Source organism: Streptomyces sp. NPDC026515 (assembly GCF_055567595.1).
Window position 1 is genome coordinate 222,843 of record NZ_JBVHQD010000007.1, and the last position, 113,467, is coordinate 336,309.

Below are 113,467 nucleotides of genomic sequence, written 5' to 3' on the forward strand. Positions count from 1 at the left end.
CGCGTCCTTCCTTTGGACCACCACGCATCGAGCTGCGCGGGCAGGACTTGAACCTGCATTTCGACGTGCTGGGGCCCGGGCCCGGTCGATCCGGCGATCGGCGGCGAATGCTGAGTCTGGAGCGAGAGTCTGAGATTCAACGCGGTCCGCCCCGTGTTCTGTGGGGTACGACCGCCCGTCACGACAAGGCTCAGCTTCAGCTTTGCGCTCCTCGCGCACCCCGGCCGCGAAGGTCCGGGGAGTCTGGAACGGCTATCCGAAGAGATAGCCGAACACGGCGTCACCGACCCGCTGGTCGACGACGTCGGCGCCGTTCGCCTCCTCGCGGGCGAATTTGACGGCCTGCTGCAACTTCTCGACCCGGTCGAGGAGTTCGTTGATCCGCCGGGCGGGCAGGGCACCCGAGAACTTCACGGTGGTCCAGTACCCCACCGGAATGTCCTCGTAGTACACCTCGACCTGCGCCGGGTGTTTCTCGGTCGCCTCGGCCTTCACGTGGTTGCGGGGCACCTTCTTGGTCCGCAGGGTCCGCACCGGCTCGGTCTTCCAGGCGTCGGTGGAGGGATCCTGCACCCACGACTCGGAGGCGTCGAGCACGGGCAGCTTCCGCACGAAGGTGTTGAGATCGACGAGCTGCTTCTCCAGGAACAGCAGGTAGGCCACGGGTACGGCGGCGACGAGCACCCGCCCGTCCACCTTCACGTCGGCCCTGGCCGCGCAGTTGGCCCAGTCCTTGGTGGCGGTCACGTCGAAGAGCCGCGTCAGCGTGGCCGAGGTCTCCCGCAGCACGTCCTCGGCCTTGACCTGAACCCGCGTGGACTCGGGCGGCAGCTGCTCACCCTCCTCGTCCTTCGGCTGATACGTCCGCGAGATTCCGGCCAGCAAAGCGGGCTTCTGCAGCCCGTGATGAGCTGCCGTCAGGTCCTGCTGAGCCTTGGACTTGATGCCCTTCTCGACCGCGATGATCTGATTGAGTTTCGCCACGTGAGGGACGGTAGCAACGTCAACTCGGCCGTCTCCAACGAATTTTCGAGCGGCGAATGGATTCCGTCCGCGATCCCGCAGGAATGCCGTCGACAGGACATGGGAGGTGCGGGAATCCGGCGGACCCCGCGGCCGGTGGTCTCCCTGCCGAACGGAAATCCGGGTGCGATCACGGCCCCGTGTCCGGATGATCGGTACACCGCCGGTCGTCTGCCCGAGGAGCTGCCGTGATCCGTCGTGTCACCACCCCTGTCCTCCTTCCGCCGCCCCGCTGTTCGCACGTCTCCGTCGTCGAGGGGGCGGGTGCGTGAGCGCGGCTGACGAGGCCGTGGTCCGGCGGGCGCTGGGAGGGGATGCCGTCGGCGTCGCCGATGTCTGGCTGCGCTCGTTCTCCGCCGCCCTGCCCACCGTCGTCCGGCCGCGCTCCGACGACGAGGTGCGGGCGTACTTCCGGGATGTGGTGGTGCCGGAGCGGGAGACCTGGCTCGCGGAGGCGGACGGCCGCGTGGTGGGCGTGATGGTGCTCGACGAGGGTGTGCTGTCCCAGTTGTACCTCGACCCCCGGTGGCGGGGGCGCGGCCTCGGCGACCGGTTCGTCGCGCTGGCCAAGGAGCGCTCCCCGCGGGGGCTCACGCTCTGGACGTTCGAGGTCAACAAACCGGCGCATCGGTTCTACGAGCGGCACGGCTTCGTCGCCGTCGAGCACACGGACGGCAGCGGGAACGAGGAAGGGGAGCCGGACGTGCGCTATGTCTGGCTCCCCTGAGGGCCGCCCCACGCCCGCCTCTTCGGCAACGGCTTCGCGTAGCTGCCCGCCCGGCTGGTCGTGAGCCCGAGCGTCACCAGTGACTCCGCCAGTTTCACCGCCGCGCCGACGCCGTCGACCACCGGGAGCCCGAGCTTCTCCCCCACCGCGCGCTGCAGTCCCGTCATCCCGGCGCAGCCGAGGACCAGGACCTCGGCGCCGGCGTCCCGGGCGCGTTCGGCCGCCGCGAGGAACGCGGTCTCGGTGCGCCCGGGGTCACCGGCGAGGTCGAGGACGCCGAGTCCGGTGCCGGTGACGGCGACGCAGTTGCGGGCCACCCCGGCGTTCTCCAGGCTGTCCTCGATCTGCCCGCGCGACCGGTCCAGGGTGGTGACGACGCCGTAGCGGCGGCCCAGCAGGCAGGCCAGGTGGGCCGCCGCCTCGGTGATGTCGACGACGGGGACGTCCAGCAACTCACGGGCGCCTTCCCGCCCGTGCTCTCCGAAACCGGCCATGACCACCGCGTCGTACGGCGGACCGGCGTAGGTCCGCAGTGCGTCGAGGACCGCCGCCGCCGACAGGTAGCTGTCCAGCCAGCCCTCCGCCGACTCGGGTCCCCAGTCGGGGGTCAGGCCGGTCACGGTGGTGCCCGGGCCTGCGGCGGCCCGGGCACCTCGTACGATCTCCCCGGTCATCTCCTGCGTGGTGTTGCAGTTGGTGACGACGATCCGCACGGCCGTCATACCTCCCGCGTGGCGACGGCCCGCTCGGTGCGGCAGAGCGCCGCGTACAGCCCGGCGGCCAGCGCCGTGCCGATGAACCAGGAGTACGGCGCCACCTCGCTGAACGTCTTCACCAGCGCGAGCACCGCCGCGACCGCCGCCGACGGCAGGAACGCCCACAGGGCCTTGGGGTTGACGCCCTTGCGGTAGTGGTACGGCGCTCCCGGCGCCGCGTCGAAGAGCTTCTCGACGTCCACTGCGCCGCGCTTGACCCAGTAGTAGTCGACCATGATCACGCCGAACAGCGGGCCCAGGAAGGCACCGAGGCCGCCCAGGAAGTAGTTGACGACGGTGGGGTTGGAGAAGAGGTTCCAGGGGGTGACGACCAGCGCGGCGACCGTGCTGATCATGCCGCCGGCCCTGAAGCTGATCTTCTGCGGCCAGACGTTGGCCAGGTCGTACGCTGGTGAGACGAAGTTGGCGACGATGTTGACGCCCATGGTGGCGACCGCGAAGGTCAGCGCGGCCACCACCAGGACCCAGGTGTTGCCGACCTTGGCGACCAGTTCGGCGGGGTCGGTGATGGCCTCGCCGAAGACCTCCAGCGAGCCCGCCGTGACGATCACGGAGACGACCACGAACGCCGTGGAGTTGATGGGCAGGCCCCAGAAGTTGCCGCGGCGGACGGTGCGGTAGTCGGGTGCGAAGCGCGAGAAGTCGCAGAAGTTGAGCATCAGCGTGCCGTAGGTGGCCAGGATCAGCCCGATCGCACCGAACCACTGCCGCCACTGCTCGCCGGCCGAGACCGGGTGCGGGGTGGAGGTGAGCGAGATGCTCCAGTGGGCCCGGGCCAGGATCCAGAGGGCGAGCGCGATCATCACCAGCCAGATCGCGGGGCCGCAGAAGTCCTGGAACCTGCGGATCGTCTCCATGCCCCGGCTGATGATCGCCGCCTGGATCAGCCAGAGGGAGACGAAGGAGGTCCAGCCGAGCGCGTCCAGGCCCAGGAAGGAGTGGTGGGTCCAGGACTCCAGGCCGGGCCAGGCCGCCAGCAGCATCACGTTGACGGCGACGGACGCCAGATAGGTCTGGATGCCGTACCACATGATGGCGATCACGGCCCGGATGAGTGCCGGGACGTTGGCGCCCCAGACGCCGAAGCTGATCCGGCTGACCACCGGGAACGGCACGCCGTGGCGCTGTCCGATCCTGCCCATCCGGTTCATGCCGACGTAGATGAGCACGAAGCCGGCGAGGAGGGAGGTGAAGACCTGCCAGACGTTCATGCCGAGGACCAGGAGGCCGGCGGCGAAGGTGTAGTTGCCGAGGTTGTGGACGTCGGACATCCACATGGCGAAGAGGTCGAAGACCTTCCAGTTCCGCTTCTCGGCGGGGGCGAGGTCTTCGTTGGTGAGCCGGGGGTCGGGGACGAACGCGGGTGCGCCGGTGGCTTCGGCGCGGTCGGCCAGGGACACGGGGCCTCCAGGAACTACGGGGCTGCGGGGACAGGGAGGGGCGGAGGGTGACTGCCGGATGGTCGCATTTGGTATACCAAACTGCGGTCATGGTCCTCCCGTCAAGCGTTCCGACCGATGTCCGTCCCGTTACGGCTCCGTAAAAGCCCCCCAGGTCGGCGAGGATGGCCTCATGGGATCCCCCACGACGAAGATCGAACCCCTGGGCGCGGTGCGCGAGCGCGTCCTCGCGACGCTGCGGCAGGACATCATCGCGGGGCGCCTGGGTCCGGGCGACCGGCTGGTCGAGCGCGAGCTGGCCGAGCGGTTCGGGGTGTCCCGGGTGCCGGTGAGGGAGGCGATCCGGGCCCTGGTCGCCGAGGGATTCGTCCTCTTCGAGTCGGCTCGCCGCACCGTCGTGCGCCGGCTGACCCCGACCGACGTCAAGGAGCTCTTCGAGCTGCGCGAGGCGCTGGAGGTGTACGCGGCCGGGCTGGCGGCGGCACGGGCGACCCCGCAGGCACTGGCCGAGCTGCGGGACCTGCTCGACCGGGCCGCCACCGCGACGCGGGCCGGGGACGCCGAGACGATCACCGACATCAACACCCTTTTCCACGACCGGATCCTGGCCCTGGCCGGCAACAGCCTGCTCATCTCGGTGATGGAACCGGTCGACGGCCGGCTGCGCTGGCTCACCCGGCGGAACGAGGAGTGGCCGCAACTGCTCACCGAACACCGCGAGCTGTACGACGCGATCGCCTCCGGCGACCCGGACCGCGCCCGCGCCCACGCCCTGCGCCACGTCCGGGCCAACCACCGGTCGACAGTACGGCACCTCTTCGGCGAGGAGCCTGGGCAACAGCCCTGACCTCACATCAAGCCATCCACAGGAACACCCGTTCGAACAGCAATCTCCTAGAGTTCACCTCATCGGCGAAGACCGGAGCGGATCCGGCCGGACCACACGGGGAGGACATCACCATGGTGAGCAGGCGGGGGCTGTTGAGCGGAGCCGCGCTGATGGGAATGGGCGCGGTGGGCGGCCTGGCGGCGAGCGCGGGGACCGCCGCGGCCGACACTCCACTGGACACACCGTTCACCCCGGTCGCCGCACCGCATCTGGCCGAGGCCGAGCAACTGGTGCAGTACCAGCGCATGCTGGCGGCCGGCTACCTGCCGACGGGACTGGCCGGGCACTGGCCGCTGGACGGCTCCGGCACCGACCGCTCCGGCCTGGAGCATCCCGTCACCCTGGGCTCCGGAGCGAGCTGGACCGGCCTGCGGGCGGGCGGTGAGCTGAGCCTCGACGGCACCTCCGGCGCCTACGCGGCCACCGGCCCCGTGCTGGACACCACGACCCCGTTCACGGTGACGGCCTGGGTCCGGCTCGCTGACGACGCCGTACTGACGAACATGTACACGGCCGTCAGCCAGGACGGCGCCGGCGTCAGCCGCTTCCTGCTCCAGTACGACGACGCGGCCGGGACCTGGGCCTTCAAGGTGCGCAGCGAGGACCAGAGCACCAAGGTCTCCGCACTGGGCGCCACACCCGTCACCAGGACCGGCGTCTGGACCCATCTCGCGGGTGTCTGGGACGGCACCCGCGTCCAGCTCTACGTGAACGGTGTACTGGAAGGCAGCGCCGACACGACCCTGTCCTGGGCCGCGCCGCAGGGCTTCAGCATCGGCCGGGCCCGCTGGGACGGCGGCTACGTCAACCGCTTCAAGGGCGCGATCGACGACGTCCGCGCCTACGGCCGCGCCCTGAGCGCCGCCGAGATCGCCCTGGTCAGCGGTGCCACGGCACGTGCCAACAACGTCTACCTGATGAACGCGACGGCGACCGTCAGCTGGGGCCGCCCGGACGACCTGGCGAGCTGGGTGGCCCGGGCCCGCTGCTCGTCCTTCGTCACGGCGCTGCTCAGACACACCTACGGCTGGGCGACCGACGCCTACTTCCTCCAGTACTTCCAGGACAAGGGACCCGAAGCCGCCGACTACTGCACGGCCTTCCTGAAGAACACCGGCGGCCCCCGCTTCCGTCCCGTCCGCGAGGTCGCCGACCTACGGCCGGGCGACCTGATCGCGGTCGACTACAGCGGGCAGGACACCGAGAACACCGGGCACATCGTGATGGTCCGTGCGGTCAAGGGCGTCTTCAGCGGCGTCGCCGACTTCCCGAACGAGACCCAGTACGCCGTCGAGATCATCGACTGCACCTCCGACCCGCACGGGGTCTACGGCCTGAACAACTACCCGCAGTACCCCGACACCCGCATGGTCAGCAACGTGGACGGCGAGAGCCTCCAGGGCGTCGGCATCGGACACATGATGTTCTACGCCGCCGACGCCACCGGCGCGTTCTCCCGCTACCGCTGGAGCGTCAACTCCTCCGCGTCCACCGGCACCCATCCGGTCACCGACCGCCCGGTGGCGGCCGCCCGCGTGGTCTGAGCGCTCTGCCGTCCTCACAGCCCGGCCGCCTCGGCCGCCGTGCGCAGCACCTCGCGGAGCATCTCGGGGGTGAGGCGACCGGTGAAGGTGTTGCGCTGGCTGACGTGGAAGCAGCCGAAGAGGTCCAGGCCGCCAAGGCCGACCCGGGTGCCGTGACCGAAGGCCGGCCGGGGCCGGGGCACGCTCCAGCCGGCCGCGGCCAGCGCGGGCAGCGCGGCCTGCCAGCCGAAGGCACCGAGCACGACGGCGGCGCGCGCCGTCGGACGCAGCACCGTCAGCTCCTCGACCAGCCAGGAGCGGCAGGTGTCGCGCTCCTCGGGGGTGGGTTTGTTGTCGGGCGGGGCGCAGTGCACAGGCGCGGTGATGCGCACGCCGTGCAGTTCCAGACCGTCGTCGATGCGCTCCGACGTCGGCTGCGAGGCGAGCCCGACGTCGTACAGCGCCTGGTACAGCACGTCACCGGAACGGTCGCCGGTGAACATCCGGCCGGTGCGGTTGGCGCCGTGCGCGGCCGGCGCGAGGCCGATGATCAGCAGCGGGGCGTCGGCCGGCCCGAAGCCCGGGACGGGCCGGCCCCAGTACGTCCACTCGGAGAACGCGGCGCGCTTGGTACGCGCCACCTCCTCCCGCCAGGCGACCAGGCGGGGGCAGGCCCGGCATTCGCTGACCCGCTGGTCTAGCCGGGCGAGGGGGGTGAGCGGGGAGGGGAGGGGGTGGGCGGAGGGAGGGGGGAGGGGCACAACCCCAACGGTAGAGCCGAGGGCACCTGGCCGTACGGCGTGGGGGCTCGTTCCCGTCGCCCCGAGTGGTCTGCGTACGCTGCACGGGCTGCGTGGGCGTCCGGGAAATCGGCTCCGTTTCTCTCCGCTCGTGGGGCTAAGGTCGGGGCATGGCTTCTGAGGACGCGGGTGAGAGCAGGGAGCGCGGGAGCGGCGGGACGGGAATCCCCGCCGCCGCACAGCCTGCCGAAGGCGCCGGAGCGCCTGCCGCCCAGACCCCCGACTCGTCCCCTGACTCGTCCTCCGGCTCCGCTTCCGCCGCCGACCCCGCCGCAGTGGCGGCGGCCGTCGCCGCCGCCGAGGCCGCGGGGCCCGCTCCCGGTGAGAACGTGCGGATCGACAGCTGGATCTGGGCCGTACGCCTGATCAAGACACGCTCGATGGGAGCCACGGCCTGCCGGGGCGGGCACGTCCAGGTGAACGGCGAGCGGGTCAAGCCCGCCTACTCCGTGCGCGTCGGGGACGAGGTGCGGCTGCGTCAGGAGGGGCGTGAGCGGGTCGTCGTCGTGAAGCGTCTGATCCGCAAGCGGGTCGGGGCCCCGGTGGCCGCCCAGTGCTACGTCGACAACTCGCCGCCGCCCCCGCCCCGGGAGGCCTTCGTCCCGATCGGCCTGCGTGACCGCGGTGCCGGACGCCCCACCAAGCGCGACCGCCGCGACCTGGAACGGCTGCGCGGGCTCGGCGGGACGGGCGGTCCGGGTGGGGCGGGCGGCCCGGGCGGAACGGGCCGGCCACCGGGTGGCGGACGTCCCGGCGGACGGTGATCCACCGGGGTCGGTCCGCCCTGCGCGCGGCGGTCGCGGGGGTCATGTGCGTGACCGCAGCAGTCCCCACAGCCGGGTGTTCTGTTCACGCCGGGCCCAGGCGATCAGGGCCAGCGGCATGATCAGGATCAGCGGGGTCGCCGCGTTGTGGCCGTCGAAGACGGTGAGCTGGACGCTGAACGCGCCCACCATGAGCGCGCTCAGCGCCGTCGCCGCCACCGACTGCAGCACCGGTATCAACAGGGCGACCGCACCGGCCAGTTCGAGTGCGCCGATGGTGTACATGCCGACGCCGCCCCAGCCGATCCTGTCGAAGGAGTCGACGGCGGACGGGTGCGCGATCAGCTTGGGCAGGGCGCTCGCGACGGCGTAGAAGAGGGCGAGCAGCACCTGCACCGTGCGCAGGGCCAGGCGGGCCCTGCGGCCACGGGCCGCCGCCGGCTCGGCGATGCCGGGGGCCGGGGCGGTGGCGGCGAGGGAGGCGGAGGCGGCGGACTCGGTCATGGGGTTCTCCTGCGGGAAGCGGTCCCTGTTGCTGTCACAGGGGCAGACCCGCCGCCGGCCCGGAACTCATCGAGTGCCGGCAGGATTTCCCGGCCGCCGCCGTTTCTCGCTATGCCGCCGGTACCGCCCGCACCCACACTCCGTCCTCGGTCAGGTACTCGGTGGCCGTCAGTCCCGCTTCCGCGAGTGCTTCCTCGAACTGCTCCCGGGTGAGTGGCCGGGCCAGGAACGTCTGTGTCCAGGCGGCGTCCGGGAACTCGTATTCCACGTGTACGGAGTTCACGCCGTCCCCGACCGGTCGCGCGGACACGATCCGTACCGTGTAGCCGCTGGGGTCGACGCGTTCCCTCGGCACGTTCGAGTGGTAGTCGGCGCCCTCCCGCTGGATGAGCACGCAGCCGCTGTCCGCGACGTGTGCCGCGCAGGTGCGCAGCATGCCCCGGCGTACTTCCGGGTCCCCGGTGTGCACCAGGAACGACGCGAGCATCACGACGTCGAATTTCTCGCCGAGGTCGAGCTCTTCGATGGTGCTGTGGATCGTGCGTGCGCCGTGGACGCGTTCCAGCATCTGGGCTGACTCGTCCACCGCCGTGACGGTGAACCCGCGTGCCAGGAGTGGGTGTGTCATCCGTCCCACGCCACTGCCCAGTTCCAGGATGTGGGCGCCGGCCGGGACCGCCGCCTCGATGATGTCCGGCTCGCCGCCGACGGACAGCCGCGAGTAGAGCTCCACCGCGCAGCCGTCCGGGGTGATCGCACCGGGCCCCGTCCCTTCGTACCCGTCACGCATCTCAACCGTCATGCCCGTCCAACGACCCGTCCGGGTGGGGACGTTCCCGTGACGGGGTCATCCTTTCCAGGGGAGCCAGCCGTGTCCGAGGTACCAGTGGGCGCCCGTCCGCAGGTGGTCGCCGACCGCCCGCTCCACCGAGGTGCGGCGGGGCAGGTCCTGGACAGGCAGGTCCGGGGCGCCGAACACGAACTGGACGGCCGCGGTGTCGACCGGTTCGGTGTCCTCGTATCCGGGGCGGAACCGTTCCTGGAAGCGGACGATGTTCGAGTCCGCCCGCAGGTAGCGCTTCAGCTGCGGGTCGAGCAGCCAGGAGTGGCAGATGGCGACCGCGTACTCCGTGTCGGGGAAGTGCCGGGGGAAGAAGTCCCGTGCCAGGGCCAGCGAGCGGTCGCAGGCGGTGGGGGTCAGGGGCCCGCGGTAGTCGGGTATGTGCAGGTCCAGACTGGGCGTCCCCGGAGCCACGGCCGCGGACGGGTCCGTTCCGGTCGCGGTGATCGCCTGGGCCGTGCGTTCGCCGAGCCGGGTCCGTTCGTACTGCAGCCGGCCCAACTGGTACAGCTCGCCGCGGAAGTGGCGGACGAGCCAGGACGCCTGGAAGGCCGACAGTCCTCCCCTGCCGTAGCGCCTGCGGTGCAGCGTCATGCCGCGTCCCAGGTCGGCGAGCGTGTGCCGGGACACGTCGGAGGGGATGTTCCGTGCCTGGTGGTAGGCGCGGGCGTGAGGCAGTGCGGCGAGGAGGACGTAGACCAGGAAGTATCCGTCGAGTGCGGCCGGGGCGGCGGCGGCGAGCTCGTCGAGCCCGGACGGGCCGCCGGACCCCGCCGGAGCGGCCGAAACGACCGGAGCGGCCGGAGCGGAAGTGGTGCCGGTGACCTCGTCGGCGCCTGCGGCGAGCAGCCGCAGTACTCCGGGGTCGGCGGTCACCGTCCGCCGCAGGGCCACCACCTCGTTGATGTCCTCGTGCGGCACGGCGAGGTCGAGGAGCAGGTCGGGCAGGTCGTCGGCGTCCGGCAGCACGGTGGGATCCCCCCTTGGTGAACGTCCTGGTCGAAGAGTACGTTGCAGAGAGGAGTGGTGATCCGTGATGCGTACCGGCAGTGAACCGGCGACCGCGCGCAGTGCGCTGAGGGCGCGGTTGTGGCTGAGTGTGTGGGGCGTGGCCTGGGCGATCTTCGGGACGGCGGCGTTCGCGCTGGTCGGCCGTCCGGGCTGGGCGGCGGCCTGTGGGGTGCTGTGGCTGGTGGCCACGGCCGACATGGTGATGATCCTGCGGCACATCCGGCAGGGTCCGCATTACCAGCCGGGTCGGGACGTGCCGCCGTACCGGCCGGCGGACGGTGGTCCGCGGCGGCTGCGGCGTCCGCCGCGGCACCGTCACCCGTGAGTGGCCGTCCGCTCACCCGGCGTCGTCGAAGCGGGCCGCTTTCAGGTACTCGGGGTTCGGGTCCAGGGCGGCCGCGAGCCGGAAGTGGCGTATCGCGAGGTCGGCGCGGGCCTGGCGTTGGTAGGTGCGGGCGAGCGCGAAGTGGGCGAACGCGTTGTCCGGCTCGCGTTCGAGGACGATGGTGAACTCCATCTCGGCGGGGCGTAGTTGCGCGGCGGCGAAGAAGGCACGCGCGCGCAGCAGCCGGGCGGCGGTGTTCTCGGGGTGGGCGGCGATCACTCCGTCGAGCAGTTTCACCGCACCCCGTGGGTCCCGTGCGTTGAGCAGTTGCTCGGCGGCACGGAAGTCGATGACATGCGTCTCCGGAGTACGTCCTGTCGAACCGCTGGTCTCGGGCACGGCACAGTCCTTCCCTCACTGAAGCGGTTCAACGCACGGACGGGTGCCCGCTATTTCGAAGAGGTGTGGCGGCTAGTCCGGGCGGCCTTCGCGGGCCCGGCGCACGAGGTCGGTCCAGACCGTGGCGACCTGCTGTTCGAGCTGGTCCAGGGGGACGTCGTTGTCGATCACGATGTCGGCGGTCTCCAGGCGCTTCTCGCGTGTCGCCTGGGCGGCCATGCGCGCGCGTGCGTCGTCCTCGGTCATCCCGCGCAGGCGGGTGAGCCGGTCGAGCTGGGTGCCGGGGGCGACGTCCACGACGATGACGAGGTCGTAGAAGGGGGCGAGGCCGTTCTCCGCGAGGAGCGGAACGTCGTTGATCACCACTGCGTCGTCGGCGGCGGAGTTCTCCAGTTCGCGGGAGCGGGCTCCGACCAGGGGGTGGACGATCGAGTTCAGTACGGCGAGCCTGTCGGGGTCGGCGAAGACGATGGAGCCGAGCTTCGGCCGGTCAAGGGTGCCGTCGGCGGCGAGTACGCCGGGTCCGAAGGCCTCGACGACGGCGGTGAGGCCGGGGGTTCCGGGCTCGACGACCTCGCGGGCGATGCGGTCGGCGTCGATCAGTACCGCTCCGTGTCCGACGAGCAGTCGTGACACTTCGCTCTTGCCGGCGCCGATCCCGCCGGTGAGACCAACTTTCAGCATGCTCCGAAGCTTAGGCCCTGCCACCGACACGGCTCCGGACCGGTCCGGGGTCTCCCCGCGGCCAGGGGGGAGACCCCGGTCGCGGGAGGCTCAGGTCGCGGGCGCGCCCTGGTCCGGGACGGGCCCGATGGAGGCTGGGCGGGGTTCAGCCGTCGCCTTCCCGCTCCGCGAGGAAGCGCTCGAACTCCAGGCCGATCTCGTCCGCCGAGGGGATCTCCACCGGCTCGGCGAGCATGTTGCCCCGGGTCTCGGCGCCCGCGGCGGCGTCGTACTGGTGTTCAAGGCCCTGGACCAGGGCGGTGAGTTCCTCGTCGCCCTCCTGGACCTGGCGGTCGATCTCCGTCTGCGTGCGGTACGCGTCCGTGCGCAGGGCGTGCGCGATGCTGGGGAGTACCAGGCCGGTCGCGCCCGTGATGGCCTCCAGGACGGTCAGGGCGGCGTCGGGGTAGGCGGAGCGGGCGATGTAGTGCGGTACGTGTGCGGCGACGCCCAGGACGTCGTGGCCGGCCTCCATGAGGCGGTATTCGACGAGTGCCTCGGCGCTGCCGGGTACCTGGGCCTCGTCGAAGGGGCTGCTGTGGCCCGGGACGAGGTCGGTGCGGTTGCCGTGCGGTGTGAGGCCGACGGGCCGGGTGTGGGGGACGCCCATGGGGATGCCGTGGAAGTTCACGGCCAGCCGGACGCCGAGCCGTTCCACGATCTGCCGTACGGCGGCGGCGAAGCGTTCCCATTCGACGTCCGGTTCGGGGCCGGACAGCAGCAGGAAGGGTGCGCCCGTGGCGTCCTGGACCAGCCGGACCTCGATGCCGGGCTCCTCGTACTCGGTCCAGCGGTCCCGCTTGAAGGTCAGCAGCGGGCGGCGGGCCCGGTAGTCCACGAGCCGGTCGTGGTCGAAGCGGGCGACGACCTGGTGGGGCAGCGAGTCGAGGATCCGGTCGACGATCTGGTCGCCGGTCTCGCCCGCGTCGATGTATCCGTCGAAGTGGTAGAGCATGACAAGACCGGCCGACTCCTGGGCCAGCGCCATGTCCACCACGGCGAGGCCCTTCGGCTCCCATGCGTACAAACCCTGCGGATCAAGCACTGTGACCGCTCCTCCTCGTGTTCGTACGGGACAACGTGGCGGGGGCGGCGGGCATTCCCGCCCCCGCTGCGATCAACTGACCGTTCGGCGTCTTCTCCTGCCGGAGGGTTCCCGGCGCACGCCCGTTGACGTTCTTTCCGTGCCGGCGGGACGCGGCTGCGTGGACGTGTCCACGTCTTGGCGGACCCTATGCGGACAGCACGCGCGCGTGCAGTGCGGTGACCGCTTTGCGCGCGGAGCTGAACGCGCCGTGCTGCCAGGCGTCCGTGTGGCTGAGCCAGTCGCCGGCGAAGTAGACGCGGCCGGTGGGTTCGTTGAGCGGCTTGTAGCGCACGTCGTCGGGGCCGCCGGGGGTGTCGTGCCAGGCGGCTTCCAGGTGGGGGGTCTGGCGCCAGTGGTGGGAGAAGGAGGAGACCAGCTCGGTGCGGTACTTGTCGCCGTAGATCTTCACGCCGGCGGCCACGGCGCGTCGTTCGCGCCGGGCCGGGGTGAGTTCGGCGTAGGAGTCGGCGTCGGAGCCGTAGTTGTAGTAGCCGATGAGGACGCCTCGTTCGCCGTGGAAGCCGTGGGAGGGGTGCCAGATGTGGGTGACGTCCTGGTCGGTCTCGGTGATGCCGCCGTAGATGCGGTGGTCCAGTTCCCACCAGCGGGAGCGGTATTCGAGGCCGATCTTGGCCGCGGACGACGGGGTGACGGCCGCCAGGGCGTTCTGTACGCCGGAGCCCAGGTTGTGCGGCACTTCGGCGAGGATGTTGGGGGGCATGGCGGCGACGCAGTAGTCGGCGTCGACGGTCCTGGTGCGGCCGCCCTGGGTGTAGGTGACCGTGACGCCGTGGCCCTTGTCGGTGATTGCGGAGACGACGGCTCCGGTGCGGATGCGGTGGGTGCCGATCGCCCGGGTGAGCGCTCTCGGTATCCGGTCCATGCCGCCGACCGGCTGGAACATGAGCATCGCCTGGTCGAAGCCGAACTCGAAGGAGAAGTAGCGTCCGACTCCGCTGGCGAACACCTCGGAGGCGGCCGGGACGTCGCCGAGGAGGACGCCGGGGGTGCCGGCGGCGGCGGGGACGGTCGTGTATCCGCGGCGCTCACCGCCTTCGTAGGTCAGGTTGTCGCCGAGTGCGCCCCAGTCCTTGAGGAATTCGACGAGCCGCTCCTGGTCGGCGGCGGTCAGTTCCTTGTCCAGGGCGCCTTTGTCGGTGGCCTTGGCGAGCAGTTCCGAGACGTAGCCGTACACGTCGGCCTTGGCGGTGCGGTAGCGCTCGGGTCCGGTCATGCCGGCGGACTCGTTGTAGAGGTAGGCGTCGGCGTTGGTGTTGGTGAACACCTCGATGGGGACGCCGAGTTCACGGCAGTAGTCGAGGGTGATCATCCATTGGGGTATGCGGGCCGGTCCGGCGTTCATGTAGTGGCCGGTGGCGAATCGTGCGGTCTGTGTGTGGCCGTGGAGGTCGGTGGTGGAGTCGCCGCCGCGGACGGTGAAGTTGCGTCCGCCGGTGCGGTCCCTGGCTTCCAGGACCGTGCAGTGGTAGCCGGCCTTGCCCAGTTCGTAGGCGGTGGCGAGGCCGGCGATGCCTCCGCCGAGGACGACGACGGTGGCGGCGGCGCGCCCGGTGAGGGTGAAGTCGCTGGTGCCGGGCGCCCGGAAGGGCTGTTCGCGCTGGGCGGCCTGGGCGGTGGGGGCGAGGCCGAGGGCGCCCATGGTGGCGAGCATGGTGCCGGCGCCGCCGGTGAGACCGACGTTGCGCAGGAACGTCCGCCGGCTCGTCCCTGACCCGTGCTGAGGCTGTGCCATGTCTGGACTCCTCTCCCGATCTTGAACGAAGACCGGGGAAGCGTCCCAGCGCCGCGTTACGGCCCTGCGGTTACTCGTGTATCCCGCACGTTTCTGTGTACGGGACGTCCGGCGCCACGAGGGGGCGCCGGGGAGCCCGCGTTGCCACGGGGTGCGGGGAGCCGCGCGCTCAGCCGCGAACGAGGCCGTGCGGGCGGACGATCGCGTGCCCGTGGACGAACGCCGAAAACACCGGGAACACCGAGGGGCCGTACCTCGGAAGGTACGGCCCCTCGGTCACCGGTTAAACCCAGTGGCGAGCGTCAGCTCTGGCCACCCGCGAGCTTCTCGCGGAGCGCGGCCAGCGCCTCGTCGGAGGCGAGTGCACCGGAGGTGTCCGCACCCTCGGAGGAGTACGAACCGCCACCCGAGGCGGCCGGAGCGGCGGCCTCGCCACCCTCGGCGGCAGCGGCAGCGTCGGCCTCGCGGCTCTTGATGACCTGCTGCTGGTGCTGCTCGAAGCGCTGCTGCGCCTCGGCGTACTGGTGCTCCCACGCCTCGCGCTGGGTCTCGTAGCCCTCGAGCCAGTCGTTGGTCTCGGGGTCGAAGCCCTCGGGGTAGATGTAGTTGCCCTGGTCGTCGTACGAGGCAGCCATGCCGTACAGGGTCGGGTCGAACTCGACCGAGGCCGGGTCGGCACCGAAGGACTCGTTGGCCTGCTTGAGGGACAGCGAGATCCGGCGACGCTCCAGGTCGATGTCGATGACCTTGACGAAGATCTCGTCGTTGACCTGGACGACCTGCTCCGGGATCTCCACGTGGCGCTCGGCCAGCTCGGAGATGTGGACCAGACCCTCGATGCCCTCGTCCACGCGGACGAACGCACCGAACGGAACCAGCTTGGTGACCTTGCCCGGGACGACCTGGCCGATCTGGTGGGTCCGGGCGAACTGCTGCCACGGGTCTTCCTGGGTCGCCTTCAGCGACAGGGAGACACGCTCGCGGTCCATGTCGACGTCGAGGACCTCGACGGTGACTTCCTGGCCGACCTCGACAACCTCGGACGGGTGGTCGATGTGCTTCCAGGAGAGCTCGGAGACGTGGACCAGACCGTCGACGCCACCCAGGTCCACGAAGGCACCGAAGTTGACGATCGAGGAGACCACGCCGGAGCGGACCTGACCCTTCTGCAGGGTCGTGAGGAACGTCTGGCGGACCTCGGACTGGGTCTGCTCCAGCCAGGCACGGCGGGACAGGACCACGTTGTTGCGGTTCTTGTCCAGCTCGATGATCTTGGCCTCGAGCTCCTTGCCCACGTAGGGCTGGAGGTCGCGGACGCGGCGCATCTCGACCAGGGAGGCCGGGAGGAAGCCACGGAGGCCGATGTCGAGGATGAGACCACCCTTGACGACCTCGATGACGGTACCGGTGACGATCCCGTCCTCTTCCTTGATCTTCTCGATGGTGCCCCAGGCACGCTCGTACTGGGCGCGCTTCTTCGAGAGGATCAGGCGGCCTTCCTTGTCCTCCTTCTGGAGAACAAGGGCCTCGATCTCGTCACCGACGGCGACGACCTCGTTGGGGTCGACGTCGTGCTTGATGGAGAGCTCGCGGCTCGGGATAACGCCTTCGGTCTTGTAACCGATGTCGAGCAGGACCTCGTCCCGGTCGACCTTCACGATGACGCCGTCGACGATGTCGCCGTCGTTGAAGTACTTGATCGTCTCGTCGATCGCGGCGAGGAAGGCTTCCTCGTTACCGATGTCGTTGACCGCTACCTGCGGGGTGGTGGCGGTGGTCTCGGTGCTGCTCGTCATGTGGGAAAGGGCTCCGGTACGGACATTGAAGTCGTAGGTACTGCTTACGCCGGGAGCCCGTTTCGCTCTGATGAAGACCGGACAGCCAAGGAAGCGCCACACAAAACCGCTGGTGGCGCCTCGAAAACCGAGGGGGCAAACAACAGATGCGAGCGCAGCCTGCTACGTCTGAGGTGCGCAGGCCCGCAGCGCAACTTGTAGCATACGGGGGCAGCCGGACAGGGTCAATGCGCGAAGGCGCACACCCGGGGCGGATCGCCGCATACCCGGCACAAAAGCCGTCCCACGAGGCCGCGCAGGCCTGCCAGACCTCCTCCGTGACACCCCCCTGAACGGGTTGCACGGAAGAGTACGACGAGGGAGCCGATCATCCAAGAGCCCGATTCGTTCGACCTCGAAGAGGCCGGGTCAGAGCCCGGAACAGAGGACGAACCCGAAGCCACCCGGCGTGCCGCCGGCGTCACCGAGAGCAGCCGGGCCAACCGGGGCTGGTGGGACCGCAACGCCGACGAGTACCAGGTCGAGCACGGCACGTTCCTCGGCGACGACCGTTTCGTGTGGTGTCCCGAGGGCCTCGACGAGGTGGAGGCGGAGCTGCTCGGCCCGCCGGAGGACCTCAAGGGCAAGGACGTCCTGGAGATCGGCGCCGGCGCGGCCCAGTGCGCGCGCTGGCTGGCCGCCCAGGGCGCCCGTCCGGTCGCCCTGGACCTCTCGCACCGCCAGCTCCAGCACGCGCTGCGCATCGGCGGATCGTTTCCGCTCGTCTGTGCGGACGCCGGCGCGCTGCCCTTCGCCGACGGCTCCTTCGACCTGGCCTGCTCGGCGTACGGTGCGCTTCCCTTCGTCGCCGACCCCCGCCTGGTGCTGCGCGAGGTGCGGCGGGTGCTGCGCCCGGGAGGCCGTTTCGTCTTCTCCGTGACGCACCCCGTGCGCTGGGCGTTCCCGGACGAGCCGGGCCCCGAGGGGCTCACGGTCTCGGCGTCCTACTTCGACCGCACGCCGTACGTCGAGCAGGACGAGGACGGCCGCGCGGTGTACGTCGAGCACCACCGGACGCTGGGCGACCGGGTCCGGGACATCGTCTCCTCGGGGCTGCGGCTGGTCGACCTGGTGGAACCGGAGTGGCCGGCCTGGAACACCGCCGAGTGGGGCGGCTGGTCGCCCCTGCGGGGCGGTCTCGTCCCGGGGACGGCGATCTTCGTGTGCGAGCGGGACTGAGCGCGGGCGTGGGGCCATTTCCCACGGCCGTGATCCGCGGCCGCAGGACGCCGTAAGACACTGGGTGGCGTGATCCGTTACGACGCCCTGGGCGAGCTGCCGGTACGACAGGCCCTGCCCGGTCTGGACGACGCCCTGGCCGGGCACGGCACCGCCGTGCTGGTGGCGCCGCCCGGCACCGGCAAGACGACGCTGGTGCCACTGGTGCTGGCCGGGCTGCTGGACGAGGGGCGGCCCGCGCGGCGGGTGGTCGTGGCCGAGCCCCGCCGGATCGCGGCGCGCGCGGCGGCCCGCCGGATGGCCTGGCTGCTCGGTGAGCCGGTGGGGCGGAGCGTCGGCTACACCGTGCGCGGCGAACGGGTCGTGGGTCCACGCGCGCGCGTGGAGGTCGTCACGACCGGCGTGCTGCTGCAGCGGCTGCAACGTGACCAGGAGCTGTCGGGTGTGGACGTCGTCGTCCTCGACGAGTGCCACGAGCGGCATCTGGACGCGGACACGGTGGCGGCCTTCCTGTGGGACGTGCGCGAGACGCTCCGCCCCGAGCTGCGTCTGGTGGCCGCCTCGGCGACCACGGACGCGCAGGGGTGGGCGCGGCTGCTGGGCGGTGCGCCGGTGGTCGAGGCGGACGGCGTGTCGTACCCGGTGGAGGTGGTGTGGGCGCCGCCGGTGCGGCCGGTGCGGCCGCCGCACGGGATGCGGGTGGATCCGGCGCTGCTGGCGCACGTGGCGTCGGTGGTGCGGCGGGCCTTGTCCGAGCGGCCCGGTGACGTGCTGTGTTTCCTGCCCGGCGTGGGTGAGATCGCGCGGGTGGCGGGCCAGTTGGGTGCCCTGGGGGACGTGGCGGTGCTCCAGGTCCACGGCCGGGCGCCGGCCGCCGTCCAGGACGCGGTGCTGACGCCCGGGGAGCGGCGCCGGGTGGTGCTGGCCACGGCGGTCGCCGAGTCCTCGCTCACGGTGCCCGGGGTCCGGGTGGTCGTCGACTCCGGGCTGGCCCGGGAGCCTCGGGTCGATCACGCGCGCGGGCTGAGCGCGCTGGCGACGGTGCGGGCGTCCCGGGCGGCCGGGCGGCAGCGGGCGGGCCGTGCCGGGCGGGAGGCTCCGGGGGCGGTGTACCGCTGTTGGACGGAGGCCGAGGACGCCCGCCTGACGGCCTTTCCGGCACCGGAGATCAAGGTGGCCGACCTGACCGCGTTCGCCCTTCAGGCGGCGTGTTGGGGCGATCCCGGAGCGGCCGGGCTGGCGCTGCTGGATCCGCCGCCGGGCGGGGCGATGGCGGCGGCCCGGGAGGTGCTGACGGCGATCGGGGCGGTCGGCCCCGCCGGACGGGCCACGGAACGGGGGCTGCGGCTGGCCCGGCTGGGGGTGCATCCGCGGTTGGGGCGGGCGTTGCTGGACGGCCCGGGCGGGAGCGCCGAGGTGGTCGCGCTGCTGAGCGAGGAGCCGCCTCGGGAGTACGGGGACGACCTGGCGGCCGCGCTGCGGATGGCACGGCGGGGCGGCGACGCCTACGCGGGACGGTGGCTCACGGAGGTACGCCGGCTACGGGCGGGCCACCGTGACACGTCGACCACCCCTGCGGCCGCCCGCCGGGAGACCGTGCGCCCGGCGAAGGCCCCGGCGTCGCACGACCACACGGCGAACGCCCCCACGGCAGCCGACCACAGGGCGGACGGCCCGACGGAGAACAGCCCCGCGGCGGCAGACCGCCCGGCGGACCACCTCACGACCGCCCTCCACACGGCCAACGACCGCACGACAGCCGACGGCACGACAGCCGACCGCACGGGGAACGGCCGCACGGGCCAAGACACCAAGGAAACCGGCCCCACGGCGGACGCTCCTGCAGACAACAGCCCCGCGGCAGCAGACCGTACGACGGACCACCTCACGGCCGATCCCCGCACGGCGAACGACCCCACTGTGAACTCCCGCGCGGCGAAGGCCCCCGCGACGGACGAACGCCCGGCGGAGGCCTCCGCGACCGAGCTGCGCACGGCGAACGACCCCGCAGTGAACGCCCGCACGGCGAAGGCCCCCGCCGTGGACGACCGGGCGGTGGGGCTGGTCACCGCTCTCGCCTTTCCCGAGCGGGTCGCCAAGGCGGACGGTGGCTCGTATCTCATGGCCTCGGGCACCCGGGCCGAGCTCGCCGACGGCAGCCCGCTGCGTGGTGCCCCGTGGCTCGCGGTGGCCGTCGCGGACCGGCCGCTGGGCCGGGGGCACGCACGCGTGCGGCTGGCCGCGGCGGTGGACGAGGGCACGGCCAGGTCGGCGGCGGCGTCGCTGTACTCGGAGGGCCAGGAGGTCCGCTGGGCCGACGGGGACGTCGTGGCGCGGCGCGTGGAGCGGCTCGGCGCGATCGAGCTCGTGGTGCGGCCACTGCGGGACGCGGCCCCCGCCCTGGTACGCGGTGCGCTCCTGGACGGGCTGCGGCAGGAGGGGTTCGGCCTGTTGCGGTGGACGGCCGACGCGGCGGTGCTGCGGCAGCGGCTCGGGTTCCTGCGGCTGCGCGTCGGGGAGCCCTGGCCCGACGTCGGCGACGACGCGTTGCACGCGCGCGTGGAGGAGTGGCTGGAACCGGAGCTGAGCCGGGCCCGGCGCCGGGCCGACCTCGGGCGGATCGACGCGGGGGAGGCGCTGCGGCGGCTGCTGCCGTGGGCGAGCGGCCAGGCGGGGCGGCTCGACGAACTGGCGCCCGAGCGGATCGTCGTGCCCAGCGGGTCACGGATCCGGGTCGACTACGCGAATCCCGAGCAGCCGGTGCTCGCCGTGAAGCTGCAGGAGATGTTCGGGGCGCAGGAGTCGCCGGCCGTGGCCGGGGTGCCGGTGCTCGTGCATCTGCTGTCGCCGGCCGGACGGCCCGCCGCCGTCACCGCCGACCTCGCCTCGTTCTGGCGGGACGGCTACAAGGGCGTACGGGCCGAACTGCGCGGTCGCTATCCGAAGCACCCCTGGCCCGAGGACCCGGCGTCCGCCGCGCCCACCCGGCACACCAACGCGCGGCTCAGGCGCTGACGGGTTCCGCCACCGTGGCCGGGGCGGGTTCCGGATCGGCGGGGCGGCGGCCGAGGGCTTCCAGGCACAGGGCGAGGGCGAGCAGGGCGATACCGAGGGAGAGGAAGCCCCAGGGGAGGTAGGAGGTCAGCATCAGGACGAGGGTGCGGTTCTGCTTGACCAGCGCGACCGTGTGCTCGATGTAGTCCTCGCGCATCTTCACGTCGCCGGCGAAGGCCGTCACCTTGGCGCGGCCGCCCAGCAGGGTGCCGCCGCGCAGCTCCTCCTTGTGGATCTCCTCGCCGTAGACGGGGGCGCCGGTGACGGGTTCCACCCAGAACCTGCGGACCGTGGTGTACCAGCGGGTGGTGCCGGTCTTGGCGACCGTCTCGGGGGTGATGCCCTGCACGGGCATCTTCTTGGGCATGGGGACCTTGGTCCAGGGGATGGTCTGCTCGAAGTAGTAGACCTGCACGCCCCGGAAGGTCTGCGTCCCCTTGTAGTGGATGGGGTTGGTGGTGCGGGTCTGCGCGTCGAAGTACTCGTAGTCCCGTTTCTCGGTGAGGAACGGCCACTTGAACTCGATGCCGTCCCGTTTCACCGGGTCGCCGTCGACCATCTCGCCGGTGGCGTGGACGGGTTCCTGGCTGTGGGCGTCGAAGATGTAGCGCTCGGGGATCTCGGAGACCATCTTGCCGTCGGGGCCCTGGACGTAGGACAGGCCGTCCCAGACGACGACGTCCCGTCCCGCCGTCTTCTCGATCCTCTCCGCGGCCGCCACGTCGCCCTTGAGGGTCTGCACGATGGTGACCTGCGGGACCTTTTCCGCCTTCATGGTGCCGTAGTCGAGGAGGGTGGCGTCCTTCGCCACCAGGACCATGTCCTGGTACTGGTTGGCGGGGATCTTGGCCAGGCGCGGGAAGGCGTACCAGCGCAGCAGCGGGGACAGCGCCGCGAAGAACACGGCGCAGGCGAGCAGGACCAGACTGGCCTTGCGGCGCATCTCGGCCTCCCGGGGCGGCGGTTTACGGATGTGAGGGCACCGTCGTGAGCAGCGGCTGGGGGGACGTCTTTCCGGCCGGTGAGCCCAGGGCGCTGACCGTGACGACCAGGACGATCGCGAGGGCGAGACCGGTCGCGGCGGCGATCAGGGCACGCATGCGGGGCCTCCCGACGGCCGGTTGTTTCCCTGCGGTTGTCCTGATGGTTCGTCAGGTCCGGGCACCGTAGCAACGGGAGGGTGAGATGAGAACAGGTCGTACGACGCCGAAGGGCGCCATCCCGCGTCGGCGGGAGGGCGCCCTTCGGTGTCGACGACCGCGGGTCAGGGGGTGGCGGAGGCGCTCGGGGAGGCGGACGCCGACGCGGACTCGGACGCGGACGGGCTCGGCGACGGGCTCGGTGAGGAGTCGGCCGCGGCGACCGTCAGTTCCACGGTGAGGGTCGCGCCGCCGGTGGTGGTGATGCGGAGCAGGAACGTGCCGGTGGTGTCGTCCGCGTAGAGCTTGGGCAGGGTGAGCAGGCCGTTCGCGTCCGTCTTGAGGTCCGTGAGGGTGCGTACGGCGTTGCCGCCGGCGTCCTTGAAGTACGGGCCCTTGTCGTTCTCGCCGGTGTCGTCCGCCGACTTGACGAGTGTGGCGGTGGCGGCGACCTGGCCGGCGACGGCGCCCCGGTAGGTGGCCTTCACCTGCACCTGGTCGGTGAACTCGGCGCCCGGGGTGGCCGTGGGCGCGGTGGTGTCGACGAGGGCGAGGGTGTCGGCGGCGCGCGCAGTGACGCTCGCCGTGTAGTCGACGCCCTTGACCGTACGGCCGACCACGCCGGCCCGGATCGTGAAGTCACCGGTCTGCTCGCCGGCCCGGAGGGTCGGTGCGACCGCGACGCCCTTGCTGTCGGTGGTGACCGTGGCGACGCTCTCGCCGCCGGTGAAGGTCGCGTCCGTGTCCCCGACGATGGTGAACCGGACCCGGACCTTGGCGGCGGCGCGGCCCGTCTTGGTCTCCGCGCGCGTGCTGATCTTCTTGGTGAACGCGTCGCCGGCCGTCGCCGTGAGCTTGGCGGTGCCCGCGTCCTCCAGGTGGTCCACGGTGTCGGTGGCCGTGGGCGGCACGGTCGGGGTCGTGGTCGGCCCGCCCGGCCTCGGCTCGTCGGGCTTCGGGGTGCCGGTGCCAGGCGCGCTGGGCGTCGGGGATCCCCCGGAGCCGGCGTGGCCGGGCTTGTCGTCGTCGCTGCGGTGGCTGGGCACGCCGCCGGTCCCGTTCGGGATCGAGTGGGTGCCCTTGCGGTAGAACTCGTACCAGGACAGCACCAGGTTCAGGTACTCCTGCGAGCCGTTGTAGCTGAGGATCGCGCGGTTCATGTCGGCCTGGACGGACAGGTCCCAGTCGTAGCGGCACAGGTAGTGGCCGGCGGCGAGCGCCGCGTCGTAGACGTTGTTGGGGTCCTTGACGCCGTCGCCGTTGCCGTCGCGGCCGGCCCACGCCCAGGTCGAGGGGATGAACTGCATGGGGCCGACGGCCTGGTCGTACGAGCTGTTGCCGTCGTACTGGCCGCCGTCGGTGTCCTTGATGAGCGCGAAGCCGTTGCCGTCGAGCTGCGGGCCCAGGATCCGGTGCAGGGTGTTGCCCTCGGCGTCGACGTCGCCGCCGCGGGCCTGTCCTGACTCCACCTTGCCGATGGCGGCGAGCAGTTGCCAGGGCAGGTTGCAGCCCGGCTTGGAGCCGCGCAGTTCGGCCTCGGCCTTCTTGTAGGCGTCGAGGACGGTGGCCGGTATGCCGGCCTCGGCCGCGCCCCGGGAGACGGCGGTGCCGATGCTCGACGAGGAGGCGCTGGGACTGGCGCTGGGGGCCGGGCTGTTGAGCGGCGGCAGGTCCGTGTAGTACGGCGAGTTGCCGGTGGCGCCGTCCGTCGCGCCGGCCTTGTCGGATGCGGAGGTGCTGGCGCCGGCGTTCGACTGCCGGCCCGTGTCGCCGCTCGTCGCGCCCGGTGCCTGGGACGCGGACAGAGCCGCCACCGCCAACGCGGCCGCGGCGGTCGTCGCCGCTCCCTTGCGCAGCCGCCTGCCGAATTGCGCCGCCATAAGGTGAACCCCTCCCATGGGCGCCTTCTGAGCGCCCGTCTCCGTCTGTCCGCTCGCCCCTGGTGGGACGGTCGACCTGGTGTTGTGGTTGCCCCCTGTTACCTCTTTCGAGTGGTGAGGTAGCGCACCGGTGGAGCCCGCCGGGGCGGCGACCCAGGCGACACTACGACAACTTCCATTCCGCGGACACCCGGCGGTGCCCGATTTTCACCAGTTGGCCATTCCCCGTTGAACGATGGTGGTGTCGCGGATACTTGCCGTACGCGATCACTTGTTCGGCGCTTCGGGCCGACGACTGCTCCAGGGAGACCGGGTGCCGTTCACTCTCAGCCACGCCGCCGCCGTCCTGCCCGTCGTGCGCGGCGACGGCACCGGGCGCGGGCGGCTGGTACCGGCGGTGCTCTTCGCCGGGTCCTTCTCCCCCGACCTCACCTACTACGCGGCGAGCGCGGTGCCGGAGGCGATGGAGTTCGGCACGTTCACGCACTCCTTCACCGGGGTCCTCACCGTGGACGTGCTCTTCTCGTGGGCGCTGGTGGGTGTGTGGGTGCTGGTGCGGGAGCCGCTCGTGGCGCTGCTGCCCCGGGCCCGGCAGGGGCGCCCGGCGGCTCTGCTGCGCTGCGGGGCGCCACGGACGCGTGCCGGTCTGCGCGTCGCGGTCCGGTGGTACGTCTGCGCCGTGCTCGGCGCGCTCACCCATGTCGTCTGGGACGCGTTCACGCACCACGACCGCTGGGGGACCCGGCTGATCCCCGCGATCGGCCGGACCGTGGCGGGTGTTCCGCTCTACACCCTGCTCCAGTACGGCACTTCGGCGGTGGCCGCGGTCGTGCTCGCCGTGTTCGTGCTCCGTGCGCTGCGGCGGGCCCGGGCCGGGGAGCCGGTGGGGGTGCCGCCGCTGTCCGCCCGGGACCGGTGGTGGGCGGGGGCGGGGATCGCGGGCTGCGCGTTGGTCGCCGCGGTGCAGCGGGCGACGCGGTGGTGGGCCTACTGGGGTTCGACGGCGAAGTCCTGGGAGCTGCTGCCCACCGTGCTCTTCGGAGGGGGTGCCGGGCTGCTGCTCGGGGTGCTGGGGTACGCCGTGACGGTCAGGGTGTGGCGTCCGGCGCCGGTGGCCGGGAATGTGCGCCGGAGTCCTTCGGCCGTTCGGTGAGGGTCGCCACGAACACGGTCATGGTGCGGGGGCGGCGGGGGCCGGGGAGTGCGCTGAGGAGCAGCGCGAGATAGCTGCGGACGAGATCGAGCCACTGACGTGGCCGGGGGCGGGTGCGGAGCCTGCGCCGGAGGCGGGCGACCGCTTTGCGCACGGTGAGGACGAGGTCGGTGGGGATGCGGGCGGAGCTGGCGCCGGGTGCCATGGCCGGGGCCGACGGGACCGCCGTGACCTGCGCCGCGGCGGAGCGGGCCTTGGCCGGGGGCCTGGTCTGGGGCGTCCGGCCGTGAAGCATGCGTATACCCATGCCCGCATCCTTGCCGCTGCCCGGTGCGGGGGCGTTCTGACGGGGTCCAGCTGAGTGACGGCCGGGGTGCGGCGCGGGGCGGGCGCCGCCGCACCCATACCGGTGCAACGGCGGTCCCCCGCGCGGGGGACCGCCAAAGGCTAGTGGGCGGCCGATTCCCAGTCCGGGCCCACGCCGACCGAGACGTCCAGCGGGGCCCTGAGGCGGACCGCGTCGGCCATCTCGCGGCGCAGGACCGCCTCCACCTCGGTGCGCTCGCCGGGGGCGATCTCCAGGACGATTTCGTCGTGCACCTGCAGGAGCATCCGGGAGTTCAGGTCCGCCGCGCGCAGCGCGCCGTCCACCTTCAGCATGGCCAGCTTGACGATGTCCGCCGCGGTGCCCTGGATGGGCGCGTTGAGAGCCATCCGCTCGGCCGCCTCGCGGCGCTGGCGGTTGTCGCTGTTGAGGTCGGGGAGGTAGCGGCGGCGGCCGAAGAGCGTCGCCGTGTAGCCGGTCGCCCGTGCCTCGTCGACCACCCGGCGCAGGTAGTCACGGACGCCGCCGAACCGCTCGAAGTAGGTGTCCATCAGGGCGCGGGCCTCGCCCGCGTCGATGTTCAGCTGCTGGGAGAGGCCGAACGCCGACAGTCCGTAGGCGAGGCCGTACGACATCGCCTTGATCTTGCGGCGCATCTCCGCGTCGACGGCCGGGCCGTCGACGGAGAACACCTGCGAGGCGACCGTGGTGTGCAGGTCCTCGCCGGAGGTGAACGCCTCGATCAGGCCCTCGTCCTCGGAGAGGTGGGCCATCACCCGCAGTTCGATCTGGCTGTAGTCGGCCGTCATCAGCGACTCGAACCCCTCGCCGACCACGAAGCCCCGGCGGATCGCCCGGCCCTCGTCGGTACGGACCGGGATGTTCTGAAGGTTGGGGTCGGTGGAGGAGAGCCGGCCGGTCGCGGCCACCGTCTGGTTGAACGTGGTGTGGATACGGCCGTCCGCCGCCACCGTCTTGATCAGGCCCTCGACCGTCACCCGGAGCTTGGCCTGCTCACGGTGGCGGAGCATGATCACCGGCAGTTCGTTCTCGGTCTGGTCGGCCAGCCAGGCCAGCGCGTCGGCGTCGGTGGTGTAACCGGTCTTGGTCTTCTTGGTCTTGGGCAGCGCCAGCTCACCGAAGAGGACCTCCTGGAGCTGCTTGGGCGAGCCCAGGTTGAACTCGTGCCCGGCGGCCGCGTGTGCCTCCTTCACGGCCTGCTGGACCGCGCCCGCGAACATCTGCTCCATCGCTTCGAGATGCGTGCGGTCGGCCGCGATGCCGTGCCGCTCCATGCGGGCGAGGAGGACGGAGGTGGGCAGCTCCATGTCACGGAGCAGGTCCGCCGCGCCGACCTCCTGGAGCCGGCCCTCGAAGGCCTCCCCCAGGTCGAGGATGGCGCGGGCCTGGATCATCAGGGCGTCGGCCTCGGCGCCGTCGTCCGCGCCGAACGCCAGCTGGCCGTCGGCCGCGGCGGCCGGGGCCAGCTCGCGGTGCAGGTACTCCAGGGTCAGCGCGTCCAGGTCGAAGGAGCGGCGGCCGGGTTTGACCAGGTAGGCGGCGAGCGCGGTGTCCATGGTGACGCCGTCGACGCTCCAGCCGTGCTCGGCGAAGACCCGCATGGCGCCCTTGGCGTTGTGGAAGACCTTGGGCCGCGCCGCGTCGGCCAGCCAGGCCGTCCACGCCCTCTCGTCGGCCTCGTCCAGTTCGGCGGGGTCGAACCAGGCGGCCGCGCCCTGGGCGGCGGCCAGCGCGACCTCGGCGACCGATCCGGTGCCGAGCGCCCAGGTGTCGACAGTGGCGACGCCGAGCAGACCGGTGCCGTGCTCGGTGAGCCAGCCGGTCAGCTCGCCGGTGCCGAGGACGGTGCCGTCGACCGCGACGCCCGCCTCGGGGGCCGGTGCGGACTCGGCCTCCTCGGCACCGGGGTCGACGGCGTAGAGCCGCTCGCGCAGCGACGGATTGCGGATCTCCAGGGTGTCCAGGATCATCGCGACGTTCTTGCGGTCGTACGGCGCGCGCTCCAGGTCGGCGACCGTCCTCGGCAGCTCGACCGCGCGATCCAGCTCGGTGAGCCGGCGGTTGAGCTTGACCGACTCCAGGTGGTCGCGGAGGTTCTGGCCGGCCTTGCCCTTCACCTCGTCGACGCGCTCCACCAGCTCGGCGAAGGAGCCGAACTGGTTGATCCACTTCGCGGCCGTCTTCTCGCCGACGCCCGGGATGCCGGGGAGATTGTCGGACGGGTCGCCCCGCAGGGCCGCGAAGTCGGGGTACTGGGCGGGCGTCAGGCCGTACTTCTCGAACACCTTCTCCGGGGTGAACCGGGTCAGCTCGGAGACGCCCTTGGTCGGATAGAGCACCGTGGTGTGTTCGGTGACCAGCTGGAAGGAGTCCCGGTCGCCGGTGACGATGAGGACCTCGAAGCCGGCGGCCTCGGCCTGGGTGGCAAGGGTGGCGATGATGTCGTCGGCCTCGAAGCCCTCGACGGCGAAGCGCTGCGCGTGCATGGCGTCCAGCAGCTCACCGATCAGCTCGACCTGGCCCTTGAACTCGTCCGGGGTCTTGGAGCGGTTCGCCTTGTACTCGGTGAACTCCTGCGAGCGCCAGGTCTTGCGGGAGACGTCGAAGGCCACCGCGAAGTGCGTGGGCGCCTCGTCACGCAGGGTGTTGGCCAGCATCGACGCGAAGCCGTAGATCGCGTTCGTCGGCTGGCCCGTCGCGGTCGTGAAGTTCTCCGCGGGCAGCGCGAAGAACGCGCGGTAGGCCAGCGAGTGCCCGTCCATGAGCATCAGCCGGGGACGGGTCCCGCTGGGGGTCGGGTCGGTCTTCTTCGATGCTGTCTCTGCCACGCCCCCGATCCTGCCACGCCGCACTGACAGTGAGGGCCGTCGGTTCGGATCGCGGTGGCCGCGGCGCGGGACCTGGGGCCCGGCACTGTCGGGCACAGCGTGCGTGCTCGTCCGCCGCACCCCTTCGGCCGACGTCGGCCGGGCGTGCGAGGATCGGCTGCACAGGGCAGTGATGCTGGCGTAGAGGGAGTGCGTGTCATGGCGACGAAGCCGCCCCAGGGGGATCCCGTTCAGGACGCGCCTCGGGTCGTCGACCCGAAGCACGCGGCGGCGGGGCTGCCGGCCGTCGGGCACACTCTGCGCGTCGCCCAGCAGCAGATGGGGGTGAAGCGCACCGCGCTGACGCTGCTGCGGGTCAATCAGAAGGACGGCTTCGACTGCCCCGGCTGCGCCTGGCCGGAGCCCGATCACCGGCACACCGCCGAATTCTGCGAGAACGGCGCCAAGGCGGTGGCCGAGGAGGCCACCCTGCGCCGGGTCACGCCCGATTTCTTCACCGGGCACTCGGTCGCCGACCTGCACCACCGCAGCGGCTACTGGCTCGGCCAGCAGGGGCGGCTCACCCACCCCATGTATCTCGCCGAGGGCGCCGACCACTACGAGCCGGTCGGCTGGGACCGTGCCTTCGACATCATCGGTGAGGAGATCGCCGCCCTCTCCTCCCCCGACGAGGCCGTCTTCTACACCTCGGGCCGCACGAGCAACGAGGCGGCGTTCCTGTACCAGCTGTTCGCACGCGAGCTGGGCACCAACAACCTGCCGGACTGCTCCAACATGTGCCACGAGTCCTCGGGCTCGGCGCTCGGCGAGACCATCGGCATCGGCAAGGGCAGCGTCCTTCTCGAGGACCTCTACCAGGCGGACCTGATCGTCGTGGCCGGGCAGAACCCGGGGACCAACCATCCCCGGATGCTGTCGGCACTGGAGAAGGCCAAGGCCAACGGCGCGAAGATCATCAGTGTCAATCCGCTCCCGGAGGCGGGCCTGGAGCGGTTCAAGAACCCGCAGACCCCTCAGGGCATGCTCAAGGGCACCGCGCTGACCGACCTGTTCCTGCAGATCCGCATCGGCGGCGACCAGGCCCTGTTCCGGGTCCTCAACAGGATGATCCTGGAGACCGAGGGAGCGGTCGACGAGGAGTTCGTGCGCGAGCACACCCACGGGTACGAGGAGTTCGCCGAGGCGGCCCGCGCCGCCGACTGGGACGAGACGCTCGCCGCCACCGGTCTGACCCGCGCGGAGATCGAGGAGGCGCTGCGCATGGTGCTCGCCTCCGAGCGCACCATCGTGTGCTGGGCCATGGGTCTGACCCAGCACAAGCACTCGGTCCCGACGATCCGGGAGGTCGTCAACTTCCTGCTGCTGCGCGGCAACATCGGCCGTGCCGGCGCGGGCGTGTGCCCGGTCCGCGGCCACTCGAACGTGCAGGGCGACCGCACGATGGGCATATTCGAGCGCCCGGCCCCGGCGTTCCTGGACGCCCTGGAGAAGGAGTTCGGCTTCGCGCCGCCGCGCGAGCACGGTTTCGACGTCGTCCGGGCCATCCGCGCGCTGCGCGACGGCGAGGCGAAGGTCTTCTTCGCGATGGGCGGCAACTTCGTCTCCGCGACCCCCGACACGGAGGTCACCGAGGCGGCGATGCGCCGGGCGCGGCTGACCGTGCACGTGTCGACGAAGCTCAACCGCTCGCACGTCGTGACGGGCGCGCGGGCGCTGATCCTGCCGACGCTCGGCCGCACCGAGCGTGATCTCCAGGACAGCGGCGAGCAGTTCGTCACCGTCGAGGACTCGATGGGCATGGTGCACGCCTCCCGCGGCCGCCTGGACCCCGCGAGCCCGCACCTGCTGTCGGAGCCGGCGATCGTGTGCCGGCTCGCCCGCCGGGTGCTCGGCGCGCGGAGCGCCACCCCCTGGGAGGAGTTCGAGAAGGACTACGCGACGGTCCGCGACCGCATCGCGCGCGTGATCCCCGGTTTCGAGGACTTCAACGCGCGCGTGGCCGAGCCGGGCGGCTTCGCGCTGCCGCACGCCCCTCGCGACGAGCGCCGCTTCCCGACCGCCACCGGCAAGGCGAACTTCACGGCGGCGCCCGTGGAGTACCCCGAACTGCCCGAGGGGCGGCTGCTGTTGCAGACGCTGCGTTCGCACGACCAGTACAACACCACGATCTACGGTCTGGACGACCGCTACCGGGGCATCAGGAACGGCCGCCGGGTGGTGCTGGTGAACCCGGAGGACGCGCGGGCGCTGGGTGTGGCGGACGGGTCGTACGTCGACCTGGTGAGCGAGTGGAAGGACGGCGTGCAGCGGCGGGCGCCGGGCTTCCGGGTGGTGCTCTATCCGACGGCCCGGGGCTGCGCGGCCGCTTACTACCCGGAGACCAATGTGCTGGTGCCGCTCGACGCGACCGCCGACACCAGCAACACCCCGGCCAGCAAGTCCGTCGTGGTCCGCCTGGTCGGCGGTGTGCCGCGGCAGAGCACGGCGGACTGAACGGGCGTTCGGGCCGTCTGGAAGAATCGGCGGCCTACTGAGCGTTTGCTCAGTGACGAGACAGCCGTACGACGATCGGAGCCGGCCCATGGGCGAGCAGCAGCGTGTGAAGTTCCCGCAGGAGGTCATCGACGAGTACGCCGCGCTCGGTGTCGACCTGCCCGCCCTGTTCTCGGCGGGTCACCTCGGCACCCGGATGGGCGTGCAGATCCTCGAGGCCTCCGCGGACCGGGTCGTCGGCACGATGCCGGTGGAGGGCAACACCCAGCCGTACGGACTCCTGCACGGCGGGGCCAGCGCGGTGCTGGCGGAGACCCTGGGGTCGGTCGGGTCGATGCTGCACGGCGGCAGCTCGAAGATCGCGGTCGGCGTCGACCTGAACTGCACGCATCACCGCGGGGCCCGCTCCGGCCTGGTCACCGGCGTGGCCACACCCGTCCACCGGGGGCGTTCCACGGCGACGTACGAGATCGTGATCAGTGACGCGGAGGGCCACCGGGTGTGCACGGCCCGCCTGACCTGTCTGCTGCGCGAGCTGACGGGCGACTCCCTCCCCTCCCCGGTCCAGGGCTGAGCCGCCCGCCACCGCCCCGGGGCCGGGGCCCGTCGCCGACGGGCCCATTGCTCCCCGCCGTCCCCGCCCTTACCTTCGGCGCATGGGACGGCGAGGAGGCACCCTGCCGGGTGGAGCGACCGCACTGGGTCTCGGACTCGTTCTGCTGACCGGCTGCGGCACCACCCCCGCTCCCGCCGCCGCGGGCTCCACGTCCCCCTCGGCATCGGCCGCGGCGACCTCGGACGCCGCCCTGTGCGCCGCGATCGTCGCGCACTGGGCGCGCGAGGTGCTCGACAGCGGCACCTACGGCGACTACCAGTCGATGGGGCTCTCCAACGGCCAGTACGAGATCCTCCGGGACATCGTCGACGCCGCACGGGCCGTGAGGCGCCGTCAGGGAGCCTCTGCCGCACACCGGTTGACGGACCGCCGGTCGCGCTCCGCCTGCACCGAGCGGTACCGCGACGGCGTACCGACGGGAGGCCCCTGGCAGTGAGCGAAGCGACCGGCATCGGCCCCGTGGAGCCGGGCGAGGGCACCCACGGCCTGGAGCTCCCCGGACCCGCGGCCGCCCCTCCCCCGCACCCCGGCCGCCGCCGCGCGGCCCTCGCCCTGGCCGCGGCCGCCGCCGTGCTGTCCGGCGGCGGGTACCTCTACGCGACCCGGCCGCACGACCCGCCACCGCCCGAAGTCCCTTACCCCGCGCAGACGGTGGCGTTCACGTTCCTGGGCGACCGGGTCACCCCGCCCGGCGCCCCGACCCGCAGCTTCAGCTTCGCGGTGCGGATGAGCGTCCTGGAGGGACCGCCGGTCACCGCGGACCGGATCAGCCAGCCCTACGCCGGTCTCTCACTGACCGAGACGCCCCGCGCACCCTTCCGGACGAAGGCGGGCACACCGCGCGACATCACGATAACCATGCACGTGACCGACTGTGCGACGGTTCCGAAGGAAGCCGGACTTCCTTTCCTGGACGTAACTCTGCGTAATACGCGCGCAATACAAGTCCAGAGTTTCATCCTGGGGACCCGCTACGCACAACACCTGTCACGGGCCCTGAAAGTCGCCTGCAGCAACGGCCGGTAAGCGCTTCAAGTAATTACCAAAAGCCCTGAGACGCCTGATCGGATTACGGCGGGTCCTGCGGGTTCTCACCATGCGGACGGAGCGAATCGGCCTGAATTCCACTCTTCTCGACACCATGTACCGCTCTGCATTACCTCGTGTCATAACAAGAGCGTCACAGCATCGGTCAGACCCTCCTCCACGTTCCCCAAGCCCGCTTAGAGTCACGGCCAGTCACGGCGCCGTCGGAATGTTCACTTCGACAGGGCGCGCGACTCGACCGTCTCCACGGGGATGCGGTTGTTCAGGGGAAAGGACTGATCGTGCGTCAACGTTCGCTCATCGCCATCACCGCAGCTCTGGCAGCGGGAGCACTCACCCTCACGGCCTGCGGCTCGCGCGACAGCGGCGACAAGGGCTCCGACTCGGGCAGTGGTGGCACCACGGTCACCATCGGCGTCGACGCCCCGCTGACCGGCGACCTGTCCGCGCTCGGCCTGGGCATCAAGAACTCCGTCGACCTCGCGGTCAAGCAGGCCAACAAGAAGAAGTACGTCGACGGCGTCACCTTCAAGATCGAGGCCAAGGACGACCAGGCCCAGCCGTCCTCCGGCCAGGCCAACGCCTCCGCGTTCGTCAGCGACAACAACGTCTACGGCGTGGTCGGCCCGCTGAACTCCTCCGTCGCCCAGTCGATGCAGAAGGTCTTCGACGACGCGAAGCTGGTCGAGGTCTCCCCGGCCAACACCAACCCGGCGCTGACCCAGGGCGACAACTGGCAGACGACGAAGACGCGTCCGTACAAGTCGTACTTCCGTACCGCGACCACGGACGCCATCCAGGGCCCCTACGCCGCGCAGTACGTGTACAACACGGCGAAGCTGACCAAGGCCTTCATCATCGACGACAAGAAGACCTACGGCGCCGGCCTCGCCGCCACCTTCACCGACGAGTTCAAGAAGCTCGGCGGCAAGGTGGTCGGCACCGAGCACATCAACCCCGACTCCAAGGACTACTCCGCGGTCGTCACCAAGGTGAAGAACTCGGGCGCCACCGTGGTCTACTACGGCGGCGAGTACCCGCAGGCCGGCCCGCTGAGCAAGCAGCTCAAGGCCGCCGGCGCCAAGATCCCGCTGGTCGGCGGTGACGGCATCTACGCCGACGACTTCATCAAGCTGGCGGGCACCGCCGCCACCGGCGACATGGCCACCTCCGTCGGCGCCCCGGTCGAGACCCTCGACTCCGCCAAGGAGTTCGTCGCCAACTACAAGGCGGGCGGCTACACGGAGGCCTACGGCGCCTACGGCGGCTACTCCTACGACTCGGCCTGGTCCATCATCGAGGCCGTGAAGAAGGTCGTCGACGACAACGGCGGCAAGCTGCCGTCCGACGCCCGCGCCAAGATCACCGCCGCGGTCCAGAACGTCTCCTTCGACGGCGTGACCGGCAAGGTCTCCTTCGACGAGTACGGTGACGCTACCAACAAGCAGCTCACCGTCTACAAGGTCACCGGCGGGGCCTGGAAGGCCGCTACCTCGGGCACGTACACGCCGAGCAGCTGACCCTCACCCGTACGCAGCACCGAGCCGCGCGGGGCGCTGTTCCACTGGCGCCCCGCGCGGACTCGCATCCGGCCTCATCCGTCGAACTTATCCGAACGTCTCGGAGGACATGCGGTGAACGAACTGCCGCAGCAGCTGGTCAACGGCCTGCTACTGGGATCCATGTACGGGCTGGTCGCCATCGGCTACACGATGGTCTATGGCATCGTCCAGCTCATCAACTTCGCCCACGGCGAGATCTTCATGACCGGCGCCTTCGGCGCGCTCACGGTCTACGCGTACGTACTGCCCGGCGGCACCTCGATGTGGATAGCTCTCCCGCTGATGCTGGTGGGAGCAATCATCGTCGCCACCCTGGTCGCCGTCGGAGCGGAACGGTTCGCCTACCGGCCGCTGCGCACCGCCCCGCGTCTCGCCCCCCTCATCACCGCCATCGGCCTCTCCCTGGCCCTCCAGCAGGCGGTGTGGGCCTGGTACCCCGAGGCGAAGTCCGCCCGGACCTTCCCGACCATCCCGGGCGGCCCCTTCGACATCGGCAACGTCACCATCCAGACCGGTGACATCTTCCTGGTGGTCGTGGCCCCGCTCAGCATGGCCTTCCTCGCCTACTTCGTGATGCGCACCCGCACCGGCCGGGGCATGCAGGCCACCGCCCAGGACCCGGACACCGCGAAGCTCATGGGCGTCAACACCGACCGCATCATCGTGATCGCGTTCGCCCTCGGCGCCGCCTTCGCCGCCGTCGGCGGCGTCGCCTACGGCCTCAAGTACGGCCAGATCGACTTCAAGATGGGCTTCCTGCTTGGCCTGAAGGCCTTCACCGCGGCCGTCCTCGGCGGCATCGGCAACATCTACGGCGCCATGCTCGGCGGACTCGTCCTCGGCGTCGCCGAAGCCCTGTCGACCGCCTACATCTCGGACATCCCCGGCATGGGTCAGTTCGGCAGCCAGTCCTGGGCCGACGTCTGGGCGTTCGTACTCCTCATCCTCGTACTGCTGTTCAGACCACAAGGTCTGCTCGGCGAACGCGTCGCGGACAGGGCGTGACACCGATGACCACAGAGACCACCACATCCGAGACCCCCGAGACCCCGGGGACCCCGACGACCGAGAACACCTCCGCACCCGCCGCGACCGGCCTCATCGGCCTGCCCACCCCGCTGGGCCGGGCCCTCGCCACCGGCGGCGGCGCCCTCGCCGTCATCTCCACGTTCATGTCCTGGACCTGGACCTCCGCCTTCCCCGGCGACCTCACGGTCTACGGCTACCCGGGCGGCCTGCAGGTCCTCGTCCTGATCGGCGGCCTCCTCACCACCCTGTTCGGCCTCGCCTCCTACGGCGTCAAAGGCCTCGGCGCGCTGACGCCCGGCAGCGCCGACAGCGCACTGAAGATGGCCGCGCTCGGCACCTTCGCCACCGCCTGGTACACCGTCATCGCCATCAGCGACGAACTCGGCGGCGTGGTGAACCTCGACCCCGGCGGCTTCGTCGTCGCGATCGCCACCCTCGCCGCCCTGATCGGCGCGATGTCCCTGCCGTTCGAACGGCCCGAACCCGACCCGGTCGACCCCGACGACACCGGCTGGGAACTGTTCCGGCACAACACCCGCCAGAACTGGAACACCTTCCGCGCGTCCTTCGCCGCCAAGACCCCCGCCCCGGCCCGCCCCATGGCCGCCTGGGCCGAGATCCTGGTGATCGTCGCCGCCATGGCCGTCGGCCTGATCGTCTTCAGCTACGGCGTCGGCACGTCCTACGACGAACTGTTCATCGGCTTCCTCATCACGGCCGGCTTCGGCTTCGCCGCCCTCTCCAAGGCCGGGATCGTGGCCCAGGTCTCGGCGATCACCGCGAAGCACCGGAACATCACCATGACCGGCGCCTTCCTGGCCGCCGCGGCCTTCCCGTTCACCCAGTCCAACGACCAGTACGCGACCATCGGCGTCTACATCCTGATCTTCGCCACCGTCGCACTCGGCCTGAACATCGTCGTCGGCCTCGCCGGCCTCCTCGACCTCGGCTACGTCGCCTTCCTCGGCGTCGGCGCCTACACCGCCGCCCTGGTCTCCGGCTCGCCCTCCTCCCCCCTGCACGTGCAGTGGCCCTTCTGGGCCTCCGCACTGCTCGGCGCCGCCGTCGCAATGATCTTCGGCGTCATCATCGGCGCACCGACCCTGCGACTGCGCGGCGACTACCTCGCCATCGTCACCCTCGGCTTCGGTGAGATCTTCCGCATCACCGTCCTCAACCTGGACGGCACCTCCGGCCCCGACGTCACCAACGGCTCCAACGGCATCTCGTCCATCCCGAACCTGGACATCCTCGGCTTCGACTTCGGCGCCGAACACCAGATCCTCGGCTCCACCATCGGCCGCTTCGCCAACTACCTGCTCCTGATGCTGATCATCACGCTCATCGTGGTCATCGTCTTCCGGCGCAGCAGCGACTCCCGCATCGGCCGCGCCTGGGTCGCCATCCGCGAGGACGAGACCGCCGCACTCGCCATGGGCATCAACGGCTTCCGTGTCAAGCTCATCGCCTTCGCCCTCGGCGCCTGCCTCGCCGGCCTCTCCGGCTCGGTCCAGGCACACGTCACCTACACGGTGACCCCCGAGCAGTACCAGTTCGCCTACGTCGTCCCGCCCAACTCGGCCTTCCTGCTCGCCGCGGTCGTCCTCGGCGGCATGGGCACCATCTCCGGCCCCCTGGTCGGCGCCTCCCTGCTCTACCTGATCCCGGCCAAGCTGCAGTTCCTCGGCGACTACCAGCTCTTCGCCTTCGGCGTGGCACTCATCCTCCTGATGCGCTTCCGCCCCGAGGGCCTCATCCCCAACCGGCGCCGCCAGCTCGAATTCCACGAAGAGGCCGAAGCGCCCGCCGTCCTCACCAAGGCAGGGGCGTGACCACGATGACCACCGACACCACCGTCCAGGACACCACCCCCGGCGCCACCGACCCCGGCCAGACCGTGCTCGACGCACGCGGCGTGACCATGCGCTTCGGCGGCCTCACCGCCGTACGCAACGTCGACCTCACCGTCAACAGCGGCGAGATCGTCGGCCTGATCGGCCCCAACGGAGCCGGCAAGACCACCTTCTTCAACTGCCTGACCGGCCTCTACATCCCCACCGAGGGCGAAGTCCGCTACAAGGGCCAGGTACTGCCGCCGAAGTCCTTCAAGGTCACCGCCGCCGGCATCGCCCGCACCTTCCAGAACATCCGGCTCTTCGCCAACATGACCGTCCTGGAGAACGTCCTGGTCGGCCGGCACACCCGTACCAAGGAAGGCCTGTGGTCCGCACTCCTGCGCGGCCCCGGCTTCCACCGCGCCGAAGCGGCCTCACGGGCCCGCGCCATGGAACTCCTGGAATTCGTCGGCCTGGAACACAAGGCCGAACACCTGGCCCGCAACCTCCCCTACGGCGAGCAGCGCAAACTCGAGATCGCCCGCGCCCTCGCCAGCGAGCCCGGACTGCTGCTCCTCGACGAGCCCACGGCCGGAATGAACCCCCAGGAGACCCGGACCACCGAAGAACTGGTCTTCAAGATCCGCGACAAGGGCATCGCCGTCCTCGTCATCGAGCACGACATGCGCTTCATCTTCAACCTCTGCGACCGCGTCGCCGTCCTCGTACAGGGCGAGAAACTCGTCGAGGGCGACAGCGCCACCGTGCAGGGCGACGACCGCGTCATCGCCGCCTACCTCGGCGAACCGTTCGAGAACGCGCCCGGCGACGAGGAAGCCGCCGAGGTCGAGACGGCCGAGGCGAACGCCGAGTCCCCGACCGACGCCGCGCCCGGCAAGGAGAACGACCGATGACCGCACTGCTCGAAGTCGAGGACCTGCGAGTCGCCTACGGCAAGATCGAGGCCGTCAAAGGCATCTCCTTCAAGGTCGAGGCCGGCCAGGTCGTCACCCTGATCGGCACCAACGGCGCCGGCAAGACCACGACCCTGCGCACCCTGTCCGGACTGCTCAAGCCGGTCGGCGGACAGATCCGGTTCAACGGCAAGTCGCTCAAGAAGATCCCGGCGCACAACATCGTCTCGCTGGGCCTCGCCCACTCCCCCGAGGGCCGGCACATCTTCCCGCGCATGACCATCGAGGACAACCTGCGCCTCGGCGCCTTCCTGCGCAGCGACAAGCCGGGCATCGAGAAGGACATCCAGCGCGCCTACGACCTGTTCCCGATCCTCGGGGAACGGCGCAAGCAGGCCGCCGGCACCCTCTCCGGCGGCGAGCAGCAGATGCTCGCGATGGGACGGGCGCTCATGTCCCAGCCCAAGCTGCTGATGCTGGACGAGCCGTCCATGGGACTCTCGCCGATCATGATGCAGAAGATCATGGCGACCATCGCGGAACTGAAGTCCCAGGGGACGACGATCCTGCTGGTCGAGCAGAACGCCCAGGCGGCGCTCTCACTGGCCGACCAGGGACACGTCATGGAGGTCGGCAACATCGTCCTGTCGGGAACCGGCCAGGACCTGCTGCACGACGAGTCCGTCCGCAAGGCCTACCTCGGCGAGGACTGACACCCCGCTTCGATACGCCGAGGCCCGCGCTCCCTTCTCCGGAGCGCGGGCCTCGGTGCCGTTACGGGAGGTCGTCAGCCCTTGCCGGACTTCTTCTCGTCGCTGTCCACGATGACCGCCTCCGCGACCTGCTGCATCGACATACGACGGTCCATCGACGTCTTCTGGATCCAGCGGAACGCCGCCGGCTCGCTCAGCCCGTACTCCGTCTGCAGGATGGACTTCGCCCGGTCGACCAGCTTGCGGGTCTCCAGACGCAGGGTGAGGTCGGCGACCTCCTTCTCCAGCTCCTTCATCTCGGTGAAGCGGGAGACCGCCATCTCGATCGCGGGCACCACGTCGCTCTTGCTGAACGGCTTGACGAGGTACGCCATCGCGCCGGCGTCCCGCGCCCGCTCGACCAGGTCGCGCTGCGAGAACGCGGTGAGCATCAGGACCGGGGCGATGGACTCCGCGGCGATCTTCTCGGCCGCGGAGATGCCGTCCAGCTTCGGCATCTTGACGTCCAGGATGACCAGGTCGGGGCGGTGCTCGCGGGCGAGTTCGACGGCCTGCTCACCGTCACCGGCCTCGCCGACGACGCTGTACCCCTCCTCCTCCAGCATCTCTTTGAGATCGAGCCGGATCAGGGCCTCGTCCTCGGCGATGACGACACGTGTCGTCAGCGGAGGCACGTGCGACTTGTCGTCGTCGGGTACGTCGACTGGCTTGGGCGACTCGGCGGCGGTCACGGGGGCTCCTCGTTCAGGGCAGGGCTACTGCTGACAAGAGCCTACCTAGCTGCGGTAAGGTGGACGCGCGGAGGGTCGGGTACGACCTTTGATTCTTCGAGCCCCGGTAGCCCAATTGGCAGCAGGCAACGGATTCAAAACCCGTACAGTGTCGGTTCGAGTCCGACCCGGGGCACTTTTCCTTATTTTCCAAGGTCACGGGATTCAAACGGAGGATCACGTACGCGTGGACCTCGTCTTTTTGCCGCGTGTCACCGCGGACCTCCTCTCACAGTGGCCTCATGTACGACGTCAGCACACGCAAGCGAACTCTGGCACTGGTGGCTCAGGGCCGAAGCCTGAACTCCGTCAGCAAGGAGACGGGAGTGTCCCGGGCCGCGATTCGCGCGTGGCAACACCGTCTTGAGCCGCTCCCCCGCGTGACGGCTCCAGGCCCCGGACCGCCCGCCGACGAACGCGCGTACTCCTACCTGCTGGGCCTCTACCTCGGCGACGGCTGCATCAGCACCCACCCACGCGGCACTGGTCACTACCTGCGGATCGCCTGCGCCGACGCCTGGCCAGGGCTCATCGAACTGTGCCGCGACGCCATCAAGACAGTGCAGCCCGCCGCGGGCGTCAACCTCAAACACGAGCGCCCCATCGTCCTCGCACCCTGGCAGCAGGCGATCGTCGACGCCCACCCCTGGGAGTTCGTCCGCGGCCTCGTCCATTCCGACGGCTGCCGCATCACCGACTGGACGACCCGCATCGTCGCCGGTGAGCGCAGGCGGTACGAATACCCGCGCTACTTCTTCTCCAACAAGTCCGACGACATCCGCAAGCTCTTCACCGACACACTCGACCGGGTCGGCGTCGAGTGGACGACGCTCGCCCGCGGGAACAACCCGTTCAACGTCTCCATCGCACGCAGGGCCTCCGTGGCCCTCATGGACACCCACGTCGGCCCCAAACACTGACAGGGACCCACCGGTACTACTTGGGGCTGTCGTCCTCGCCGATGTGGTGGACGCGGACCATGTTGGTCGAGCCGGAGACGCCGGGCGGGGAGCCCGCCGTGATGACCACGACATCGCCCTTGCGGCAGTGGCCGTGCTTCAGCAGCAGTTCGTCCACCTGGTCGACCATCTTGTCCGTCGAGTCGACGTGCGGGCCGAGGAACGTCTCCACGCCCCAGGTCAGGTTGAGCTGGGAACGCGTGGCCGGTTCCGGGGTGAAGGCGAGCAGCGGGATCGGGGAGCGGTAGCGGGAGAGCCGGCGGACGGTGTCTCCGGACTGGGTGAAGGCGACCAGGAACTTCGCGCCGAGGAAGTCGCCCATCTCGGCGGCGGCCCGGGCGACCGCGCCGCCCTGGGTGCGGGGCTTGTTGTTCTCGGTCAGTGGCGGCAGCCCCCTGGCGAGGATGTCCTCCTCGGCGGCTTCGACGATCTTCGCCATGGTGCGGACGGTCTCGACGGGGTACTTGCCGACGCTGGTCTCGCCGGAGAGCATCACCGCGTCGGTGCCGTCGATGACCGCGTTGGCGACGTCGGAGGCCTCGGCGCGGGTGGGCCGGGAGTTCTCGATCATGGAGTCGAGCATCTGGGTGGCGACGATGACCGGCTTGGCGTTGCGCCTGGCCAGTTTGACGGCGCGCTTCTGGACGATCGGTACCTGTTCCAGGGGCATCTCGACGCCGAGGTCGCCGCGGGCGACCATGATGCCGTCGAAGGCGGCCACGATGGAGTCGATGTTCTCGACGGCCTGCGGCTTCTCCACCTTGGCGATGACCGGGAGGCGGCGGCCCTCCTCGGCCATGATGCGGTGGACGTCCTCGACGTCGCGGCCGGTACGCACGAAGGAGAGGGCGATCACGTCGAAGCCGGTGCGCAGTGCCCATCGCAGGTCGGCCTCGTCCTTGTCGGAGAGGGCCGGGACGGAGACGGCGACGCCGGGGAGGTTGAGGCCCTTGTGGTCGGAGATCATGCCGCCTTCGACGACGGTGGTGTGCACCCGGGGACCGTCGACGTGGGTGACTTCCAGGCAGACCTTGCCGTCGTCGACGAGCACGCGCTCACCGGGGGTGACGTCGTCGGCGAGGCCGGCGTAGGTCGTGCCGCACTGCCGACGGTCGCCCTCGGCGCCTTCTTCGACCGTGATGACGAAGGTGTCGCCGCGTTCGAGTAGTACCGGCCCCTCGGTGAAGTGGCCGAGGCGGATCTTCGGACCTTGAAGGTCGGCGAGCATTCCGACGCTGCGGCCGGTCTCGTCGGAGGCCTTGCGGACGCGCTGGTAGCGCTCCTCGTGCTCGGCGTAGCTGCCGTGGCTGAGGTTGAACCGGGCGACGTCCATTCCGGCCTCGACCAGGGCCTTGATCTGGTCGTACGAGTCGGTGGCGGGCCCCAGAGTACAGACGATCTTTGCTCGGCGCATGCTTCGAGCCTAGGCCTTACCGGCGGGTAGAGAATTGGTCGCGTATGACGACCCAACAACCTTTGCGTGAAGGCCTATTGACAAGTGTTGAATTGTGCGGGGGCCCGCTCTGATGAGCATCTCGCATAGGTCGAATGCGGGAATGCGGGCGCTCGCTCATTCGACACACCGGACGCCCGCTTCCGGCTCACAGCTGTGGCGGTGCCATCGTGAATTGCGCGCCGACCTGAGCGGTCACGCGCAGTTGCGGGGGTTCGAGATCGAGGGGTTCGGCGGGCTCGGCGATTTCGGCGGCGGCCGCCATCCGGCGGACCCCGCCGCCGACGGCAGGGCGTCGCGGCCGCGGTCCCTCGCTGCCGGTGTCGGCGAGTTCGATCAGGGCGACGAGGGAGGTGCCGAGGGCGCCGGCGTACTCGCGGGCGCGCTGTACCGCCTCGGCGACCGCCTGTCGTCGGGCTTCGCCGTGCACCGGTGAGTCGGGGCGCAGCGACCACCAGGGGCCGTCGACCTGGGTGAGTTCCAAGTCGGCCAGTCTGGTCGCGAGTTCGCCGAGGACGGTGAAGTCGGTGAGCTCGGCGGTGAGCTGGACCCGGCCCTGGTAGCTGCGGACCCGTTCGCCGCGGCCGCGTTCGGCGAATTCGGGGGCGATGGAGAAGGTGCCGGTCGACAGGCGGGTCACCGCTTCGCCGTAGGACTTGACGAGGTCGAGGGCGGCGGTGTTGCGGCGGGTGAGGTCGTCCAGGGTGGAGCGGCGGTCGCGGCCCCGGGCGTTCACCGTGACGCCGATCCGGACCAGCTCGGGCTCGACCTCCAGTTCGGCCTCGCCGCGTACGACGAGCAGGGGGGCCTCGGCGGTGCCCGCCGGCCGGCGGTCCTCGGGCGGGGGTGCGGTCATACGCCCCACTGTGTCACGGCATCCTCGGGTGTGCGCACCGGAGTTCACGGTCCGGGTCACCAGATCGCAACCTTCCGGACCTGTTGTCGTCGGTCATGTCCAAGACAGAATCTACGCGCGTCGTTGGCCATTTCTCGAGGAGATCAAGACATGTCCTTGAACCGTCGGAAGTTCCTGACGAAGTCCGCCGTCACCGGAGCGGGGGTCGCGGTCGCCGGTGCGGCGGCGGCTCCGGCGCGGGCCGCCCAGGCCTCCCCGAAGCCCGCCGAGCCCGCCAGGCACCCCAAGCGGTACTCGCTGACCGTCATGGGCACCACCGACCTGCACGGGAACGTCTTCAACTGGGACTACTTCAAGGACGCGGAGTACTCCGACGCCAAGGGCAACGCGCTGGGCCTGGCGCGGATCTCCACCCTGGTGAACCAGGTGCGCGAGGAGAAGGGCCGCTGCAACACCCTGCTGCTGGATGCCGGCGACACCATTCAGGGCACCCCGCTGACGTACTACTACGCCAAGGTCGACCCGATCACCGCCAAGGGCGGTCCGGTGCATCCGATGGCGCAGGCGATGAACGCGATCGGGTACGACGCGGCGGCGCTCGGCAACCACGAGTTCAACTACGGCATCGAGACCCTGCGCAGGTTCGAGAGCCAGCTGCGCTTCCCGCTGCTCGGCGCCAACGCGGTCGACGCCAGGACCCTCCGGCCCGCGTTCCCGCCGTACTTCATGAAGGAGTTCCACGTGCCGGGCGTCCCGCCGGTCAAGGTCGCCGTGCTCGGCCTGACCAACCCGGGCATCGCGATCTGGGACAAGGCCTTCGTCCAGGGCAGGCTGGCCTTCCCGGGGCTGGAGGAGCAGGCCGCGAAGTGGGTGCCGAAGCTGAGGGCGATGGGCGCGGACGTGGTCGTGGTCTCGGCGCACTCCGGCACCTCGGGCACCTCCTCCTACGGCGACCAGGTGCCCTACGTGGAGAACGCGGCCGCGAACGTGGCCAGGCAGGTGCCGGGCATCGACGCGATCCTGGTCGGCCACGCGCACGTGGAGATCCCGGAGCTGAAGGTCGTCAACGAGGCGACCGGGAGGACCGTCGTGCTCTCCGAGCCGCTGTGCTGGGCCGAGCGCCTCACCCTCTTCGACATCGAGCTGGTGTTCGCCAAGGGCGGGTGGGAGGTGGAGTCGGTCGCCGCCTCGCTGCGCAACTCCGGCACGGTCGCCGACGACCCGAGGATCACCCGGCTGCTGAAGGACGAGCACGCCAGGGTGGTGGCGTACGTCAACCAGGTCGTCGGCACCGCCACCGAGACCCTCACCACGGCCGAGGCCCGTTACCGGGACGCCCCTATCATCGACCTGATCACCAAGGTCCAGGAGGACGTGGTGAGGGCGGCCCTGGCGGGCACCGAGTACGCGGCTCTCCCGGTGCTCGCCCAGGCCTCGCCGTTCTCCCGGACCTCCCAGATCCCGGCCGGCGAGGTCACCATCCGGGACCTGTCCGGCCTCTACGTCTACGACAACACTCTGGTCGCCAAGTTGATGACGGGTGCTCAGGTCCGTGCCTATCTGGAGTACTCGGCGGAGTACTTCGTGCAGACGGCCGCGGGCGCGCCCGTCGACGTGGAGAAGCTGACCAACGCGGGCAACCGTCCGGACTACAACTACGACTACGTCTCGGGCCTGCGGTACGAGATCGACATCGCGCAGCCGGCCGGGTCCCGGATCAGGAACCTCAGCTACGCGGGCGCGGCCCTGGACGATGCCCGGCAGTTCGTGCTCGCGGTGAACAACTACCGGGCCAACGGCGGTGGCGCGTTCCCGCACGTGGCCTCGGCCAAGGAGCTGTGGTCGGAGTCGACCGAGATCCGTACCCGGATCGCGGAGTGGGTGACCGCCAAGGGTGTCCTGGACCCGAAGGACTTCGCGTCGGCGGACTGGCGGCTGACCCGCGAGGGCACGCCGGTGTTCTGACAAGACGGCGGGCGCCGGTCCGGGGGCCGGCGCCCGTCCTTCAGTCGGCGAGGGGGGTGAGCTGCCTGGGCCGCTGCCCGTTCTGTGGGGGGACCCTGTCCTCCGACCGCTCCAGGCCGAAGCTGGTGAAGGCCGTGCGGGCGGGCAGCGGATAGGGTTCCTTGCCGGTCAGGGAGTTGAGGATGGTGGCGCTGCGCCAGGCGGCGAGCCCCAGGTCGGGGGCGCCGACGCCGTGGGTGTGCAGCTCGGCGTTCTGTACGTACGCCGATCCGGTCACCGACGGGTCGAGGACGAGCCGGAACTGCTGGTCCACGCGCGGGCGTTGGCTGCTGTCCCGGCGCAGGTAGGGGTCGAGTCCGGCGAGCAGCCGGCCCAGGGGGCGTTCACGGTAGCCGGTGGCCAGCACCACGGCGTCGGTGGCGAGCCGGGAGGCGGTGCTCTGCTGGATGTGTTCGAGGTGGAGTTCGATCTTGGCGGTGGCGATACGTCCGGCCGTACGGACCTGGACGCCGGGGGTGAGGACGGCGTCGGGCCAGCCGCCGTGCAGGGTGCGGCGGTAGAGCTCGTCGTGGATGGCGGCGATGGTGTCGGCGTCGATGCCCCGGTGCAGCCGCCACTGGGAGGCGACCATCCGGTCCCGGACGGGCTCGGCCAGGGCGTGGAAGTAGCGGGTGTGGTCGGGGGTGAAGTGCTCCAGGCCGAGCTTGGAGTACTCCATGGGCGCGAAGGCCTCGCTGCGCCCGATCCAGTGCAGTTTCTCGCGGCCCGCCGGGCGGTGGCGCAGCAGGTCGAGGAAGACCTCGGCGCCGGACTGTCCGGAGCCGACGACGGTGACGTGTTCGGCGGCGAGGAAGGCCTCGCGGTGGTCGAGGTAGTCGGCGGCGTGCACGACGGGCACGCCCGGTGCCTCCACCAGGGGCTTGAGCGGGTCGGGCACATGGGGGACGGTGCCGACCCCGAGCACCACGTTCTTCGCGTAGGTACGGCCCAGTGTCTCGGCCTCCCCTTCGGCGCCGAGCCGGGTGAAGTCGACCTCGAACAGGTCGCGCTCGGAGTTCCAGCGGACCGCGTCCACCTGATGGGAGAACCGCAGCCCGGGCAGGCTCTCGGCGACCCATCGGCAGTACGCGTCGTACTCGGCGCGCCGGATGTGGAAGCGCTCGGCGAAGTAGAACGGGAAGAGCCGGTCGCGGGACTTGAGGTAGTTCAGGAAGGACCAGGGGCTGGCGGGATCGGCGAGGGTCACCAGGTCGGCGAGGAAGGGGACCTGGATGGTGGCGCCGTCGATCAGCAGCCCGGGGTGCCAGCCGAAGCCGGGGCGCTGTTCGTAGAAGACGGCGTCCAGTTCGGCGAGCGGGTGGGCGAGGGCGGCGAGGGAGAGGTTGAACGGTCCGACGCCGATGCCGACCAGGTCGCGGGGTGCGTCCTGTTCCTGGTGTGGGGGGGTGGGCAGCGAGCTCATTGGGGCGTCGTTCCTTCCACGAGTTTGAGGAGGACGGCCAGTTCGTCCGGCCGGGTGTGGGGGTTGAGGAGGGTGGCCTTGAGCCAGAGTCGGCCGTCCAGCCGGGCCCGGCCGAGGACGGCGCGGCCGTCGTGCAGCAGCCTGCGCCGTATGCCGGCCACGTCGTCGTCGGTGGCCTCGGTGGGGCGGAACAGCACCGTGCTGATGTCGGGCCGGTCGTAGAGCTCGAAACCGGGGTGCTCCCGGACCAGGGCGGCGAACTCCCGGGCTCGGGCGCAGACCTGGTCGACCAGTGCGCCGAGTCCGGAGCGGCCCAGGGTCCTGAGGGTGACCGCGATCTTGAGGACGTCGGGGCGCCGGGTGGTGCGCAGTGAGCGGCCGAGCAGGTCGGGGTAGCCGGCCTCGGTGTCGTCGTCGGCGTTGAGGTAGTCGGCGCGGTGGTGGAGTACGCCGAGTTCGGCCGGGCGGGCGACCGCGAGGAGGCCCGCGGCGACCGGCTGCCAGCCGAGTTTGTGCAGGTCGAGGGTGACGGTGTGGGCGCGCTCCAGGCCGGCCAGCTTGTCCCGGTGCCGGTCGCTGAAGGCGAGGGCGCCCCCGTAGGCGGCGTCGATGTGCAGCCGGGCGCCGTGGGCCGCGCACAGGCCGGCGATCTCGGGGAGCGGGTCGATGAGGCCGGCGTCGGTGGTGCCGGCGGTGGCGGCCACGACGAACGGTTTCGGCAGCTGGGTGAGAGCGGCGTGCAGGGCGGCCGGGTCGAGGATGCCGTTCGGTGCCGGGACGACGACCGGGTCGGGCAGGCCCAGCAGCCAGGCGGCGCGGGGCAGTGAGTGGTGGGCGTTGGCGCCGCAGATCAGCCGGACCCCGCCGCCCAGGGTCTCGCGGGCGAGGAGGAGGGCGAGCTGGTTGGACTCGGTGCCGCCGCTGGTGACCACGGCGTCGGAGAGACCGATGGAGTGGGCGAGGCCGCGGGTGACGATGGCTTCCAGGGCGGAGGCGGCCGGGGCCTGGTCCCAGGAGTCCAGTGAGGGGTTCAGGGCGCTGGCGGCGAGGTCGGCGGCGGTGGCGACGGCGAGCGGCGGGCAGTGCAGGTGCGCCGCGCACAGCGGGTCGGCGGGGTCGGCAGCGCCCGCCGCGAGGGCGGCCACCAGGGTGCGCAGGGCGTCGGGGTCGCCGTCGTCCGGGAGTACGTCGCCGACGGCGTCCGCGACCCGCTCGGCCACCGCCTCCGGGCCGCCCGCGGGCAGCGGTCCGCCACGGTCCCGGCCGCCGTCGCGCAGCGCGTCGAGCACGGTGTCGAGCAGGGGCCGCAGGGCGTCGGGGCCCTGGGGTCCGGATGCGAGGGGCGGCGTGCTCATGGGTCTCCTCGGGGCGCCGGCCGAAAGGGGTTGTCCGCGGGGGGAGTTCCAGCTTGTACGAGATCGGGTCTGCGCGCCCCCGAAGCTCAACGATCGGAACCCGAAAGTGGGTACTGCCGTGCGGGGAAAACGTGTCGGGGCGGCTGTGCCGGAGCAGGTGGTGACGGGGCGTTGAGACCGGGGCTGACCGGGGTTAACGTCGGTCGGGTGGTTGACGCGTGGATGATCGACGTGCCCGGTGAGCGGGTGCTGGTACGGGAGCCGCTGCCTATGGACGAGGCGCCGCTGCTGGATCTGTTCGAGGCGTGCGAGGACTGGTTCGTGGCGGCTACGGGGCTGCCGTCCGGGCCGGGTGATGTGCAGAGCCTGTTCTACGGGCTGCCCGAGGGCGCCGACCCGGACGACAAGGTGCTGCTCGTACTGGAGCGGGACGGGGTCGTGTCGGGCCTGGTGGACGCGGTGCGCAACCATCCGGTGCCGGGCGCGGTCGCGGTGGGCCTGTTCCTGCTGGCGCCCTGGGCGCGGGGCCGGGGCCTGGGGCGGGCGCTGGCCGAGTCGCTGCTCGCGCATGCCGAGGGGGTGTCGCTGGTGACGGCGAGCGTGCCGCCGGGCTGGCGGTCCGGGGAGTGTTTCCTGGAGCGCCTCGGCTTCACGCTGGGCGCACAGGCGCCCCGGGCGGCCGAGGTGGGCAACCGGCGCGCGGGTCCGCGGGAGGGTGGCGTGCGGCGGGCGGAACTGCGGCCGTCGACGGGCTGAGGTCCCGGCTCAGGGCGTCGGTTCGCTCACGGCTGGAAGTCGGCCGCGTGGTCCTCGGCCCACTGTCCGAAGGTGCGGGCCGGGCTGCCGGTGATCTCCTGGACCGTGGTGGTGATCTCGGGGGCGACGCCGACGGTGTCGGCGAAGGTCCTCAGCAGGCCCCTGACCAGTTCCGGCGGCGTCCGCGGGAAGAGCAGCGGGCCCGCTTCCTCCGGTTCCACCTCGACGAAGGCCAGGTCCCGGCCGACGGCCGCGCCGATCGCGGCGATCTGGTCGGTGTTGGTGGTGGCGGCGGGCCCGGTGAGGCGGTGCGCGGCGCCCTCGTGGCCGTCGTCGAGGAGGGCGCGGGCCGCGACGGCGGCGATGTCGTCCTCGTGGACGGGGGCCGTGAGCATGTCCGCGAAGACACCGCGGACGGTGTTGCCGCTCCGGATCTGGGGCGCCCACTGGAGGGCGTTGACGGCGAACGCGTTGGGGCGCAGGAACGTCCAGGCGAGGCCGCTGTCGCGGATCTGCCGCTCGGCGGTGGCGTGCATGGCGTGGATGGGGTGGGTCTCGTCGGCGCCCTCGCGGATGATCCCGGAGGAGAGCAGGACGGCCTGCCGCACCCCGGCCGCGCGGGCCGCGTCCAGCAGCTCGGGCATCCGTCCGCCGGCGCCCTGGACGTACAGGAAGACCTTGTCCGCGCCCTCGAACAGGGCGGCAAGGCCGTCCGGCCGGAACTTCACCACCTCGGCCCTGTCGGGCAGTGCGGCCCGCTCCGGGGCACGGGTGAGCGCCCGTACGGGAGCTCCGGCGGCGACGAGGCGGCCGACCAGGGCGCGGCCGACGTTGCCGGTGGCACCGGTCACTACGATCACGGGTCTCTCCATGGGCCGGCGGTGCTTGTCCGGCACCGAGCCTAGGAGCGGCGGCGGGCCCCCGCATCGTCATCGGGGACCAGCCGCGCCCGTGTCGTCCTACGTCGGCGGCCCTACGCCTCCCGGATCCGCAGTGCCCTTTCCAGGTCGTCGAGTTCGTCGGTCAGGCGGCGGCGCAGAGCGGTGACGGGGTCGCCGTCGCGCAGGCAGGCCCGGCCCAGGGCGAGGTTCTCGGCGTCGACGGCGTGGGAGGGGAAGGCCTCCCGGCCGGCGACGGCCGCGATGGCGGGGCCGCGCCGGGCGGCGACGGCGGCCGCCTCCTGGTAGTAGCGCGGCACGTACTCCCTCACCAGGTCGGCCTGTTCGGGGTGCCAGAAGCCCTGGGCGGTGGCGGTGAACAGGTAGTTGGACAGGTCGTCGCCGGTGAACATCGCCTCCCAGGCCCTGCGCTTGGCCTCGGGGTCGGGCAGCGCGGCCCGGCAGCGGGCGGCGCCCTCCTGGCCGCTGGCGCTGGGGTCGCGGGCCAGCTCGGCGGCGATCTGCGCCTCGTCGGTGGCGCCGAGGACGGCGAGCCGGCTCAGGATGCGCCAGCGCAGCTCGGGGTCGAGCTCGGGGCCGCCGGGCACCGTGCCCTCGGTGAGCCAGGCGGCGATGGTGTCGGGGTGGGCGGCCGCGCGGACGAAGTGGCGTACGGCGATCAGGCGCAGGCCGGGGTTGTCGCCGTCCTCGGTGCGCCGGATGAAGTCGCGGCACAGGGCGGAGACGGTGGCGAGGGCGGCCGGACGGTCCTCGGGCCTGAGGTACCGGTCGACGACGTGGACCGTGGTGAAGGCCAGCACGCCTTGGACGAGGGCGAGGTCGGTCTCGCGCGGGAGGTGGGCGCGGGCGGTCTCCAGGTAGTCGGCGGGCGGGAGTTCGCCGTCGCGGACCGCGTCCCGCAGGGCGTTCCACACCACCGCGCGGGTGAGCGGGTCGGGCAGGCCCGACAGGTCGGCGCGGACCGCCTTGGCGGACTCGGCGTCGAAGCGGACCTTGGCGTAGGTGAGGTCGCCGTCGTTGAGCACGAGCAGTGCGGGGCGCTTGCCGACGGCCTGCGGAGTGTTCTGCGGGACGTCGAGGTCGATGCGCTCGCGCAGGGTGAGCCCGCCCGCGTCGGCGAGGTCCCGGTCGTAGACGCCGACGCAGACGCGGTGCGGGCGGTTGCCGGCGTGCTCGACGGTGAGGGTGCGGGTGCCGTCGGGGGCGGTGGCGAGGACCGGGGTGAGGGTGTCGACGCCGGTGGTGCGCAGCCAGGCGTCGGCCCAGGCGTGTACGTCGCGTTCGGTGCCGGCGGCCAGGGAGTCGATGAAGTCGGCCAGGGTGGCGTTGCCGAACCGGTGCCGCCGGAAGTGGATGTTGATGCCGGCGAGGAAGTCCTTCTCGCCCATCCAGGCGACCAGTTGGCGCAGTGCGGAGGCGCCCTTGGCGTAGGAGATGCCGTCGAAGTTGAGCAGGGCGGCGGCGGTGTCGTCGACGGCCTCGGGGGCGACCGGGTGGGTGGAGGGGCGCTGGTCGGCGTCGTAGCCCCAGGCCTTGCGGGCCACGCCGAAGTCGACCCAGGTGTCGGCGAAGCGGGTGGCCTCGGTGAGGGTCTGGTAGCCCATGTACTCGGCGAACGACTCGTTCAGCCAGATGTCGTCCCACCACTTCAGGGTGACGAGGTCGCCGAACCACATGTGGGCCATCTCGTGGGCGATGACCATCGCGCGGGTCTGCCGCTCGGTGTCGGGGACGGCCGAGCGGTAGACGAACTCGTCGCGGAAGGTGACCAGGCCGGGGTTCTCCATGGCGCCGGCGTTGAACTCGGGGACGAACGCCTGGTCGTAGGAGTCGAAGGGGTAGGGCTCCTCGAACTTCTCGTGGTAACGGTCGTAGCAGGCGCGCGTGATGTCGAGGATCTCCTCGGCGTCGGCGTCGAGGTGCGGCGCCAGCGAGCGGCGGCAGTGGATGCCGAAGGGCAGGCCGCGGTGCTCGGTGCGCACCGAGTGCCAGGGGCCGGCGGCGACGGCGACCAGGTAGGTGGAGACCAGCGGGGTGGCGGCGGCCCGCCAGCGGCCCTCGCCGAGGTGCTCGGTGACCCCGTTGGCGAGCACGGTCCAGTCTTCGGGGGCCCTGACGGTCAGCTCGAAGACGGCCTTCAGGTCGGGCTGGTCGAAGGCGGCGAAGACGCGCTGTACGTCGTCGAGGAAGAGCTGCGTGTAGACGTAGGTCTCGTCGTCCGTGGGGTCGGTGAAGCGGTGCATGCCCTCGCCGGTGCGGGAGTAGCGCATCGTGGCGTCGACGCGCAGCTCGTGCTCCCCGGCGGCGAGGTTCTTCAGGGGCAGCCGGTCCTCGTGCAGCGTCCCGGGGTCGAGGGGTTGTCCGTCGAGGCTGACGGCGCGCAGTTCGGCGGGCTTCATCTCGACGAAGGTGTCGCCGTCGGACCGGGCCGTGAACCTGATCACGGTGCGGGAGTCGAAGGTCTCGTCCCCGGTGGTCAGGTCGAGGTCGATCGTGTAGCGGTGGACGTCGAGGAGCTCGGCGCGGCTCTGCGCTTCGTCGCGAGTCAGTACGGACATGCGGGCCATGCTGCCCGATGACACCGACAACGCACAGGGGTGGGGGTGTTACGCGGCTTATGTCCGCTCCTGGCCGTGGCGTGGGAGGAGACGGCGCTGGTGGGCGCGGTGCGGCCGGCGGCGGGCCGGCCGGGGCCGCTCCACGGGGCGGGCGGCCGGGTCAGCGCGCGTCCGCCGCCTCCTCGCCGACGGTGTCCTCGGCGATGGACTCGTGGTGTCTGATCACCTCGGCGATGATGAAGTTCAGGAACTTCTCGGCGAAGGCGGGGTCGAGCTTGGCGTTCTCGGCCAGGGCGCGCAGCCGGGCGATCTGACGGGCCTCGCGGGCCGGGTCGGCCGGGGGCAGCCGGTGGACGGCCTTGAGGTGCCCGACCTGCTGGGTGGCCTTGAAGCGTTCGGCGAGCATGTGGACGACGGCCGCGTCGATGTTGTCGATGCTGTCGCGCAGCCGGCCGAGCTCGGCGCGGACGGCGGGGTCGACGTCACCGGTACCGGTGTTGCTGGTGGTCATGGGCGTCAACCCTAAGGGGACGACGCCGTGATCACTAAGGGCCGTCGCCCGTGCCGTCCGCGTCGAGGCCGTCGTGCCAGTCGTCGGGGACGGCGCGGCTCTGCTGGGTGCGGAAGCGTACGGGGGCCGTGCCGACCCGGCGGGTGAACAGGCGGGAGAAGTAGGCCGGGTCGTCGTAGCCGACCCGGCGGGCGACGGCGGCGACGGAGAGTTCGGTGGTGGCGAGGAGTTCCTGGGCCCGGCCGAGCCGGATGCCGATCAGGTAGTCCCTGGGGCTGCACCCGGCGATCCGGCGGACGGCGGTGCGCAGCTCGGCCGGGGTCATGCCGTGCCGGGCCGCGTGGCCGGCGACGGTCATGCCGGTGCAGGCGTCCCGGGCGAGCGCCTGCAGCACCGGGTCCCCGTCGGGGCCGAGGTCGGCACGCGCGCGGCGCAGGGCGACCAGGAGCTCGTGCACGGCGGCGCCGGTCTCGGCCTCCAGGAGGGGGTTGCCGTGGCGGGCGGCCCGGGCGATCTTGGCGATGACGTCCCGGGGTCCGGCGGCGTCCGCGAGGGGCACCACGGGCCGCTCGGGCTCGATGTAGCCGAGTTCCGTGTAGGTCGCGGTGTCGGGCCCGGTGAAGGTGACGAAGCCCTCGTCCCAGCCGCTGTCCGGGTCGGGCCCGTAGTGGTGCGGGACGCCCGGCGTCAGCCACACCAGCGCGGGCGCGGTGACCGTCGTACGGCGCCCGTCGGGTGTGCGGTACCAGCCCCGGCCGGAGCTGATGACCACGGCGACGTGCCCGTCGAGCACGCGCGGGCCGACGGCGGGCACCGCGCCGTACTGGAGGCCGACGCCCTGGCAGACCAGGCCGAGCCGGTGGTGGACGGGGCCTGGTGTGAAGAACCGCATCCAGGTGTGGAACACCGGCGCTCCGCCCGCCACTGCGCGCCCCCTCTCCGGCGTCTTCCGTCCAAGTGCTGCTGATCTTTGTCCATGGTGCCGACGGCCGCCAGGGGCGAAGGTGGGCGCATGACCGACTTCACGGTGGGCGAGACGGATTTCCTGCTCGGCGGGCGGCCGGTGCGGCTGCTGTCCGGTGCGCTGCACTACTTCCGGGTGCACGAGGAGCAGTGGGGTCACCGGCTGGCGATGCTGCGCGCCATGGGGCTGAACTGTGTGGAGACCTACGTCCCGTGGAACCTGCACGAGCCGCGCCCGGGCTCCTTCGACGACGTCGGCGCCCTCGGCCGGTTCCTGGACGCGGCGCGGGACGCGGGCCTGTGGTCCATCGTGCGCCCGGGACCGTACATCTGCGCGGAGTGGGAGAACGGCGGTCTGCCGCACTGGGTGACGGGCGAGCTGGGGGCCCGGGCGCGCACGCGTGACGAGCGTTTCCTGCGGCACGTGGACCGCTGGTTCCACCGGCTGCTGTCCGAGGTCGTGCCCCGGCAGCTGGACCGGGGCGGCCCGGTGATCATGGTCCAGGTGGAGAACGAGTACGGCAGCTACGGCTCCGATGCCGAGTACCTGGCGCACCTCGCCGGGCTGCTGCGCGCCGAGGGCGTCACGGTGCCGCTGTTCACCTCGGACGGACCCGAGGACCAGATGCTCACCGGCGGCTCGGTCCCGGGGCTGCTGGCGACGGTGAACTTCGGCTCCCAGGCGCGCGCGGCCTTCGAGACGCTGCGCCGGCACCAGCCGCGGGGTCCGCTGATGTGCATGGAGTTCTGGTGCGGCTGGTTCGACCACTGGGGTGGCGAGCACGTCGTGCGGGAGGCGGCGGACGCGGCCGAGGTGCTGCGGGAGATCCTGGACTGCGGGGCCTCCGTGAACGTCTACATGGCGCACGGCGGCACCAACTTCGCCGGCTGGGCGGGCTCCAACCGGCCCGGCGGCGAGCTGCACGAGGGCCCGCTGGAGCCCGACGTGACGTCGTACGACTACGACGCGCCGATCGACGAGTACGGCCGCCCCACGGAGAAGTTCTGGCGCTTCAGGGAGGTGCTGGCCGGCTACCACGCCGAGCCGCTGCCCGAACCGCCGCCCGCTCCCGACGGGTTGGTCTCGGCGGCGGACGTGGCGGTCACCGGCTGGGCACCCCTGGCCGGTGTCCTGGAGGCGCTCGGCGGCCCGGAACGCGTCCACGCCGTGCCGCCCACCTTCGAGGAGCTGGGCGTCGGCCGGGGCCTGGTCCGCTACGAGGCGGACGTGCCGGGACCCCGCCGGCCGTATCCGCTCACCGCGCGGGGGCTGCGCGATCTGGCGGTCGTGTACGTCGACGGGGAGCGGGCCGGCGTGCTCACCGAGGACGAACCCCAGCTGGGGAAGCCGATCGCCGGCCCCGCGCGCGTGGAGCTCTGGGTGGAGTCGCTGGGCCGCGTCAACTACGGTCCCCGCTCCGGCGAGACGAAGGGCATCACCGGCGGCCTCCTGCACGAGCGCCAGTTCCTGCACGGGGTACGCGCGCGTGGCCTGGATCTGGACGCGTTCGAGGGGGGCGTGGCGGCGGTGGCCTTCGGTTCGCTCCCTCCGGACGGCGCACCCGGGCTGTACCGGGGGACGGTGACGGTCCGCGGGGCCGGTGACGCCCGTGTCGAACTCCCCGGCTGGACCCGGGGCTTCGTCTGGGTCAACGGCTTCAACCTGGGCCGCTACTGGTCGGCGGGCCCGCAGGAGTCCCTGTACGTGCCGGGTCCAATCCTGCGGGAGGGCGCGAACGAGGTGTGGATCCTGGAACTCCAGGACTCGGATCGAGGGGCGGTACGGCTGGCGCCCCTCTAGGGCGTGTGTCCGGGGAGAAGTGCGGCCACCGCCGCGTGGGCGCGCTCGGCTCCGCCGGCCCGCAGTGTCCGAACAACCCTCGGCCCCCCGATCTCCCCCGTCCCCCGCATAATGTGAAAGACAGCTCCAGCGGCGTCGGTGGGGGTGGAAGACGTGGCGAACGGCGGCCCGGTGGAACACGGCTACCCGCACCTGGACACCGTGCGGGCCGCCGTCACGGCGTTGTACCGGCGGCTGTCGTACGACACCGTCCAGACCTTCGCCACCAGCGTGCTCCCCGCCGACGTCGCGTTCTGTGACACCGACGACCTCCACCTCGGCGCCCAGCGGGTCGCCCACGAGATGGTCCGGCACTTCCGGCTGCCGGACGCCCGGATGATCGTCGGCTTCCGGGAGATGACCCACGCCGCGAACGTCGAACTCACCGCGGGACCCGAGTACTTCATCGAGCTGAACGACCGGTTCCGCACCCATCGCCGGGACATCGGCGCGGCCCTCGCCCACGAGGTGATGCACGTCTATCTGCACCGGCTGGACCTGTCCTTCCCGAGCACCGCGGAGAACGAGATCCTCACGGACACCGCGACCACCTACCTGGGCGCGGGCTGGCTGCTGCTCGACGCCTACCGGGAGCACGGGGAGGCGTCGCAGAAGCTCGGCTACCTCACCCCGGAGGAGTTCGGCTACGTCCTGGCGAAGCGGGCGCTGGTCTTCCACGAGGACCCGTCCGTCTGGTTCACCAGTCCGCAGGCCTACACGGCGTACGAGAAGGGCATGGCCCGGGCCCGCCAGGACGGGGAGCAGCCGCCGCTCACCGCGGCGGGCTGGGCGGGCCGCCGCCGCTACGCCCGGGACCGCCGGCACGCTCCCGCGGCGGCTCCGGCCCCGCGGTCCGGCACCGCCTACACCTTCACGCCCGACGACGGCGGCCGGCTGCGGGTCTCCTTCCCGTGCCCGACCTGCCACCAGCGGATCAGGGTGCCGGTGCGGGGCCGGGTCCGGGCCCGGTGCTCGCTGTGCCGGACGGTGCTGGAGTGCGACACCTAGGGTCCGCCCCCTCAGGCTCCGTACACCGCCCCCGGCGTCGCCGCGCCGGCCAGCAGTTCCCGTGCCGTCTCCCCCGCCTCGGCCGGGGTCCGGCGGGCGCCCTTGTCGGCGGTCGGCCCCGCTCGCCAGCCCTCCATGACGGTGATCCGGCCGCCCTCGGTCTCGAATACCCGCCCGGTGACTCCCGCGCTCGCGGCGGAGCCCAGCCAGACCACGAGCGGGGAGACGTTCCCGGGTGCCATGGTGTCGAACCCGGAGCCGGGGGCGGCCATGGTCGCGGCGAACGTGCGCTCGGTCATCCGGGTGCGGGCGGCCGGGGCGACGGCGTTGACGTGGACGCCGTAGCGGGCCAGTTCGGCGGCCGCGACCAGGGTCAGGCCGACGATGCCGGCCTTGGCGGCGCTGTAGTTGCCCTGCCCGACCGAGCCCAGCAGTCCGGCGCCGCTGCTGGTGTTGACGATCCGGGCCGCCGGGGTGCGGCCCGCCTTGGCCTCGGCCCGCCAGTGCGCGGCCGCGTGCCGCAGCGGCAGGAAGTGTCCCTTGAGGTGCACCCGCACGACCGCGTCCCAGTCGTCCTCGCCGAGGTTGACGAGCATGCGGTCGCGCAGGAAGCCGGCGTTGTTCACGAGGGTGTCGAGCCGGCCGTAGCTCTCCACGGCCGTCGCGATCAGCGAGGCGGCCCCGGCGGTGGTCGCGACGTCACCGCCGTGCGCGACCGCCTCGCCACCGGCCGCGCGGATCTCGTCCACGACGGTCCCGGCGGGGCTGTCCGGGCCCGGCCCGCCGTCGAGGCCGACGCCGAGGTCGTTGACGACGACCCGGGCGCCCTCGGCGGCGAAGGCCAGCGCGTGCGCCCGGCCGAGCCCGCGCCCGGCGCCGGTGACGACCACGACCCGGCCCGCGCAGATTCCGCTCATCTCAGTCCTCCTGGTCGGACGGCTTGTTGGCAGTTGCGGCATCGAGAAAGGGCGGCCGTTCCCCGCCGCCGTGCACGAGCAGGCTCGCCCCGCTGATGTAGGCGGCCGCGTCGGAGGCGAGGAAGAGCGCGGCGGCGCCGACGTCGGACGGGGCGGCGAGGCGGCCGAGCGGGACGGTGCGGGAGACGGCGTCGATGCCGTCCCGACCGCCGTAGTGGAGGTGGGCCAGCTCGGTGCGGACCATGCCGACGACCAGCGTGTTGACCCGGACCTGCGGTGCCCACTCCGCCGCCATGGACCGGGCGAGGCTCTCCAGTCCCGCCTTGGCCGCGCCGTAGGCGGCCGAGCCCGGCGAGGGGCGGCCGCCGCTGACGCTGCCGATCATCACCACGGCTCCCCGGGCCCGGCGCAGGTGTTCGTACGCGGCGAGGGAGGCGGTCAGCGGGGTGAGGAGGTTCAGTTCGATCACCCGGGCGTGCCGTTCGGCGTCCGCTTCGGCGAGCCGCCGGTAGGGGGTGCCGCCCGCGTTGTTGACGAGCACGTCGACCCGGGGCAGGGCGTCGAAGAAGGCGCGCACGGCGGGCGGGTCGCGCAGGTCGAGGGGGGTGAACTCGACGCGTTCGAGGGGTTGTCCGGGCGGTCGGCGGGCACAGGTCACCACGTGTGCGCCGGCGTCGGCGAAGGCCCGGGCGATCCCGGCGCCCACGCCCCGGGTACCGCCGGTGACCACGACGGTCCGGCCGCGCAGCGAGTCGTCCGCGGCGCCTCGCGCCAGGTTTTCCACAGGGCCTCCCGCTCGCTCGCACCGGCTGCTAGCTTCGAAGCCTCACACCTAACAAATGTTTGGTGGAAAGGTTGTTGAGTGCGAAGGTAGCTGATGCGTCCATGGGTGTCTCCACCTCGTTTCCGGAAAAGGGCGTCGCGCTGGTCACCGTCGACCACCCGCCGGTGAACGCGCTGCCGGTGCGCGGCTGGTCCGCGCTGGCGGAGGCGGTGTCCGCGGCGGGCCGCGACCCCGGCACCCGGTGCGTGGTGCTGGCCGCACGGGGCCGCGGATTCAACGCGGGCGTGGACATCAAGGAGATACAGGCTTGCGGGCACGAGGCGCTGCTCGGCGCCAACCGGGGCTGCGCAAAGGCCTTCGCGGCGGTGTACGACTGCGAGATTCCGGTGGTGGCGGCCGTGCACGGCTTCTGCCTGGGCGGCGGGATAGGCCTGGTGGGCAACGCGGACGCGATCGTGGCGAGCGAGGACGCCGTCTTCGGGCTGCCCGAGCTGGACCGGGGCGCCCTGGGCGCGGCCACGCATCTGGCCCGGCTGGTCCCGCCGCATCTGATGCGGACGCTGTACTACACCTCGCGCACGGCGACCGCGGCCCAGCTGCACGCGCACGGCTCGGTGTGGCGGGTGGTGCCGCGCGGGGAACTGCTGTCCGCGGCGATGGAGCTGGCGCGGGAGATAGCCGCCAAGGACGGCCGGCTGCTGCGCCTGGCCAAGGCCGCCATCAACGGCATCGACCCCGTCGACGTGCGGCGCAGCTACCGCCTGGAACAGGGCTTCACCTTCGAGGCCGCCCTCAGCGGGGTGGCCGACCAGGTCCGTGACACCTTCGGGAAGGAGGGTGCGGGGAGTGACTGACAAGACGATGACCGCCGACGAGGCCGTCGCCCGGCTGTGCAGCGGCATGACCCTCGGCATCGGTGGCTGGGGTTCCCGACGCAAGCCGATGGCCCTGGTCAGAGCAGTGATCCGGAGCGGCATCAACGATCTGACCGTGGTCTCCTACGGCGGCCCGGACGTCGGGATGCTGGCCGCGGCCGGCCGGGTGCGCAGGCTGGTGACGGCCTTCGTCACCCTCGACTCCATCCCGCTGGAACCGCACTACCGGGCGGCGCGCGAGCGCGGGGCCCTCGAGCTGACGGAGGTGGACGAGGGCATGTTCATGTGGGGCCTGCGGGCGGCCGCCGACCGCCTGCCGTTCCTGCCGGTGCGCGCGGGGATCGGCTCGGACGTCATGCGGGTCAACCCGGGTTTACGGACCGTCACTTCGCCGTACGCCGACGGGGAGACGTTCGTGGCGATGCCCGCGCTGCGCCTGGACGCGGCCCTGGTCCACGTCAACCGCGCCGACCGGCTGGGCAACGGGCAGTATTTGGGCCCGGACCCCTACTTCGACGACCTGTTCTGCGAGGCGGCGGATGCGGCCTACGTCTCCTGCGAACAGATCGTGGACACCGCCGAGCTGACGAAGGCGGCTGCCGCGCAGTCACTGCTGATCAAGCGGCTGCACGTGACGGGGGTCGTGGAGGCCCCGGGTGGCGCGCACTTCACCTCCTGCGCGCCCGACCACGGGCGGGACGAGGACTTCCAGCGGTTGTACGCGAGGACCCCGTGGGCGAAGTTCTCCGAGCGATTCCTGGCCGGGGACGAACAGGACTACCACGCGGCCGTGCGGAACTGGCAGGAGGAGCGGGGCTGATGGAGGTACTGCGCGCCGACCACTGCGTCATCGCCTGCGCCGAGGCCTGGCGCGGCTGCGGTGAGATCCTGGCGAGCCCGATGGGCCTGATCCCCTCCCTGGGCGCCCGGCTGGCCCGGCACACCTTCGCCCCGGACCTGCTGCTGACCGACGGGGAGGCGCTGCTGGTCCGCCCGGACGGCACACCCGAGGGCTGGCTGCCCTACCGGCAGCACCTGGCCCTGGTGTCAGGTGGCCGCCGGCACGTGATGATGGGTGCGAGCCAGCTCGACCGGTACGGCAACCAGAACATCTCGGCCATCGGCGACTGGCCCCGGCCCCGTCGCCAGCTGCTCGGGGTCCGTGGTGCGCCCCTGAACACGCTGAACAACCCGACCAGTTACTGGGTCCCGAAGCACTCGCGGCGGGTGTTCGTGGCGAAGGTCGACATGGTGTGCGGGGTGGGGTACGACCGGGTCGCCGAGCACCCCGGCACGGAACGCTTCCACCGCATTCCGAGGGTCGTCACCGACCTGGGCGTCCTCGACTTCGAGACCCCGGACCGCTCGATGCGGCTGGCCTCGCTGCATCCTGGGGTGAGCGTCGAACAGGTGCGGGAGGCCACGGACTTCGAGCTGACCGTCCCGGACGAGGTGCCGTACACCCGCGATCCCACCCCCGGGGAGCTGCGGCTGATCCGCGAGGTGCTGGATCCGGCCGGCGCGCGAACGAAGGAGGTGGCGGGCTGATGGAGACCGCGCTCACCCGGCTGACCGGGGTCCGGCATCCGATCGTGCAGACGGGGATGGGCTGGGTGGCGGGCCCCCGTCTGGTCTCCGCGACCGCCAACGCCGGGGCCCTCGGCGTCCTGGCCTCGGCGACGATGACCCTCGACCAGCTGCGGGCCTCGATAGCCGAGGTGCGGTGCCGCACGGACGCCCCGTTCGGGGTGAACCTGCGGGCGGACGCGGCCGACGCGGGCGAGAGGGTGCGGCTGATCGTCGACGGGGGTGTGCGCGTGGCGTCCTTCGCGCTCGCCCCCGCCCCCGGGCTGATCGCCGAGCTGAAGGAGGCGGGCGTGGTGGTGATCCCCTCCGTGGGAGCGCGGCGACACGCCGAGAAGGTCGCGGCGTGGGGTGCGGACGCGGTGATCGTGCAGGGCGGTGAGGGCGGCGGGCACACCGGCGATGTGGCGACGAGCGTACTGCTGCCGCAGGTGGTGGACGCGGTGCGGATACCGGTGGTGGCCGCCGGAGGGTTCTTCGACGGCCGGGGACTGGTGGCGGCGCTGGCCTACGGGGCGGCGGGGGTGGCGATGGGCACCCGCTTCCTGCTCACCTCGGACTCCACGGTGCCGGACGCGGTGAAGGCGAGGTATCTGGCGGCCGCGGTCAAGGACGTCACGGTGACCAGGGCGGTGGACGGCCTGCCGCACCGGATGCTGCGCACCCCGCTGGTCGACTCCCTGGAGAACACCGGCCGGACCCGGCGGCTGCTGCGGGCGGTGCGCCACGCGGCCGCCTTCCGGGGCCTGTCCGGCCTCACCTGGCGGCAGCTGCTCCGCGACGGTCTCGCCCTGCGGCACGGCAGGAACCTGACCTGGAGTCAGGTCCTGCTCGCCGCGAACACGCCGATGCTGCTCAGATCGGCGATGGTCGACGGCCGCACGGACGTCGGGGTGATGGCGTCCGGCCAGGTCGCCGGCGTGATCGACGACCTGCCGTCGTGCGCGGAGCTGGTGGACAGGGTGATGGCCGAAGCCCGGGAAATCATCGGTGCGCTGCCGGGGACGGGTGCCTCAATGCGCGGATGACGGAGACGGTCGGCAGACCGTGGGGAATCGATGTGGTCGACCGGGCGGACTTCGACGTGCGCGACAAGCCGGCCCTGCGGGACGAGGCACGCCGCGAGGCGGTAGCGGCGGCCCGCCGCAGGGCCGGGGTGTCCACGGAGGCGGCGGGCGTGCCGCTCGGCACGGTGCTGCACATCACGGACGTGGCCGCCGGGTCGGTGTACAGCCGGTATCAGGGCCACGTGGGCGGGGGCGGCGGCTCGGCCGGGTGATCTGGCGCCGGGCACGGTGGAGGTGTCGGTGGCCGTGCCGATGGGCTCCCCTCTCGGACGCTGACCCGGCGGGCAGGAAGTCTGCCGGGCCGGCGCCTTTGGCCCGTCAGAGCCGCTCGATGATCGTCACGTTCGCCTGGCCGCCGCCCTCGCACATGGTCTGGAGGCCGAAACGGCCCTGGGTGCGCTCCAGTTCGTGCAGAAGGGTGGTCATCAGCCGGACGCCGGTGGCACCGAGGGGGTGGCCGAGGGCGATCGCGCCGCCGTTGACGTTGACCTTGGCGGGGTCGGCGCCGGTCTCCTTGAGCCAGGCGAGGACGACCGGGGCGAAGGCCTCGTTGATCTCGACGAGGTCGACGGCGTCGATGGTGAGGCCGGTCTTCTTGAGGGCGTGCGCGGTGGCCGGGATCGGGGCGGAGAGCATCCGGATGGGGTCCTCGCCGCGGACGGAGAGGTGGTGGACGCGGGCACGGGGCCGCAGCCCGTGTTCGCGGACCGCCCGCTCGGAGGCGAGCAGCATGGCGGCGGCACCGTCGGAGACCTGTGAGGAGCAGGCGGCGGTGATGGTGCCGCCGTCGACGACCGGCTTCAGGGCGGCCATCTTCTCCAGGGAGGTGTCGCGGCGCGGGCCCTCGTCCACGGCGACCGGGCCGTAGGGCACGATCTCGCGTTCGAAGCGGCCCTCGTCGATGGCGCGCAGTGCCCTGCGGTGGGAGTTCAGGGCGAACTCCTCCTGGTCCCGGCGGCTGACGCCCCACTTGGCGGCGATCGTCTCGGCGCCTGCGAACTGGTTGACGGGCTGTCGGCCGTACCGCGCCCGCCAGCCGTCACTGCCGTGGAAGGGGCCCTCGGTCAGCCCCAGCGGCTCGGCGGCCTGCCGGGACGCGAAGGCGATCGGGACCTGGGACATGTTCTGGACACCGCCCGCGACCACCAGGTCCTGGGTGCCGGAGAGCACGGCCTGCGCGGCGAAGTGCACGGCCTGCTGCGAGGAGCCGCACTGCCGGTCGACGGTCACGCCCGGCACCTCCTCGGGCAGCCCGGCCGCCAGCCAGCAGGTGCGGGCGATGTCACCGGCCTGCGGTCCGACCGCGTCGAGGCAGCCGAAGACGACGTCCTCGACGGCGGCCGGGTCGATGCCCGACCGCTCGACCAGGGCGGTCAGCACATGGGCGCCCAGATCGGCCGGGTGGACCCCGCTCAGTCCGCCCCGGCGCCGCCCGACGGGCGTGCGTACCGCTTCGACTATGTAGGCCTCGGCCATGTCAGCGACTCCCTCGGCAGAAAGGGGCTTTCAGCGAATGGGTGGGCTATTCACGCACGGCGATCCCGTCCAGCACCATCGACAGGTACTGCCGGGCGATCTCCTCCGGGCTGTGCTGTCCGCCGGGCCGGTACCAGGAGGCGGCGACCCACACGGTGTCGCGCACGAACCGGTAGGTCAGGCGCACGTCCAGGTCGGCGCGGAAGACGCGCGCGGCGACCCCCCGCTCCAGCGTGGCCAGCCACGCCTTCTCGAACCTGCGCTGCGACTCGGCGAGGAAGGTGAATCTCTCCTGCGCGACCAGCTGCTTGCTCTCCTTCTGGTAGATCGCCACGGCCGCGCGGTGCCGGTCGATCTCCCGGAAGGACTCGGTGACCAGGGCTTCGAGGGTCTCGCGGGGACCGAGCCCGGCGTCCAGGACGGTGTCGTAGCGGCCCCAGAGCTCGTCGAGGAAGGTCCGCAGGATCTCCTCCAGCATCGATTCCTTGGAGTCGAAGTGGTAGTAGAGGCTGCCCGCGAGCATGCCCGCGTGGTCCGCGATCTTGCGTACGGTGGTGGCGTTGTAGCCCTGCTCGGCGAAGACCTCGGCGGCGGTTTCGAGGAGTTCGCGGCGCCGGGCGGGGGCGGCGGTCACCTGGGGCTTCTTCTTGGTCGGCACGGATACATTCTGGTCCTACGGGTGCTGGCTGCTGACGGAGACGACCTCTCCGGTGAGGTACGAGGAGTAGCCGGACGCCAGGAAGACGATCGTGTTGGCCACTTCCCAGGGCTCGGCGTACCGCCCGAAGGCCTCGCGCGCGGTCAGCTCCTCCAGCAGTTCGGCGGAGGTCACCTTCACCAGGTGGGGGTGCATGGCGAGGCTGGGCGCCACCGCGTTGACCCGCACGCCGAATTCGGCCGCCTCGATCGCCGCGCACCGGGTCAGTGCCATCACCCCGGCCTTGGCGGCGGCGTAGTGCGCCTGTCCGGCCTGGGCCCGCCAGCCGACGACGGAGGAGTTGTTGACGACGACCCCGCCCCGTCCGCTGTCACGGAAGAGCCGCAGGGCTGCGCGCAGGCACCGGAAGGTGCCGCCCAGAGTGACGTCCAGGACCCGCGCCCACTGCTCGTCCTCCATGTCGACCAGTGCCGAAGTCCCGCCCAGACCGGCGTTGTTGACGACGATGTCCAGACTGCCGTGGTTGTGTACGGCGGTCTCGAACAGGGCTCGCACCTGTCCCTCGTCGGTCACGTCACAGGGCACCGCGGTCACGGCGCCCGGATGCGCGGTTGCCAGCTCGGCCTCGTACTCCTTCAGCCGGCGGGCGTGCGCGTCACTGATCAGCACGCGCGCGCCCTCCTCCAGGAAGCGGCGCGCGGTGGCACCGCCGATCCCGGCCCCGGCCGCGGCGGTCACCACGGCCGTGCGCCCCGCCAGCAGCCCGTGCCCGGGCACGTACTCCGGGCTCTCGACGCCTGTCATGGGCCCACGCTAACCTACCAAACACTTGTTAGGGAAGGACGGTGACGGCGACCGTGGACCTGACCCACACCCCGGCCGACGAGAAGTTCCGCGCCGAGGCCCGCGCCTGGCTCGCGGAGCACGTGCCCGACCCCCCGCTGCCCTCCCTGGAGACCGCGGGGGGCTTCGCGGCACACCGCGCCTGGGAGGCCGAACTGGCCGCGGACCGCTGGTCGGTGGTGTCCTGGCCGCAGCGGTACGGCGGCCGGGACGCCGATCTGATGCGCTGGCTGGTCTTCGAGGAGGAGTACCACGCGGCGGGCGCGCCGGGCCGGGTCGGGCAGAACGGCGTGAGCCTGCTCGCCCCGACCCTCTTCGACCACGGCACGGAGGAGCAGCGCGCCCGGATCCTGCCGCCGATGGCCACCGGTGAGGTGGTCTGGGCGCAGGCCTGGTCCGAGCCCGGTGCCGGTTCGGACCTCGCCTCCCTCACGTCGAGGGCGGTTCGGACGGACGGCGGCTGGCTGCTGGGCGGCCAGAAGACCTGGTCGTCACGGGCCGCTTTCGCCGACCGCGCGTTCGGCCTGTTCCGCAGCGATCCGGACGCGCCCAGACCTCATCAAGGGCTCACCTACCTGATGTTCGACCTGCGCGGCCCGGGGGTCACGGTCCGCCCGGTCGGCCGCCTGGACGGAAAGCCCGCCTTCGCGGAAATCTTCCTGGACGAGGTGTTCGTCCCCGACGAGGACGTGATCGGCGAGCCCGGCCAGGGCTGGCGGATCGCGATGTCGACGGCGGGCAACGAGCGGGGGCTGACGCTGCGGTCGCCGGGCCGGTTCCTGGCCGCCGCCGACCGGCTGCTGCACCTGTGGCGGGCCCAGGGCGCCCCGGAGTCCGCCGCGGGCCGGGTGGCCGACGCGGTCGTCGGCGCCCGCGCCTACCAGTTGTTCACCTACGCTGCCGCCTCCCGCCTCCTGGACGGTGCGGCGCTCGGCCCCGAGTCCAGTCTGAACAAGGTGTTCTGGTCCGAGCTGGACCTGGCGCTGCACGAGACCGCCCTCGACCTGCTCGGCACCGACGGCGAGTCGGCGGACACGCCGTGGGCCGAGGGATACGTCTTCTCCCTGGCCGGTCCGATCTACGCGGGCACCAACGAGATCCAGCGCGACATCATCGCCGAGCGTCTCCTCGGCCTGCCGAAGGGACGCCGCTGACATGCGTTTCCGCCTCGACACCGAGCAGCGCGACTTCGCCGGCTCCCTGCGGGCGCTGCTGACCGCAGCGGACACACCGGCGGTGATACGGGAGTGGAGCCGCGGGGAGCACACGAGCGGGCGGGCGCTGTGGGCGCGTGTCGGCGCGGCGGGGGTGTTCGGTCTCGCGGTGCCCGAGGAGTACGGAGGGGAGGGGCGCCGCCCTGTCGAACTCGCGCTCGCGTTCACGGAGCTGGGGCGGTACGCGGTCCCCGGACCTCTGGTGGAGACGGTGGCCGCGGCGGTGCTGCTCGGTGCGGAGCCGGATCCGGCCGAGCGGTTCCTGCCCGGGATAGCCGCGGGACGGACCCTGGCGACGGTGACGGTCGCCGAACACGGGTACGGGTACGCGCTGGACGGGGACGCGGCGGATGTGCGGCTCGCCGCGACGCCGGAGGGCGTGCGACTGTCCCCCGGCGCCGGTGCCGTACGCCGGTCCCTGGACCCCGCGCGCCGCCTCACCCCGCTCGCCCCGGTCGGTGAGCTGATCAGCGCGGAGCCGGCCTGGGCGGACGCGCTGACCTGGGCCCGGCTGGCGGTGGCCGCGCAGGCGCTGGGGGTCGGCCTGGCGCTGCTCGACAGCACCGTGGCCTACGTCGGGACGCGGACCCAGTTCGCCGTGCCGGTCGGCTCGTTCCAGGCGGTGAAGCACCGGCTGGCCGACGTGAAGATCGCGCTGGAGTTCGCCCGGCCGCTGGTCCTCGGGGCGGCGGTGACGATGACCGTGCCGGATGTGGCGGCGGCGAAGCTGGCCGCGTGCGAGGCTGCGCACCTCGGTTCCAGGGCCGCGCTGCACCTGCACGGGGCGATCGGCTACACGGCGGAGTACGACCTGTCGTTGTGGCTGACCAAGGCGCGGGCGCTGCGGGGGGCTTGGGGAACGCCGGAGGAGTGCCGCAAGGATGTACTCGAAGGCCGTGTCTGAACCGCGGGCCGGCGGGGGCTTGCGCCCTAGTGGTGATCGCCGCTGGTCAGTTCCCTGAACTCCTCCCGGGTCGGCTTCGGGACGTGGGTGTCCGGGCCGTACATGCCCTTCGCCAGGCTCGCGCGGACCCGCTGGACGAGGGTGACCCTGCGGCGTACCCCGTTCGCGTCCTCGGCCGGGCCGATCTCGTAGGGCGGGTTCTGTTCGTGCTGGGTGAGGACGAACAGGCTGCCCTGGCTGAGGGGTTCGTGGACCTCGATGTACTCGCCGTGCGGAAGCATCTTGATGAGGCCGGTCTCCCTGCCGTGCAGCACCTTGTCGCGGTCCCGGAGCTGCAGGCCGAGGCAGATCCGCTTGGTGGTGACGAAGGCGAGGACGGGGGCGACGAAGACGGAGATCCGCACGAACCAGGTGATCGCGTTGATGGAGAGATGGAGATGGGTGGCGACGACGTCGTTGCCGCCGCCGATCAGCAGGACGCCGTAGATGCTGAGCCAGGCCACGCCGAGGGCGGTGCGGACGGGGACGTTGCGCGGGCGGTCGAGGATGTGGTGCTCGCGCTTGTCGCCGGTGATCCACGCCTCGACGAACGGGTAGACGCCGATGGCCAGCAGGAAGAGCGGGAAGACCGAGAAGGGGATGAAGACGCCCAGCTCCAGGGTGTGGCCCCAGGCGTTGATCTCCCAGCCGGGCATGACGCGGATCAGTCCCTCGGAGAAGCCGAGGTACCAGTCGGGCTGCGCGCCCGTGGTGACCAGGTCCGGGCGGTAGGGCCCGAACGCCCACACCGGGTTGATGGTGGCGATGGCGCCGATGATCGCGAGGATGCCGAAGGTGAGGAAGAAGAAGCCGCCGGCCTTGGCCATGTAGACCGGCAGGAAGGGCATGCCGACGACGCTCTTCTGATCGCGTCCGGGGCCGGGGTACTGGGTGTGCTTGTGGTAGAAGACCAGGATCAGGTGGGCCACCACCAGCCCCAGCATGATCCCGGGCAGCAGCAGGACGTGGATCGGGAAGAACCGGGAGATGATGTCGTGGCCCGGGAACTCGCCGCCGAACAGGAAGAACGAGATGTACGAGCCGACGATCGGGATCGACAGGATCGCGCCGTCGGCGAACCGGACTCCGGTGCCCGAGAGCAGGTCGTCCGGGAGCGAGTAGCCGGTCAGGCCGGTGAGGATGGCGAGGAACAGCAGGGTCCACCCGAACAGCCAGTTGACCTCGCGCGGCTTGCGGAAGGCGCCGGTGAAGAACACCCGCATCATGTGGACGAACATCCCGGCCACGAAGACCAGCGCCGCCCAGTGGTGGATCTGCCGGATCAGCAGTCCGCCGCGCACGTCGAAGCTGATGTGCAGGGTCGACTCGTACGCCTTGGTCATGACGATGCCGTTCATCGGCTCGTAGGAGCCGTGGTAGACCACCTCGGCGCCGCTGGGCTCGAAGAACAGGGTGAGGTAGATGCCCGTCAGGATCAGGATGAGGAAGCTGTAGAGGCAGACCTCGCCCAGCATGAAGGACCAGTGGTCCGGGAACACCTTGCGCATGTTGGCCTTGGCCAGGCCGTATATCCCAAGGCGCCCGTCGGCCCAGTCCGCGAGCCTCTCACCCTTGCCGGGCGGGTTCACCCTGTCGGCCGAAGTCCCCGCCCGTACCGAGCCGTTCACCGTTCGTGCCGCGTCGTCCATACGTCGCGTCGCCTCCCCGCCGGATCACCCCTCAGGGTGGCACGCCGCGGCGCTACAGCCAACGGGGCCGCGTAAAGTCGGCCGGCTCAGTCGCCCCGCACGACGCCCGCCGCCCGCGCCGCCGCCAGCCATCGCGGGAACTCGCCGACGAGACGGTCGTACAGCTCACCGTCCGGCACCTTCCCCGGGTCCGAACCGGCGTGGAAGAAACCCGCGTTGTCCACCACGCGCTTGCCCGGCACCGCCAGTTCGTCGAGCTTGCGCAGGAAGTCGAACTGCCTGCTGTGCGGGTCGCCGAAGCCGACGAACTGCCAGAACAACGGCAGCCTGGCCGCCTTGCACAGGTAGCGTTCGGCGGCGGGCTTGTTGATCGGGCCGCCGTCGGTCTGGAAGACGACCAGGGCGGGCGCGGTGGCGCCGCTGTCCAGGTAGTGGTCGATGACGGCGTCCATGGCCAGGTGGTAGCTGGTCCTCCCCATGTGCCCGAGCCCGGCCGCGATCTTCTCGATACGGCCCTCGTGCCCGGCGAGTTCGATGTCGGCGACCGCGTCGACGTCGGTGGAGAAGAAGACGACGGGCACCCGCCCGTCGTCGTCCAGGTGCGCGGAGAGGCCGAGGACCCGGTCGGCGAGCCTCTGCACGCTGCCGTCCGCGTAGTACGGCTTCATGGAGCCGGAGTAGTCGACGACCAGGTAGACGGCGGCGCGCAGTCCGTCGAGACCGTGTCTGGCGAGGGAGACCCCGGCGGAGCGGTAGGCGCCGACCAGCGCGGGCGCGGTCTCCTCCACCTTGCTGAGACTGATCGCCGCCATGCCCTGCTCCCCCTCGCCCTGGTTCAGGAGGCCGAGGTTACTTGACCGCGGAGACGCGGCGGCGCCTGCCCGGTCGTCCGGTCGGGGACTGTGGGGCAGGCGCCGTCACTGTTCCGTACGCCTTTGTACGGGAGTTTCTTCGGGGGGGTCAGACCATCAGCGAACGGTCCGTCGGCCGGATCGGGGCCGGGAGTTCGCTCGCTCCGGTCAGGAAGCGGTCGACGCCCTTGGCGGCCGAGCGGCCCTCCGCGATCGCCCACACGATCAGGGACTGGCCGCGGCCGGCGTCACCGGCGACGAAGACGCCGGGCACGTTGGTCTGGAACTCTGCGTCGCGGGCGACGTTGCCGCGCTCGTCGAGGTCGAGACCGAACTGCTCGACCAGGCCGTTGTCCCGGTCGGTGCCGGTGAAGCCCATGGCGAGGGTGACCAGCTGGGCCGGGATCCGGCGCTCGGTGCCCGGCTTCGGCGTCAGCCTGCCGTCGACGAACTCCACCTCGGTGAGGTGCAGCCACTGGACGTTGCCGTCCTCGTCGCCCTCGAAGTGGGTGGTGGAGACGGAGTAGACCCGCTCACCGCCCTCCTCGTGCGCCGAGGTGACCTTGTACAGCATCGGGAAGGTCGGCCACGGCTGGTGCGCCGCCCGGTCCTCGCCCGGCCTGGGCATGATCTCCAGCTGGGTGACGGAGGCCGCGCCCTGGCGGTGGGCGGTGCCCACGCAGTCCGCTCCGGTGTCGCCGCCGCCGATGACGACCACGTGCTTGCCCTCGGCCGAGATCGGGGAGGTGACGTAGTCGCCCTCCTGGACCTTGTTCGACAGCGGCAGGTACTCCATCGCCTGGTGGACGCCGCTCAGTTCGCGTCCCGGGACCGGCAGGTCACGGGCGGTCGTGGCGCCGGCGGCGATCACGATCGCGTCGTACCGCTTCTTCAGGTCGGTCGCCTTGAGGTCACGGCCGATCTCGATACCGGTACGGAAGCGGGTGCCCTCCGCGCGCATCTGCTCGATACGGCGGTTGATGTGCCGCTTCTCCATCTTGAACTCGGGGATGCCGTAGCGGAGCAGACCGCCGACGCGGTCGGCGCGCTCGTAGACGGCGACCGTGTGGCCGGCCCGGGTCAGCTGCTGGGCGGCGGCCAGACCCGCGGGGCCCGAGCCGATCACGGCGACGGTCTTGCCGGACAGGCGCTCGGGGGCCTGCGGGGCGACGGTGCCCGCGTCCCACGCCTTGTCGATGATCGAGACCTCGACGTTCTTGATGGTGACGGCCGGCTGGTTGATGCCGAGCACGCACGCCGACTCGCACGGGGCCGGGCAGAGGCGGCCGGTGAACTCCGGGAAGTTGTTGGTCGCGTGCAGGCGCTCCGAGGCGGCCGTCCAGTCCTCGCGGTAGGCGAAGTCGTTCCACTCGGGAATCAGGTTCCCGAGCGGACAGCCGTTGTGGCAGAACGGGATGCCGCAGTCCATGCACCGGCTGGCCTGCTTGCTGATGATCGGCAGCAGCGAGCCGGGGACGTAGACCTCGTTCCAGTCCTGGACGCGTTCGGTGACGGGACGGCTCCGGGCGACCTCGCGGCCGTGGTTCAGGAAGCCCTTCGGGTCAGCCATTGGTCGCCGCCTCCATCATCTTCTCGGTGATCTCGGTCTCGGAGAGACCCGCTCGCTCGGCGGCGTCCTTGGCGGCGAGCACTGCCTTGTACGTGCTGGGGATGATCTTGCTGAATCGCCGTACGGCCGTGTCCCAGTCGGCGAGCAGCTTCTCGGCGACCGTGGAGCCGGTCTCCTCGGCGTGCCGGCGCACCACGTCGTGCAGCCACTGCTTGTCCGTGTCGTCCAGGGCCTCGACGGCGTCCACGTTGCCGATGTTGACGTTGTCGTGGTTCAGGTCGATGACGTAGGCGATGCCACCGGACATGCCGGCCGCGAAGTTGCGGCCCGTCTCGCCCAGGACCACCGCGTGACCGCCGGTCATGTACTCGCAGCCGTGGTCGCCCACACCCTCCGAGACCACCAGCGCACCGGAGTTGCGGACGCAGAACCGCTCGCCGGTACGACCGCGCAGGAACAGCTCGCCGCCGGTCGCGCCGTACGCGATGGTGTTGCCCGCGATCGTGGAGAACTCGGCGAGATGGTCGGCGTTGCGGTCGGGGCGCACGATGATCCGGCCGCCGGAGAGACCCTTGCCGACGTAGTCGTTGGCATCGCCCTCCAGGCGGAGCGTGACACCGCGCGGCAGGAAGGCGCCGAAGGACTGGCCCGCCGAGCCGGTGAAGGTGATGTCGATGGTGTCCTCGGGCAGGCCGGCGCCGCCGAACTTCTTCGTCACCTCGTGGCCGAGCATGGTGCCGACCGTGCGGTTGATGTTGCGGACCTTGATCTGGGCGCGCACCGGCTGGGCGTCGGTGGCGCTGGAGGCGGCCAGGGCGTCCGAGGCGAGCTTGATCAGCTCGTTGTCCAGGGCCTTCTCCAGGCCGTGGTCCTGGGCGACGGTCTGGTGCAGGGACGCGCCCTCGGGCAGCTCGGGCACGTGGAAGAGCGGGGCCAGGTCCAGGCCCTGCGCCTTCCAGTGGTTCACGGCACGGGTGACGTCGAGCGACTCGGCGTGGCCGACGGCCTCCTCGATGGAACGGAAGCCCAGCTCGGCGAGGATCTCGCGGACCTCCTCGGCGATGAACCGGAAGAAGTTCACGATGTACTCGGCCTTGCCGGAGAAGCGGTCGCGCAGCACCGGGTTCTGGGTGGCGACGCCGACAGGGCAGGTGTCGAGGTGGCAGACCCGCATCATGATGCAGCCGGAGACGACGAGCGGCGCGGTGGCGAAACCGAACTCCTCTGCGCCGAGCAGCGCGGCGATGACCACGTCCCGGCCGGTCTTCAGCTGGCCGTCGGTCTGCACGACGATCCGGTCCCGCAGGCCGTTGAGCAGCAGGGTCTGCTGGGTCTCGGCCAGGCCCAGCTCCCAGGGGCCGCCCGCGTGCTTCAGCGAGGTCAGCGGAGAGGCGCCGGTGCCGCCGTCGTGGCCGGAGATGAGCACGACGTCCGCGTGGGCCTTCGACACGCCCGCGGCGACCGTGCCGACGCCGACCTCGGAGACCAGCTTGACGTGAATCCGCGCCTGCGGGTTCGCGTTCTTGAGGTCGTGGATCAGCTGGGCCAGGTCCTCGATGGAGTAGATGTCGTGGTGCGGCGGCGGGGAGATCAGGCCGACGCCCGGGGTGGAGTGCCGGGTCCTGGCGACCCACGGGTAGACCTTGTGGCCGGGCAGCTGGCCGCCCTCGCCGGGCTTGGCGCCCTGGGCCATCTTGATCTGGATGTCGTCGGCGTTGACCAGGTACTCGGAGGTCACGCCGAAGCGGCCGGAGGCGACCTGCTTGATGGCGCTGCGCCGTGCCGGGTCGTAGAGCCGGTCCGGGTCCTCGCCGCCCTCACCGGTGTTGGACTTGCCGCCCAGCTGGTTCATGGCGATGGCGAGGGTCTCGTGGGCCTCGCGCGAGATGGAGCCGTAGGACATGGCGCCGGTGGAGAAGCGCTTGACGATCTCGGAGACCGGCTCGACCTCGTCGACGGAGATCGACGGACGGTCGCTCTTGAAGCCGAAGAGCCCGCGGAGCGTCATCAGCCGCTCGGACTGCTCGTTCACCCGGTCCGTGTACTTCTTGAAGATGTCGTAGCGGTTGGCCCGCGTCGAGTGCTGGAGGCGGAAGACCGTCTCCGGGTCGAACAGGTGCGGCTCGCCCTCGCGGCGCCACTGGTACTCGCCGCCTATGTCCAGGGCGCGGTGGGCCGGCGCGATGCCGGAGGCCGGGTAGGCCTTGGCGTGGCGGGCGGCCACCTCCTTGGCGATGACGTCGATGCCGACGCCGCCGATCTTGGTGGCGGTGCCGTTGAAGTACTTCTCGACGAACGCGGTGTCCAGGCCGACGGCCTCGAAGACCTGGGCGCCCCGGTAGGAGGCGACCGTGGAGATGCCCATCTTGGACATGACCTTCAGGACGCCCTTGCCGAGGGCGTAGATCAGGTTCCGGATGGCCTGGTCGGACTCCATGTCCGGCAGGAAGGTGCCCGCGCGGGTCAGGTCCTCGACGGACTCCATGGCCAGGTACGGGTTGACGGCGGCGGCGCCGAACCCGATCAGCAGGGCGACGTGGTGGACCTCGCGGACGTCACCGGCCTCGACGAGCAGGCCCACCTGGGTGCGCTGCTTGGTGCGGATGAGGTGGTGGTGGACGGCCGCGGTGAGCAGCAGCGAGGGGATCGGCGCGTGCTCGGCGTCCGAGTGCCGGTCCGACAGGACGATCAGCCGGGCGCCGTTCTCGATGGCCGCGTCGGCCTCGGCGCAGATCTCCTCGATGCGCGCGGCGAGCGCGTCGCCGCCGCCGGAGACCCGGTACAGACCGGACAGGGTCGCGGCCTTGAAGCCGGGCATGTCGCCGTCGGCGTTGATGTGGATGAGCTTGGCCAGCTCGTCGTTGTCGATCACCGGGAAGGGCAGCACGACCGAGCGGCAGGAGGCGGCGTTGGGGTCGAGCAGGTTGCCCGACGGGCCGAGGGAGGAGCGCAGCGAGGTGACGAGCTCTTCGCGGATGGCGTCCAGCGGCGGGTTGGTGACCTGCGCGAACAGCTGGGTGAAGTAGTCGAAGAGCAGGCGCGGGCGCTCGCTCAGCGCGGCGATCGGCGAGTCGGTGCCCATGGAGCCGATCGGCTCGGCACCGGCCTTGGCCATCGGCGCGAGGAGGACCCGCAGCTCCTCCTCGGTGTAGCCGAAGGTCTGCTGGCGGCGGGTGACCGAGGCGTGGGTGTGCACGATGTGCTCGCGCTCGGGCAGGTCGGAGAGCTCGATCTCGCCGGCCTCCAGCCACTCGGCGTAGGGCTGGGCGGCGACGAGGCCGGCCTTGATCTCGTCGTCCTCGATGATGCGGTGCTCGGCGGTGTCGACGAGGAACATCCGGCCGGGCTGCAGCCGGCCCTTGCGGACGACCTTGGCGGGGTCGATGTCGAGGACGCCGACCTCGGAGCCGAGGACGACCAGGCCCTCGTCGGTGACCCAGTAGCGGCCCGGGCGCAGACCGTTGCGGTCGAGAACGGCACCGACCTGGGTGCCGTCGGTGAAGGTGACGCAGGCGGGCCCGTCCCAGGGCTCCATCATCGTGGAGTGGTAGCCGTAGAAGGCGCGGCGGGCCGGGTCCATGGAGTCGTGGTTCTCCCACGCCTCCGGGATCATCATCAGCACGGAGTGCGGCAGCGAACGCCCGCCCAGGTGCAGGAGTTCCAGCACCTCGTCGAAGGACGCCGAGTCGGAGGCGTCGGGCGTACAGATCGGGAAGACGCGGTCGAGCTTGTCCTGCGGGCCGAACAGGTCGGAGACCAGCTGGGACTCGCGGGCGACCATCCAGTTCCGGTTGCCCTTGACGGTGTTGATCTCACCGTTGTGGGCGACGAACCGGTAGGGGTGGGCGAGCGGCCACGACGGGAAGGTGTTGGTGGAGAACCGGGAGTGCACGAGCGCGATCGCGGACGCGAAGCGTCGGTCGGACAGGTCCGGGAAGAAGGGCTCCAGCTGGCCGGTGGTCAGCATGCCCTTGTAGACGATGGTCCGGGCGGACAGCGAGGGGAAGTAGACGCCCCCCTCGCGCTCGGCGCGCTTGCGCAGCACGAACGCCTTGCGGTCCAGCGCGATGCCCTCGCTGGCGTGGTCCGTGACGAAGATCTGCCGGAAGACCGGCATGGTGGAGCGGGCGGTGGCGCCGAGCAGCTGCGGGGCGACCGGGACCTCGCGCCAGCCGAGGACGGTCAGGCCCTCTTCCGCGGCGATCGTCTCGATCCGTGAGACGGCGTCCTGGGCGCCTTCCTCGGGCAGGAAGGCGATACCGACGGCGTACGAACCGGCCGCCGGCAGCTCGAATCCGGCCACCTCACGGAAGAAGGCGTCGGGCACCTGGGAGAGCAGGCCGGCGCCGTCACCGGAGTCCGGCTCGGAGCCGGTCGCGCCGCGGTGCTCCAGGTTGCGCAGAACCGTGAGCGCCTGGTCGACCAGCGCGTGGCTCGCCTCGCCGGTGAGGGTGGCCACAAAGCCGACGCCACAGGCGTCGCGCTCGTTGCGGGGGTCGTACATACCCTGCGCAGCAGGGCGAGCATCCATGAACGACCAGTTCAGGCCATTCGTGGAGTGCTGGGACGGCTGGCGCGGCGTACGCATCGGCTCTCCCGTCGTCGTCAGTGGCATATAGCAGGTGCCGAGGGACGACGCTGGCCCTCTGCGTTTTTGTTGCGAAATTTCACGCAGGTTACATGATGGAGCGGTTCTCGGGAACTGGATACACCGTTCCAACATGCGGACGCCGTAGGGGTTTACGGCCGGGTACCGCTGATGCGGCGAAGGTGATGGGGGACCGATCCGGACAGATCCGTGTCCATTGGTCCGCGGGGGCGGGGGTGAGCGTCGCCGACACCCCACAGGTACCCGTCAGGCGTCCTTGCCTGCGGTGCTTACGGCTCATGCCCAGTGGTTAAGCATTCGAAACCAGCGAGTAACGGCTACTTATGCGGTCCCTCGCATAAGTAGCGGCAGGTCTATCCTACGGCGGTCCCGAACAGGCCGCCCAGGGCGTATGTCACACCGGCCGCGGCGCCGCCCAGCGCGAGCTGCCGCAGACCGCTGAACCACCAGCTCCGCGCGGTCACCTTGGCCACCACGGCACCGCAGCCGAACAGCCCGGCGAACGCGAGCAGCAGGGCGGGCCAGAGCGCGGCGGCGCCGAGCAGGTAGGGCAGTACGGGCAGCAGCGCGCCCAGCGCGAACGAGCCGAAGGACGACACGGCGGCGACCAGCGGCGAGGGCAGGTCACCGGGGTCGATGCCGAGCTCCTCGCGGGCGTGTATCTCCAGGGCCTGCTCCGGGTCGGCGGACAGCTGCCGGGCGACCTCCCGGGCGAGCGGGGCCTCGACCCCTCTCGCCTCGTAGAGGGCGGCCAGCTCGGCCTCCTCGTCCTGCGGATGCCTGCGCAGCTCCCCGCGCTCCACGTCCAGCTCGGCCTCGACCAGCTCGCGCTGCGAGGCGACGGAGGTGTACTCGCCGGCGGCCATGGAGAAGGCGCCGGCGGCCAGTCCCGCGAGGCCGGTGATGACGATGGTCTGATGGCTGACGGCTCCGCCGGCGACACCGGTGATCAGGGCGAGGTTGGAGACGAGCCCGTCCATGGCACCGAAGACCGCGGGCCGCAGCCACCCTCCGTTCACGTCCCGGTGGGTGTGGTTGTCGCGGTGCGCCTCGTGCAGCGTCGCCTGGGTGTCGATGACGGCCATGCGGATCCCCCAAAGATCTCTGAAGAAGGTCTCGACAGCCTCGAATAAGCCGAGGCAAAGCTAAGTCTGGACTGATTCCATCTTTTGACAACCTCGACACTATGCCTCGCCATTCCCCGCCGCCAGCAAGGAAAGGCTGGGCTAACCTGCAGTTTTGCTTCTCGACGCTCACCTGCGCGATGTCGCGCACACATGTCGACCGGGTGATGTGAAGGTGCGGCAGGCTGCGGTCAACCGCCGTTGGTGGGACACATCCGCAAACGGCCCCGCGCCCCGGCTCGGGGCCCCTCCCGGAGAGGCCCGCCCATGTCATCGATGGTCTGCACCCCCTCGGTCCCCGCCCCCGAAGAGCGCGCCTCCCCGCTGCCCGACCGGGCCCGGGGCGCACTGCTGGGCCTGGCCGTGGGAGACGCGCTCGGGGCGCCGGCGGAGAACATGAAGCCCTCCGAGATCCGCGCCCGCTGGGGCCGCATCACGGGGTACGTCGCCGAGCGACCGGCCGGCACGGACGACACCGAGTACGCGATCTTCTCCGGCCTGCTCCTCGCCCGCCACGGCTCGGCGCTCACCACCGCCCACGTCGAGGCGGCCTGGCACGAATGGATCGCCGACCGCGCCGAGGGCCCCTTCAAGGGCGCCGGCTTCAGCGAGCGCGGCACCCTGGAGAACCTCCGCAGGGGCCTCGCCGCCCCCATTTCAGCCCAGCACCGGCACGCCTGGAGCGACGGCCTGGCCATGCGGGCGGCCCCCTTCGGCGTCTTCGCGGCGGGCCGGCCGGCCGAGGCGGCCCGGCTGGTCGCGATCGACGGTTCGGTGAGCCACGAGGGCGAGGGCATCTACGGCGGCCAGGCGGTCGCCGCGGGGGTGGCCGCGGCGATGGCGGGCGCACCGCCGACCGCGGTGGTGGCGGCCGCGCTGGCGGTGGTACCGGACGACTCGTGGACGGCACGCTCCCTGCGGCGGGCGGTCTCGGTGGCCCACGGGGGCGAACGCGCGGTCCGCTCGGCGGTCGTCATCGGCGGCTACCCGTGGACCGACCTGGCCCCGGAGGCGGTGGCCCTGGCCTTCGGCGCGTACGCCGCGGCGGACGGCGACTTCCGGGAGGCCGTGCTGACGGCCGTCAACATGGGCCGCGACGCGGACACGACGGCGGCGGTGGCCGGCGCGCTGGCGGGAGCCACCCAGGGAGAGGCGGCGATCCCGAGGGAGTGGGCGACGGCCATCGGCCCGGCCCGTGGCAGTTGCCTCCCCTCGATGGCGGGACACCACGTACTGGAGGTGGCGGAACTGCTGACAAGCGCGGCGGAGTCACACCCCGCGACGTCGGCACCGGCCTCCCGGCCGACCGGACCGCACCCCTGGACGCCCGCCTCCCCGCCGGCCGGCGGTGGCGGTGGCCGGGCCGGGGACCTGGAAGCCCGGGAGGCCCGGGAGCTGACCCCCGTACGGGACGGCATCAGCGAGGGACAACGGTGAAGCGGCGCCGTATCGAGGGGCTCCTGCTGGGCCTCGCCGCGGGCGACGCGGCCGGCTGGCCCGCCGCGCGCCACCGCGCCGCCCGCATGCCGGAGTGGACCCGCCGTCTCACCCGGGAGCTCGACACCTTCGCCGAGCAGAACGCGACCACCACCCTCCCCGTCCCCATCGCCCTGAACCAGCCCCCCGAGCCGCTCCGCCTCGGTCCCTCCGACGACGCCGAGTGGGCAGTCTTCGCCGCGGAGGCCGTCCTGCGCGCCGGCGACGACACCGCTCTCGCCGACCTCAGCCGTGAGCTGCGCACCCGCGCCGCCATCGACCTCACCTGGACCGCCGTCGCCTCCGAGGTCGCCGTCGCGGCCGAACGCGCCCCGGAGATCGAGTCGGCGGTACTGCCCCTGCGGGCCCGGATCTCCGTCCGCGCCGGCCTCGGCAACCTCGCCACCGGCCTGCGCCCGCCCGCCACCGGCCACGACAACCCGCACTACTTCGACGACGCCGCCTGCGTCCGCGCCTGCGCGCTCGCCGTCGCCCACCCCGGCGACCCCCAACGCGCCGCCGACCTCGCCGAGTTCGACGCCCGCTACACTCAGGACGGCGACGGGGTGCACGGCGCCCGCGCGATGGCGGCGGCCATCGCGCTCGCCCTCGCCGGCGCCGAGGTGGAGACCTGCGTGGCCGCCGCGCTGACCGAACTCCCCGCGGCCACCGAGATCGGCCGCAACGCCCGCCACGCCCTGACCCTCACCGGCACCGCCGACACGGCGTTCGCCCTCGTCCCCCTCCTCGAACACCAAATCGTCGACCACGTCTACAGCTACGGCATCGCCGCCGCCGAGACCGTCCCGGTCGCCCTGGCCCTCGCCACCGCCGCCCACGGCCGGATCGCCGAGGCCGTCCCCGCCGCCGCCTGTCTCTCCCGGGTCGCCGACTCGGCCCCCGCCCTGGCCGGCGCGCTCACCGGCGCCCTCGGCGGCGGCGACTCGATCCCGCCGCCCTGGCGGGACGCCTGCCGCACCCTCTCGGGCTGCGCCCTCCCCCGCCTCACCGGCACCGACCTCGTGGAACTCGCCGAACTCCTGGAAGCCACACAACCGGCCCGTCCAGGTGGATGATTCGGTTCATGACGCCCAAAGCACAAGAAAGCACCGGACCTTCGCTGGACGAACGGATCACCGGAGCCCTCGTCGGGGCCGCGGTCGGCGACGCCCTCGGCGGTCCCGTCGAGGGCTACTCCGCCGACCAGATCCTGGAACGTCACGGCGGCCGCGTGCACGGCATCGTCGGACCCTGGAACGGCGACGCCTGGCGCACCGCCCGCCCCATCGCCCCGTACCACAAGGGTGACGGGCACGTCACCGACGACACCTTGATGACCCATGCGCTGGTACGGGTGTACGACCGCGTCCGCGACCACCTCGACGCGTACGCGATCGCCGACCACCTGGTCCCGGACCTGATGACCAACCCCCGCTGGATCCCGGAGCTGGAGACCGAGACCATCCCGCTCCACCGGGTCTTCCTCGCCGAGAAGTGGCTGGCGGCCCGCCTGCACTACGGCCACGTCGACCCCCGGGAGGCCGGCACCGGCAACATCGTCAACTGCGGCGCGGCGATGTACATGGCCCCGGTCGGCCTGGTCAACGCGGCGAACCCGCGGGCCGCGTACGCCGAGGCGCTGGACATCGCCGGCGCCCACCAGTCGTCCTACGGCAGGGAGGCGGCGGGCGTCTTCGCGGCGGCGGTGGCGGCCGCCACCGCGCCGGGGGCGACACCGGACTCCGTCGTCGCCGTGTGCCTGTCCCTGGCGAAGGACGGCACGCGAACGGCGATCGAGGAGGTCTGTGAAGCGGCCGCGCACCACAGCGACTTCGAGTCCGCTCTCACCCCCCTCCGGGAAGCGGTCACCCCCTACGACACGGTCGGTGCCGACTACCGTGCCCCCTCGCTGGGGGCCCGCCGCCCCTCCCGACTCCACGCGATCGAGGAACTCCCGGTCGCGCTCGGCATGTTGCTGGTGGCCGGCGGCGACTACCGGCACGCCGTCCTCGGCGCGGTCAACTACGGCCGGGACTGCGACTCGATCGCGACGATGGCGGGTGCCATCGCCGGTGCGCTGGGCTCCGCCGTGCCCGAGGAGTGGTCGAAGCCCGTCGCCGAGGCGAGCCGCCTCGACCTCTGGGAGCCGCCCCGCGCGCTGGCCGCCGTGACCAGGGAGATCTTCACCCGCGACACGGAACGCCGACGCGCCCACGAGGAGTCCTTCGCCCGCCTCGGAGGCCCGAGTTGCTCCGCCTGACCTGGGTCCAGCCGGAGGACCTGCTGGGCCACGAGATCCGCCAGGCCCGCCAGGACGGGCGGGAGCCCGGCGCCGTCGAGGCACGCTGGAGGGCGGCGGGGGGCGCGGAGGCGCCGGACCGGGCGGGGACGTCGCCGCACCGGGCGTCCCGCTATCTGCGCCAGCTGGCGGAGGACCTGCTGGACGAACTCGCCGACCTGCCGAGCGGGTTGAACGAGCCGACGGATCTGGAGGAGATCAAGGCGCTGTGTCCGCAGTGGCCGTACGCGCACGGGGGAGGGGCCTGCCAACCGTCGTGCGGCTGCGGCCACGCGGGCGCTGATCGCGCAGTGCGCCGCACCCCTGACGGGGCGCCGGTCCCCTCCCCCCGCGCCTACCACGCCGCCTGGCTCGGCCGGGCCGTCGGGTGCCTGCTCGGCAAACCCGTCGAGAAACTCCCCCTGCACGCCATCCGCGACCTCGCCCGGGCCACCGGCAACTGGCCCCTCCACCACTACTTCACCGCACGTGGCGTCCCCGCCGGCCTCCTCGCCGCCCACCCCTGGAACCGCCGCTCGGCCACCACCTCCCTCGCCGAGAACATCGACGGCATGCCCGAGGACGACGACCTCAACTACCCCCTCCTCAACCTCCTCCTGCTCCAGCGCCGCACCCGGGGCTTCACCACCACCGACGTGGCCGCCCTCTGGCTCGACGAACTGCCCGCCGGACGCACCTTCACCGCCGAGCGCATCGCCTACCGCAACCTCCTCACCGGCGTCGAACCCCCGCACACCGCCCGCCACCGCAACCCCTTCCGCGAGTGGATCGGCGCCCTGATCCGCGCCGACGTGCACGGCTGGACCAACCCCGGCGACCCGGCCGCCGCGGCCGAACAGGCCCATCGCGACGCCACCCTCACCCACACGGCCAACGGCGTCTACGCGGCCATGTTCACGGCGGCCACCATCGCCACCGCCGCCGGGGGAACCCGCGACGTCCACGCCTGCCTGCGCTCCGGCCGCACGGTGATCCCGCCCCGCTCCCGGCTGGCGCAGGCGATCGACCGGGCGATCCGGCTGGCCGAGTCCCACGAGGACTTCGAGACGGTCGTGGACGAACTCCACCGCACCCACTCCCCCACCCACCACTGGGTGCACGCCGTCCCCAACACCGCGCTGATCGCCGCCGCCCTCACCCACGCGGACGGCGACTTCACCGGCTCCGTCTGCCGGGCGGTGAGCGGCGGCTGGGACACCGACTCGAACGGCGCGACGGCCGGTTCCGTCGCCGGACTGCTCGCCGGCGACCCCGAGGCCCTTCCCGACCGCTGGACGACCCCGCTCAAGAACCGGCTCGCCACCTCCGTCGGCGGCTTCGACGGGACCGGCTTCGACACCCTCGCCCACCTCATCCACCTGGAGGCGACCCGCCCATGACCCATATCGCCGTACTCGGCAGCACGAACATGGACCTCGTCGCGTACGTCGAGAAGGCCCCGCAGCTCGGCGAGACCGTGACCGGACGGGACTTCCGTACCGTCCCCGGCGGCAAGGGCGCCAACCAGGCGATCGCCGCCGCCCGCGCCGGCGCCACCGTCTCGATGATCGGCGCGGTCGGCCACGACGCCTACGGCGTCCGGATGCGGGAGACCCTCGAACACTCCGGCGTGGACACCGACTCGCTGCGCACGATCGAGTGCGCCTCCGGCACCGCGCACATCGTCGTGGACGAGGAAGGCGGCAACGCGATCGTCGTGATCCCCGGCGCGAACGGCACCGTCGACCATCTCGCCCCCGGCGACGAGGGTGTCATCGCCTCCGCCGACATGCTCCTGCTCCAGCTGGAGATCCCGCTGCCCGCGGTCGTCGCCGGCGCCCAGGCCGCCCGCCGGCACGGCGTCCGGACCGTTCTCACACCGTCCCCCACCCGCGCCCTGCCCTCCGAACTCCTCGACAACATCGACCTGCTGGTGGCCAACGAGCGCGAGGCCGCCGTCCTCACCGACCGCGCCGACCCGCGCGACGCGGCCGCCGCCCTGCTCGGTCTGGTGCCGCAGGTCGTCGTCACCCTCGGCGCGGCCGGCAGCCTCTACCTCACCCACGACGCCGCGCCCCTGGTCATCCCGGCACCCCGGGTGACAGCCGTCGACTCGACGGGCGCGGGCGACACCTTCGTCGGCGCCCTCGCGGTCGCCCTGGCCGAGGAGAAGCCGATCCGGGAGGCCCTGTCCTGGGCGGCGGCCGCGGCCGCGCTCGCCGTGCAACGGGAGGGGGCGTCCACGTCCATGCCGTACCGTCAGGAGATCGAGGCCCAGTACACCGCATGAGTACGACAACACAGCCCCAGCCCCTCTCCGGGCTGCGCGTCCTCGACCTCGCCACCCTCTTCGCCGGCCCCCTCGCCGCGACCCTGCTCGGTGACTTCGGCGCCGAGGTCGTCAAGGTCGAGCACCCCGCCAAACCCGATCCCTCCCGCGGGCACGGCCCGGCCAAGCAGGGCATCGGCCTGTGGTGGAAGCTGCTCGGCCGCAACAAGCGGACGATCACCCTGGACCTGTCCAAGCCGGGTGGCCGCGCCACGCTGCTCCGGCTCGCCGCCACCGCCGACGTGATCGTGGAGAACTTCCGGCCCGGCACCCTGGAGAAGTGGGACCTGGGCTGGGAGGAACTCTCCGCCGCCAACCCCCGGCTGATCCTGACCCGGGTCACCGCCTTCGGCCAGTTCGGTCCCTACGCCCACCGCCCCGGCTTCGGCACCCTGGCCGAGGCGATGAGCGGCTTCGCGGCGATCACCGGCGATCCGGACGCCCCGCCCACGCTGCCGCCGTTCGGGCTCGCCGACTCCATCGCGGCGCTGGCGACCGCGTACGCCGTGATGACCGCGCTCGCCGCCCGGGACCGCACCGGCGAGGGCCAGGTCGTCGACATGGCGATCATCGAACCGATCCTCACCGTCCTCGGCCCCCAGCCCACCTGGTACGACCAGCTCGGCTACGTGCAGGAGCGCACCGGCAACCGCTCCGCCAACAACGCCCCGCGCAACACCTACCGCACGGCGGACGGGACCTGGGTCGCCGTCTCCACCTCGGCGCAGTCGATCGCAGAACGCGTGATGGGGCTGGTCGGGCGCCCGGACCTGATCGACGAGCCGTGGTTCGCGACCGGCGCCGACCGGGCGGCGCACTCCGACATCCTCGACGCCGCCGTCGGCGACTGGATCGCCGTCCGCTCCCGTGCCGAGGTGCTGGCCGAGTTCGAGAAGGCGGAGGCGGCGGTCGCCCCCATCCAGGACGTACGGGACGTGATGGACGACCCGCAGTACCTGGCGCTGGACACGGTCACCACCGTCCCCGACCCCGAACTGGGTCCGCTGCGCATGCAGAACGTCCTCTTCCGGCTCTCCTCGACCCCCGGCGCGATCCGCTGGACCGGCCGGCCGCACGGTGCCGACACCGACGAGGTCCTCACCGAACTCGGGCTGACCCCGGCCCAGCTGCTGGCCCTGCGCGAGGAGGGCGCCGTATGACCCCCGCCCCCTTCCCGCTGACCTGGCTGTACGTTCCCGGTGACCGCCCGCACGTCGTCGCCAAGGCGCTGGCCTCCGGCGCGGACGTGGTGGTGATCGACCTGGAGGACGCCGTCGCCCCCGACCGCAAGGACTGCGCCCGCGCCGCCACCGCCGACCTCCTGGCCCACCCGCAGCCGGCACCGGTGCATGTCCGGATCAACGGCCTGGACACCCCCTGGGCCGAGGCCGACCTCCGGGCCCTGCTGGGCCTCCCGGCCCTGGCCGGCCTGCGCCTGCCCAAGGTGACCGGCCCCGACGACATCCACCACGTCGCGGCCCGGGCCGCCGGCCTCCCGCTCTACGCACTGCTCGAATCCGCCCTCGGCATCGAGCACGCCTACGCCATCGCCACCGCCCACCCCGCCCTGCGCGGCATCTCGCTCGGGGAGGCGGATCTCCAGGCCGACCTGGGCGTGTACGACGACATCGGCCTCGACTGGTCCCGTTCCCGGATCGTGGTCGCCGCCCGGGCCGCGGGCCTCGCCCCGCCTCCCCAGTCGGTCCACCCGGACACCCGTGACCTCAAGGGCCTCGCCACCTCGTGCGCCCGTGGCCGCGCCCTGGGGTTCCTGGGCCGCGCCGCCATCCACCCCCGCCAGCTCCCGATCATCGAACGCGCCTACCTGCCCACCCATGCCGAACTGGAACAGGCCGAGAAGATCATCAAGGCGGCGACCACGGAACAGGGCGCCCAGGCCCTCCCGGACGGCAGCTTCATCGACGCGGCGGTCGTCGCCACGGCCCGCAGAACCCTGTCCCTGCTGAACCGCCGCTGATCCCCGCCGGCTCCCGCCGACGGCCCGCACCCGAAGAGGGCGCCCGGTTCGATCCGGGCGCCCTCTTCGTCGTGTCGTGGCAGGTCAGCTCTTCTTGGCCGCCGACCCCGCCTCGTCCTTGGCGCCGTCCTCGGCCTCGTCCTCGGCCTCGGCCTTGGCGGACTCCGGCTCCGGAGCCTCCTCGGCCTCGGCGGTGTCGGTGGACCCGGTGGGCTCGGCGGACTCACCCGCACCGGCCTCACCGGCCTCCTCGGTGGCGGCGTCCGCCTCGGTCTCCCCGTCGGGGGCACCCGGCTCGACCACCGCCTCCAGGCCCGGCCGCTTCTTCGCGGACAGCACCAGGTACAGCACCGCGAGCAGGAACACGATCATCGCGGTCCAGTCGTTGAGCCGCAGACCGAGGACGTGGTGGGCGTCGTCGACGCGCATGTACTCGATCCAGCCACGGCCCACGCAGTACGCGGCGACGTACAGCGCGAACGCCCGGCCGTGTCCCAGCTTGAAGCGGCGGCCGGCCCAGATCACGAGGAAACCGACCCCGACGCACCACAGCGACTCGTACAGGAAGGTCGGGTGGTAGTAGCCGGGAACCCGGCCGCCCTCGGACGAGGTGATGTGCAGGGCCCACGGCACATGCGTCTCGCGGCCGTACAGCTCCTGGTTGAACCAGTTGCCCCAGCGGCCGATCGCCTGCGCGAAGGCGATGCCGGGGGCGATGGCGTCGGCGTAGGCCGGCAGCGGGATGCCCCGGCGCCGGCAGCCGATCCAGGCGCCCACCGCACCGAGCGCGATCGCGCCCCAGATACCGAGGCCGCCCTGCCACACCTTGAAGGCGTCGACCCAGTCACGGCCCTCGCTGAAGTACAGCTCGTAGTCCGTGATCACGTGGTAGAGACGCCCGCCGACCAGGCCGAACGGTACGGCCCAGACGGCGATGTCGGCCACGGTGCCGGACCGTCCGCCCCGGGCGATCCAGCGCCTGTTTCCGAGCCAGACGGCTACGAAGACACCGATGATGATGCAGAAGGCGTAGCCGCGCAGCGGAATGGGACCGAGGTTGATCACTCCGCGCGAAGGGCTGGGAATGTAGGCAAGATATTCCATGGCAGGGTCGACGCTACCGTGCCGGACGGGGCCGACGGCAACCAGCCCGGCTACGGGTCCATAACAGGGGCGTGAGAAATGCTTACCCCGCTCACCCCTTGTTGGCGTCCTCCACGAGCTGCCGCAGCTTGGCCGGGGTCATGGTCTGGTCCTGGTAGATGTTCTTGCCGTCCAGCAGAACCGTCGGGGTGCCGCCGAACTTGGCCGCCTGGAAGGCCTCGTTGGACTTCACGACCCAGGCGTTGTGCTTGCCGTCCCTGACACATTTCTGGAACGTCGGCGTGTTCAGGCCCTGCACCTTGCCGGCCAGCTCGATCAGCTTGTCGTTGTTCGAGAAGGCGTCGTCGGTCTCCTTCGGCTGGTTCTCGTACAGCGCGTCGTGGAAGTCGCGGAACTTGCCCGCGTCCTGGGCGCAGGCCGCCGCGTTGGCCGCGTTCCGGGAGCCGCTGCCGCCGAGGTTGCCGTCGATCAGCGTGACCAGGTGGTACTCGATCCTGAGCTTGCCGGAGTCGGTCAGCTCGTGGAGCGTCGGCCGGTACGCCGCCTCGAAGGCCTGGCAGGCCGGGCAGCGGAAGTCCTCCCAGACGGTGAGCGTGGCCTTGGCGTCGTCCTTGCCGACCGGGATCGCGAGGCTGTCCTTGCCCTGTGCTCCCGAGGGCGCCACGACCGGCCCGGAACTCTCGCTGCTCTTGTCCTTGCCCGCGTTCGCCGCGACCACGCCGATCACCGCGGCCAGGCCCAGGACGCAGACGACGCTCGCGCCCACGATCAGCGCGCGCCGCCGCTTCTCCGCGGCCTTCTGCTTCTCGCGGTCGGCCGCCAGCCGCTCACGGGCCGTCGGCTTTCCGTCACGATTCTTCTCGCTCACACCACCAGAACGAACCGGGGAGGCGCACCGCGCCTCCCCGGTCCCAGGTCCACCCGTTCGAGTGACCGACCGATGCGTGGTGTTCCTTACGCCGGTCCCCCGGCCTGTCCGCGCACGCCCCCGGCCAGGTCACCGGCCAGTTCCCGGACGGCCGCCAGGCCGGCGGCCTCGTCCGGCGCGTCCAGCATCCGCTTCACGAAGGCGGAGCCGACGATCACGCCGTCGGCGAAGCCGGCGACCTCGGCGGCCTGGGCCGCGTCGGAGACCCCGAGGCCGACGCAGACGGGCAGTTCCGTACCGGTGGCCCGGGTGCGTTCCACCAGGTCCTGGGCCTGTGCGCCGACCGACGCACGGGTGCCGGTGACGCCCATCAGGGAGGCCGCGTAGACGAAGCCGCTGCCGGCCGCCGTGATCTGCGCGAGCCGCTCGTCCTTGCTGCTGGGCGCCACGACGAAGACCGTCGCGAGGCCGTGCTTCTCCGCGTGGTCCCGCCACAGGGCGGACTCCTGGACGGGCAGGTCGGGCAGGATGCAGCCCGCGCCGCCCGCCTCGGCCAGCTCGGCGGTGAAGCGCTCGACCCCGTAGCGGTCGATGGGGTTCCAGTACGTCATGACGAGGACCGGCTTGCCGGTGGCCGCGTGGGCCTCCTTGACCGTGCGCATGACGTCAGCGATCTTGACGCCGCCGCGCAGGGCGATGTCGTCGGCGGTCTGGATGACCGGACCGTCCAGGACCGGGTCGCTGTGCGGCAGCCCGACCTCGACGACGTCCGCGCCGCCGTCCAGGACGGCCTTGATCGCCTCGATGCCGCCGGCCACGGTCGGGAACCCGGCCGGGAGGTAGGCGATGAGCGCCGCGCGGCCCTCGGACTTCGCACCGGCGAGGGTGTCGTTCAGCAGTCGCATGTTCCCGCTCACTTGGCGTCCCCCTCGATCTCGGCGGTGTCGGCGGCGTCGGCCGCGACCTCGGCGTCGGTGTCGTACAGCCCGAAGTAGCGTGCGGCGGTGTCCATGTCCTTGTCGCCGCGGCCGGACAGGTTGACGACGATCAGCCCGTCCTCGCCGAGTTCCCTGCCGACCTCCAGGGCGCCGGCGAGGGCGTGCGCGCTCTCGATGGCCGGGATGATGCCCTCGGTGCGGGACAGCAGACGCAGGGCCTGCATGGCCGCGTCGTCGGTGACCGCGCGGTACTCGCCGCGGCCGGAGTCCTTGAGGTAGGAGTGCTCCGGGCCGATGCCCGGGTAGTCCAGACCGGCCGAGATCGAGTACGGCTCAGTGATCTGGCCCTCCTCGTCCTGGAGGACGTAGGACCGGGAGCCGTGCAGGATGCCGGGCTCGCCCGCGGTGAGGGTGGCCGCGTGCTCGCCGGTGGCGATGCCGTGACCCGCGGGCTCGCAGCCGATGAGACGGACGCCCTCGTCCGGGATGAAGGCGTGGAAGAGGCCGATGGCGTTGGACCCGCCGCCGACGCAGGCGATCGCCGCGTCGGGGAGCCGTCCGGCGCGCTCCAGGAGCTGACGGCGGGCCTCGACGCCGATGACCCGGTGGAAATCGCGGACCATGGCCGGGAAGGGGTGCGGGCCCGCCACCGTACCGAAGAGGTAGTGGGTGCGGTCGACGTTCGCCACCCAGTCACGGAACGCCTCGTTGATGGCGTCCTTCAGGGTGCGGCTGCCGGACTTCACGGCGATGACCTCGGCGCCGAGCATGCGCATCCGGGCCACGTTCAGGGCCTGGCGCTCGGTGTCGATCTCGCCCATGTAGATGGTGCAGTCGAGGCCGAACAGCGCGCAGGCGGTGGCGGTCGCGACGCCGTGCTGGCCGGCGCCGGTCTCGGCGATCACCCGGGTCTTGCCCATGCGCCTGGTGAGCAGGGCCTGGCCGAGAACGTTGTTGATCTTGTGCGAGCCGGTGTGGTTGAGGTCCTCGCGCTTGAGGAAGATCCGGGCGCCGCCCGCCTCCGCGCCGAACCGGGGGACCTCGGTGAGCGCGGACGGACGGCCCGTGTAGTTGAGCAGCAGGTCGTCGAGCTCGCGGGCGAACTCGGGGTCGTTCTTGGCCTTGTCGTACTCGACGGCGACCTCGTCCACGGCGGCCACGAGGGCCTCCGGGATGAACTTGCCGCCGAACGCGCCGAAGTAGCCCTCGACGCTGGGCACCTGGCCGGTGGGGTCAGGGAAGAAGAAATCGCTGGGCATGCGAGAACCTCACGGTGAGTGTGTGGGAAAAAGACACTGTTCGCCGTGGGGGCGGAGACATGTCGGATGGCCGCGAGCCGTCAGTGGTTGCTCGCGCCTGCGCGGCGTAGCCGCACATTCAGTACTGTCCCGCGCCCCTGAGGGCGCGCTGCCATCGACGGCCGTTCACCTGACCGGGTTCGTCACCGATGACGTACCGCACCCGGCGGCCGTGGACACGCCTCGCGGGGGCTCGGCAGCCCCTGGGGCGGCAGCCGCGCGCGAGGCGGGCGTGCCGGTCCATGGTCGTCGCGGTGGGAGTCATCACTGCCAGCCTAGCGGGTGATCAGCCCCGGCCGTGCCGCAGCGCGGGGTGTTCGCCCGCCGCCACCAGGTCGGCCACCGCCGACTTGGGGTCGCGGCCGGTCACCAGGGACTCGCCGACCAGGACCGCGTCGGCGCCCGCGTTGGCGTAGGCGATCAGGTCGTGCGGGCCGCGGACGCCTGACTCGGCGACCTTGACGACGGTGTCGGGGATCTCCGGGGCGACCCGCTCGAAGGTGGAGCGGTCGACCTCCAGGGTCTTCAGGTCACGCGCGTTGACGCCGATCACCTTGGCGCCCGCGTCGACCGCGCGCTCGATCTCGTCCTCGTCGTGCACCTCGACGAGCGGGGTGAGGCCGATGGAGACCGCGCGCTCGATCAGCGACTCCAGGGCCGGCTGGTCGAGGGCGGCGACGATCAGCAGCGCCAGGTCGGCGCCGTACGCGCGGGCCTCCCACAGCTGGTACGACGTGACGATGAAGTCCTTGCGCAGGACCGGGATGTCCACGCGGGACCGGACCGCCTCCAGGTCGGCCAGCGAGCCGCCGAATCGGCGCTGCTCGGTCAGGACCGAGATGACGGCCGCGCCGCCCGCCTCGTAGTCGGCGGCGAGCCCGGCCGGGTCGGCGATCGCGGCCAGCGCGCCCTTGGACGGGCTGGATCGCTTGACCTCGCAGATCACCTTGACGCCCTCGCCGCGCAGGGCGGCCACGCCGTCCTTGGCCGCCGGGGCCTTCGCCGCGCGTTCCTTGAGCTCGTCGAGGCTGACGCGCGCCTGCCGCTCCGCGAGGTCGGCACGGACTCCGTCGATGATCTCGTCGAGCACACTCACGCGAGCGGTCCCCTTCCGTTCCGGGCGGTTCTTCCGAGCGGGTCACAACCCGTGGGGGTCAAAACCCATGGTCATACCGATGGTATCCGCAGGAGGGCACCGACCTCGCATCCGGCCGCCGGCGGCCCCCTCTACCTGGACGTTCGCCAGTCGATCAAGGATGCAACCAGCCGCCGACCGGCAGGTTCCGGACAACGGTGAAGACAAGCAGCAACGCGCCCAGGGTCCACATCGGCACCGGTGTGAGTTCGATCCGCACCGGCCGGCCGCGTACCGCGCGCACCACCCAGACGGTCCACACCACGGCGAAGGCCAGATAGGCGGCCACGCCCGCCGCGTTGTCCCGCAGCGCGGCCAGGAGGTCGCCGTGGACGAAGGCGTGCGCGCTGCGCAGGCCGCCGCAGCCGGGGCAGTACAGGCCGGTGAGCCGGTACAGGGGGCAGACCGGGTAGTGGCCGGCCTGGTTGGGGTCGACCGTGCCGACGTAGGCGAAGGCCCCGACGACGGCGGCCAGCACCCCGGCGGGCACGGCCAGCCGCGCGCGCAGGGAGGGCGGCGCCGGGACGGCCGCGCTGGAGGTGTCGGCGTTCACGCCTCGCATTGTGCCCCCCACGGTCGGCACACGCGCGCGAGGGGCGTCCCGACGGTTCGGGACGCCCCTCGCAAGACGCTGCTCGTCAGCTCTCGGCACCCACCGGCTCGCGGGTGGCGGCCGGGGCCGTACGCGTCACCAGAGCGGTCTGCTTCGGCATGCCGAGGCCCATGGCGCGCATGATCATGCCGACCACGCCGCCGAGGACCACGATCACCATGCCGGCCCAGAAGCCGAGCGGCTGGGCCATCACCATGAAGGCGCCCGCGACGCAGAAACCGATGAAGGCGATGGTGACGCCCGTCCAGGCGGCCGGGGTGTGACCGTGGCTGCTGCCCGCCATGACTTGCTCCTCGTTAGCTGGTGCGTGTCGTACGTGCCGTCCGTGGCCGCGCTCGTACGGGTCCGTTCCGGACGCTCTTGCTCCATTGTCCCGTACGCACGGGTGTGCCGGGAGCAGGGGTGGCGTCTGATGCGCCACATCGGTTTCCGGCGCCCGCGGGCCGGCGCCCTCGCGCCCTCGAACAAGGGCGGCCCCGAACGAGGCGCTACGCGCCAGTGGGATCCTCGCCCCGGTCCAGGGCCTTCCAGATGTCCTCGGGACGGTCGGGATCGACCGGCTTGGGCGCGCGGCGCGGTCGCTGCGCACCCGTGCCGCGCTCGTAGCGGCCGGACATGGCCGGCCAGAGGCGGCCGTAGCGCAGTGCGAGCAGTCCGGCGATCAGGATGAGCGCGCCGCCGGCCACGGCGACGTAGGGCCAGCCGGTGTGGCTGAGGGCGTCGACCGTGGCGGAGGTGTCGCCGCTGGCCTCGGCGGCCCGCTCGTCCAGCGCGGAGCCGTCGGAGGCGCCCGCCAGGGCGGCGAGGACGATGCCGGCGCCGCAGAGGGCGAGGAGCCCGGAGACCAGGAAGCGGCCGGCCCTGCGGACGGCGAAGACGGCGACGAGCGCGGCGAGGCCCACTATGGCGAGGGCCGCGGGAACGCCCGTGACGTCGCTGCCCTTGGCGGTCAGCGGGAAGGCGCCACCGGCCACCGTCGCGGTGCCTTCCGCCCAGCGCTGCCGGGTGGACAGCAGGGCGACGGCCGCGCCGAGTGCGCCGAACAACAGCGCCACGGCGAGGCTGCGGCGGCCGGACCCGCTGTGCGCGGCGGCTTCGGAACGGGGGTGAGGAGCAGCAGTCACGTACTCCACTATGGCTTGAACCCCGGGCGAACGGTCACCCGGGGTTGGGTGAGAAGCGCCCTACTTGCCCAGTCTGTTGGCCGTGTGCACCGCGCGCAGCACCGCCGCGGCCTTGTTCCGGCACTCCTGGTCCTCCGCGTCCGGGTCGGAGTCGGCGACGATGCCCGCGCCCGCCTGGACGTAGGCGGTGCCGTCCCGCAGCAGGGCGGTACGGATGGCGATGGCGGTGTCGGAGTCGCCCGCGAAGTCGAGGTAGCCGACGCAGCCGCCGTACAACCCCCTTCTGGACGGCTCCAGTTCGTCGATGATCTGCATCGCGCGGGGCTTGGGGGCGCCGGAGAGGGTGCCGGCCGGGAAGCAGGCGGTGAGGACGTCGAAGGCCGTGCGGTCCTCGGCGACCTTTCCGGTGACCGTCGAGACGATGTGCATGACGTGCGAGTACCGCTCGACGGACATGAAGTCGACGACCTCGACGGAGCCCGGCTCGCAGACCCGTCCCAGGTCGTTGCGGCCGAGGTCGACGAGCATCAGGTGCTCGGCCCGCTCCTTGGGGTCGGCCAGCAGCTCGTCGGCGAGGTCCTGGTCCTCGCGCGGGGTGGCCCCGCGCGGCCGGGTGCCGGCGATGGGGTGGACCATGGCCCGCCCGTCCTCGACCTTGACCAGGGCCTCCGGGCTGGATCCCACGACGTCGAAGCCCTCGAAGCGGAGCAGGTACATGTACGGCGAGGGGTTGGTGGCCCGCAGCACGCGGTAGACGTCCAGCGCGCCGGCCGTGCACGGGGTCTCGAAGCGCTGCGAGGGGACCACCTGGAAGGCCTCGCCCGCGCGGATGCGCTCCTTGATGTCCTCGACCGCCGCCTTGAAGTCGGGGCCGCCCCACAGGGCGGTGTACTCGGGAAGTTCGGAGGGGGGCAGGGCGGCCGGGGGCTGGGCGACCGGGCGGGAGAGGTCCGCCTCCATGGCGTCCAGGCGGGCGATCGCGTCGGCGTAGGCCTCGTCGACGCCGGTGTCGAGGTCGTTGTGGTTGATCGCGTTGGCGATCAGCAGGACCGAGCCCTCCCAGTGGTCCATCACCGCGAGGTCGCTGGTGAGGAGCATGGTCAGCTCGGGCAGCCCCAGGTCGTCCCGCTCCCCCGGGCCGATCTTCTCCAGGCGGCGCACGATGTCGTAGCCGAGGTAGCCGACCATGCCGCCGGTGAACGGGGGCAGGTCCTCCGTGTGCGGGGTGTGCAGGGCCTCGATGGTGGCGCGCAGGGCGGTCAGCGGGTCGCCGTCGACGGGGACGCCGACCGGTGGGGCACCGAGCCAGTGGGCCTGGCCGTCCCGGGCGGTGAGGGTGGCCGCGGAGCGGACGCCCACGAAGGAGTACCGGGACCACTGGTACGCCGTGCGGCCGTTCTCGGCGGACTCCAGCAGGAAGGTGCCGGGGCGCTCGGCGGCGAGCTTGCGGTAGAGCGCGACCGGGGTGTCGCCGTCGGCGAGGAGCTTGCGGGTGACCGGGATGACACGCCGGTCGGTCGCCAGCTTGCGGAAGGTCTCCAGTTCCATGGCGGCAGACCTTACTGACCGGAGGCCGGGACGCCGGAACCGGCGCCGTCCTCGAGGAGCACGTCGGCGTCGAAGCAGGTGCGGTCGCCGGTGTGGCAGGCGGCGCCCACCTGGTCGACCTTGACCAGCAGGGTGTCGGCGTCGCAGTCGAGGGCGACGGACCTGACCCACTGGAAGTGGCCGGAGGTGTCGCCCTTGACCCAGTACTCCTGGCGGCTGCGCGACCAGTAGGTGCAGCGGCCCGTGGTGAGGGTGCGGTGCAGCGCCTCGTCGTCCATCCAGCCGAGCATCAGTACCTCGCCCGTGTCGTACTGCTGGGCGATGGCGGGCACGAGGCCGTCGGCGCTGCGCTTGAGGCGGGCGGCGACCTCCGGGGCGAGGCCGCTGGGCGGGGGCGTACCGGTCGTACTGGTCATGGGTGCCATTGTGCCGCGCGGCACCGACAGTCACGGACCGTGTCCACTGTCCGGACCGTGCGCGGGGCCTTAGGCTGGCAGCATGTCGACCTTCGCCAAGCGTGAACGGCTTCTGCTCGCCGACCTCTTGGAGACCGCCGGTCCCGAGGAGCCGACCCTCTGCGAGGGCTGGGTGACCCGTGATCTCGCCGCACACGTGGTGGTGCGCGAACGGCGGCCGGACGCGGCCGGGGGCGCGCTGCTCAAGCAGCTCGCGCCACGCCTGGAGAAGGTGACGGCCGAGTTCGCCGCCAAGCCGTACGAGGAGCTGATCCAGCTGATCCGTACCGGGCCGCCGCGGTTCTCGCCGTTCCAGCTCAAGCAGATCGACGAGGCGGCGAACACGGTGGAGTTCTACGTCCACACCGAGGACGTCCGCCGCGCCCAGCCGGACTGGTCGCCGCGCGAGCTGGACCCCGTCTTCCAGGACGCCCTGTGGTCCCGTCTGGAGCGCACCGCCCGGCTGCTGGGCAGGGGCGTGCCGACGGGTCTGGTGCTGCGCCGTCCGGACGGCCAGACGGCCGTCGCCCATCGCGGCGCCCCGGTGGTGACGGTGACCGGCGAGCCCTCCGAGCTGCTGATGTTCGCCTTCGGCCGGCAGAACGCGGCGAAGGTCGCGGTGGACGGCGACGAGAACGCGATCGCCAAGCTGCACGAGTCCAAGCAGCTAGGCATCTGAGGAGCCGGCGATGATCAAGGTCGCGATGACCAGCGTCTACGTCGACGACGTGGTCGCGGCGCACGCCTTCTACACCGATGTCCTCGGCTTCGAGACCCGCACCCGGCTGGACCTCGGCGGCGGCACCCTGTTCATCACGGTCGGCGCGCCCGGCGGCGCCCAGCCGGACCTCCAGCTGCTCCTGGAGCCCGGCCAGGGCGCCATCGCGGAGCCCTACCGCAAGGCCGTGTACGAGGCGGGCCTGCCGGCCATCGTCTTCTCGGTCGACGACATCAAGGCGGAGCACGACCGGCTGCGCGCCCTCGGCGTCCGTTTCGAGCACGAGCCCCAGGAACAGGGCCCGGTGATCGCAGCCGTCCTGGACGACACGGTCGGCAACCTGATCCAGCTCGCCCAGCCGAAGGAATGACACTCCCCCGGCGGGACGGCTCGCCGGGTGTCAGCGCACCGGGTGGCCCGCCGCGCGCAGGGTCTGCTTGACCTCGCCGATGCGCAGGTCGCCGAAGTGGAAGACGGAGGCCGCGAGGACGGCGTCCGCGCCCGCGCCGACGGCCGGGGCGAAGTCGGCCAGCTTGCCGGCGCCGCCCGAGGCGATGACCGGGATGGTGACCTGCTTGCGGACGGCCGTGATCATCTCCAGGTCGTAGCCGTCCTTGGTGCCGTCGGCGTCCATCGAGTTGAGCAGGATCTCGCCCGCGCCCAGCTCGGCGGCCCGGTGCGCCCACTCGACCGCGTCGATGCCGGTGCCGCGGCGGCCGCCGTGGGTGGTGACCTCGAAGGTGCCCCCGGGGGTGCGGCGGGCGTCCACCGACAGGACCAGGACCTGCCGGCCGAAGCGTTCCGCGATCTCCCGGATCAGCTCCGGGCGGGCGATCGCCGCGGTGTTGACGCCCACCTTGTCGGCGCCCGCCCGCAGCAGCTTGTCGACGTCCTCGGCGGTGCGCACACCGCCGCCGACGGTCAGCGGGATGAAGACCTGCTCGGCGGTGCGGCGCACCACGTCGTAGGTGGTCTCGCGGTCGCCGGAGGACGCGGTGATGTCCAGGAAGGTCAGCTCGTCGGCGCCCTCCGCGTCGTACACCTTGGCCATCTCGACCGGGTCGCCCGCGTCGCGCAGGTTCTGGAAGTTGACGCCCTTGACGACCCGGCCGTTGTCCACGTCCAGGCAGGGGATGACTCGGACCGCGAGGGTCATGCCGTGGCCTCCCGCCGGTATGCCTCCACCTCGACCTCGACGACCAGGCTGGGGTCCACGAAGCCGGAGACGATGATCATGGATGCGGCCGGCCGGACGGTGTCGAACAGTTCCTTGTGGGCGCGCCCGACATCGTCCACGTCCCGTGCGTGGGTGACGTACATACGCGTCCGCACCACATCGTCACGGCCGAGCCCCAGCTGCCCGAGCGCCGCGAACGCGACGTTGAAGGCGTTGACGGTCTGCTCGTAGGGGCCGCCCCCGGCGATCTCGCCGTCCACTATCGAGGTGCAGCCGGCGACCAGCACCAGCCCGTTGGGCAGTTCCACCGCGCGGGAGTACCCGAAGGCATCCTCCCACGGGGCGCCCGTCACGACACGTCGCAGCTCACTCACGGGGCCACCGCCTCCAGTGCTTCTTCCAGGGTGAACGCCTTGGCGTACAGGGCCTTTCCGACGATGGCGCCCTCGACGCCGAGGGGCACCAGCCCGGCCAGCGCACGGAGGTCGTCCAGCGACGACACGCCGCCGGAGGCCACGACCGGCCGGTCCGTCGCCGCGCAGACGTTCCTCAGGAGCTCCAGGTTCGGGCCCTGGAGAGTGCCGTCCTTGGCGATGTCGGTGACGACGTACCGCGCGCAGCCCTCCTGGTCGAGGCGGGCCAGCGTCTCGTAGAGGTCGCCGCCGTCGCGGGTCCAGCCGCGGCCGCGCAGGGTGGTGCCCTTGACGTCCAGACCCACCGCGATCTGGTCGCCGTGCTCGGCGATGACCTTGGCGACCCACTCCGGGCTCTCCAGGGCGGCCGTGCCGAGGTTCACCCGGCGGCAGCCGGTGGCCAGCGCGGCGGCCAGCGAGGCGTCGTCGCGGATCCCGCCGGACAGCTCCACCTTGATGTCCATCGCGCGGGCGACCTCGGCGATCAGCTCGCGGTTGTCACCGGTGCCGAACGCGGCGTCCAGGTCGACCAGGTGCAGCCACTCGGCACCCGACCGCTGCCAGGCGAGGGCGGCCTCCAGGGGCGAGCCGTAGGAGGTCTCGGTTCCCGACTCGCCGTGCACGAGGCGGACGGCCTGCCCGTCGCGGACGTCGACGGCGGGGAGGAGTTCGAGCGTGCTCACAGTGTTCCGATCCAGTTGGTGAGGAGCTGGGCGCCGGCGTCGCCGGACTTCTCGGGGTGGAACTGGGTGGCCCACAGCGCGCCGTTCTCCACGGCGGCCACGAACGGTTTGCCGTGCGTCGACCAGGTCACGAGCGGGGCCCGCAGCGACGGGTTGTGCGTCTCCAGCGACCAGTCCCGGACGGCGTAGGAGTGCACGAAGTAGAAGCGGGCGTCGGCGTCCAGGCCCGCGAACAGCTCGGAGCCGGCCGGTGCGTCCACGGTGTTCCAGCCCATGTGGGGCACGATCTCGGCCTGCAGCGGCTCGACCGAGCCGGGCCACTCCTCGAGGCCCTCGGTCTCCACGCCGTGCTCGATGCCGCGGGCGAACAGGATCTGCATGCCGACGCAGATGCCCATCACCGGCCGTCCGCCGGACAGCCGCCGGTCGATGATCCAGTCCCCGCGGGCCCCGCGCAGGCCCTCCATGCAGGCGGCGAAGGCGCCGACGCCGGGCACCAGCAGCCCGTCCGCGTTCATCGCCTCGTCGAAGTCACGGGTGATCTCGACGTCGGCCCCGGCGCGGGCGAGGGCGCGCTCGGCGGACCGGACGTTCCCGAAGCCGTAGTCGAAGACGACGACCTTCTTGGCGGATCCGCTCAATTCCACACCTCCAGCCTCACGACGCCCGCCACCAGGCACATCGCGGCGCCGATCGACAGCAGCACGATCAGGCTGGTGGGCATCTTCTGCTTGACGAAGGAGATGATTCCGCCGACCAGGAAGAGGCCGACGACGATCAGTATGGTGGACAGCCCGGTCATGGCTTTACAGCGCGCCCTTCGTCGAGGGGAGGATGCCGACCGCGCGCGGGTCGCGCTCGGAGGCGTAACGCAGCGCCCTGGCGAGCGCCTTGAACTGGCATTCCACGATGTGGTGTGCGTTGCGCCCATAGGGCACGTGCACATGGAGTGCGACCTGGGCCTGGGCCACGAAGGACTCCAGGATGTGCCGGGTCATGGTGGTGTCGTACTCGCCGATCATCGGGGCCATCTGCTCCGGCTCCGTGTGGACGAGGTAGGGGCGGCCGGACAGGTCGACCGTGACCTGGGCGAGGGACTCGTCCAGCGGGACCGTGCAGTTGCCGAAGCGGTAGATGCCGACCTTGTCGCCGAGCGCCTGCTTGAAGGCGGCGCCGAGGGCGAGGGCGGTGTCCTCTATGGTGTGGTGCGAATCGATGTGCAGATCGCCGTCGGTCTTCACGGTGAGGTCGAACAGTCCGTGCCGGCCGAGCTGGTCGAGCATGTGGTCGTAGAAGCCGACACCGGTGGCGATGTCGGTCTTCCCGGTGCCGTCGAGGTCGATCTCGACCAGGACCGAGGTCTCCTTGGTGGTGCGCTCCACGCGCCCTACGCGGGTCATGCGTCCAGCTCCTTCTTGACTTCACGTACCGCGTCGAGAAACGCGTCGTTCTCCTCGGGGGTTCCGGCGGACACCCGCAGGAAGCCGGGCACGCCGTTGTCGCGGACCAGGACCCCGTGGCCGAGAATCCGCTGCCAGACGCGGTGCGGGTCCTCGAACCGCCCGAACTGCACGAAGTTGGCGTCGGACTCGGTGACCTCCAGGCCCAGCGCCCGCATCTCGGCGACCAGCCGGTCCCGTTCGGTCTTCAGCTGCTCGACGTACTTCAGCAGCGTGTCGGTGTGCTCGAGGGCGGCCAGCGCGGTCGCCTGGGTGATCGCCGACAGGTGGTACGGCAGCCGGACGAGCTGCACGGCGTCCACCACCGCGGGGTGCGCGGCGAGGTAGCCGAGGCGCAGCCCGGCCGCGCCGAAGGCCTTCGACATGGTCCGCGAGACGACGAGATTCGGCCGACCTTCGAGCAGCGGCAGCAGCGAGTCGCCGTGGCTGAACTCGACGTACGCCTCGTCGACGATCACCATGGACGGCCGGGCCGCCTGGGCCGCGTCGTACAGCGCGAGGACCGTCTCGGCGGGCACCGCGTTGCCCGTGGGGTTGTTGGGGGTCGTGATGAACACGACGTGGGGCCGGTGCTCGGCGATCGCGCGGGTGCCGGCCGCCACGTCGAGGGTGAAGTCGTCCTCACGCGGTCCGGAGATCCAGCCCGTGCCGGTACCGCGGGCGATCAGCGAGTGCATCGAGTACGACGGCTCGAAGCCGATCGCGGTCCGGCCGGGACCGCCGAAGGTCTGCAACAGCTGCTGGATGACCTCGTTGGAGCCGTTGGCGGCCCACACGTTCTCCAGGGCGAGCGGGTGGTTGCCGGTCCTGGTCAGGTACCTGGCCAGCTCGGTGCGGAGCTGGACCGCGTCCCGGTCGGGGTAGCGGTTCAGGTCCCGGGCGGCCTCGCGCACCCGCTCGACGATCCGCTCGACCAGCGGCTCGGGCAGCGGGTAGGGGTTCTCGTTGGTGTTCAGCCGTACGGTGACGTCCAACTGGGGCGCGCCGTAGGGGGACTTGCCGCGCAGCTCGTCCCGTACGGGGAGATCGTCGATTCCGAAGTTCACTTGCTCGCCGGTACCTTCCACCCGAACCTCGCCTTGATCGCCGCGCCGTGTGCCGGCAGGTCCTCCGCGTCCGCCAGCGTGACCACGTGGTGCGCGACCTCGGCCAGCGCGTCCTCGGTGTAGTCGACGATGTGGATGCCGCGCAGGAAGGACTGCACGGACAGCCCGGAGGAGTGGCAGGCGCAGCCGCCGGTGGGCAGCACGTGGTTGGAGCCGGCCGCGTAGTCGCCGAGGGAGACCGGGGCCCAGGGCCCGACGAAGACCGCGCCCGCGTTGCGCACCCGGCCGGCCACCCCGGCGGCGTCGGCGGTCTGGATCTCCAGGTGTTCGGCGCCGTACGCGTCGACGACCCGCAGGCCCTCCTCGACGCCGTCGACCAGGACGATCGCGGACTGCCTGCCCCGCAGGGCCGGCACGATCCGGTCGTCGACGTGCTTGGTGGCCGCGACCTGCGGTTCCAGCTCCTTGGCCACCGCGTCGGCGAGGTCCACGGAGTCGGTGACCAGGACGGCGGCGGCCAGCGGGTCGTGCTCGGCCTGGCTGATCAGGTCGGCGGCGACGTGCACCGGGTCGGCGGTGGCGTCCGCGAGGACCGCGATCTCGGTGGGGCCGGCCTCGGCGTCGATGCCGATCCGGCCGGTGAAGTAGCGCTTGGCGGCGGCGACCCAGATGTTCCCGGGGCCGGTGACCATGGTGACGGGCGGGCAGGACTCGGTGCCGTACGCGAACATCGCGACGGCGGAGGCGCCGCCGGCCGCGTACACCTCGTCGACGCCGAGCAGGGCGCAGGCGGCGAGGATCGTGGGGTGCGGCAGCCCGCCGAACTCCGCCTGGGCGGGCGAGGCGAGCGCGATGGACTCGACACCGGCCTCCTGCGCGGGCACCACGTTCATGACCACGGAGGACGGGTAGACCGACCGGCCGCCGGGCGCGTACAGCCCGACGCGCTCCACGGGCACCCACTTCTCGGTCACGGACCCGCCGGGCACGACCTGGGTGGTGTGGCTCGTACGGCGCTGCTCGCGGTGGACCAGACGGGCGCGCCGGATGGACTCCTCCAGGGCCGCGCGCACGGCCGGGTCCAGCTCCCGAAGCGCCTCGGCCAGGGCCTCGGCCGGGACCCGGACCTGCTCCAGGGTGACCCCGTCGAACTTCTCGGCGAAGTCGATCAGCGCCGCGTCACCCCGATGATGCACGGCCTCGCAGATCGGACGCACCTTCTCCAGGGCGGCCGAGACGTCGAAGTCGGCTCGGGGCAGCAGGTCGCGCAGGGCGAGTCCCTCGGGGAGGGCGTCACCGCGCAGATCGATTCGGGAGATCACGGGCTCAATTCTCTCAGACGGCACTCGGGGCCCGTCCGCGCGTATCAATGGCTGATACAGAACGTGAGCCGACGGCCGGTACATAGCCTGGCCGGAACCCGGAAGATCACCTTCACTTCTTGTGTTCGAGGGGTGACGGACCGGGCATCACCGGTGGGCGAACACGCGACTGTCGAGTAGCCGAGGAAGAAGGAAGTGCCGTGACCGAGGGGGTCCGGGACGGAGAGCTGCCGGACGATCTGACCGCGGCCGAGGCCGGCATGTGGCAGGCCTTCCGCAACGGCAGTGTGTACGACCTGAGCAGCGGCGACGCGCAGACGGACGATCCGCACGGCGGCCACCCCTGGGGGCCGGAGCGGACCGTACGGGCGCGGATCGTCTGCTGGCTGCTGCTCGACGGGCCGCAGGCGCTCGCGGGGCGGGTGGCCGCGATGAAGCTGGCCGGTCTGCGGATCACCGGCGCCCTGGACCTGGCGGGCGGCACGGTCACTCCGTACGTGGAGCTGCGCGGCTGCCGGTTCGACGACGAGGTGCTGCTGCCGGAGGCGCACTTCACCACCGTGCGGCTGGTCGACTGCGCGGTGCCGCGTCTGGAGGCGGCCCGGGTGCGCACCGAGGGCGACCTGCATCTGCCGCGCTGCCGCTTCCTCGGCGGGGTCCGGCTGACCGACGCGCACATCGGCACCGATCTGCTGCTGAACCAGGCGGTGGTCTACCGGGACCGCAGCGGACGGTCGATCGCGGCGGACGGCATGACGGTCGGGCAGGACCTGCAGGCGGAGCTCCTGGAGTCGTACGGGGAGCTGAGCCTGCGCAGCGCCAAGGTGGGCGTCTCGCTGAGCCTGCGCGGGGCGCGGCTGCGCAATCCCAACGGGCGGTTCGCGCTGAACGCGCCGCAGCTGACCGTCGGCCGCACGCTGTACCTGACCCCGGCCGGAGTGGGCGGCCCCTGGCTGAGCGGCACCACCCCGGCGCGGGGCACCCGGATCCAGCGCTTCGAGTGCCAGGGCGGGGTCCGGCTGGACGACGGACGGTTCGGGGACGCCGTCGACCTGGAGCGGGCGCGCTTCGCCTTCACGGACGACCATGAGCTGTCGCTGCGCCGGGTGCAGGCGCCGGAGCTGCGGTTCCTCGGGGAGGAACCAGAGCGCGGCCGGGTGGTGCTGTCGGGCGCCCGGACGGTGAACCTGGTGGACCGGGCGACCAGCTGGCCGGGGCCCGGCCGGCTGCACATGGGCGGCTTCGGGTACGAGAACCTGGTTCCGCAGGGACCGTTCCCGCTGACCCGGCGGCTGGACTGGGTGGCGGCGGCGACCGCCGAGTACAACCCGGAGCCGTACGAGCGGCTGGCGACCGTGCTGCGGGCCGCCGGCGAGGACGAGGACGCGCGCGAGGTGCAGCTCGCCAAGCAGCGCCGGCGCCGCGAGACGCTGCCGGTCGCCGCCAAGCTGTGGGGGTACGTGCAGGACCTGACGGTGGCCTACGGCTACCGGCCGGGCCGGGCGGCGGTGTGGATGGCCGTGCTGTGGGCGGCGGGCACGCTCGCCTTCGCGCACGCCCCGCATCCGCCGATGACCGCCGGCGGGCATCCGGTCTGGGACCCCGCGCTGTTCGTCCTGGACCTGCTGCTGCCGGTGATCGATCTGGGCCAGGTCGGCCAGTGGCGCCTGAGCGGCGGCTGGCAGTGGGCGGCCGCCGTGATGATCCTGCTGGGCTGGATCCTGGCGACGACGGTGGCGGCGGGGGCCACGCGGCTGCTGAGGCGCGTCTAGCACGACGGGTACGGCCGACAGGTACCCCACAGATGAGCACCAGTCACCTTTTACCTTTCCTTGACCTGGAACGCTACAACTTTCACGGAATTGGCCTGGTGGTCTGGCGCCCGCCCGACCTGCCGACTTTCAATGGCGGCACCATGGCTTCGCTGCGTGTGCTGTTCCGTTCCGCACGGACGGCAAGGACCACCCCGCGCCCCGCCCTCGGCCCGCTGCCGGCCGACGACGAGGTATTCCTCGACGCGCCCGACGAGCGGCTCGCCCCCGTGCTGGTCGCGGCCGGCCGGGGCGAGTACCGGCCCGCCGCCCGGCTGCTGGCCGGCACCAGAGCCGCGGCCGAGTGGGAGGCCCGGGACCGGTACGTGCACCGGATCGCCCTCTTCGCCCGGTCCCGGGCCGAGTGGCTGGGCGACTGGGCCGCGGCCGCTCCGCACGACCCCGACCTGCTCCTGCTGCGGGCCCAGCTGGCGGTGGACCAGGCCTGGCCCTCCCCGGCCCGGACCGAGCTGCTACGCGCGGTGAGTCCGCTGATCACGGCCGCCGCCCGCGGCGACGACCGCGATCCGGTGCCGTGGCGGGTGGCGCTCGACCACGCACGGGGCTCCGACGCCGGTCACAAGTACTTCGAGGAGCTGTGGGAGGCGGCGGTCCGGCGCGCCCCGCACCACTACGGCTGCCATGAGGCGGCGCTGCGCTATCTGGGCACGTACTGGCACGGCTCGCACGGCGAGTGCTTCGACTTCGCCGACCTGGCCGCCCAGGACGCCCCTGCCGACTCCCTGGTGCAGGCCCTCCCGGCCCGGGCCGCGTTCGCCTACCTCGCCGACGGCTGCGGCCCCGAGGTGCCGCGCGCCCGCCTGGACGCCGCGGCGGACCGGGCGATCGCCCTCTCCGGCCGGTTCCCGGCGGCCGACCTCTGGCCGGCCGAGGTCCGCAACAAGCTGATGTACCTGCTGGTCCGGCTCGAACGCTGGGAGGCGGCCCGCACCCAGCTGCAGCTGATCGGCCCGTACGTCACGTCGTTCCCCTGGGACCGCCTCTCGGAGGACCCGCTGGGCCATTTCGTACGGCTGCGCGCGCACCTGCTGGCGGGGGAGGAACCGCTTGCCGAGACCGGGCCCGTTCCCTCCCGGCGGAGCGCGGGGCGCCCACGGGCCGAGCACGGCGGACATGTTCCCGCCGATGACCATTAGGCTGTGGCGCCGTGACCACCGTCCGTCTTCCCCTCTTCCCGCTGAACTCGGTGCTGTTCCCGGGGCTCGTGCTGCCGCTGAACATCTTCGAGGAGCGCTATCGCGCCATGATGCGTGATCTCCTGAAGACCCCCGAGGAGGAACCGCGCCGGTTCGCCGTCGTGGCGATCCGTGACGGCCTCGAGGTGGCACCGAGCGCGCCGGGCATGCCGGATCCGACGGCCCGGCCCGAGCGCGGCCCGACGGCCGGCTTCGGTCCCGATCCCCTCAAGTCGTTCCACCGGGTGGGCTGTGTGGCGGACGCGGCGACGATCCGGGAGCGGGCGAACGGCACGTTCGAGGTGCTGGCGACCGGGACCAGCCGGGTGCGGCTGCTCTCCGTCGACGCGTCGGGGCCGTTCCTGACGGCGGAGCTGGAGGAGCTGCCGGAGGAACCGGGCGACGAGGCGGGCGCACTGGCGGAGGGGGTGCTGCGGGCCTTCCGCCAGTACCAGAAGCGGCTGGCGGGGGCGCGGGAGCGTTCGCTGTCGACGGGCGTCGAGCTCCCCGACGAACCGTCCGTGGTCTCCTACCTGGTCGCCGCCGCGATGATGCACGACATCCCCACCAAGCAGCGGCTGCTCCAGGCTCCGGACACGGCGTCCCGGCTCCGCGACGAGCTGAAACTGCTTCGCTCCGAGACGGCGATCATCCGTAATCTGCCGTCACTGCCCGCGGCGGAGCTGACGCGGGCACCGACCAGCCTGAACTGAGCCGGGATCCCTGCCATGCCGAAGAAACAGAACAAGAAGCAGCAGTCCGGAGGCACACCGGCGACGGTGGCCCTGACCGCGGCGGGCGTGGACTTCACCGTCCACTCCTACGACCACGACCCGTCCCACCCGTCCTACGGCGAGGAGGCCGCGGAGGCGATGGGCGTCTCCCCCGACCGGGTCTTCAAGACCCTGGTCGCGGACGTGGACGGCGCGCTCACGGTCGCGGTGGTCCCGGTGGCCGGCAGCCTGGACCTGAAGGCCCTGGCGGCGGCCGTCGGAGGCAAGCGCGCGGCGATGGCGGACCCGGCGCTGGCCGAGCGCACGACGGGCTACGTCCGTGGCGGCATCTCCCCGCTGGGCCAGCGCAAGAAGCTCCCCACGGTGCTGGACGCGTCGGCCTCCTCGCACCCCACGATCTGCGTCTCGGCGGGCCGTCGCGGCCTGGAGGTCGAGCTGTCCCCGGAGTCCCTGGCCGGCCTCACGGACGCGACCGTGGCACCGATCGGGCGTGCGTGACCCCTCGACGCGGCTCCCGTTCTCGGTTAATTACGGAAGACATGTCGAAGAAGACACGCAAACGCAAGTGGCGCACGAAGAAGGGCCACGCGAACCACGGTCGCCGTCCGGCATAGCGGGCGGGGGTACGGGGGACTGCCGACCGCGGCCCGTCCCGGGCTGATCGCGCGGTTCCCCGCGCCCCTGGGTCGCTCAGGCCGGCGGAGCCGCGTACGGGCCGTTCCCGTAGGGCGGCTCCGGGTCCCGCGGGCCGAACAGCGCCGTCAGCCCGAGATGCACCAGCAACGCCGCCAGCGGCCATGCCAGCAACGCGCCCTTCGCCCCCAGCTTCAGCGGCGCCGAGAACGTGACCCCCTTGCCCACGGCCTTCGCGTGCGCGATCACGTCGTGTTCCGGCCCCAGCCACACCCCCAGCCGCCACGCCAGCAGCGACCCGAGCAGCCCGCCGGCCCCCAGCGCCACCACCAGCGGCACGCCTCCGCGCCGCTGCCACAGGAACGCCACCGCCGCGCTCACCGCACCGAACGCCAGCGCCAGCAGCGTGAACGTTCCGTCCACCCCGACCGCCTGCTCACCCTCGCTGTCCTCCAGGTAGACCACCCAGCCCTTGGCGGTGTGGTCCCCCACCAGCGGGACGTGCGGTGCCAGCCACATCCACAGCAGCCCGAGCAGCACCCCGCTCACCGCCACCGCGAGAACGATCAACCCGGCCTGACGCAGTTCGGTCTTCATTCCGGGACCGTCCTGTCCGTACTCTGCTTCGGCCGTCCCGGCAGGCGGCGGCGCCTGCCAGGCCTGGTGCGGGGACTGGTCGTGGGGCGGCGGAGGCGGCGTCAACGGTGCGGTCACCCTGACATCGTGCCAGGCCGGCCTGTGCGGCGCGTCACCGGACGGCGGCCCGGCGGTACGCCCAGGTGGCGACCGCGAGCGAGACGACCCCCACCCCGGCGCAGACGCCGAGGTCAGCGAGGACGACGGCCCAGTCGGGCCGGTCCCCGAAGGTCCGGGCGTAGGCCTCCACGCCGTACGTCGACGGCAGCAGGTCGCGCGCGAACTGAATGATCCCCGGCATCCGGTCGGGCGGCAGCACACCGAGCAGCAGCGCCGCCGACATGCCCAACTGCCCCAGCAGTGTGGCCAGTTCGGGCCTGGGCGCGAGCAGTCCGCAGGCGGCGCCGAGCCCGGACAGAGCGGCCCCCGCCAGCGGGATCACGGCCAGCAGAATCCACAGGTTGCTCAGCGGCAGTCCGAACAGCACACACCCGAAGACCGCCGTCACCAGCGTCCCCGGCACGGTGAAGGAGGCGTACGCCGCGGCCGCTCCGAGCACCACGGAGGCCGGCGGCACCGGCAGCGTGGCGTAGTGGTCGAGGCCGCCGCTGGCCCGCAGCTGCCCGAAGTACTGCGCGAGCAGGTTCAGGGCCACGTAGGCGACGACCACCACCGACGACCCCGCCACCACGGACTGGGCCTCGCCGCGGCTGTCCACCACGCCGCGCATCATGATCATGATGCCGACGGACTGGAAGGTCGCGACGAACAGCAGCGGGATCCGCGCCACCCGGGCACGGGACAGCTGCGCCCGGTAGACGGCCACCAGCGACGGCCACAGACGCGCGCGCGGGCCCAGCTCGGCCGCCGCGCCCGGCACCGTCTCCTCCAGGGCCAGGGCACCGCCCGGCAGAACCTCCGCGGGTACGACACTCACGTCGCGCAGCTCCTCTTCCCAACGGCATCCACGGCACCTACGGCCGCCGCGCCTTCCCGTACGGGCCCGGTCGTCCCGGCGTTCACGCTCATGCCTTCACCAGCCCCTGCCGTGCGGCGCCGCCCAGCGCCAGATAGACGTCCTCCAGGCTGGGCGTGGCGAGGGTGAAGTCGTCCAGGGCCGCGAAGGCGGCCCCGCCGGTCACGGTGGCGACGACGGCACGCGCCTCCTCGGGCGCGAGCCGCAGCGTCCAGCGCCGGCCGGACTCGACGGCGCGCTCCCGCAGGACGGCCACCTCGGGCACGTCCAGGGGGGCCCGGTCCCGCCAGACCAGTTCCACCCGTACCTCGCCCGCGACCCGTTCCTTGAGGCCGGCCGGGGTGTCGCAGGCGATGACCCGCCCCTGGTCGAGCACGGCGACCCGGTCGAGCACCGTCTCGGCCTCGATCACGTTGTGGGTGACCAGGACGACGGTCGCGCCGTGCTCGGCCCGCCGCCGGTCGACGGCGGCCCACACGGCCCGCCGGGCCACCGGATCCATTCCGGTCGTCGGCTCGTCGAGCACGAGCAACGGCCGCCGGCCGACCAGCGCCGCGGCGAAACAGGCCAGCCGCCGCTGCCCGCCGGACAGCTTCTTGATCGCCCGCCCGGCGAGCGGTCCGAGCCCCAGCTCCTCCAGCACCGCGTCCCGTTCGGCGCGGGCCTGCCGTACGTCCAGGCCGCGCAGTCGCCCGGTGGTCTCGGCGGCGAGGGACACGGTCAGCTCGTCGAGGGCGCTGGACTCCTGGCCGAGGTAGGCGAGGATCCGCGCGGCCCGCTCCGGATGCCGCACGATGTCGTGCCCGAGGATCTCGACGGTGCCGGTGTCGGGCCGCAGCAGCCCGGTGAGCTGCCGTACGAGGGTCGACTTGCCTGCGCCGTTCGGTCCGAGCAGCCCGAAGATCTCCCCGCACCGGACGTCGAGGTCGACCTCGTCGGTGGCCCGCACCTCGGGCACCGCGGGAGTCCCGCGCCGTCCCCTGACCGCGGCGTAGGTCTTGGTCAGCCCACGCACGGCACACGCCACGTCACCCTGCCGCCGAAGTGCCCGACCCACGCCCGTACTCACAAGGGACGAGACTACGGGGTCGGCCCCGTTTACTCGCCTTCGGGGCCGCCGGCCGCACGTTTCGGGGGCGTGCGCTCATTCGGCCGGCGCGTGCTCCGTCGCCCCGGCCGGAACGTCGATCTCCCTCCAGAACCCCGCCCGGATGGCGTACCGGTCGTGTTCGTCGATCTGGTCGTCCTTGTGCGCCAGCAGCCCGAACCGGGCCGCGTACCGCAGCAGCTCCCCGTCGATCCGATGCGGAATCCGGGGATACATCCCGGACAGCTTCTGCACGTGGTTCTGTTCGCCCAGCCGTGAGATCCACCGCCGCGCGAACACCTGTCCGACCTCGTAGGGATCCCCGCCGACGGTCGTGATGTCCTCCTCCCGGTCGGCCCACCGCTGCTCCGCGCTCGTCAGCTGTGCCAGCGTCGGCATGGAGGCGGCCTCGGCCGGCTCGGCGACGGCGCCCGGCCGGTCCACCCACCCCTTGTCGGAGGACCACCGCAGGGTCGCCGTGGCCGGATGCTGCACCGGCTGCGCACCCGGCGCCCGCAGCGCGGCGAGATCCTTCGGGGTGGGTACCCCCTTGGGCGCCGGCACCCGCTCGGCCGACCCGTTCTCCGCCGCGCCCGGCACCGGTGCCCGCTCGGCCTCGGCGGCCACCGGCTCGGCGGCTGCCGCGAGCCCCGAGTCGGGCAGCGGCGCGGAGAGGATCGCGGCGATCTCCGGCCGCGGCGCGGGCGGCGGTGCGCAGACCGCGGTCAGCTCCTTCGCCCGGACCGCCTGGGTGATCCACGCGCGGTCCAGGACCCGCCGCTCGTCGGCCTCGGCGACCAGGTCCTCGGACTGGTTGTAGTCCCCGTCTGCGGCCTGCACGGCCCACAGGTGGACGGCGACCCCGTGCTCCTTGGCCGCCATCATGCCCGGCAGCAGATCGCCGTCGCCGGTCACCAGGACGACGTCCGAGCAGGCGCCGTTGCGGGCCAGTTCGGTCAGCTCCGCGTGCATGGCCGCGTCCACGCCCTTCTGCGCCCAGCGGCCGTCGCTCCGGGTCAGGGCACCGAGCCGGACGGTCACCCGGGGCATCACGCGCAGCCGACGGTGTTCCGGCTGCGGGACGCGGTCGGGGGCGCCGTCGAACCAGTAGATGCGCAGCAGTGGACGCTCGGTGTCGGATTCCGCGCGGTCGCGCAACGCCTGGATGAGCGCGGCGTGGTCGACGGTGATCCGGGATCGGGAGGGCTCGCCGGCGAGGAGACTGGCGGCGGCACCCAGCAGATACCCGGCGTCCACCAGGACAATGCAGCGGTCCACGCGACTCACCCTCTTTCCGGGAGGTTTGCTTTCGGGGCTTCCTTCGAGTCTGCCCGACGCCACGGGGGTTAACGGCCCGAACTCGATCTTCGGCGTGGCGTTTCGGCACCTTGCTCTCCGACAAACCCTGTCACACACGGTAATTATCCGAAATGCGTCTGTTGTCAGCCTATGTGAATCTGAATTCGGCCCCTAGATCCCCCCCAGGAGGCAGATCACCATGGCCAAGAACAAGAACCGCAAGCAGGGTGGCTCCCAGAACCGCGCGGCGCAGACCGAGCAGGGTCCCGAGCACGCGCAGCGTACGCCGTCGGAGTCCCACGAGTCGCCGGTGTCGCACATCCAGGGCAGCCCCGCGGATGTTGCTCGTAAGAAGCAGAAGAGCTTCGGCCACAACTGACCGGACTCACCAGGTCCGCCAGGGCGGTTGAAGCCCGAGCACGACGAAGGGGCGTACCCGATGCGGGTACGCCCCTTCCGCGCGCTCCGGGCCGGGCCGGGCCGGGCAGAAGCCTGTCCGGCCCGGCAGGGCACCTATCCGGCCAGGCAGGACGGGCCGAGCAGTACCTTCAGGTCGCCGAACAGGGCCGGGTCCGGCTTCACCCGGTGCCGGTCCAGGCGCAGCACGGTCGTCTTGGTCGGGCCCTGGAGCTTGATGCGGACCTCGCTGTCGCCCTTGTGATGGCTGAGGATCTCGCCGAGGCGGCTGACCATCGGCGGGGTGATCCGGGTGGCGGGGATGGTGAGGACCACGGGTGCGTTGGCGCCCGCGGCGGACAGGTCCGGGATCGCCAGCTCCATCGCCACCAGGCGGGGCACGTCCTCACGCTTGTCGAGGCGGCCCTTGACGAAGACGACCGCGTCCTCGACGAGTTGGGTCGAGATGAGCTGGTAGGTCGCCGGGAAGAACATGCACTCGATGGAGCCCGCGAGGTCCTCGACGGTGGCGATCGCCCACGCGTTGCCCTGCTTGGTCATCTTGCGCTGGAGGCCGGAGATGATGCCGCCGATGGTGACGACCGCGCCGTCGGCGTGCTCGCCGCCGGTCAGCTGTGCGATGCCCGCGTCGGCCTTGTCGGAGAGCACGTGCTCCAGGCCGAAGAGCGGGTGGTCGGAGACGTACAGACCGAGCATCTCCCGCTCCTGGGCGAGCAGATAGGTCTTGTCCCACTCGTCGGTGGTGAACTCCACGTCGAGGCCGAACCCGGGCTCGCTGCTGTCCTCCTCGCCCATCCCGCCGAAGAGGTCGAACTGGCCCTCGGCCTCCTTGCGCTTGACCTGCACCACGTTGTCGATCATCGGCTCGTACTGGGCGGTGAGGCCCTTGCGGGTGTGCCCGAGGGCGTCGAAGGCGCCCGCCTTGATGAGGGATTCCGTGGTCCGCTTGTTGCAGGCGGTGGCGTCGACCTTGTCCAGGTAGTCGGGGAAGGAGGCGAACTTCCCCTTGGCCTTGCGGGCCTTGATGATCGACTCGACGACGCCCGTGCCGACGTTGCGCACGGCCTCCAGGCCGAAGAGGATCACGTCGTCGCCCTGGGCGGCGAAGTTGTGCACCGACTCGTTGACGTTCGGCGGGAGCACCTTGATGCCCATGCGGCGGCACTCGTTGAGGTAGACGGCCGACTTGTCCTTGTCGTCCTTGACCGAGGTGAGCAGCCCGGCCATGTACTCGGCGGGGTGGTTCGCCTTGAGGTAGGCGGTCCAGTAGGAGACCAGGCCGTACGCGGCGGAGTGCGCCTTGTTGAACGCGTATCCGGCGAAGGGCACCAGCACGTCCCACAGGGCCTGGATGGCCTCGTCGCTGAAGCCCTTGTCGCGGGCGCCCTTCTGGAAGAGGACGAAGTTCTTCGCCAGCTCGTCGGGCTTCTTCTTGCCCATCACGCGGCGCAGGATGTCGGCCTCGCCGAGCGAGTAGCCGGCGATGATCTGCGCGGCCTTCTGCACCTGCTCCTGGTAGACGATCAGGCCGTAGGTGACGGCCAGGACCTCTTCCAGGGGCTCCTCCAGCTCCTTGTGGATCGGGGTGATCTCCTGGAGCTTGTTCTTGCGCAGCGCGTAGTTGGTGTGCGAGTCCATGCCCATCGGGCCGGGACGGTAGAGCGCGGAGACGGCGGAGATGTCCTCGAAGTTGTCGGGCTTCATCAGGCGCAGCAGGGAGCGCATGGGCCCGCCGTCGAACTGGAAGACGCCGAGGGTGTCGCCGCGCTGGAGGAGTTCGAAGGTCTTCGGGTCGTCCAGCGGCAGGGCCAGCAGGTCGAGGTCGATGCCCTTGTTGGACTTCACCATCTTGACGGCGTCGTCCATGATCGTCAGGTTGCGCAGGCCGAGGAAGTCCATCTTCAGCAGGCCGAGCGACTCGCACTGCGGGTAGTCCCACTGCGTGATGGTCACGCCGTCGGTGTGCCGCACCCAGATCGGGGCGTGGTCCACGATGGGCTCACTGGACATGATCACGCCGGCCGCGTGCACACCCATCTGCCGGACCAGGCCCTCGACGCCCTTGGCGGTGTCGATGACCTTCTTGACGTCCGGCTCGTTCTCGTACATCCCGCGGATCTCGCCCGCCTCGTTGTACCGCGGGTGCGAGGGGTTGGTGATGCCGTCCAGGTCGATGCCCTTGCCGAGGACGTCGGCGGGCATCGCCTTGGTGAGGCGGTCGCCCATCGCGTACGGGTAGCCCAGCACCCGCGCGGAGTCCTTGATGGCGTTCTTGGCCTTGATCTTGCCGTAGGTGCCGATCATGGCGACCTTGTCGGCGCCGTACTTCTCGGTCACGTACCTGATCACCTCGACGCGCCTGCGCTCGTCGAAGTCGATGTCGACGTCGGGCATGGAGACACGCTCGGGGTTGAGGAACCGCTCGAAGATCAGACCGTGCGGGATCGGGTCGAGGTCGGTGATGCCCAGGGCGTACGCGACGATCGAGCCGGCCGCGGAGCCTCGGCCGGGGCCGACCGCGATGCCGTTGTTCTTGGCCCACATGATGAAGTCGGCGACCACGAGGAAGTAGCCGGGGAACCCCATCTGGATGATGACGTCCAGCTCGTACTCGACCTGCTTCTGGCGGTCCTCCGGGACACCGCCGGGGAAGCGGCGCGCCATCCCGCGGCGGACCTCCTCCTTGAACCAGGTGACCTCGGTGTAGCCCTCGGGGATGTCGAACTTCGGCATGAGGTTCTTGGCCTCGAACATGCCGGTGGTGTCCACCATCTCGGCGACGAGGAGGGTGTTGGCGCAGCCCTGCTGCCAGGCGTCCGAGGAGTCGATGGCGTACATCTCGTCGGTGGACTTCAGGTAGTAGCCGGTGCCGTCGAACTTGAAGCGGTCCGGGTCGGAGAGGTTCTTGCCGGTCTGGATGCACAGCAGGGCGTCGTGGGCGGTCGCCTCGTGCGCGTACGTGTAGTGCGAGTCGTTGGTGACCAGCGGCGGGATGCCGAGCTTCTTGCCGATCTCCAGGAGGCCGTCGCGGACCCGGTGCTCGATCTCGATGCCGTGGTCCATCAGCTCCAGGAAGTAACGGTCCTTGCCGAAGATGTCCTGGTAGTCGGCGGCCGCCTTCAGTGCCTCGTCGTACTGGCCGAGACGGAGCCTGGTCTGGAGCTCGCCGGAGGGGCAGCCGGTGGAGGCGACGATCCCCTCGGACCACTGGGCGATGGTCTCCTTGTCCATCCGGGGCCACTTCTGCAGCCAGCCCTCGGCGTAGGCGTCGGAGGAGAGCCGGAAGAGGTTGTGCAGGCCGGTGCTGTTCACGGCCCACATCGTCTTGTGGGTGTAACCGCCGGAGCCGGAGACGTCATCCCGCTTCTGGTGCGGCTGGCCCCACTGGATCTTGCGCTTGTTGCGCCGGGACTCGGGGGCGACGTACGCCTCGATCCCGATGATCGGGGTGACTCCGGCCTTCTGCGCGGTGTGGAAGAAGTCGTACGCCCCGTGCAGGTTGCCGTGGTCGGACATGGCGATGTGCGTCATGCCCATCTCGTTACAGGCGTTGAACATGTCCTTCAGCCGCGCGGCACCGTCCAGCAGCGAGTACTGGGTGTGGACGTGCAGGTGCGTGAACGGCGGCTTTGACACGGTTTCGGCCTCCAGAGGAAACAGGCGTCGACGATCTTCCGACCGACTGCGGACCGACTGCGGACAGTCTGGTGGGACGGCGAAATCCTATGCCTCGGCACTGACAATCCGCCCACCGCCCCGCGTACCTTCAGGCGAAGAAGGCGGGCACTCCCCCGGACCCTCGCACGTTGGCCCGGAGGAGAGATCCGCCCCACATGTCACGCATCACCCGTACCAGGAGGCACCCAGCGATGTCGGTCCCCCAGCTCAACGACGAGCAGCGCGGCGAGGAGATCCTCGCCGTCTTCGACACCGCCTTCGGCGAGCTCCTGGCCGCCGACCCGGCCGCGTTCCGCGTGAAGTTCCGGAAGATGGCGGCCTCGGCCTTCGCCTTCTACCGGGGCTCGGCGGCGCTCTTCTACCACGACGTGGACGCCGAGAACGCCGGGCGGGGCGGTGGGCGGCCGTACAGCGGTCCGTTCCTGGACGAGCGCACCTCGCGCGTGTGGATCCACGGTGACCTGCACGCGGAGAACTTCGGCACGTACATGGACTCCAACGGCCGCCTGGTCTTCAACGTCAACGACTTCGACGAGGCCTACGTCGGCCCCTTCACCTGGGACCTCAAGCGCTTCTCCGCCTCCATCGCGCTGATCGGGTACGCGAAGGCGCTCAGCGACGAGCAGATCACCGAGCTGGTGGAGGTGTACGCGGGCGCGTACCGGGAGCGGATCCACTCGCTGGCGACCGGCGCCAAGAGCGACGAGGTCCCGCCGTTCACCCTGGACAGCGCCGAGGGCCCGCTGCTCGGCGCGCTGCGCGCGGCCCGCTCGCTGACCCGCTTCGAGCTGCTGGACTCGATGACGGAGATCCGCGACTGGGAGCGCCGCTTCGCCGCCGGCGGCGGCTCGATCGAGCTGGACGCGGCGACCCGCTACAAGGTCCTCGCGGCCTTCGACGGCTACCTGGAGACGCTTCCGGAGTCGTCCCTGTCCCGCCCGGACTCCTACCGCGTCAAGGACGTCGTCGGCCGCCGCGGCATCGGCATCGGCTCGGCCGGCCTGCCGTCGTACAACATCCTTCTGGAGGGCGCCACGGACGCCCTGGAGAACGACGTCGTGATCTACATCAAGCAGGCCCAGACCCCGGCCGTCTCCCGGCACATCACGGACCCGGCGATCGGTGACTACTTCCTGCACGAGGGCCACCGCACGGTGATCTCCCAGCGTGCCCTCCAGGCGCACGCCGACCCGTGGCTGGGCTGGACCGAGCTGGACGGCTCGGGGCAGCTGGTCGCCGAGGTGTCGCCGTACGCGGTGGACCTGGACTGGGCCGACATCGACGACCCGGAGGAGATCGCGACGGTCGTCGCTGACCTCGGCCGGGCCACGGCGTCGATGCACTCCGCGG

General features: G+C 71.6%; 104 protein-coding genes and 1 tRNA gene (1 of these 105 running past the window's edge). 45 read left to right on the forward strand and 60 right to left on the reverse strand.

Annotated features, from left to right (window positions below):
* Positions 1-252 precede the first annotated feature (252 nt).
* Positions 253-984, reverse strand: coding sequence for a DUF7873 family protein (locus ACZ4O3_RS16425; RefSeq protein ID WP_362722794.1), 732 nt, complete (start codon positions 982-984; stop codon positions 253-255).
* A 307-nt stretch (positions 985-1,291) separates the two neighbouring features.
* Between ACZ4O3_RS16425 and ACZ4O3_RS16430 the strand changes: the two genes are divergently transcribed.
* Positions 1,292-1,750, forward strand: a complete 459-nt coding sequence (locus tag ACZ4O3_RS16430; RefSeq protein WP_467722627.1) for a GNAT family N-acetyltransferase — start codon at positions 1,292-1,294, stop codon at positions 1,748-1,750.
* Here the strand turns inward: ACZ4O3_RS16430 and ACZ4O3_RS16435 are convergent.
* Both ACZ4O3_RS16435 and ACZ4O3_RS16440 read right to left on the reverse strand, forming a co-directional pair.
* Positions 1,732-2,463, reverse strand: coding sequence for an aspartate/glutamate racemase family protein (locus tag ACZ4O3_RS16435; RefSeq protein WP_467722850.1), 732 nt, complete (start codon positions 2,461-2,463; stop codon positions 1,732-1,734). The two genes, ACZ4O3_RS16430 and ACZ4O3_RS16435, sit on opposite strands and share 19 nt — an antisense overlap.
* Positions 2,464-2,468: 5 nt before the next feature.
* The gene (locus ACZ4O3_RS16440; RefSeq protein ID WP_362722800.1) at positions 2,469-3,926 is read right to left on the reverse strand and encodes an NCS1 family nucleobase:cation symporter-1; all 1,458 of its coding nucleotides are present in this window, start codon (positions 3,924-3,926) and stop codon (positions 2,469-2,471) included.
* A gap of 172 nt (positions 3,927-4,098) precedes the next feature.
* On the opposite strand from ACZ4O3_RS16440, the gene ACZ4O3_RS16445 reads away from it, so the two are divergent.
* Positions 4,099-4,773, forward strand: a complete 675-nt coding sequence (locus tag ACZ4O3_RS16445) for a GntR family transcriptional regulator (RefSeq protein WP_362722803.1) — start codon at positions 4,099-4,101, stop codon at positions 4,771-4,773.
* 113 nt (positions 4,774-4,886) lie between these two features.
* On the forward strand, positions 4,887-6,359 hold the full coding sequence (locus ACZ4O3_RS16450) for a LamG domain-containing protein (protein WP_467722628.1): 1,473 nt from the start codon (positions 4,887-4,889) through the stop codon (positions 6,357-6,359).
* Between the two features lie 14 nt (positions 6,360-6,373).
* Here the strand turns inward: ACZ4O3_RS16450 and ACZ4O3_RS16455 are convergent, their stop codons facing one another.
* Positions 6,374-7,099: a uracil-DNA glycosylase gene (locus tag ACZ4O3_RS16455; protein ID WP_467722630.1), complete on the reverse strand. Its 726-nt coding sequence runs from the start codon at positions 7,097-7,099 to the stop codon at positions 6,374-6,376.
* 149 nt (positions 7,100-7,248) lie between these two features.
* Between ACZ4O3_RS16455 and ACZ4O3_RS16460 the strand changes: the two genes are divergently transcribed.
* A complete protein-coding gene (locus ACZ4O3_RS16460; RefSeq protein WP_467722632.1) occupies positions 7,249-7,902 on the forward strand; it encodes an RNA-binding S4 domain-containing protein in 654 nt (217 codons plus the stop codon).
* Between the two features lie 42 nt (positions 7,903-7,944).
* Here ACZ4O3_RS16460 and ACZ4O3_RS16465 read toward each other — a convergent pair whose 3' ends face one another.
* The 3 genes from ACZ4O3_RS16465 to ACZ4O3_RS16475 all read right to left on the reverse strand — a co-directional run bounded on the left by ACZ4O3_RS16465 (position 7,945) and on the right by ACZ4O3_RS16475 (position 10,216).
* Entirely contained in the window at positions 7,945-8,406 is a 462-nt protein-coding gene (locus tag ACZ4O3_RS16465) for a DoxX family protein (protein ID WP_467722633.1), read from the reverse strand.
* A 109-nt stretch (positions 8,407-8,515) separates the two neighbouring features.
* Positions 8,516-9,196 carry a class I SAM-dependent methyltransferase gene (locus tag ACZ4O3_RS16470; RefSeq protein WP_467722634.1) on the reverse strand — a complete coding sequence of 227 codons (681 nt, stop codon included), beginning with the start codon at positions 9,194-9,196 and terminating at the stop codon, positions 8,516-8,518.
* Positions 9,197-9,253: 57 nt separating this feature from the next.
* Positions 9,254-10,216: an acyltransferase domain-containing protein gene (locus tag ACZ4O3_RS16475; RefSeq protein ID WP_467722636.1), complete on the reverse strand. Its 963-nt coding sequence runs from the start codon at positions 10,214-10,216 to the stop codon at positions 9,254-9,256.
* Between the two features lie 67 nt (positions 10,217-10,283).
* Here ACZ4O3_RS16475 and ACZ4O3_RS16480 point away from each other — a divergent pair, with 67 nt between their 5' ends.
* Positions 10,284-10,583: a DUF6343 family protein gene (locus ACZ4O3_RS16480; protein WP_467722638.1), complete on the forward strand. Its 300-nt coding sequence runs from the start codon at positions 10,284-10,286 to the stop codon at positions 10,581-10,583.
* A gap of 12 nt (positions 10,584-10,595) precedes the next feature.
* On the opposite strand, the gene ACZ4O3_RS16485 is transcribed toward ACZ4O3_RS16480, so the two are convergent.
* The 5 genes from ACZ4O3_RS16485 to rpsA form a co-directional block, all read right to left on the reverse strand.
* Positions 10,596-10,982, reverse strand: a complete 387-nt coding sequence (locus ACZ4O3_RS16485; RefSeq protein ID WP_467722640.1) for a tetratricopeptide repeat protein — start codon at positions 10,980-10,982, stop codon at positions 10,596-10,598.
* A 72-nt stretch (positions 10,983-11,054) separates the two neighbouring features.
* Entirely contained in the window at positions 11,055-11,666 is a 612-nt protein-coding gene (coaE, locus tag ACZ4O3_RS16490; protein WP_362722960.1) for a dephospho-CoA kinase, read from the reverse strand.
* Between the two features lie 145 nt (positions 11,667-11,811).
* Positions 11,812-12,750: a PAC2 family protein gene (locus ACZ4O3_RS16495; protein ID WP_362725475.1), complete on the reverse strand. Its 939-nt coding sequence runs from the start codon at positions 12,748-12,750 to the stop codon at positions 11,812-11,814.
* Positions 12,751-12,937: 187 nt separating this feature from the next.
* A complete protein-coding gene (locus ACZ4O3_RS16500; protein WP_467722851.1) occupies positions 12,938-14,464 on the reverse strand; it encodes a flavin monoamine oxidase family protein in 1,527 nt (508 codons plus the stop codon).
* A gap of 383 nt (positions 14,465-14,847) precedes the next feature.
* Positions 14,848-16,341, reverse strand: coding sequence for a 30S ribosomal protein S1 (gene rpsA, locus ACZ4O3_RS16505; protein ID WP_189947373.1), 1,494 nt, complete (start codon positions 16,339-16,341; stop codon positions 14,848-14,850).
* 366 nt (positions 16,342-16,707) lie between these two features.
* Here rpsA and ACZ4O3_RS16510 point away from each other — a divergent pair, with 366 nt between their 5' ends.
* Both ACZ4O3_RS16510 and ACZ4O3_RS16515 read left to right on the forward strand, forming a co-directional pair.
* Positions 16,708-17,559 carry a class I SAM-dependent methyltransferase gene (locus ACZ4O3_RS16510; protein ID WP_362725481.1) on the forward strand — a complete coding sequence of 284 codons (852 nt, stop codon included), beginning with the start codon at positions 16,708-16,710 and terminating at the stop codon, positions 17,557-17,559.
* Positions 17,560-17,628: 69 nt separating this feature from the next.
* A complete protein-coding gene (locus tag ACZ4O3_RS16515; protein WP_467722642.1) occupies positions 17,629-20,574 on the forward strand; it encodes an ATP-dependent RNA helicase in 2,946 nt (981 codons plus the stop codon).
* Here the strand turns inward: ACZ4O3_RS16515 and pgfA are convergent.
* From pgfA to ACZ4O3_RS16530, 3 genes are all read right to left on the reverse strand, one after another.
* Complete coding sequence (pgfA, locus tag ACZ4O3_RS16520) at positions 20,564-21,556, reverse strand: cell envelope lipid trafficking protein PgfA (protein WP_362732212.1); 993 nt, start codon at positions 21,554-21,556, stop codon at positions 20,564-20,566. The two genes, ACZ4O3_RS16515 and pgfA, sit on opposite strands and share 11 nt — an antisense overlap.
* 22 nt (positions 21,557-21,578) lie before the next feature.
* On the reverse strand, positions 21,579-21,713 hold the full coding sequence (locus tag ACZ4O3_RS16525) for an SPW_0924 family protein (RefSeq protein ID WP_362732214.1): 135 nt from the start codon (positions 21,711-21,713) through the stop codon (positions 21,579-21,581).
* A gap of 164 nt (positions 21,714-21,877) precedes the next feature.
* The gene (locus tag ACZ4O3_RS16530) at positions 21,878-23,632 is read right to left on the reverse strand and encodes a lytic transglycosylase domain-containing protein (protein WP_467722644.1); all 1,755 of its coding nucleotides are present in this window, start codon (positions 23,630-23,632) and stop codon (positions 21,878-21,880) included.
* Between the two features lie 313 nt (positions 23,633-23,945).
* Between ACZ4O3_RS16530 and ACZ4O3_RS16535 the strand changes: the two genes are divergently transcribed.
* Positions 23,946-24,785 (forward strand): DUF4184 family protein, encoded by an 840-nt coding sequence (locus ACZ4O3_RS16535; protein WP_467722646.1) that lies wholly within the window; start codon positions 23,946-23,948, stop codon positions 24,783-24,785.
* Here the strand turns inward: ACZ4O3_RS16535 and ACZ4O3_RS16540 are convergent.
* Positions 24,721-25,092, reverse strand: a complete 372-nt coding sequence (locus ACZ4O3_RS16540) for a hypothetical protein (RefSeq protein ID WP_362724006.1) — start codon at positions 25,090-25,092, stop codon at positions 24,721-24,723. The genes ACZ4O3_RS16535 and ACZ4O3_RS16540 overlap by 65 nt on opposite strands.
* Before the next feature lie 140 nt (positions 25,093-25,232).
* On the reverse strand, positions 25,233-27,959 hold the full coding sequence (polA, locus tag ACZ4O3_RS16545) for a DNA polymerase I (RefSeq protein WP_467722648.1): 2,727 nt from the start codon (positions 27,957-27,959) through the stop codon (positions 25,233-25,235).
* Between the two features lie 198 nt (positions 27,960-28,157).
* Between polA and ACZ4O3_RS16550 the strand changes: the two genes are divergently transcribed.
* From ACZ4O3_RS16550 to ACZ4O3_RS16590, 9 genes are all read left to right on the forward strand, one after another.
* Positions 28,158-30,452 (forward strand): FdhF/YdeP family oxidoreductase, encoded by a 2,295-nt coding sequence (locus tag ACZ4O3_RS16550; protein ID WP_467722650.1) that lies wholly within the window; start codon positions 28,158-28,160, stop codon positions 30,450-30,452.
* An 88-nt stretch (positions 30,453-30,540) separates the two neighbouring features.
* Complete coding sequence (locus ACZ4O3_RS16555; protein ID WP_362724014.1) at positions 30,541-31,026, forward strand: PaaI family thioesterase; 486 nt, start codon at positions 30,541-30,543, stop codon at positions 31,024-31,026.
* Positions 31,027-31,108: 82 nt separating this feature from the next.
* Positions 31,109-31,504: a hypothetical protein gene (locus ACZ4O3_RS16560; protein ID WP_467722652.1), complete on the forward strand. Its 396-nt coding sequence runs from the start codon at positions 31,109-31,111 to the stop codon at positions 31,502-31,504.
* Entirely contained in the window at positions 31,501-32,094 is a 594-nt protein-coding gene (locus ACZ4O3_RS16565; RefSeq protein WP_467722653.1) for a Tat pathway signal sequence domain protein, read from the forward strand. Before ACZ4O3_RS16560 ends, ACZ4O3_RS16565 begins: the two co-directional genes overlap by 4 nt.
* A 302-nt stretch (positions 32,095-32,396) precedes the next feature.
* Positions 32,397-33,635, forward strand: a complete 1,239-nt coding sequence (locus ACZ4O3_RS16570) for a branched-chain amino acid ABC transporter substrate-binding protein (RefSeq protein WP_362731870.1) — start codon at positions 32,397-32,399, stop codon at positions 33,633-33,635.
* A gap of 114 nt (positions 33,636-33,749) precedes the next feature.
* On the forward strand, positions 33,750-34,682 hold the full coding sequence (locus ACZ4O3_RS16575) for a branched-chain amino acid ABC transporter permease (protein ID WP_362722776.1): 933 nt from the start codon (positions 33,750-33,752) through the stop codon (positions 34,680-34,682).
* A 5-nt stretch (positions 34,683-34,687) separates the two neighbouring features.
* Positions 34,688-36,538, forward strand: a complete 1,851-nt coding sequence (locus tag ACZ4O3_RS16580) for a branched-chain amino acid ABC transporter permease (protein WP_362722773.1) — start codon at positions 34,688-34,690, stop codon at positions 36,536-36,538.
* Between the two features lie 5 nt (positions 36,539-36,543).
* The gene (locus ACZ4O3_RS16585) at positions 36,544-37,455 is read left to right on the forward strand and encodes an ABC transporter ATP-binding protein (protein ID WP_467722853.1); all 912 of its coding nucleotides are present in this window, start codon (positions 36,544-36,546) and stop codon (positions 37,453-37,455) included.
* On the forward strand, positions 37,452-38,168 hold the full coding sequence (locus ACZ4O3_RS16590; RefSeq protein WP_362722770.1) for an ABC transporter ATP-binding protein: 717 nt from the start codon (positions 37,452-37,454) through the stop codon (positions 38,166-38,168). The genes ACZ4O3_RS16585 and ACZ4O3_RS16590 overlap by 4 nt, the downstream gene beginning before the upstream one ends.
* A gap of 74 nt (positions 38,169-38,242) precedes the next feature.
* Here the strand turns inward: ACZ4O3_RS16590 and ACZ4O3_RS16595 are convergent, their stop codons facing one another.
* Positions 38,243-38,899 carry an ANTAR domain-containing response regulator gene (locus ACZ4O3_RS16595; protein WP_362722767.1) on the reverse strand — a complete coding sequence of 219 codons (657 nt, stop codon included), beginning with the start codon at positions 38,897-38,899 and terminating at the stop codon, positions 38,243-38,245.
* A 100-nt stretch (positions 38,900-38,999) separates the two neighbouring features.
* Between ACZ4O3_RS16595 and ACZ4O3_RS16600 the strand changes: the two genes are divergently transcribed.
* Positions 39,000-39,074 (forward strand) — tRNA-Leu (locus ACZ4O3_RS16600).
* A gap of 106 nt (positions 39,075-39,180) precedes the next feature.
* Positions 39,181-39,858, forward strand: coding sequence for a helix-turn-helix domain-containing protein (locus ACZ4O3_RS16605; RefSeq protein WP_467722656.1), 678 nt, complete (start codon positions 39,181-39,183; stop codon positions 39,856-39,858).
* A gap of 16 nt (positions 39,859-39,874) precedes the next feature.
* On the opposite strand, the gene pyk is transcribed toward ACZ4O3_RS16605, so the two are convergent.
* Complete coding sequence (gene pyk, locus ACZ4O3_RS16610) at positions 39,875-41,311, reverse strand: pyruvate kinase (RefSeq protein WP_467722658.1); 1,437 nt, start codon at positions 41,309-41,311, stop codon at positions 39,875-39,877.
* Positions 41,312-41,498: 187 nt separating this feature from the next.
* Complete coding sequence (locus tag ACZ4O3_RS16615; protein WP_467722659.1) at positions 41,499-42,206, reverse strand: SIMPL domain-containing protein; 708 nt, start codon at positions 42,204-42,206, stop codon at positions 41,499-41,501.
* 150 nt (positions 42,207-42,356) lie between these two features.
* On the opposite strand from ACZ4O3_RS16615, the gene ACZ4O3_RS16620 reads away from it, so the two are divergent.
* Positions 42,357-44,171 (forward strand): bifunctional metallophosphatase/5'-nucleotidase, encoded by a 1,815-nt coding sequence (locus ACZ4O3_RS16620; protein WP_362727156.1) that lies wholly within the window; start codon positions 42,357-42,359, stop codon positions 44,169-44,171.
* 40 nt (positions 44,172-44,211) lie between these two features.
* Here the strand turns inward: ACZ4O3_RS16620 and ACZ4O3_RS16625 are convergent, their stop codons facing one another.
* The gene (locus ACZ4O3_RS16625) at positions 44,212-45,633 is read right to left on the reverse strand and encodes a lysine N(6)-hydroxylase/L-ornithine N(5)-oxygenase family protein (RefSeq protein ID WP_467722661.1); all 1,422 of its coding nucleotides are present in this window, start codon (positions 45,631-45,633) and stop codon (positions 44,212-44,214) included.
* On the reverse strand, positions 45,630-46,988 hold the full coding sequence (locus ACZ4O3_RS16630; RefSeq protein WP_467722662.1) for a pyridoxal phosphate-dependent decarboxylase family protein: 1,359 nt from the start codon (positions 46,986-46,988) through the stop codon (positions 45,630-45,632). The genes ACZ4O3_RS16625 and ACZ4O3_RS16630 overlap by 4 nt, the downstream gene beginning before the upstream one ends.
* A 207-nt stretch (positions 46,989-47,195) precedes the next feature.
* Here ACZ4O3_RS16630 and ACZ4O3_RS16635 point away from each other — a divergent pair, with 207 nt between their 5' ends.
* Positions 47,196-47,744 carry a GNAT family N-acetyltransferase gene (locus ACZ4O3_RS16635; RefSeq protein ID WP_362731211.1) on the forward strand — a complete coding sequence of 183 codons (549 nt, stop codon included), beginning with the start codon at positions 47,196-47,198 and terminating at the stop codon, positions 47,742-47,744.
* A gap of 26 nt (positions 47,745-47,770) precedes the next feature.
* Here ACZ4O3_RS16635 and ACZ4O3_RS16640 read toward each other — a convergent pair whose 3' ends face one another.
* The 4 genes from ACZ4O3_RS16640 to ACZ4O3_RS16655 form a co-directional block, all read right to left on the reverse strand.
* Positions 47,771-48,604, reverse strand: coding sequence for an NAD(P)H-binding protein (locus ACZ4O3_RS16640; protein ID WP_467722664.1), 834 nt, complete (start codon positions 48,602-48,604; stop codon positions 47,771-47,773).
* A gap of 113 nt (positions 48,605-48,717) precedes the next feature.
* Complete coding sequence (gene pepN / locus ACZ4O3_RS16645) at positions 48,718-51,201, reverse strand: aminopeptidase N (RefSeq protein ID WP_467722666.1); 2,484 nt, start codon at positions 51,199-51,201, stop codon at positions 48,718-48,720.
* 160 nt (positions 51,202-51,361) lie between these two features.
* Positions 51,362-51,712 (reverse strand): chorismate mutase, encoded by a 351-nt coding sequence (locus tag ACZ4O3_RS16650; protein WP_384987939.1) that lies wholly within the window; start codon positions 51,710-51,712, stop codon positions 51,362-51,364.
* 34 nt (positions 51,713-51,746) lie between these two features.
* Positions 51,747-52,619, reverse strand: a complete 873-nt coding sequence (locus ACZ4O3_RS16655) for a helix-turn-helix domain-containing protein (RefSeq protein WP_467722668.1) — start codon at positions 52,617-52,619, stop codon at positions 51,747-51,749.
* Between the two features lie 105 nt (positions 52,620-52,724).
* On the opposite strand from ACZ4O3_RS16655, the gene ACZ4O3_RS16660 reads away from it, so the two are divergent.
* Together ACZ4O3_RS16660 and ACZ4O3_RS16665 are read left to right on the forward strand one after the other, a co-directional pair.
* On the forward strand, positions 52,725-54,476 hold the full coding sequence (locus ACZ4O3_RS16660) for a glycoside hydrolase family 35 protein (RefSeq protein ID WP_467722670.1): 1,752 nt from the start codon (positions 52,725-52,727) through the stop codon (positions 54,474-54,476).
* Positions 54,477-54,629: 153 nt separating this feature from the next.
* Positions 54,630-55,523: a hypothetical protein gene (locus ACZ4O3_RS16665; protein WP_384988309.1), complete on the forward strand. Its 894-nt coding sequence runs from the start codon at positions 54,630-54,632 to the stop codon at positions 55,521-55,523.
* A gap of 11 nt (positions 55,524-55,534) precedes the next feature.
* Here the strand turns inward: ACZ4O3_RS16665 and ACZ4O3_RS16670 are convergent, their stop codons facing one another.
* Positions 55,535-56,440 carry an SDR family oxidoreductase gene (locus ACZ4O3_RS16670; protein WP_467722672.1) on the reverse strand — a complete coding sequence of 302 codons (906 nt, stop codon included), beginning with the start codon at positions 56,438-56,440 and terminating at the stop codon, positions 55,535-55,537.
* Position 56,441: 1 nt separating this feature from the next.
* A complete protein-coding gene (locus tag ACZ4O3_RS16675) occupies positions 56,442-57,224 on the reverse strand; it encodes an SDR family oxidoreductase (RefSeq protein WP_467722674.1) in 783 nt (260 codons plus the stop codon).
* 101 nt (positions 57,225-57,325) lie between these two features.
* Here ACZ4O3_RS16675 and ACZ4O3_RS16680 point away from each other — a divergent pair, with 101 nt between their 5' ends.
* The 5 genes from ACZ4O3_RS16680 to ACZ4O3_RS16700 are packed head-to-tail and all read left to right on the forward strand — an operon-like array spanning position 57,326 to position 60,962.
* A complete protein-coding gene (locus tag ACZ4O3_RS16680) occupies positions 57,326-58,078 on the forward strand; it encodes an enoyl-CoA hydratase family protein (protein WP_467722676.1) in 753 nt (250 codons plus the stop codon).
* Positions 58,071-58,919 (forward strand): CoA transferase subunit A, encoded by an 849-nt coding sequence (locus ACZ4O3_RS16685; RefSeq protein ID WP_467722678.1) that lies wholly within the window; start codon positions 58,071-58,073, stop codon positions 58,917-58,919. The genes ACZ4O3_RS16680 and ACZ4O3_RS16685 overlap by 8 nt, the downstream gene beginning before the upstream one ends.
* Positions 58,919-59,647 carry a CoA-transferase subunit beta gene (locus ACZ4O3_RS16690; RefSeq protein ID WP_467722680.1) on the forward strand — a complete coding sequence of 243 codons (729 nt, stop codon included), beginning with the start codon at positions 58,919-58,921 and terminating at the stop codon, positions 59,645-59,647. Before ACZ4O3_RS16685 ends, ACZ4O3_RS16690 begins: the two co-directional genes overlap by 1 nt.
* A complete protein-coding gene (locus ACZ4O3_RS16695) occupies positions 59,647-60,711 on the forward strand; it encodes an NAD(P)H-dependent flavin oxidoreductase (protein WP_362722980.1) in 1,065 nt (354 codons plus the stop codon). The genes ACZ4O3_RS16690 and ACZ4O3_RS16695 overlap by 1 nt, the downstream gene beginning before the upstream one ends.
* Entirely contained in the window at positions 60,708-60,962 is a 255-nt protein-coding gene (locus ACZ4O3_RS16700) for an SIMPL domain-containing protein (protein WP_362722983.1), read from the forward strand. The genes ACZ4O3_RS16695 and ACZ4O3_RS16700 overlap by 4 nt, the downstream gene beginning before the upstream one ends.
* A 106-nt stretch (positions 60,963-61,068) precedes the next feature.
* Here ACZ4O3_RS16700 and ACZ4O3_RS16705 read toward each other — a convergent pair whose 3' ends face one another.
* From ACZ4O3_RS16705 to ACZ4O3_RS16715, 3 genes are read right to left on the reverse strand one after another with little or no spacing between them, the layout of a single operon-like run.
* A complete protein-coding gene (locus ACZ4O3_RS16705) occupies positions 61,069-62,226 on the reverse strand; it encodes an acetyl-CoA C-acetyltransferase (RefSeq protein ID WP_467722682.1) in 1,158 nt (385 codons plus the stop codon).
* 46 nt (positions 62,227-62,272) lie between these two features.
* A complete protein-coding gene (locus ACZ4O3_RS16710; protein ID WP_362722989.1) occupies positions 62,273-62,884 on the reverse strand; it encodes a TetR/AcrR family transcriptional regulator in 612 nt (203 codons plus the stop codon).
* Positions 62,885-62,899: 15 nt separating this feature from the next.
* Complete coding sequence (locus ACZ4O3_RS16715; protein ID WP_362722991.1) at positions 62,900-63,688, reverse strand: SDR family oxidoreductase; 789 nt, start codon at positions 63,686-63,688, stop codon at positions 62,900-62,902.
* Between the two features lie 53 nt (positions 63,689-63,741).
* Between ACZ4O3_RS16715 and ACZ4O3_RS16720 the strand changes: the two genes are divergently transcribed.
* Both ACZ4O3_RS16720 and ACZ4O3_RS16725 read left to right on the forward strand, forming a co-directional pair.
* Positions 63,742-64,881 carry an acyl-CoA dehydrogenase family protein gene (locus ACZ4O3_RS16720; RefSeq protein ID WP_467722854.1) on the forward strand — a complete coding sequence of 380 codons (1,140 nt, stop codon included), beginning with the start codon at positions 63,742-63,744 and terminating at the stop codon, positions 64,879-64,881.
* 1 nt (position 64,882) lies between these two features.
* Positions 64,883-65,845, forward strand: a complete 963-nt coding sequence (locus tag ACZ4O3_RS16725) for an acyl-CoA dehydrogenase family protein (RefSeq protein ID WP_362718193.1) — start codon at positions 64,883-64,885, stop codon at positions 65,843-65,845.
* A gap of 26 nt (positions 65,846-65,871) precedes the next feature.
* Here the strand turns inward: ACZ4O3_RS16725 and qcrB are convergent, their stop codons facing one another.
* The 5 genes from qcrB to ACZ4O3_RS16750 form a co-directional block, all read right to left on the reverse strand.
* The gene (gene qcrB / locus ACZ4O3_RS16730) at positions 65,872-67,533 is read right to left on the reverse strand and encodes a cytochrome bc1 complex cytochrome b subunit (RefSeq protein WP_362718196.1); all 1,662 of its coding nucleotides are present in this window, start codon (positions 67,531-67,533) and stop codon (positions 65,872-65,874) included.
* Positions 67,534-67,619: 86 nt separating this feature from the next.
* Positions 67,620-68,345: a VWA domain-containing protein gene (locus ACZ4O3_RS16735; RefSeq protein WP_467722684.1), complete on the reverse strand. Its 726-nt coding sequence runs from the start codon at positions 68,343-68,345 to the stop codon at positions 67,620-67,622.
* 148 nt (positions 68,346-68,493) lie between these two features.
* Positions 68,494-69,954 carry a glutamate synthase subunit beta gene (locus ACZ4O3_RS16740; RefSeq protein WP_362718202.1) on the reverse strand — a complete coding sequence of 487 codons (1,461 nt, stop codon included), beginning with the start codon at positions 69,952-69,954 and terminating at the stop codon, positions 68,494-68,496.
* Positions 69,947-74,542, reverse strand: a complete 4,596-nt coding sequence (gene gltB / locus ACZ4O3_RS16745) for a glutamate synthase large subunit (RefSeq protein ID WP_362718204.1) — start codon at positions 74,540-74,542, stop codon at positions 69,947-69,949. Before gltB ends, ACZ4O3_RS16740 begins: the two co-directional genes overlap by 8 nt.
* Before the next feature lie 374 nt (positions 74,543-74,916).
* A complete protein-coding gene (locus ACZ4O3_RS16750) occupies positions 74,917-75,648 on the reverse strand; it encodes a VIT1/CCC1 transporter family protein (RefSeq protein ID WP_362718207.1) in 732 nt (243 codons plus the stop codon).
* 306 nt (positions 75,649-75,954) lie between these two features.
* Here ACZ4O3_RS16750 and ACZ4O3_RS16755 point away from each other — a divergent pair, with 306 nt between their 5' ends.
* The 7 genes from ACZ4O3_RS16755 to ACZ4O3_RS16785 are packed head-to-tail and all read left to right on the forward strand — an operon-like array spanning position 75,955 to position 83,748.
* Positions 75,955-77,124, forward strand: coding sequence for an ADP-ribosylglycohydrolase family protein (locus ACZ4O3_RS16755; protein WP_467722685.1), 1,170 nt, complete (start codon positions 75,955-75,957; stop codon positions 77,122-77,124).
* Complete coding sequence (locus ACZ4O3_RS16760) at positions 77,121-78,239, forward strand: ADP-ribosylglycohydrolase family protein (protein ID WP_467722686.1); 1,119 nt, start codon at positions 77,121-77,123, stop codon at positions 78,237-78,239. The genes ACZ4O3_RS16755 and ACZ4O3_RS16760 overlap by 4 nt, the downstream gene beginning before the upstream one ends.
* Positions 78,240-78,247: 8 nt before the next feature.
* Positions 78,248-79,423 carry an ADP-ribosylglycohydrolase family protein gene (locus tag ACZ4O3_RS16765; RefSeq protein ID WP_467722688.1) on the forward strand — a complete coding sequence of 392 codons (1,176 nt, stop codon included), beginning with the start codon at positions 78,248-78,250 and terminating at the stop codon, positions 79,421-79,423.
* Positions 79,411-80,841, forward strand: coding sequence for an ADP-ribosylglycohydrolase family protein (locus ACZ4O3_RS16770; RefSeq protein WP_467722690.1), 1,431 nt, complete (start codon positions 79,411-79,413; stop codon positions 80,839-80,841). Before ACZ4O3_RS16765 ends, ACZ4O3_RS16770 begins: the two co-directional genes overlap by 13 nt.
* Entirely contained in the window at positions 80,838-81,731 is an 894-nt protein-coding gene (gene rbsK, locus ACZ4O3_RS16775; RefSeq protein ID WP_467722691.1) for a ribokinase, read from the forward strand. The genes ACZ4O3_RS16770 and rbsK overlap by 4 nt, the downstream gene beginning before the upstream one ends.
* Complete coding sequence (locus ACZ4O3_RS16780) at positions 81,728-82,930, forward strand: CaiB/BaiF CoA transferase family protein (protein ID WP_467722693.1); 1,203 nt, start codon at positions 81,728-81,730, stop codon at positions 82,928-82,930. The genes rbsK and ACZ4O3_RS16780 overlap by 4 nt, the downstream gene beginning before the upstream one ends.
* Positions 82,927-83,748, forward strand: a complete 822-nt coding sequence (locus ACZ4O3_RS16785) for an HpcH/HpaI aldolase/citrate lyase family protein (RefSeq protein WP_467722694.1) — start codon at positions 82,927-82,929, stop codon at positions 83,746-83,748. Before ACZ4O3_RS16780 ends, ACZ4O3_RS16785 begins: the two co-directional genes overlap by 4 nt.
* 84 nt (positions 83,749-83,832) lie before the next feature.
* On the opposite strand, the gene lgt is transcribed toward ACZ4O3_RS16785, so the two are convergent.
* From lgt to hisI, 11 genes are all read right to left on the reverse strand, one after another.
* The gene (gene lgt, locus ACZ4O3_RS16790; protein WP_467722695.1) at positions 83,833-84,852 is read right to left on the reverse strand and encodes a prolipoprotein diacylglyceryl transferase; all 1,020 of its coding nucleotides are present in this window, start codon (positions 84,850-84,852) and stop codon (positions 83,833-83,835) included.
* A 91-nt stretch (positions 84,853-84,943) separates the two neighbouring features.
* A complete protein-coding gene (locus ACZ4O3_RS16795) occupies positions 84,944-85,720 on the reverse strand; it encodes a DsbA family protein (RefSeq protein ID WP_467722696.1) in 777 nt (258 codons plus the stop codon).
* Between the two features lie 86 nt (positions 85,721-85,806).
* Positions 85,807-86,637: a tryptophan synthase subunit alpha gene (trpA, locus tag ACZ4O3_RS16800; RefSeq protein WP_362728523.1), complete on the reverse strand. Its 831-nt coding sequence runs from the start codon at positions 86,635-86,637 to the stop codon at positions 85,807-85,809.
* Positions 86,634-87,917, reverse strand: coding sequence for a tryptophan synthase subunit beta (gene trpB, locus ACZ4O3_RS16805; RefSeq protein ID WP_362728525.1), 1,284 nt, complete (start codon positions 87,915-87,917; stop codon positions 86,634-86,636). The genes trpA and trpB overlap by 4 nt, the downstream gene beginning before the upstream one ends.
* Positions 87,918-88,035: 118 nt before the next feature.
* Positions 88,036-88,221 (reverse strand): tryptophan biosynthesis modulator TrpM, encoded by a 186-nt coding sequence (gene trpM, locus ACZ4O3_RS16810; RefSeq protein ID WP_362728528.1) that lies wholly within the window; start codon positions 88,219-88,221, stop codon positions 88,036-88,038.
* A 21-nt stretch (positions 88,222-88,242) separates the two neighbouring features.
* On the reverse strand, positions 88,243-89,052 hold the full coding sequence (gene trpC / locus ACZ4O3_RS16815; RefSeq protein WP_362728530.1) for an indole-3-glycerol phosphate synthase TrpC: 810 nt from the start codon (positions 89,050-89,052) through the stop codon (positions 88,243-88,245).
* Between the two features lie 154 nt (positions 89,053-89,206).
* Positions 89,207-89,653 (reverse strand): DUF2752 domain-containing protein, encoded by a 447-nt coding sequence (locus tag ACZ4O3_RS16820; RefSeq protein ID WP_467722698.1) that lies wholly within the window; start codon positions 89,651-89,653, stop codon positions 89,207-89,209.
* A gap of 76 nt (positions 89,654-89,729) precedes the next feature.
* Complete coding sequence (locus ACZ4O3_RS16825; protein ID WP_384989542.1) at positions 89,730-89,987, reverse strand: HGxxPAAW family protein; 258 nt, start codon at positions 89,985-89,987, stop codon at positions 89,730-89,732.
* A gap of 205 nt (positions 89,988-90,192) precedes the next feature.
* The gene (locus tag ACZ4O3_RS16830) at positions 90,193-90,837 is read right to left on the reverse strand and encodes a TIGR02234 family membrane protein (protein WP_467722700.1); all 645 of its coding nucleotides are present in this window, start codon (positions 90,835-90,837) and stop codon (positions 90,193-90,195) included.
* A 51-nt stretch (positions 90,838-90,888) separates the two neighbouring features.
* Positions 90,889-92,376 carry an anthranilate synthase component I gene (locus ACZ4O3_RS16835; RefSeq protein ID WP_362727061.1) on the reverse strand — a complete coding sequence of 496 codons (1,488 nt, stop codon included), beginning with the start codon at positions 92,374-92,376 and terminating at the stop codon, positions 90,889-90,891.
* An 11-nt stretch (positions 92,377-92,387) separates the two neighbouring features.
* Positions 92,388-92,792 (reverse strand): phosphoribosyl-AMP cyclohydrolase, encoded by a 405-nt coding sequence (gene hisI, locus ACZ4O3_RS16840; RefSeq protein WP_362727064.1) that lies wholly within the window; start codon positions 92,790-92,792, stop codon positions 92,388-92,390.
* Positions 92,793-92,874: 82 nt separating this feature from the next.
* Between hisI and ACZ4O3_RS16845 the strand changes: the two genes are divergently transcribed.
* Both ACZ4O3_RS16845 and ACZ4O3_RS16850 read left to right on the forward strand, forming a co-directional pair.
* Complete coding sequence (locus ACZ4O3_RS16845; protein WP_467722703.1) at positions 92,875-93,510, forward strand: TIGR03085 family metal-binding protein; 636 nt, start codon at positions 92,875-92,877, stop codon at positions 93,508-93,510.
* Positions 93,511-93,520: 10 nt separating this feature from the next.
* Positions 93,521-93,919, forward strand: a complete 399-nt coding sequence (locus tag ACZ4O3_RS16850; protein ID WP_467722705.1) for a VOC family protein — start codon at positions 93,521-93,523, stop codon at positions 93,917-93,919.
* 30 nt (positions 93,920-93,949) lie between these two features.
* On the opposite strand, the gene hisF is transcribed toward ACZ4O3_RS16850, so the two are convergent.
* The 8 genes from hisF to hisD are packed head-to-tail and all read right to left on the reverse strand — an operon-like array spanning position 93,950 to position 99,650.
* Entirely contained in the window at positions 93,950-94,705 is a 756-nt protein-coding gene (gene hisF / locus ACZ4O3_RS16855) for an imidazole glycerol phosphate synthase subunit HisF (protein WP_362727074.1), read from the reverse strand.
* A complete protein-coding gene (locus ACZ4O3_RS16860) occupies positions 94,702-95,100 on the reverse strand; it encodes a RidA family protein (protein WP_362727077.1) in 399 nt (132 codons plus the stop codon). Before ACZ4O3_RS16860 ends, hisF begins: the two co-directional genes overlap by 4 nt.
* Complete coding sequence (gene priA, locus ACZ4O3_RS16865) at positions 95,097-95,822, reverse strand: bifunctional 1-(5-phosphoribosyl)-5-((5-phosphoribosylamino)methylideneamino)imidazole-4-carboxamide isomerase/phosphoribosylanthranilate isomerase PriA (protein WP_384989552.1); 726 nt, start codon at positions 95,820-95,822, stop codon at positions 95,097-95,099. The genes ACZ4O3_RS16860 and priA overlap by 4 nt, the downstream gene beginning before the upstream one ends.
* Entirely contained in the window at positions 95,819-96,469 is a 651-nt protein-coding gene (gene hisH / locus ACZ4O3_RS16870; RefSeq protein WP_362727110.1) for an imidazole glycerol phosphate synthase subunit HisH, read from the reverse strand. Before hisH ends, priA begins: the two co-directional genes overlap by 4 nt.
* A complete protein-coding gene (locus tag ACZ4O3_RS16875) occupies positions 96,460-96,624 on the reverse strand; it encodes a hypothetical protein (RefSeq protein ID WP_351732562.1) in 165 nt (54 codons plus the stop codon). The genes hisH and ACZ4O3_RS16875 overlap by 10 nt, the downstream gene beginning before the upstream one ends.
* Positions 96,625-96,628: 4 nt before the next feature.
* Entirely contained in the window at positions 96,629-97,222 is a 594-nt protein-coding gene (hisB, locus tag ACZ4O3_RS16880) for an imidazoleglycerol-phosphate dehydratase HisB (RefSeq protein WP_467722708.1), read from the reverse strand.
* Positions 97,219-98,328 carry a histidinol-phosphate transaminase gene (locus ACZ4O3_RS16885; protein ID WP_362727105.1) on the reverse strand — a complete coding sequence of 370 codons (1,110 nt, stop codon included), beginning with the start codon at positions 98,326-98,328 and terminating at the stop codon, positions 97,219-97,221. Before ACZ4O3_RS16885 ends, hisB begins: the two co-directional genes overlap by 4 nt.
* Positions 98,325-99,650: a histidinol dehydrogenase gene (gene hisD, locus ACZ4O3_RS16890; RefSeq protein ID WP_467722710.1), complete on the reverse strand. Its 1,326-nt coding sequence runs from the start codon at positions 99,648-99,650 to the stop codon at positions 98,325-98,327. Before hisD ends, ACZ4O3_RS16885 begins: the two co-directional genes overlap by 4 nt.
* 260 nt (positions 99,651-99,910) lie before the next feature.
* Between hisD and ACZ4O3_RS16895 the strand changes: the two genes are divergently transcribed.
* The 4 genes from ACZ4O3_RS16895 (at position 99,911) to ybaK (ending at position 103,889) form a co-directional block, all read left to right on the forward strand.
* A complete protein-coding gene (locus ACZ4O3_RS16895) occupies positions 99,911-101,422 on the forward strand; it encodes an oxidoreductase (RefSeq protein WP_384989791.1) in 1,512 nt (503 codons plus the stop codon).
* Positions 101,423-101,565: 143 nt separating this feature from the next.
* On the forward strand, positions 101,566-102,618 hold the full coding sequence (locus tag ACZ4O3_RS16900) for a hypothetical protein (RefSeq protein WP_467722712.1): 1,053 nt from the start codon (positions 101,566-101,568) through the stop codon (positions 102,616-102,618).
* Positions 102,619-102,629: 11 nt separating this feature from the next.
* Positions 102,630-103,370 (forward strand): LON peptidase substrate-binding domain-containing protein, encoded by a 741-nt coding sequence (locus ACZ4O3_RS16905; protein WP_362730432.1) that lies wholly within the window; start codon positions 102,630-102,632, stop codon positions 103,368-103,370.
* 15 nt (positions 103,371-103,385) lie between these two features.
* Positions 103,386-103,889, forward strand: a complete 504-nt coding sequence (ybaK, locus tag ACZ4O3_RS16910) for a Cys-tRNA(Pro) deacylase (RefSeq protein WP_362730435.1) — start codon at positions 103,386-103,388, stop codon at positions 103,887-103,889.
* 192 nt (positions 103,890-104,081) lie between these two features.
* Here ybaK and ACZ4O3_RS16915 read toward each other — a convergent pair whose 3' ends face one another.
* From ACZ4O3_RS16915 to ACZ4O3_RS16930, 4 genes are all read right to left on the reverse strand, one after another.
* Positions 104,082-104,738, reverse strand: a complete 657-nt coding sequence (locus tag ACZ4O3_RS16915) for an AAA family ATPase (protein ID WP_467722714.1) — start codon at positions 104,736-104,738, stop codon at positions 104,082-104,084.
* Positions 104,739-104,772: 34 nt separating this feature from the next.
* Positions 104,773-105,597, reverse strand: coding sequence for an ABC transporter permease (locus ACZ4O3_RS16920; RefSeq protein ID WP_467722716.1), 825 nt, complete (start codon positions 105,595-105,597; stop codon positions 104,773-104,775).
* 88 nt (positions 105,598-105,685) lie between these two features.
* Positions 105,686-106,705, reverse strand: a complete 1,020-nt coding sequence (locus tag ACZ4O3_RS16925) for an ABC transporter ATP-binding protein (RefSeq protein ID WP_384989566.1) — start codon at positions 106,703-106,705, stop codon at positions 105,686-105,688.
* Positions 106,706-106,780: 75 nt separating this feature from the next.
* Positions 106,781-108,001: an NYN domain-containing protein gene (locus ACZ4O3_RS16930; protein ID WP_467722718.1), complete on the reverse strand. Its 1,221-nt coding sequence runs from the start codon at positions 107,999-108,001 to the stop codon at positions 106,781-106,783.
* Positions 108,002-108,221: 220 nt separating this feature from the next.
* Between ACZ4O3_RS16930 and ACZ4O3_RS16935 the strand changes: the two genes are divergently transcribed.
* Complete coding sequence (locus ACZ4O3_RS16935; protein WP_362724845.1) at positions 108,222-108,401, forward strand: hypothetical protein; 180 nt, start codon at positions 108,222-108,224, stop codon at positions 108,399-108,401.
* A gap of 134 nt (positions 108,402-108,535) precedes the next feature.
* Here ACZ4O3_RS16935 and dnaE read toward each other — a convergent pair whose 3' ends face one another.
* Positions 108,536-112,075, reverse strand: a complete 3,540-nt coding sequence (dnaE, locus tag ACZ4O3_RS16940) for a DNA polymerase III subunit alpha (protein ID WP_362724842.1) — start codon at positions 112,073-112,075, stop codon at positions 108,536-108,538.
* Positions 112,076-112,308: 233 nt separating this feature from the next.
* On the opposite strand from dnaE, the gene ACZ4O3_RS16945 reads away from it, so the two are divergent.
* On the forward strand, positions 112,309-113,467 hold the 5' portion of the coding sequence (locus tag ACZ4O3_RS16945; protein WP_362724839.1) for a DUF2252 domain-containing protein. 200 nt of this gene lie beyond the right edge of the window; the window shows 1,159 of its 1,359 coding nt (coding positions 1-1,159); it begins with the start codon at positions 112,309-112,311; its stop codon lies off the right edge, out of view.

Excerpts from the sequence above, each read along its gene's own strand:
- ACZ4O3_RS16445 (WP_362722803.1), top strand. The coding sequence starts at position 4,099 with ATGGGATCCCCCACGACGAAGATCGAACCCCTGGGCGCGGTGCGCGAG.
- ACZ4O3_RS16450 (WP_467722628.1), top strand. The coding sequence starts at position 4,887 with ATGGTGAGCAGGCGGGGGCTGTTGAGCGGAGCCGCGCTGATGGGAATG.
- ACZ4O3_RS16460 (WP_467722632.1), top strand. The coding sequence starts at position 7,249 with ATGGCTTCTGAGGACGCGGGTGAGAGCAGGGAGCGCGGGAGCGGCGGG.
- ACZ4O3_RS16465 (WP_467722633.1), bottom strand. The coding sequence starts at position 8,406 with ATGACCGAGTCCGCCGCCTCCGCCTCCCTCGCCGCCACCGCCCCGGCC.
- ACZ4O3_RS16470 (WP_467722634.1), bottom strand. The coding sequence starts at position 9,196 with ATGCGTGACGGGTACGAAGGGACGGGGCCCGGTGCGATCACCCCGGAC.
- ACZ4O3_RS16480 (WP_467722638.1), top strand. The coding sequence starts at position 10,284 with ATGCGTACCGGCAGTGAACCGGCGACCGCGCGCAGTGCGCTGAGGGCG.
- coaE (WP_362722960.1), bottom strand. The coding sequence starts at position 11,666 with ATGCTGAAAGTTGGTCTCACCGGCGGGATCGGCGCCGGCAAGAGCGAA.
- ACZ4O3_RS16500 (WP_467722851.1), bottom strand. The coding sequence starts at position 14,464 with ATGCTCGCCACCATGGGCGCCCTCGGCCTCGCCCCCACCGCCCAGGCC.
- rpsA (WP_189947373.1), bottom strand. The coding sequence starts at position 16,341 with ATGACGAGCAGCACCGAGACCACCGCCACCACCCCGCAGGTAGCGGTC.
- pgfA (WP_362732212.1), bottom strand. The coding sequence starts at position 21,556 with ATGCGCCGCAAGGCCAGTCTGGTCCTGCTCGCCTGCGCCGTGTTCTTC.
- ACZ4O3_RS16525 (WP_362732214.1), bottom strand. The coding sequence starts at position 21,713 with ATGCGTGCCCTGATCGCCGCCGCGACCGGTCTCGCCCTCGCGATCGTC.
- ACZ4O3_RS16530 (WP_467722644.1), bottom strand. The coding sequence starts at position 23,632 with ATGGCGGCGCAATTCGGCAGGCGGCTGCGCAAGGGAGCGGCGACGACC.
- ACZ4O3_RS16540 (WP_362724006.1), bottom strand. The coding sequence starts at position 25,092 with ATGGGTATACGCATGCTTCACGGCCGGACGCCCCAGACCAGGCCCCCG.
- ACZ4O3_RS16550 (WP_467722650.1), top strand. The coding sequence starts at position 28,158 with ATGGCGACGAAGCCGCCCCAGGGGGATCCCGTTCAGGACGCGCCTCGG.
- ACZ4O3_RS16555 (WP_362724014.1), top strand. The coding sequence starts at position 30,541 with ATGGGCGAGCAGCAGCGTGTGAAGTTCCCGCAGGAGGTCATCGACGAG.
- ACZ4O3_RS16560 (WP_467722652.1), top strand. The coding sequence starts at position 31,109 with ATGGGACGGCGAGGAGGCACCCTGCCGGGTGGAGCGACCGCACTGGGT.
- ACZ4O3_RS16580 (WP_362722773.1), top strand. The coding sequence starts at position 34,688 with ATGACCACAGAGACCACCACATCCGAGACCCCCGAGACCCCGGGGACC.
- ACZ4O3_RS16585 (WP_467722853.1), top strand. The coding sequence starts at position 36,544 with ATGACCACCGACACCACCGTCCAGGACACCACCCCCGGCGCCACCGAC.
- ACZ4O3_RS16590 (WP_362722770.1), top strand. The coding sequence starts at position 37,452 with ATGACCGCACTGCTCGAAGTCGAGGACCTGCGAGTCGCCTACGGCAAG.
- ACZ4O3_RS16605 (WP_467722656.1), top strand. The coding sequence starts at position 39,181 with ATGTACGACGTCAGCACACGCAAGCGAACTCTGGCACTGGTGGCTCAG.
- pyk (WP_467722658.1), bottom strand. The coding sequence starts at position 41,311 with ATGCGCCGAGCAAAGATCGTCTGTACTCTGGGGCCCGCCACCGACTCG.
- ACZ4O3_RS16615 (WP_467722659.1), bottom strand. The coding sequence starts at position 42,206 with ATGACCGCACCCCCGCCCGAGGACCGCCGGCCGGCGGGCACCGCCGAG.
- ACZ4O3_RS16620 (WP_362727156.1), top strand. The coding sequence starts at position 42,357 with ATGTCCTTGAACCGTCGGAAGTTCCTGACGAAGTCCGCCGTCACCGGA.
- ACZ4O3_RS16625 (WP_467722661.1), bottom strand. The coding sequence starts at position 45,633 with ATGAGCTCGCTGCCCACCCCCCCACACCAGGAACAGGACGCACCCCGC.
- ACZ4O3_RS16630 (WP_467722662.1), bottom strand. The coding sequence starts at position 46,988 with ATGAGCACGCCGCCCCTCGCATCCGGACCCCAGGGCCCCGACGCCCTG.
- pepN (WP_467722666.1), bottom strand. The coding sequence starts at position 51,201 with ATGTCCGTACTGACTCGCGACGAAGCGCAGAGCCGCGCCGAGCTCCTC.
- ACZ4O3_RS16650 (WP_384987939.1), bottom strand. The coding sequence starts at position 51,712 with ATGACCACCAGCAACACCGGTACCGGTGACGTCGACCCCGCCGTCCGC.
- ACZ4O3_RS16660 (WP_467722670.1), top strand. The coding sequence starts at position 52,725 with ATGACCGACTTCACGGTGGGCGAGACGGATTTCCTGCTCGGCGGGCGG.
- ACZ4O3_RS16670 (WP_467722672.1), bottom strand. The coding sequence starts at position 56,440 with ATGAGCGGAATCTGCGCGGGCCGGGTCGTGGTCGTCACCGGCGCCGGG.
- ACZ4O3_RS16680 (WP_467722676.1), top strand. The coding sequence starts at position 57,326 with ATGGGTGTCTCCACCTCGTTTCCGGAAAAGGGCGTCGCGCTGGTCACC.
- ACZ4O3_RS16690 (WP_467722680.1), top strand. The coding sequence starts at position 58,919 with ATGGAGGTACTGCGCGCCGACCACTGCGTCATCGCCTGCGCCGAGGCC.
- ACZ4O3_RS16695 (WP_362722980.1), top strand. The coding sequence starts at position 59,647 with ATGGAGACCGCGCTCACCCGGCTGACCGGGGTCCGGCATCCGATCGTG.
- ACZ4O3_RS16700 (WP_362722983.1), top strand. The coding sequence starts at position 60,708 with ATGACGGAGACGGTCGGCAGACCGTGGGGAATCGATGTGGTCGACCGG.
- ACZ4O3_RS16705 (WP_467722682.1), bottom strand. The coding sequence starts at position 62,226 with ATGGCCGAGGCCTACATAGTCGAAGCGGTACGCACGCCCGTCGGGCGG.
- ACZ4O3_RS16715 (WP_362722991.1), bottom strand. The coding sequence starts at position 63,688 with ATGACAGGCGTCGAGAGCCCGGAGTACGTGCCCGGGCACGGGCTGCTG.
- ACZ4O3_RS16725 (WP_362718193.1), top strand. The coding sequence starts at position 64,883 with ATGCGTTTCCGCCTCGACACCGAGCAGCGCGACTTCGCCGGCTCCCTG.
- qcrB (WP_362718196.1), bottom strand. The coding sequence starts at position 67,533 with ATGGACGACGCGGCACGAACGGTGAACGGCTCGGTACGGGCGGGGACT.
- ACZ4O3_RS16735 (WP_467722684.1), bottom strand. The coding sequence starts at position 68,345 with ATGGCGGCGATCAGTCTCAGCAAGGTGGAGGAGACCGCGCCCGCGCTG.
- ACZ4O3_RS16740 (WP_362718202.1), bottom strand. The coding sequence starts at position 69,954 with ATGGCTGACCCGAAGGGCTTCCTGAACCACGGCCGCGAGGTCGCCCGG.
- gltB (WP_362718204.1), bottom strand. The coding sequence starts at position 74,542 with ATGCGTACGCCGCGCCAGCCGTCCCAGCACTCCACGAATGGCCTGAAC.
- ACZ4O3_RS16750 (WP_362718207.1), bottom strand. The coding sequence starts at position 75,648 with ATGGCCGTCATCGACACCCAGGCGACGCTGCACGAGGCGCACCGCGAC.
- ACZ4O3_RS16755 (WP_467722685.1), top strand. The coding sequence starts at position 75,955 with ATGTCATCGATGGTCTGCACCCCCTCGGTCCCCGCCCCCGAAGAGCGC.
- ACZ4O3_RS16765 (WP_467722688.1), top strand. The coding sequence starts at position 78,248 with ATGACGCCCAAAGCACAAGAAAGCACCGGACCTTCGCTGGACGAACGG.
- rbsK (WP_467722691.1), top strand. The coding sequence starts at position 80,838 with ATGACCCATATCGCCGTACTCGGCAGCACGAACATGGACCTCGTCGCG.
- ACZ4O3_RS16780 (WP_467722693.1), top strand. The coding sequence starts at position 81,728 with ATGAGTACGACAACACAGCCCCAGCCCCTCTCCGGGCTGCGCGTCCTC.
- ACZ4O3_RS16785 (WP_467722694.1), top strand. The coding sequence starts at position 82,927 with ATGACCCCCGCCCCCTTCCCGCTGACCTGGCTGTACGTTCCCGGTGAC.
- lgt (WP_467722695.1), bottom strand. The coding sequence starts at position 84,852 with ATGGAATATCTTGCCTACATTCCCAGCCCTTCGCGCGGAGTGATCAAC.
- trpB (WP_362728525.1), bottom strand. The coding sequence starts at position 87,917 with ATGCCCAGCGATTTCTTCTTCCCTGACCCCACCGGCCAGGTGCCCAGC.
- trpM (WP_362728528.1), bottom strand. The coding sequence starts at position 88,221 with ATGACTCCCACCGCGACGACCATGGACCGGCACGCCCGCCTCGCGCGC.
- ACZ4O3_RS16820 (WP_467722698.1), bottom strand. The coding sequence starts at position 89,653 with ATGCGAGGCGTGAACGCCGACACCTCCAGCGCGGCCGTCCCGGCGCCG.
- ACZ4O3_RS16825 (WP_384989542.1), bottom strand. The coding sequence starts at position 89,987 with ATGGCGGGCAGCAGCCACGGTCACACCCCGGCCGCCTGGACGGGCGTC.
- ACZ4O3_RS16835 (WP_362727061.1), bottom strand. The coding sequence starts at position 92,376 with ATGGAACTGGAGACCTTCCGCAAGCTGGCGACCGACCGGCGTGTCATC.
- hisI (WP_362727064.1), bottom strand. The coding sequence starts at position 92,792 with ATGACCAGTACGACCGGTACGCCCCCGCCCAGCGGCCTCGCCCCGGAG.
- ACZ4O3_RS16845 (WP_467722703.1), top strand. The coding sequence starts at position 92,875 with ATGTCGACCTTCGCCAAGCGTGAACGGCTTCTGCTCGCCGACCTCTTG.
- ACZ4O3_RS16850 (WP_467722705.1), top strand. The coding sequence starts at position 93,521 with ATGATCAAGGTCGCGATGACCAGCGTCTACGTCGACGACGTGGTCGCG.
- hisF (WP_362727074.1), bottom strand. The coding sequence starts at position 94,705 with ATGACCCTCGCGGTCCGAGTCATCCCCTGCCTGGACGTGGACAACGGC.
- ACZ4O3_RS16875 (WP_351732562.1), bottom strand. The coding sequence starts at position 96,624 with ATGACCGGGCTGTCCACCATACTGATCGTCGTCGGCCTCTTCCTGGTC.
- hisB (WP_467722708.1), bottom strand. The coding sequence starts at position 97,222 with ATGACCCGCGTAGGGCGCGTGGAGCGCACCACCAAGGAGACCTCGGTC.
- ACZ4O3_RS16895 (WP_384989791.1), top strand. The coding sequence starts at position 99,911 with ATGTGGCAGGCCTTCCGCAACGGCAGTGTGTACGACCTGAGCAGCGGC.
- ACZ4O3_RS16900 (WP_467722712.1), top strand. The coding sequence starts at position 101,566 with ATGGCTTCGCTGCGTGTGCTGTTCCGTTCCGCACGGACGGCAAGGACC.
- ybaK (WP_362730435.1), top strand. The coding sequence starts at position 103,386 with ATGCCGAAGAAACAGAACAAGAAGCAGCAGTCCGGAGGCACACCGGCG.
- ACZ4O3_RS16935 (WP_362724845.1), top strand. The coding sequence starts at position 108,222 with ATGGCCAAGAACAAGAACCGCAAGCAGGGTGGCTCCCAGAACCGCGCG.